Source organism: Deinococcus radiotolerans (assembly GCF_014647435.1).
Taxonomy (GTDB): domain Bacteria; phylum Deinococcota; class Deinococci; order Deinococcales; family Deinococcaceae; genus Deinococcus; species Deinococcus radiotolerans.
In genome coordinates, this window is sequence record NZ_BMPE01000003.1 from 230,687 (window position 1) to 346,029 (window position 115,343).

At 70.7% G+C, this 115,343-nt stretch carries 89 protein-coding genes (2 of these 89 running past the window's edge); 30 read left to right on the forward strand and 59 right to left on the reverse strand.

What is annotated here, in order from left to right; translation table 11 throughout:
• The 3 genes in view from cydC to cydB are tightly spaced (each overlapping or abutting the next) and all read left to right on the forward strand, a layout consistent with a single transcriptional unit that may run on beyond the window.
• Positions 1-422: the final stretch of a thiol reductant ABC exporter subunit CydC gene (gene cydC, locus IEY63_RS09045; protein ID WP_189068676.1), read on the forward strand. Its footprint begins 1,219 nt before the window's first position; only the last 422 of its 1,641 coding nucleotides appear in the window; its start codon lies beyond the left edge, outside the window; its stop codon occupies positions 420-422.
• On the forward strand, positions 419-1,834 hold the full coding sequence (locus IEY63_RS09050) for a cytochrome ubiquinol oxidase subunit I (RefSeq protein WP_189068677.1): 1,416 nt from the start codon (positions 419-421) through the stop codon (positions 1,832-1,834). Before cydC ends, IEY63_RS09050 begins: the two co-directional genes overlap by 4 nt.
• Positions 1,831-2,865, forward strand: a complete 1,035-nt coding sequence (cydB, locus tag IEY63_RS09055; RefSeq protein WP_189068678.1) for a cytochrome d ubiquinol oxidase subunit II — start codon at positions 1,831-1,833, stop codon at positions 2,863-2,865. Before IEY63_RS09050 ends, cydB begins: the two co-directional genes overlap by 4 nt.
• A gap of 31 nt (positions 2,866-2,896) precedes the next feature.
• Here the strand turns inward: cydB and IEY63_RS09060 are convergent, their stop codons facing one another.
• The 13 genes from IEY63_RS09060 to IEY63_RS09120 form a co-directional block, all read right to left on the reverse strand.
• A complete protein-coding gene (locus IEY63_RS09060; RefSeq protein ID WP_189068679.1) occupies positions 2,897-3,460 on the reverse strand; it encodes a class I SAM-dependent methyltransferase in 564 nt (187 codons plus the stop codon).
• A gap of 40 nt (positions 3,461-3,500) precedes the next feature.
• Positions 3,501-3,869: a rhodanese-like domain-containing protein gene (locus IEY63_RS09065; protein WP_189068680.1), complete on the reverse strand. Its 369-nt coding sequence runs from the start codon at positions 3,867-3,869 to the stop codon at positions 3,501-3,503.
• 77 nt (positions 3,870-3,946) lie between these two features.
• The gene (gene cobU / locus IEY63_RS09070; RefSeq protein ID WP_189068681.1) at positions 3,947-4,453 is read right to left on the reverse strand and encodes a bifunctional adenosylcobinamide kinase/adenosylcobinamide-phosphate guanylyltransferase; all 507 of its coding nucleotides are present in this window, start codon (positions 4,451-4,453) and stop codon (positions 3,947-3,949) included.
• A complete protein-coding gene (locus tag IEY63_RS09075; protein ID WP_229784601.1) occupies positions 4,450-5,859 on the reverse strand; it encodes a cobyric acid synthase in 1,410 nt (469 codons plus the stop codon). Before IEY63_RS09075 ends, cobU begins: the two co-directional genes overlap by 4 nt.
• Positions 5,852-6,862, reverse strand: a complete 1,011-nt coding sequence (locus IEY63_RS09080; protein WP_189068682.1) for a pyridoxal phosphate-dependent aminotransferase — start codon at positions 6,860-6,862, stop codon at positions 5,852-5,854. Before IEY63_RS09080 ends, IEY63_RS09075 begins: the two co-directional genes overlap by 8 nt.
• The gene (cbiB, locus tag IEY63_RS09085; protein ID WP_189068683.1) at positions 6,859-7,761 is read right to left on the reverse strand and encodes an adenosylcobinamide-phosphate synthase CbiB; all 903 of its coding nucleotides are present in this window, start codon (positions 7,759-7,761) and stop codon (positions 6,859-6,861) included. Before cbiB ends, IEY63_RS09080 begins: the two co-directional genes overlap by 4 nt.
• Positions 7,758-9,134 carry a cobyrinic acid a,c-diamide synthase CobB gene (locus tag IEY63_RS09090; RefSeq protein WP_189068684.1) on the reverse strand — a complete coding sequence of 459 codons (1,377 nt, stop codon included), beginning with the start codon at positions 9,132-9,134 and terminating at the stop codon, positions 7,758-7,760. The genes cbiB and IEY63_RS09090 overlap by 4 nt, the downstream gene beginning before the upstream one ends.
• Positions 9,135-9,199: 65 nt before the next feature.
• The gene (locus IEY63_RS09095) at positions 9,200-10,024 is read right to left on the reverse strand and encodes a formate/nitrite transporter family protein (RefSeq protein ID WP_189068685.1); all 825 of its coding nucleotides are present in this window, start codon (positions 10,022-10,024) and stop codon (positions 9,200-9,202) included.
• Between the two features lie 205 nt (positions 10,025-10,229).
• Positions 10,230-13,658: an efflux RND transporter permease subunit gene (locus tag IEY63_RS09100; RefSeq protein ID WP_189068686.1), complete on the reverse strand. Its 3,429-nt coding sequence runs from the start codon at positions 13,656-13,658 to the stop codon at positions 10,230-10,232.
• A 25-nt stretch (positions 13,659-13,683) separates the two neighbouring features.
• Positions 13,684-14,910, reverse strand: a complete 1,227-nt coding sequence (locus IEY63_RS09105) for an efflux RND transporter periplasmic adaptor subunit (RefSeq protein ID WP_189068687.1) — start codon at positions 14,908-14,910, stop codon at positions 13,684-13,686.
• A 1-nt stretch (position 14,911) separates the two neighbouring features.
• Positions 14,912-15,952 carry a TolC family protein gene (locus IEY63_RS09110; protein ID WP_189068688.1) on the reverse strand — a complete coding sequence of 347 codons (1,041 nt, stop codon included), beginning with the start codon at positions 15,950-15,952 and terminating at the stop codon, positions 14,912-14,914.
• On the reverse strand, positions 15,949-17,376 hold the full coding sequence (locus IEY63_RS09115) for a TolC family protein (RefSeq protein ID WP_189068689.1): 1,428 nt from the start codon (positions 17,374-17,376) through the stop codon (positions 15,949-15,951). The genes IEY63_RS09110 and IEY63_RS09115 overlap by 4 nt, the downstream gene beginning before the upstream one ends.
• A gap of 162 nt (positions 17,377-17,538) precedes the next feature.
• Positions 17,539-18,129 carry a TetR/AcrR family transcriptional regulator gene (locus IEY63_RS09120; protein WP_189068690.1) on the reverse strand — a complete coding sequence of 197 codons (591 nt, stop codon included), beginning with the start codon at positions 18,127-18,129 and terminating at the stop codon, positions 17,539-17,541.
• A 250-nt stretch (positions 18,130-18,379) separates the two neighbouring features.
• Between IEY63_RS09120 and IEY63_RS09125 the strand changes: the two genes are divergently transcribed.
• Positions 18,380-20,683 (forward strand): putative bifunctional diguanylate cyclase/phosphodiesterase, encoded by a 2,304-nt coding sequence (locus IEY63_RS09125; protein WP_189068691.1) that lies wholly within the window; start codon positions 18,380-18,382, stop codon positions 20,681-20,683.
• A 9-nt stretch (positions 20,684-20,692) separates the two neighbouring features.
• On the opposite strand, the gene IEY63_RS09130 is transcribed toward IEY63_RS09125, so the two are convergent.
• From IEY63_RS09130 to IEY63_RS09185, 12 genes are all read right to left on the reverse strand, one after another.
• Positions 20,693-21,127, reverse strand: a complete 435-nt coding sequence (locus IEY63_RS09130) for a hypothetical protein (RefSeq protein WP_189068692.1) — start codon at positions 21,125-21,127, stop codon at positions 20,693-20,695.
• Between the two features lie 156 nt (positions 21,128-21,283).
• Positions 21,284-23,026 carry an NAD-dependent malic enzyme gene (locus IEY63_RS09135; protein WP_229784602.1) on the reverse strand — a complete coding sequence of 581 codons (1,743 nt, stop codon included), beginning with the start codon at positions 23,024-23,026 and terminating at the stop codon, positions 21,284-21,286.
• Positions 23,023-23,787, reverse strand: a complete 765-nt coding sequence (allE, locus tag IEY63_RS09140) for a (S)-ureidoglycine aminohydrolase (protein ID WP_189068693.1) — start codon at positions 23,785-23,787, stop codon at positions 23,023-23,025. Before allE ends, IEY63_RS09135 begins: the two co-directional genes overlap by 4 nt.
• A 12-nt stretch (positions 23,788-23,799) precedes the next feature.
• On the reverse strand, positions 23,800-24,321 hold the full coding sequence (locus IEY63_RS09145) for a WapI family immunity protein (protein ID WP_189068694.1): 522 nt from the start codon (positions 24,319-24,321) through the stop codon (positions 23,800-23,802).
• Positions 24,321-25,694 (reverse strand): allantoinase, encoded by a 1,374-nt coding sequence (locus tag IEY63_RS09150; protein WP_189068695.1) that lies wholly within the window; start codon positions 25,692-25,694, stop codon positions 24,321-24,323. The genes IEY63_RS09145 and IEY63_RS09150 overlap by 1 nt, the downstream gene beginning before the upstream one ends.
• On the reverse strand, positions 25,694-26,929 hold the full coding sequence (locus tag IEY63_RS09155; RefSeq protein WP_189068696.1) for an allantoate amidohydrolase: 1,236 nt from the start codon (positions 26,927-26,929) through the stop codon (positions 25,694-25,696). Before IEY63_RS09155 ends, IEY63_RS09150 begins: the two co-directional genes overlap by 1 nt.
• Positions 26,922-28,322, reverse strand: a complete 1,401-nt coding sequence (locus IEY63_RS09160; RefSeq protein ID WP_189068697.1) for an aldolase/citrate lyase/malate synthase family protein — start codon at positions 28,320-28,322, stop codon at positions 26,922-26,924. Before IEY63_RS09160 ends, IEY63_RS09155 begins: the two co-directional genes overlap by 8 nt.
• Before the next feature lie 31 nt (positions 28,323-28,353).
• Positions 28,354-29,172 carry an IclR family transcriptional regulator gene (locus IEY63_RS09165; RefSeq protein WP_189068698.1) on the reverse strand — a complete coding sequence of 273 codons (819 nt, stop codon included), beginning with the start codon at positions 29,170-29,172 and terminating at the stop codon, positions 28,354-28,356.
• A gap of 2 nt (positions 29,173-29,174) precedes the next feature.
• Complete coding sequence (gene aceB / locus IEY63_RS09170) at positions 29,175-30,737, reverse strand: malate synthase A (RefSeq protein ID WP_189068699.1); 1,563 nt, start codon at positions 30,735-30,737, stop codon at positions 29,175-29,177.
• Between the two features lie 197 nt (positions 30,738-30,934).
• Entirely contained in the window at positions 30,935-32,017 is a 1,083-nt protein-coding gene (locus IEY63_RS09175) for a tryptophan 7-halogenase (RefSeq protein WP_189068700.1), read from the reverse strand.
• Complete coding sequence (locus IEY63_RS09180; RefSeq protein ID WP_189068701.1) at positions 32,014-34,959, reverse strand: LodA/GoxA family CTQ-dependent oxidase; 2,946 nt, start codon at positions 34,957-34,959, stop codon at positions 32,014-32,016. Before IEY63_RS09180 ends, IEY63_RS09175 begins: the two co-directional genes overlap by 4 nt.
• Positions 34,960-35,293: 334 nt before the next feature.
• Entirely contained in the window at positions 35,294-36,448 is a 1,155-nt protein-coding gene (locus IEY63_RS09185) for an acyl-CoA dehydrogenase family protein (protein WP_189068702.1), read from the reverse strand.
• A 165-nt stretch (positions 36,449-36,613) separates the two neighbouring features.
• Between IEY63_RS09185 and tal the strand changes: the two genes are divergently transcribed.
• From tal to IEY63_RS09210, 5 genes are all read left to right on the forward strand, one after another.
• Complete coding sequence (tal, locus tag IEY63_RS09190) at positions 36,614-37,528, forward strand: transaldolase (RefSeq protein WP_189068703.1); 915 nt, start codon at positions 36,614-36,616, stop codon at positions 37,526-37,528.
• Positions 37,529-37,733: 205 nt separating this feature from the next.
• Positions 37,734-38,321, forward strand: coding sequence for a cyclase family protein (locus IEY63_RS09195; protein ID WP_189068704.1), 588 nt, complete (start codon positions 37,734-37,736; stop codon positions 38,319-38,321).
• 166 nt (positions 38,322-38,487) lie between these two features.
• Positions 38,488-39,087, forward strand: coding sequence for an NfeD family protein (locus tag IEY63_RS09200; protein WP_189068705.1), 600 nt, complete (start codon positions 38,488-38,490; stop codon positions 39,085-39,087).
• 39 nt (positions 39,088-39,126) lie between these two features.
• Complete coding sequence (locus IEY63_RS09205) at positions 39,127-41,085, forward strand: flotillin family protein (protein WP_189068706.1); 1,959 nt, start codon at positions 39,127-39,129, stop codon at positions 41,083-41,085.
• 142 nt (positions 41,086-41,227) lie between these two features.
• Positions 41,228-46,432: a DNA repair ATPase gene (locus tag IEY63_RS09210; protein ID WP_189068707.1), complete on the forward strand. Its 5,205-nt coding sequence runs from the start codon at positions 41,228-41,230 to the stop codon at positions 46,430-46,432.
• 124 nt (positions 46,433-46,556) lie between these two features.
• Here the strand turns inward: IEY63_RS09210 and IEY63_RS09215 are convergent, their stop codons facing one another.
• Both IEY63_RS09215 and rsgA read right to left on the reverse strand, forming a co-directional pair.
• Positions 46,557-47,741 carry a S8 family peptidase gene (locus tag IEY63_RS09215; protein WP_189068708.1) on the reverse strand — a complete coding sequence of 395 codons (1,185 nt, stop codon included), beginning with the start codon at positions 47,739-47,741 and terminating at the stop codon, positions 46,557-46,559.
• A 272-nt stretch (positions 47,742-48,013) separates the two neighbouring features.
• On the reverse strand, positions 48,014-48,988 hold the full coding sequence (gene rsgA / locus IEY63_RS09220; protein WP_229784603.1) for a ribosome small subunit-dependent GTPase A: 975 nt from the start codon (positions 48,986-48,988) through the stop codon (positions 48,014-48,016).
• 184 nt (positions 48,989-49,172) lie between these two features.
• Here rsgA and IEY63_RS09225 point away from each other — a divergent pair, with 184 nt between their 5' ends.
• The gene (locus IEY63_RS09225; protein WP_189068710.1) at positions 49,173-50,990 is read left to right on the forward strand and encodes an ABC transporter ATP-binding protein; all 1,818 of its coding nucleotides are present in this window, start codon (positions 49,173-49,175) and stop codon (positions 50,988-50,990) included.
• Positions 50,991-51,032: 42 nt separating this feature from the next.
• On the opposite strand, the gene IEY63_RS09230 is transcribed toward IEY63_RS09225, so the two are convergent.
• The 8 genes from IEY63_RS09230 to IEY63_RS09265 all read right to left on the reverse strand — a co-directional run bounded on the left by IEY63_RS09230 (position 51,033) and on the right by IEY63_RS09265 (position 59,967).
• Positions 51,033-52,685, reverse strand: coding sequence for a two-component system response regulator (locus IEY63_RS09230; RefSeq protein ID WP_189068711.1), 1,653 nt, complete (start codon positions 52,683-52,685; stop codon positions 51,033-51,035).
• Positions 52,686-53,237: 552 nt separating this feature from the next.
• Positions 53,238-54,071: an ABC transporter ATP-binding protein gene (locus IEY63_RS09235; protein ID WP_189068712.1), complete on the reverse strand. Its 834-nt coding sequence runs from the start codon at positions 54,069-54,071 to the stop codon at positions 53,238-53,240.
• The gene (locus IEY63_RS09240; protein WP_229784617.1) at positions 54,068-55,072 is read right to left on the reverse strand and encodes a FecCD family ABC transporter permease; all 1,005 of its coding nucleotides are present in this window, start codon (positions 55,070-55,072) and stop codon (positions 54,068-54,070) included. Before IEY63_RS09240 ends, IEY63_RS09235 begins: the two co-directional genes overlap by 4 nt.
• Before the next feature lie 5 nt (positions 55,073-55,077).
• Positions 55,078-56,022: an ABC transporter substrate-binding protein gene (locus IEY63_RS09245; protein ID WP_189068713.1), complete on the reverse strand. Its 945-nt coding sequence runs from the start codon at positions 56,020-56,022 to the stop codon at positions 55,078-55,080.
• A gap of 13 nt (positions 56,023-56,035) precedes the next feature.
• Positions 56,036-57,028: a FecCD family ABC transporter permease gene (locus tag IEY63_RS09250; protein WP_189068714.1), complete on the reverse strand. Its 993-nt coding sequence runs from the start codon at positions 57,026-57,028 to the stop codon at positions 56,036-56,038.
• 88 nt (positions 57,029-57,116) lie between these two features.
• On the reverse strand, positions 57,117-58,067 hold the full coding sequence (locus IEY63_RS09255) for a sucrase ferredoxin (RefSeq protein ID WP_189068715.1): 951 nt from the start codon (positions 58,065-58,067) through the stop codon (positions 57,117-57,119).
• A 2-nt stretch (positions 58,068-58,069) separates the two neighbouring features.
• Positions 58,070-59,011: an ABC transporter substrate-binding protein gene (locus tag IEY63_RS09260; RefSeq protein WP_189068716.1), complete on the reverse strand. Its 942-nt coding sequence runs from the start codon at positions 59,009-59,011 to the stop codon at positions 58,070-58,072.
• Complete coding sequence (locus IEY63_RS09265; protein WP_189068717.1) at positions 59,008-59,967, reverse strand: ABC transporter substrate-binding protein; 960 nt, start codon at positions 59,965-59,967, stop codon at positions 59,008-59,010. The genes IEY63_RS09260 and IEY63_RS09265 overlap by 4 nt, the downstream gene beginning before the upstream one ends.
• Before the next feature lie 115 nt (positions 59,968-60,082).
• Between IEY63_RS09265 and IEY63_RS09270 the strand changes: the two genes are divergently transcribed.
• Complete coding sequence (locus tag IEY63_RS09270) at positions 60,083-60,325, forward strand: hypothetical protein (protein ID WP_189068718.1); 243 nt, start codon at positions 60,083-60,085, stop codon at positions 60,323-60,325.
• 123 nt (positions 60,326-60,448) lie between these two features.
• Here the strand turns inward: IEY63_RS09270 and IEY63_RS09275 are convergent, their stop codons facing one another.
• From IEY63_RS09275 to IEY63_RS09290, 4 genes are all read right to left on the reverse strand, one after another.
• Positions 60,449-62,473: a beta-galactosidase gene (locus IEY63_RS09275; protein WP_229784604.1), complete on the reverse strand. Its 2,025-nt coding sequence runs from the start codon at positions 62,471-62,473 to the stop codon at positions 60,449-60,451.
• Between the two features lies 1 nt (position 62,474).
• Positions 62,475-63,353 (reverse strand): carbohydrate ABC transporter permease, encoded by an 879-nt coding sequence (locus IEY63_RS09280; protein WP_189068719.1) that lies wholly within the window; start codon positions 63,351-63,353, stop codon positions 62,475-62,477.
• The gene (locus IEY63_RS09285) at positions 63,350-64,246 is read right to left on the reverse strand and encodes a carbohydrate ABC transporter permease (protein ID WP_189068720.1); all 897 of its coding nucleotides are present in this window, start codon (positions 64,244-64,246) and stop codon (positions 63,350-63,352) included. Before IEY63_RS09285 ends, IEY63_RS09280 begins: the two co-directional genes overlap by 4 nt.
• 138 nt (positions 64,247-64,384) lie before the next feature.
• Positions 64,385-65,653, reverse strand: coding sequence for an ABC transporter substrate-binding protein (locus IEY63_RS09290; RefSeq protein WP_189068721.1), 1,269 nt, complete (start codon positions 65,651-65,653; stop codon positions 64,385-64,387).
• A gap of 262 nt (positions 65,654-65,915) precedes the next feature.
• Between IEY63_RS09290 and IEY63_RS09295 the strand changes: the two genes are divergently transcribed.
• A complete protein-coding gene (locus tag IEY63_RS09295) occupies positions 65,916-66,917 on the forward strand; it encodes a LacI family DNA-binding transcriptional regulator (RefSeq protein ID WP_268239655.1) in 1,002 nt (333 codons plus the stop codon).
• A gap of 54 nt (positions 66,918-66,971) precedes the next feature.
• Here IEY63_RS09295 and IEY63_RS09300 read toward each other — a convergent pair whose 3' ends face one another.
• Positions 66,972-67,580, reverse strand: a complete 609-nt coding sequence (locus IEY63_RS09300; RefSeq protein ID WP_189068723.1) for a helix-turn-helix domain-containing protein — start codon at positions 67,578-67,580, stop codon at positions 66,972-66,974.
• Between the two features lie 66 nt (positions 67,581-67,646).
• Here IEY63_RS09300 and IEY63_RS09305 point away from each other — a divergent pair, with 66 nt between their 5' ends.
• Positions 67,647-68,714 carry a serine hydrolase domain-containing protein gene (locus IEY63_RS09305; protein WP_189068724.1) on the forward strand — a complete coding sequence of 356 codons (1,068 nt, stop codon included), beginning with the start codon at positions 67,647-67,649 and terminating at the stop codon, positions 68,712-68,714.
• A gap of 3 nt (positions 68,715-68,717) precedes the next feature.
• On the opposite strand, the gene IEY63_RS09310 is transcribed toward IEY63_RS09305, so the two are convergent.
• Positions 68,718-70,511: an acyl-CoA dehydrogenase gene (locus IEY63_RS09310; RefSeq protein ID WP_189068725.1), complete on the reverse strand. Its 1,794-nt coding sequence runs from the start codon at positions 70,509-70,511 to the stop codon at positions 68,718-68,720.
• 132 nt (positions 70,512-70,643) lie between these two features.
• On the opposite strand from IEY63_RS09310, the gene IEY63_RS09315 reads away from it, so the two are divergent.
• Entirely contained in the window at positions 70,644-71,618 is a 975-nt protein-coding gene (locus tag IEY63_RS09315; RefSeq protein WP_189068726.1) for an NADPH:quinone oxidoreductase family protein, read from the forward strand.
• On the forward strand, positions 71,615-72,073 hold the full coding sequence (locus IEY63_RS09320) for a MerR family transcriptional regulator (RefSeq protein WP_189068803.1): 459 nt from the start codon (positions 71,615-71,617) through the stop codon (positions 72,071-72,073). Before IEY63_RS09315 ends, IEY63_RS09320 begins: the two co-directional genes overlap by 4 nt.
• Before the next feature lie 12 nt (positions 72,074-72,085).
• On the opposite strand, the gene nagA is transcribed toward IEY63_RS09320, so the two are convergent.
• Together nagA and IEY63_RS09330 are read right to left on the reverse strand one after the other, a co-directional pair.
• Positions 72,086-73,219 carry an N-acetylglucosamine-6-phosphate deacetylase gene (gene nagA / locus IEY63_RS09325; protein WP_189068727.1) on the reverse strand — a complete coding sequence of 378 codons (1,134 nt, stop codon included), beginning with the start codon at positions 73,217-73,219 and terminating at the stop codon, positions 72,086-72,088.
• A gap of 9 nt (positions 73,220-73,228) precedes the next feature.
• A complete protein-coding gene (locus IEY63_RS09330) occupies positions 73,229-76,075 on the reverse strand; it encodes a sensor domain-containing protein (protein WP_189068728.1) in 2,847 nt (948 codons plus the stop codon).
• Between the two features lie 190 nt (positions 76,076-76,265).
• On the opposite strand from IEY63_RS09330, the gene IEY63_RS09335 reads away from it, so the two are divergent.
• Positions 76,266-78,395 (forward strand): molybdopterin-dependent oxidoreductase, encoded by a 2,130-nt coding sequence (locus IEY63_RS09335; RefSeq protein WP_189068729.1) that lies wholly within the window; start codon positions 76,266-76,268, stop codon positions 78,393-78,395.
• A gap of 44 nt (positions 78,396-78,439) precedes the next feature.
• Here IEY63_RS09335 and nagZ read toward each other — a convergent pair whose 3' ends face one another.
• The 6 genes from nagZ to IEY63_RS09365 all read right to left on the reverse strand — a co-directional run bounded on the left by nagZ (position 78,440) and on the right by IEY63_RS09365 (position 84,928).
• The gene (gene nagZ / locus IEY63_RS09340) at positions 78,440-79,897 is read right to left on the reverse strand and encodes a beta-N-acetylhexosaminidase (RefSeq protein ID WP_189068730.1); all 1,458 of its coding nucleotides are present in this window, start codon (positions 79,895-79,897) and stop codon (positions 78,440-78,442) included.
• Positions 79,894-80,928, reverse strand: a complete 1,035-nt coding sequence (locus tag IEY63_RS09345; protein ID WP_189068731.1) for an SIS domain-containing protein — start codon at positions 80,926-80,928, stop codon at positions 79,894-79,896. Before IEY63_RS09345 ends, nagZ begins: the two co-directional genes overlap by 4 nt.
• Positions 80,925-81,740: a carbohydrate ABC transporter permease gene (locus tag IEY63_RS09350; protein WP_229784605.1), complete on the reverse strand. Its 816-nt coding sequence runs from the start codon at positions 81,738-81,740 to the stop codon at positions 80,925-80,927. Before IEY63_RS09350 ends, IEY63_RS09345 begins: the two co-directional genes overlap by 4 nt.
• Before the next feature lie 59 nt (positions 81,741-81,799).
• The gene (locus IEY63_RS09355) at positions 81,800-82,702 is read right to left on the reverse strand and encodes a carbohydrate ABC transporter permease (RefSeq protein WP_189068733.1); all 903 of its coding nucleotides are present in this window, start codon (positions 82,700-82,702) and stop codon (positions 81,800-81,802) included.
• An 84-nt stretch (positions 82,703-82,786) separates the two neighbouring features.
• On the reverse strand, positions 82,787-84,037 hold the full coding sequence (locus tag IEY63_RS09360) for an ABC transporter substrate-binding protein (protein WP_189068734.1): 1,251 nt from the start codon (positions 84,035-84,037) through the stop codon (positions 82,787-82,789).
• A 33-nt stretch (positions 84,038-84,070) separates the two neighbouring features.
• The gene (locus IEY63_RS09365; RefSeq protein WP_189068735.1) at positions 84,071-84,928 is read right to left on the reverse strand and encodes a MurR/RpiR family transcriptional regulator; all 858 of its coding nucleotides are present in this window, start codon (positions 84,926-84,928) and stop codon (positions 84,071-84,073) included.
• A 400-nt stretch (positions 84,929-85,328) separates the two neighbouring features.
• On the opposite strand from IEY63_RS09365, the gene IEY63_RS09370 reads away from it, so the two are divergent.
• Positions 85,329-87,326 carry a glycosyl hydrolase family 18 protein gene (locus IEY63_RS09370; RefSeq protein ID WP_229784606.1) on the forward strand — a complete coding sequence of 666 codons (1,998 nt, stop codon included), beginning with the start codon at positions 85,329-85,331 and terminating at the stop codon, positions 87,324-87,326.
• A gap of 113 nt (positions 87,327-87,439) precedes the next feature.
• Here IEY63_RS09370 and IEY63_RS09375 read toward each other — a convergent pair whose 3' ends face one another.
• From IEY63_RS09375 to IEY63_RS09400, 6 genes are all read right to left on the reverse strand, one after another.
• Complete coding sequence (locus IEY63_RS09375; protein ID WP_189068736.1) at positions 87,440-89,338, reverse strand: ATP-binding protein; 1,899 nt, start codon at positions 89,336-89,338, stop codon at positions 87,440-87,442.
• 16 nt (positions 89,339-89,354) lie between these two features.
• Positions 89,355-89,777 carry a response regulator gene (locus IEY63_RS09380; protein WP_189068737.1) on the reverse strand — a complete coding sequence of 141 codons (423 nt, stop codon included), beginning with the start codon at positions 89,775-89,777 and terminating at the stop codon, positions 89,355-89,357.
• Positions 89,774-92,077 carry an ATP-binding protein gene (locus tag IEY63_RS09385; protein WP_189068738.1) on the reverse strand — a complete coding sequence of 768 codons (2,304 nt, stop codon included), beginning with the start codon at positions 92,075-92,077 and terminating at the stop codon, positions 89,774-89,776. The genes IEY63_RS09380 and IEY63_RS09385 overlap by 4 nt, the downstream gene beginning before the upstream one ends.
• A complete protein-coding gene (locus tag IEY63_RS09390; protein WP_189068739.1) occupies positions 92,074-92,700 on the reverse strand; it encodes a biliverdin-producing heme oxygenase in 627 nt (208 codons plus the stop codon). The genes IEY63_RS09385 and IEY63_RS09390 overlap by 4 nt, the downstream gene beginning before the upstream one ends.
• 224 nt (positions 92,701-92,924) lie before the next feature.
• The gene (locus IEY63_RS09395; RefSeq protein WP_189068740.1) at positions 92,925-93,917 is read right to left on the reverse strand and encodes a tyrosine-type recombinase/integrase; all 993 of its coding nucleotides are present in this window, start codon (positions 93,915-93,917) and stop codon (positions 92,925-92,927) included.
• A gap of 338 nt (positions 93,918-94,255) precedes the next feature.
• Complete coding sequence (locus IEY63_RS09400; RefSeq protein ID WP_189068741.1) at positions 94,256-95,536, reverse strand: AMP-binding protein; 1,281 nt, start codon at positions 95,534-95,536, stop codon at positions 94,256-94,258.
• Between the two features lie 267 nt (positions 95,537-95,803).
• Between IEY63_RS09400 and IEY63_RS09405 the strand changes: the two genes are divergently transcribed.
• The 5 genes from IEY63_RS09405 to IEY63_RS09425 all read left to right on the forward strand — a co-directional run bounded on the left by IEY63_RS09405 (position 95,804) and on the right by IEY63_RS09425 (position 101,016).
• Positions 95,804-96,946 carry an ABC transporter substrate-binding protein gene (locus IEY63_RS09405; protein ID WP_189068742.1) on the forward strand — a complete coding sequence of 381 codons (1,143 nt, stop codon included), beginning with the start codon at positions 95,804-95,806 and terminating at the stop codon, positions 96,944-96,946.
• Positions 96,947-97,095: 149 nt separating this feature from the next.
• On the forward strand, positions 97,096-98,145 hold the full coding sequence (locus IEY63_RS09410; protein WP_189068743.1) for a branched-chain amino acid ABC transporter permease: 1,050 nt from the start codon (positions 97,096-97,098) through the stop codon (positions 98,143-98,145).
• Positions 98,142-99,944, forward strand: coding sequence for a branched-chain amino acid ABC transporter ATP-binding protein/permease (locus tag IEY63_RS09415; protein WP_229784607.1), 1,803 nt, complete (start codon positions 98,142-98,144; stop codon positions 99,942-99,944). Before IEY63_RS09410 ends, IEY63_RS09415 begins: the two co-directional genes overlap by 4 nt.
• Positions 99,941-100,660, forward strand: coding sequence for an ABC transporter ATP-binding protein (locus IEY63_RS09420; protein WP_189068744.1), 720 nt, complete (start codon positions 99,941-99,943; stop codon positions 100,658-100,660). The genes IEY63_RS09415 and IEY63_RS09420 overlap by 4 nt, the downstream gene beginning before the upstream one ends.
• Positions 100,657-101,016, forward strand: a complete 360-nt coding sequence (locus IEY63_RS09425; protein WP_229784608.1) for a hotdog fold thioesterase — start codon at positions 100,657-100,659, stop codon at positions 101,014-101,016. The genes IEY63_RS09420 and IEY63_RS09425 overlap by 4 nt, the downstream gene beginning before the upstream one ends.
• Before the next feature lie 42 nt (positions 101,017-101,058).
• On the opposite strand, the gene IEY63_RS09430 is transcribed toward IEY63_RS09425, so the two are convergent.
• Positions 101,059-101,913, reverse strand: a complete 855-nt coding sequence (locus IEY63_RS09430) for a site-specific integrase (RefSeq protein WP_189068745.1) — start codon at positions 101,911-101,913, stop codon at positions 101,059-101,061.
• 497 nt (positions 101,914-102,410) lie between these two features.
• Here IEY63_RS09430 and IEY63_RS09435 point away from each other — a divergent pair, with 497 nt between their 5' ends.
• Both IEY63_RS09435 and IEY63_RS09440 read left to right on the forward strand, forming a co-directional pair.
• Entirely contained in the window at positions 102,411-102,905 is a 495-nt protein-coding gene (locus IEY63_RS09435; protein ID WP_189068746.1) for a YciE/YciF ferroxidase family protein, read from the forward strand.
• 124 nt (positions 102,906-103,029) lie between these two features.
• Positions 103,030-104,271, forward strand: a complete 1,242-nt coding sequence (locus IEY63_RS09440) for an MFS transporter (protein WP_189068747.1) — start codon at positions 103,030-103,032, stop codon at positions 104,269-104,271.
• A gap of 47 nt (positions 104,272-104,318) precedes the next feature.
• Here IEY63_RS09440 and IEY63_RS09445 read toward each other — a convergent pair whose 3' ends face one another.
• Positions 104,319-105,200, reverse strand: a complete 882-nt coding sequence (locus IEY63_RS09445) for a LysR family transcriptional regulator (protein WP_189068748.1) — start codon at positions 105,198-105,200, stop codon at positions 104,319-104,321.
• A gap of 80 nt (positions 105,201-105,280) precedes the next feature.
• On the opposite strand from IEY63_RS09445, the gene IEY63_RS09450 reads away from it, so the two are divergent.
• Positions 105,281-105,712: an Ohr family peroxiredoxin gene (locus IEY63_RS09450; protein WP_189068749.1), complete on the forward strand. Its 432-nt coding sequence runs from the start codon at positions 105,281-105,283 to the stop codon at positions 105,710-105,712.
• 126 nt (positions 105,713-105,838) lie between these two features.
• Here the strand turns inward: IEY63_RS09450 and IEY63_RS09455 are convergent, their stop codons facing one another.
• The gene (locus IEY63_RS09455) at positions 105,839-106,213 is read right to left on the reverse strand and encodes an HU family DNA-binding protein (RefSeq protein ID WP_189068750.1); all 375 of its coding nucleotides are present in this window, start codon (positions 106,211-106,213) and stop codon (positions 105,839-105,841) included.
• Between the two features lie 292 nt (positions 106,214-106,505).
• On the opposite strand from IEY63_RS09455, the gene IEY63_RS09460 reads away from it, so the two are divergent.
• Together IEY63_RS09460 and IEY63_RS09465 are read left to right on the forward strand one after the other, a co-directional pair.
• Positions 106,506-108,140, forward strand: coding sequence for a long-chain-fatty-acid--CoA ligase (locus IEY63_RS09460; RefSeq protein WP_189068751.1), 1,635 nt, complete (start codon positions 106,506-106,508; stop codon positions 108,138-108,140).
• A gap of 475 nt (positions 108,141-108,615) precedes the next feature.
• Entirely contained in the window at positions 108,616-111,081 is a 2,466-nt protein-coding gene (locus IEY63_RS09465; RefSeq protein ID WP_189068752.1) for a heavy metal translocating P-type ATPase, read from the forward strand.
• Positions 111,082-111,096: 15 nt separating this feature from the next.
• Here IEY63_RS09465 and IEY63_RS09470 read toward each other — a convergent pair whose 3' ends face one another.
• On the reverse strand, positions 111,097-112,074 hold the full coding sequence (locus IEY63_RS09470; protein WP_229784609.1) for a sugar-binding transcriptional regulator: 978 nt from the start codon (positions 112,072-112,074) through the stop codon (positions 111,097-111,099).
• Positions 112,075-112,320: 246 nt separating this feature from the next.
• Between IEY63_RS09470 and IEY63_RS09475 the strand changes: the two genes are divergently transcribed.
• From IEY63_RS09475 to IEY63_RS09485, 3 genes are all read left to right on the forward strand, one after another.
• Positions 112,321-113,151 (forward strand): MIP/aquaporin family protein, encoded by an 831-nt coding sequence (locus tag IEY63_RS09475; RefSeq protein WP_189068754.1) that lies wholly within the window; start codon positions 112,321-112,323, stop codon positions 113,149-113,151.
• Between the two features lie 48 nt (positions 113,152-113,199).
• Entirely contained in the window at positions 113,200-114,699 is a 1,500-nt protein-coding gene (gene glpK, locus IEY63_RS09480) for a glycerol kinase GlpK (RefSeq protein WP_189068755.1), read from the forward strand.
• A gap of 173 nt (positions 114,700-114,872) precedes the next feature.
• A protein-coding gene (locus IEY63_RS09485; protein WP_189068756.1) for a glycerol-3-phosphate dehydrogenase/oxidase crosses the window boundary here: on the forward strand, positions 114,873-115,343 show its start. The gene runs 1,083 nt beyond the window's last position; the window shows 471 of its 1,554 coding nt (coding positions 1-471); the start codon lies at positions 114,873-114,875; the stop codon falls past the right edge of the window.

Consider the following 115,343-nt stretch of genomic DNA (forward strand, 5'->3'; position numbering starts at 1 on the left):
AGCAGGACGCCCCGCTGCTGGACGGCACCGTCGAGGAGAACCTGCGCCTGGGTGGCCCGCACGCGCCCCCGGAGCGGCTGCGGGAGCTGCTGGACGACCTCGGCCTGGAGGATCTGACCCTGGACACCTGGGTTGGTGAGGGCGGCACGCGCCTGTCCGGCGGTCAGCGCGCCCGCGTGAGTCTGGCCCGCGCGCTCCTCAAACCCGCGGACGTGCTGCTGCTGGACGAACCCACCGCTCACCTCGACCCGGACACCGAGGCCCGCGTGCTGCGCGTCATTCACCGTGAGTGCGCCGGACGCAGCCTGCTGCTCGTCACCCACCGGCCCGCCCCGCTGGCCCTGGCCGATCAGGTCTATCGGCTCCAGGACGGCCACCTGCACCCACTGCCTGCCGCCTCCACCCACAGGAAGGTCATATGAACGAGATCCTGGGCTTCTCCACGCTGGACCTGTCGCGCTTCCAGTTCGCCACCACGAGCATCTTCCACTACTTCTTCGTGCCCTTCACCGTGGGCTTCGCGCTGATCATCGCGGTATTACAGACCCTGGCCTACCGCAGTGGTGATCCGAAACTGGAGAATCTCACGCGCTTCTTCGGGCACCTGTTCTTCATCAACTTCGCCGTGGGCGTTGTGACCGGCATCGTGCAGGAATTCCAGTTCGGCATGAACTGGCAGGGCTTCTCGAACTTCGTCGGGAACATCTTCGGCATCCCACTGGCGCTGGAAGTGCTGATGGCCTTCTTCCTCGAGAGCACCTTCCTGGGCCTGTGGTGGTTCGGCAAGGACCGCATCCCCGCCTGGGCGAGCCTCGCGAGCATCTGGATCGTCGCCGCCGGGACGACCATCAGCGCCTTCTGGATCATCATCGCCAACGCCTGGATGCAGCACCCGGTGGGCTTCGAGATCAAGAACGGCCGCGCGGTGATGACCAACGCCTGGGCGATCGTCACCAACCCCAAGGGCCTGGAATGGTTCGCGCACATCTGGGCGGGCAGCCTGACCGTCGCGGCGTTCTTCGTGCTGGCCGTCAGTGCCTACCACCTGCGCCGCCGCGCGAACGTCGAGGCGTTCCGCGTCAGCTTCCGCGTGGCGCTGATCACCGCGCTGATCGGTTCGGGCGGCGTGATCCTGGCCGGGCATGAGCAGGGCCAGAGCGCCGTGCGCGACCAGCCCATGAAGTACGCCGCGTTCAGCGCCCTGTGGGACACGCCGGACGGCAATCAGATGCCTGAGAGCCTCATCGCGCTGCCCAGCAACGCCGCGCGCGAGAACCGCTTCGAACTGAGTGTGCCGTACGTCGGGTCGTTCCTGGCGTTCAACAACTTCAGCGAGAAAGCCAAAGGCATCAACGACCTCCAGAAGGAGTACGAGGCGAAGTACGGCCCCGGCAACTACACGCCGTGGGTGTGGCCGGTGTACTGGTCGTTCCGCGTGATGGTGGGGCTGGGCTTTCTGATGCTGCTCGTGACCCTGGTGTACGTGTGGCGCTGGCGGCAGGGCAAACTCGACGATCCGGGGCGGCTGTACCCGCTGCTGCTGGCCATGCCGCTCGCACCGCATCTGGCGAACTTCAGCGGGTGGATCGCCACCGAGATGGGGCGCCAGCCGTGGATCGTGCAGGGCCTGCTGCGCACCGGGGACGCCGTGAGTCAGCTGAACCCGCTGTGGGTGCTGCTGTCGCTGGCAGCGTTCTGGGTGGTGTACCTGACGCTGATCGGACTGGACGTGTTCCTGCTGACCCGCACCGCCCGCGCCGGGATGCATGAACCGGACGTCGAGACGCCCTCGGTGCCCGCCCCCGACTACGTCCCTGAAGGAGCGCGCGCATGACGGACCTCCCCACCCTGTGGTTCATCCTGACGGCCGCGATCTTCGCGATCTACTTCTTCCTGGACGGCTTCGACTTCGGCGTGGGCGCCCTGCAACCCTTCCTGGCCCGCACCGAGGCCGAGCGGCGCGCCATGATCCGCACCGTCGGCCCGTTCTGGGCCGCCAACGAGGTCTGGGTGATCCTGGCCGCCGGGGTGATCTTCGCGGCGTTCCCCCACTGGTACGGCACGCTCATGACCGCCCTGTACCCCGAATTCGCGCTGATCCTGCTGGCCCTCATCGGGCGCGGCGTGGCCTTCGAGTACCGCGCGGAGATCAACCACCGCCGCTGGCGGACCTTCTGGGACGTGACCAGCTTCGTCACGAACCTCCTGCCCGCCTTCCTGTGGGGCGCAATCATGGCGAACATGGTGCGCGGCCTGCCCATCGACGCCACCGGCCGCTTCGACGGGAGTCTGCTGTACTCCGTGAACACCTTCAGCGTCCTGGGGGGCCTCGCCACCCTGAGCCTGTTCATCCTGCACGGCGCGACGTACCTGCTGCTGCGCCTCGACAATGACGACGTGCTGCACCGCCGCGCCCGCCGCGCCGCGCTGATCTGGGGCGCGGTCGCCTCCGCGCTGGTCCTGGCCTTCGTGTACCAGGGTTTCATCCGCACCGGGCTGTTCGGCACCTTCGGCCTCCAGGAGTGGCTGTTCCCCGTCGCGGCCGCCGTGAACCTGGGCCTGATCTGGCTGGCCCTCACGCTCAAGCGCGACGCGCTGGCCTTCGCCGCCACCGGCCTCACCATCGTCTTTTCCACCGCGACCATCTTCGGCAGCCTCTACCCGAACGTGCTGCCCAGCACCCTGGGCGACGCGTACAACCTGACCGTGCAGAACACCGCGTCCGAACCGTACACGCTGCGCCTGCTGACCTGGGTGGGCGCGGCGTTCCTGCCGCTGATCATCGGGTACCAGGCGTGGAACTTCTACGTGTTCCGCCAGCGCATCCGCGCGCAGGACGAGAAGATCCCCGGCGGCCACGACTGAGTCAGGTGCCCAGCCCCGGCGGAACGCGGCGTCAGGCCGGGGTCCCGCCGGGCCTGTGGGCGTCCAGGATGATGGACACGGAACCCAGCCGCCCGTCCCGGTTGCGGTGATCCAGCATCAGCGAGCGGTAGACCGGGCCGGTCGACACGTCCCACCCGTGGTAGTGGAAGCGGCCCGCGTCGTCGCAGTACTCCAGCAGGTCCACCTCAAAGCCCACGTCCTCGAACACCGAGCGGAAGGTGGCGGCGTCGTACACGACCTGATGATCAGCCGCCGGATGGTCCGCCGGGCCGGGGCCCCCCACCTGCACCGTGCGTTGGTACGCCTCGTCCGGGAAGTTCGCGTCCGGGACGGCGCAGCGCAGCCACCCACCGGGCTTCAGGAAGTCCAGGCACAGGCGCGCGGCCTCCCGGCCCTGCGCGGGGGTGAGGTGCTCCCAGACGTGCTCGCACAGCAGCGCGTCCGCGCGGCGCGTCCCGAAGTACCGCTCGAAACTGGCGCGGTCGGTCAGGTCAAGCTGTTCACGCTGGGTGGGCACCCAGCCGGGCCACGCCTGAGCGCCCGCGCCGATGATGACCCTGAGGGGTTCGGACATGCGCGCAGTCTGCCACGCGACGCGGCGGTGATCGACGTGCTCAGCGTTCGGCGGGATAGCCGGCTCTGGTCCAGGCGTTCATGCCGCCGTCCACGTTGAAGACCTGCGTGTACCCGGCCTTCACGAGCTGCGCGCTGGCCTGGGCGCTGCGGCTGCCACTGCGGCAGATGACGTACACCGGGCGGTCCCTGGGCACCTCGTTCATGCGGGCGCCCAGGTCCGCCAGCGGCAGCAGCGCCGCGCCCGGGACGTGCCCTTCCTGGTATTCGGCGTCCGTGCGGACGTCCAGGACGTACTCGCCCTTCGCCTGCGCGTCACGCAGGTCCTGCACGGAAACCGTGGTGTACGTGGCGGCGCGGGGCGCGCAGGCACTCAGGGTGAGCAGGCCGATCAGCAGGATGGGTCGCATGGGGGGCACTCCTGGAGGCAAGGGGCGGGGAAACCGGTCCCTGAAATGATACCAGCCCAGGGTATGCCCTCACTGCATTAGGGCAGGCGCAGGGGCCGGCCGCTGACGATCAGCCACGCCTCGTCCGACGCGGCGGCCGCGCGCTGGTTCACCCAGCCCAGCAGGTCCCGGAACCGCCTCGCCAGGGCGTTGTCCGGCACGATCCCGAAGCCCACCTCGTTCGTGACCATGACGGTCACGCCGCCCCGGTCCCGCGCGGCGCGCAGCAGATCGTCGGCGGCGGCCAGCACGGCGTCGTCCGTCCAGTCCGCGAGCATCAGGTTGCTGATCCACAGGCTCAGGCAGTCGAGCAGCACCGTGCCCTGCACCTCTCCCACAACCGCCGGGACGTGCACGGGCTCCTCGCGTGTCACCCACCCGGCCGGACGGTCCGCGCGGTGCCGTCCGATACGGTCCCGCATCTCGTCGTCGAAGGCCTGCGCGGTCGCCACGTACGTGACGGGTGCGCCCCCCCGCGCCGCCCGGGTCTCCGCGAAACTACTCTTGCCACTGCGCGCGCCGCCCGTCACGAACACCAGCGTCACAGGAGGTCCTCCAGCACGCCCGGGTCGAGGGCCGCGCCGACCCGCGCGGCGATGGCGTCCAGCCGGGCGTCCAGCGAGTCCAGGCCCGCCGGGGGACGCAGGCCCGCCCAGCCCAGGAAGCGCTCGAGGTACGCGGGGTTCTCCAGCAGGCCGTGCAGATACGTGCCGCGCACGTTGCCCTGCCGCCACAGCCGCCCCGGGGCGAGGGTCTGCACGCCCGGCCCGGCCCCGCTCTGACCGTGGTGGATCTCGTAGCCCTGCACGGTCAGGCCTGTCTCGGCGTCCGTGAAGGTGGTCAGGGTGGTGGTCTTGTCCGGCGCGAAAGTGGTGTCCAGGTCGAGGAGAGCCAGGCCCGGTACCTCCGGCGCACCCTCCACACTGTGCGGGTCGCGGATCACGCGCCCGAGCATCTGCAGGCCCCCGCACACGCCGAGCACAGGGACGCCCGCGTGGGCGGCGCGGGTCACGGCGCCCGCGAGTCCGGTGGCGCGCAGCCACGCCAGATCGGCGGCCGTGCTCTTGCTGCCGGGCAGGATCACCGCCCGCGCGCCCGCCAGGTCCGCTGGGGTCGCCACCCAGCGGGCCAGCGGGCCGAGCGGCGCGAACTCGTCGAGGTTCGACACGCGTGGCAGGCGCGCGATCGCCACGAACCCGTCGTCCTGATCCCCGCCGCGTGCCGCTCCGGTTTCGGCCCACACGCCGTCCTCCTCGGGCAGTGGGATGTCCAGCATCGGCACGACCCCGACCGTCGGCACGCCGGTCTGCGCCTCCAGCCACTCGGGGGCGGGCGAGAGCAGGCGCGCGTCGCCCCGGAAGCGGTTGAGGACGAAGCCGCGCAGCAGCGCGCGTTCCTCGGGCGTCAGGCAGTGCCAGGTGCCGAGCAGGTGCGCGAACGACCCGCCCCGGTCGATGTCGCTGGCGAGCAGCACCGCTGCCCGGGCCTCCAGCGCCACGCGCATGTTCACGATGTCCGACGCGCGCAGGTTCACCTCGGCGGGACTGCCCGCACCCTCGATGACGACCACGTCGAACTCGGCCATGAGGCTGTGCAGCGCGCCCTGCACGTGCGGCCACAGGTGCGCCTTGCGCTCACGCCAGGGCAGGTTGGTGATCTCGCGGTTCACCTGCCCCAGCAGCACGACCTGCGAGCGGGTGTCCGCTTCCGGTTTCAGTAGCACCGGGTTCATCCGCACGTCCGGCGTGACGCGCGCCGCGGCGGCCTGCACGAGCTGCGCGCGGCCCATCTCCAGGCCCGCCGGGGTCACCCCGGCGTTGTTGCTCATGTTCTGCGCCTTGAACGGCGCGACCCGCGCGCCCGCGTTCGACAGGGCGCGGCACAGCGCTGCCGTGAGGTAACTCTTGCCCGCGCTGCTCGTGCAGCCCTGCACCATGATCGCCTTACCCATGTCGTCCTCCCACCGCCAGCCTGGCGTGCAGCTCGCGCACGAGCACGCGGTTCTCGCCCGGCAGGCGCGTGCTCACGCGGATGAGGTCCGGCAGGCCGTAACTCGCGCAGTCCCGCACCCGCACGCCCGCCGCGAGCAGCTGTGCACTCAGGGCGCGGGCGTCCCCGACCCGCAGCGTCAGGAACGGCGTCCCGTGGTGCTCCACCCGGCCCAGCGGGCGCAGGTCGTCCGCGAGCGCGGCGGCGTGCGCGGCGACCCTGGGCAGCGTCTCGGCCAGGAAGCGCGCGGCGTGCGGCAGGGCCGCAAGCACCCCGGCCGTCCCGGCCGGCACGTGCCACGCGGGGGCGAGGTTGTCGAGCGCGGCGATCACGTCCGGCGCGGCCAGCGCGTACGCGGGGCGCGCGCCCACCAGCCCGTGCGCCTTGCCCGGCGAAAGCAGGCGCAGCAGCGCGGGGTGGCGCGGCACGGCGGGCCGGGCCACGAAGGGTGCGTACGCCTCATCCACGATCAGCAGCGCGCCCACCGCGAGGCAGCGCTCGGCCAGGGCCAGCAAATCCTCGGGACTGGGGGCGAGGCCGGTCGGGTTGTGCGGGTACGCCACGTACACGAGGCGCGTCCCGGCCGGGAGGAGGTCCGGCACCTCGGGCACGGTCGTGACGGGCGCGCCGAGCAGCGCGGCGGCGCGGGCGAGTTCCCCGAAGGGCGCGTGCACGCTCAGCAGCAGGCCCCCGTCACTCAGGCACAGCCGGGCGAGGCGGTGCAGCAGCTCCGAGGCGCCCACCGCCGGGGTGACCTCGGTGGGGCTCAGGCCGTGCCACGCGGCCAGCCGCTCCCGCACCCAGCCGTAGGTCGGATCGGGGTAGTGGGCGTGGTCGGCGTCCCGCACCGCCTGGATCAGGTGCGGGCTGGGGCCGTACGGGTTGGCGTTCACGCTGAAATCCAGCCCGGTAAAGGGCTGCGCGCCGGGCCCGCCGTGCGGCACGCGGGGAATCAGGGGAATCATGCCCGCGCCTCCATCAGCCGCCGGGGCAGGGGCAGCAGGCAGACCAGCGCCGCCAGCAGCGCCGCGCGGTTCACCAGGGTCAGGGCGGCACGCAGGTCGGCCCCGTCGGGGTCGCGCCCGGCGGCGTTCAGGGTGTACACGCCACGCTTCTCCAGGCGCACGCCGAGGGCCCCGGCGGCGGCGCTCATGGGGTGCCCGCCGTTCGGGCTGGGGGTGCGCCTGGCGTCCGCGCGCCACTCCCGCCAGCCTCGGCCGCCGGCGGCAAGCAGCAGGCACGCGGCGCTCAGGCGGGCCGGGGCGAGGTTCAACAAGTCGTCCGCGCGGGCCGCGACCTTCCCCGGCCATTCGAGCTCGGGCGTGCGGTAGCCCCAGCTGGCGTCGGCGGTGTTCGTGAAGCGGTACGCGGCGGCCCAGCCCAGGCCGCCCAGCCGCGCGTGCAGCAGCGGCGCTACCACACTGTCGCTCAGGTTCTCCGCGAGGCTGGCGATGGCCGCGCCCGCCACCTCGCAGGCTGTCAGGTCGGCCGTGTCGCGGCTCACGAGGTGCCAGGACAGCAGCCGTCGCGCCTCGGGCAGGTTCCCGGCGTCCAGCGCCCCGGCGACCTCCGCCCCCGCGCGCAGCAGGGCCGTGCGGGCCAGCAGCGGTTTGAGGACCACGCCCTGCGCCCACCACGGCAGCCGCCCGGCCGCCCCGCCCAGGGCCGCGCTTAGCGTGACCCCGGCGGCCCAGCCCAGGCCCCCCTCGATCAGCTGGGCGCGCGGTGTCTGTCCCCGCCACGCGGCGCGCGCGCGGCGCAGGAGGTGCCCCATCCACACGACCGGGTGTGCGGGGGCGGGTGGTTCCCCCAGCGTGTCCAGGGCGAGGGCCAACAGCAGCGCCCGGCGCGGGGCGCCCCTCAAGCGGTCACCGCGCGGCAGGCGGCCAGGAAGCGGGTGGCGAGGGCCGGGTCGGCGCCCAGGTGCAGGTGCAGGTAGCTGGCCAGGACGTTCCCGTGCGCGTAGCCCTCCTCGGTGACGGTGCCGTCGTGCGCGGTCCAGGTCCAGGCGGGCCGGGTGGGGGCGTGCGTGAGGACCGAGTGGTGAAATTCGTGTCCACGCACCGTGGCGCCCGCCGGGGCGACCAGGGTGTCCCGCAGCGCGGTCGCGTCGCGGTACCCGAGGGTCAGGCGCGGCGTCATGCGGGTGCGGTAGGGGATCACCCCGCACATGGGCACCTCCTGCCCGTCTACCTCCAGCGATTCCCCGAGGTACATCAGCCCGCCGCACTCGGCGAGGACCGCCCCGCCCGATACGGCAAACGCGCGGATGGACTCGCGCATGGCCACATTGGCGCTCAGGTCGTGCGCGTGCGCTTCCGGGTACCCGCCGGGCAGCAGCACGCCCCCCACGCCCGCCGGGAGGGCCGCGTCCCGCAGCGGACTGAACCGGATCAATTCGGCGCCCTGCGCGCGCAGTTCGTCCAGCGCGTCCGGGTACGAGAAGTGGAACGCCTCGTCGTGCGCCAGCGCCACCCGCACCGGCGCGCCCGCCTGCGCGGGGGCGGGCGCGTCCGGCAGGGCCGGGGCGTGGATGGCGTCCAGCAGGGCGTCCAGCCGCAGGCCCTCAGCCGCGCGGTCGGCGGCGGCGGTGTCCCAGGCGGCCTGCTCGGCACTCAGGAGGCCCAGGTGCCGCTCGGGCAGGTGCAGCCCGGCGTCGCGCGCCACCCAGCCCAGCACGGGCAGGTCGACCTGATCGAGCGCCGCCTCGCACAGCGCCGCGTGCCCGGCGCCGCCCACGCGGTTCAGGATCACGCCTGCCACGCGCAGGTCCGGTCGGAAGTCCCGCAGGCCACTCGCGACCGCCGCGACCGTGCGCGCCGATCCGCCCGCGTCCAGCACGAGTACTACCGGCGCGTCCAGCAGCAGCGCCAGGTCCGCCGTGGAGTGCTCGTCACTGGTGGGGTCGCGCCCGTCGAACAGGCCCATCACGCCCTCCAGGACGCTCACGTCCGCCTGCGCCGCCGCCCGCGCGAACAGCTCCCGCAGTCTCTGGCGACCCAGCAGGAACGAGTCCAGGTTGCGCGCCTCCCGGCCCGCCGCGCGCGTCAGATGCGTCGGGTCCAGGTAGTCCGGACCCAACTTGAACGGCTGCACCCGCACGCCCCGCGCGCGCAGCGCGCGGCACAGCAGCGCCGCCACGGTCGTCTTGCCGCTGCCGGAGGACGCGGCAGCCAGCACCACGCGGCGCGGCCCGGAAGGAGAGAGGGCAGGGAAGGTCGGCGGCTGGGTCGTCATGCGCGGCCCACACCCTATCCGAAGTGCCGCCGCCCTGTACGCGCGGGCGGGCTTTACTGCACAGTTCAGGCCCGGGCAGGCTCGTCCGGGTACGCGAAGTGATACGCGAGCGCCACGAACACCGCGCCCCCCACGATGTTCCCTGCCGTCACCAGAACAAGCGTCACAGCCACGTGCGCCGCGTCCAGGGACGATCCCGGCACGGCCGGCACGCTGCCCTGAAGCAGCAGGCCCAGCGGCAGCAGGTACATGTCCGCCACCGAGTGCTCGAAGCCCGCTGCGACGAACGCCGTGACCGGCAGCAGCACCGCCAGGATCTTGTCCGCCAGGGTTTTCCCAGCAAAGGCCATCCAGACGGCCAGGCAGACCAGCATGTTGCACAGCGCGCCGCTGAACAGCAGTTGCGCGGGCGTCTTCGCCACCTTCCCCGCAGCGATCGTCACGGCCTGCTGCGCCACGCCGCCCCCGTCGAGATTCGGATGACCGGACGCCACGACCAGCAGGGCCAGCAGCACGCCGCCCACCAGATTTCCCGTCAGCACCAGCGCCCAGTTGCGCGCCACCTGCGCCCACGTGACGCGGCGGCGCACGGCGGCCAGGACCAGCAGCACGTTCCCGGTCAGCAGTTCCGCTCCAGCCACGAGGACCAGCACCAGCCCCACGCAGAAGCCCAGCCCGCCCAGCGCCTGCTTGAACGCGAAGTCGATGCCGCCCGCCTCGATCAGCGTGTAGAACATGCCGCCCAGGCCGATGAACATCCCGGCCAGGATGGCCAGTATGAATGTCGGCCACGCGGCCCGCTCGGCCTTCTCGACCTCCTTGTTCACCACGGCCCGCGTCAGCGCGGCCCCACTGAGGACGGTCGGATCCGGGGGGGGCGCACTGGTCATGCCTCACCATAGGAGCCGCCTGATCTGAGCGGCTGACCAAGCTCTTCAGGAGTTCCTGATCCGGACTGAACTTGAACAGCTGGTGCGAACCCTGCAGGCTGGGCAAGAACGGAGGCTGTGTGAGCCGTGCCCTGCTGGGTTGCGCGGCTCGGCCCGGCAGGCGTCAGGGCGGCCGGACCCGGTCCAGCCGCCCTGCGAGGTCAGGTCAGTCCCCGGCGCCCAGCGGGGAGGGGCCCTCCACCTGGGCGTGGACGGTGTCGGGTTGCAGGCGGCGGCGTTCGAACAGCCAGAACACGCTGGGCACCACGTAGAAGGTCAGCAGTGTGGACGTGATCACGCCGCCCAGGATCACGATGCCCAGCCCCCGGCGGAACTCGGCGCCCTCGCCCTGGCCGAGCACCAGCGGAATGCTGATGACCAGCACGGTCAGGGTCGTCATGATGATCGGCCGGAAACGCAGTTCCGCCGCCTCCAGCAGCGCGTCCCTCAGGGGCAGCGCCCGGACGCGTTCCGTCACGAACTCCAGGTACAGGATCGAGTTCTTGGTGCTCAGGCCCAGCAGGATCACCATGCCCAGCACCGTGATCACGTCGAGGTTCACGCCGAAGAAGTTCAGCGTCCACAGCGCCCCGACCACCGCAATGGGAATCGGGAGTTGCAGGTAGATGGGGTACCGGAACGAGTTGAACTGGCTGCCCAGCACCAGGTACGTCAGGATGATCGCCAGGAGCATCAGGATCGGGCCGTAGAACACGAGGTCCCCGGTCAGGCCGGCGCTGCCGAACGCGCTGGCGTTCCCGAGCGTCACGCCGCCGGTCAGGAGCCCGGCCTTCTGGACGCGGCTGACGAGTTCTTTCTGGTACGCAAACGGGTTCGGGCCGCCCTGGACGACGTTGATGTTCAGCGTGGCGGTGTACGCCTTGTTCAGGCGCAGCAGCGTGGCGGGCGCCTGCGCCAGCTGGAACGCGCCCAGCTGCGACAGCGGCAGGTTGGTACTCAGGGCCGGGGCGTACACGGTCTGGGCCAGCAGGCTCTGCTCGCTGCTGATCAGGGCCGGGTCGAGCCGCACGACGATGTCCACGCTGCGGTCCCCGTCGCGGACGCTGCCCGCGACCGAGCCGTCGTTGTACGTGCGCAGGGCCTGCGCGACGTCACTGGCGCTCAGGCCGGTGCCGGTCAGGCGGGTGGCGTCGGGCGTGAAGGTGCGCTCCTGGCGGGTGGCGCTCAGGCTGCTCTCGACGGTGCGGAGGTTCGGGTCCTGCGCGAGCAGGCGCACCACCTCGCGGTTGCGCTGTTCCAGCAGCGCCTGATTGGGCGCCGTGAGGGCCAGGGAGATGTCGGCGCTGCCGCCGGGGCCGGTCTGCTGCGTCCCGACGCGCAGTTCACTGCCGGGCGCGCGCGTGCCGATGGGCGTGAGCAGACGCGTGTACTGCTCGACCAGCGCGTCAATGCCGGGCCGCTCGGCCTTGTCGATCAGGGTGACGGTCAGGTTCGCCTCGTTGGCGCTGGCGCCACTCACGCCGTTCCCCGCGCCGACGCTGGTCTCCACGAGCTTCACCTCGGGGCGCGCCAGCAGGGCGTCCTCCAGCTGCGCGGTGACGCGGTTGGTGGCGTTCAGGTCCGTCCCGACCGGCAGGCTGAGGTCCACGGCGACAATGCCACTGTCGGACTTGGGCGTGAACGCGAAGCCCACGCCGCGCAGCGCCAGCGGCGCGCTCAGCAGGAACAGCCCCGCGATCAGCAGCACCACCCAGGGGCGCCGCAGGGCCACGTTCAGGCTGCGGGCGTACGCGCGGGCGGTGCGCTGCACGCCGCCGTTCACGACGCCGTGCAGGGTGCCCGTCACGGCCTCCAGCAGCGCCAGCAGCGCGCCCAGTAGGTACCGCGCGGCGGCCAGCGTCAGCGGCGCCAGGACGGCCGCGATGCCCACGGCCAGCGCGACCGGCAGGCCCGCCACCTTCAGCGCCACGGACACGCCCGCGCCCGCCACGATCAGCCCTGCCCAGCCCCAGAAGGACCGCACGCCCCGCAGGCTCGACTGGAGCAGCGCCGGGAAGCGGCCCAGCACGCCGGGCACCTGCGCCCACCCGACCGGCTGCGGGTCGTTCGTGTACGCCATGCGGACCGTCAGGAACAGCAGACTTTCCAGCCACGACAGCACGATGGCCGCCGCGATACCCAGCCCGAACTGACTGAAGAACTGCCCCAGGATGCCGGGCATCAGGCTCAGGGGGATCAGCACGGCCAGCAGCGAGAAGCTCGCGGCGGTCACGGCGCTGAAGACCTCGCTGCCGCCCAGCAGCACGCTGCGCAGGCGGCTGTACCCCAGGTCCCGGTAGCGCTGGACGTTCTCCGCCACCACGATCGAGTCGTCCACGACGATCCCGATGGCCACGATGATCGCCAGCAGCGAGATGATGTTGAACGTGAAGCCCAGCGTGGCGTACAGCAGCGGCGCGGCGCTGATCGAGATGGGAATCGCCAGGACCACGGCCAGCACGGTGTTCAGCCGGCCCAGGAACAGCAGGCAGATGATGCCGACCGCGCCGACGGCCAGCACGAACTCCTTGAAGGTGTCCTTCACGCTGCCCAGCGTGGAGCGGGTGGTGTCACTGGCGATCTTCAGCGTGTACCCGGCGGGGAGCGGCTGGGCCTGCATGGCCGCGCGCACGCTGTCCGCCACCGCCACCGAATTCGTGCCGCTGCCCTTACGCACGCTGAGCAGCACGGCGGGCTGCCCGTTGAAGCGCGCCAGGCTGCTGGCGTCCGCGGCGGCGTCCCGGACGCGCGCCACGTCCCCAACCTGCACGCCGCTGCCGCTGTCCACCGTGATCGCGGCCACGTCGGCGGCGCTGCGGGGCGTGTTGCGCGTCGCGTACTGCGTCTGCGTGCCGCCCTGCGACACGGTGCCCGCCGGGAGGTCCAGCGCGCTGGCGCTGATCGCCTGCGTGACCCGCGCGGGGCTCAGGTTGAACGACTGCAGCCGCGCCGGGTCGAGCAGCACCTGCACCTGCCGGGCCGGGCCGCCGGTCACGCTGACGTCCGCCACGCCGTCCACGCGTTCCAGCCGCGGCACCAGCACGTCCTCGGCGTAGGTGGTGACCTGCGCCGGGGGGTTGCTGCCGCCCAGCAGGGCCAGCGTGAGGATCGGCGTGGCGTTCGGGTCGAACTTCTGCACGACCGGGGCCTTCACGCCGTCCGGCAGCGTCCCGCGGATCGCGGCTACGGCCTGTGACACGCTGTTCGCCGCGGAATCCACGTCCGTGCCGTCATTGAAGGTGATCACGACCGCCGACTGATTGCTGACCGAGGTGGTGTTGATGTCCTCCACGCCCGCCAGGGTGCTCACGGCGTCCTCGATGCGGCGGCTGACCTCGCGGTCCACCTGATCCGGGTTCGCGCCGGGATACGACGTGGACACCGCCAGGACCGGCACCTCGAAGTTCGGCAGGAGTTCCACACCCAGCCGGAACGTCGCAGCCAGCCCCGCCAGGACCAGCAGCACGAAGATCCCCACCGAGAACACGTAGTTCTTCACGCTGAAGCGCACCAGCGGATGCACCTTCGGTTCCGGCGTGCCGTCCGGCAGGGTGCCCTGCGGCAGGTTGAATTCCGGGGGTTCGTGCGTGCTCACGCGCGCACCGCCTGCGCTGGCCGCGTCACGGGGTTCCCCCGCTGCTCTGCACGCGCGCGCCGTCCTGCAGGCTGGCCGGAACGGGGCTCACGACGTCCGCGCCCGCGTCCAGGCCGCGCACGGCGACCTGCGCGCCGCTCTCGGCCACGACGCTGACCGGGGTGCGGCGGGCCACGCCGCCAGAGACGAGGTACACGACGTTCTGCCCGTTCTCGGCCTGCACGGCGCCGCTGGGCACCAGCACGCCCTGCCCCAGCCGCACGCGGTAGCGGACCTGCGCGGCGCCGCCCACCGGGAGGTTCGCGCCGCCCTGCACGCGCGCCGTGACCGGTACGAGGCGGTTGGTGCCCGCCACGCCCGGCGCGCCCGTGACCGTGCCCACGTAGTTCACGCCGCCGTACCCGACGTTCATTTTCGCGCCGTCCACCAGGGTGGCAGCGTCGGTGGCGGGCACGTTGAACTTCACACGCAGGCTGCCGGGGTCCACGAGCCGGGCGACGGCGCTGCCCTGCTGCGCGAACTCGCCCACCTCGACGTTCAGCGCCGCGACGGTGCCCGCAAAGGGCGCGCGAACCGCGGTGCGGGCCAGGTTCTCCTCGGCCTGCTGCACGCTGGCGCGCGCCTGGGCCAGCTGCGCCTCCTGCAGGGGCACGCTGCCCTGCGCGCTCTGGCCGTTCTGCGAGAGGTTCGCGCGGGCCTGCGCCAGGGCGCTCTGCGCCTGCGCGAGCTGCGCGCGGGCGGCCTGCACGTCCGACAGGCTGATGCCGCCCAGCCGGTAGAGGTTCTCGGCGCTCTGCGCGCCCGCCTGCGCCTGCGCCAGGCTGGCCTGCGCCGCCTGCACGGACGCGTTCAGGCTGCCCGCGTTGTTCTGCGTGCTGCGCTGCGTCTGCGCAAGGCTGATCTGCGCCTGCTGCACCTGCAGTCGAGCGTTCTGAAGGGCTTGGCGCTGCGCCGTGTCGTCCAGCTGCGCCAGCACCTGCCCGCGCGTGACCTGATCCCCCTCCTGCACCAGCAGGGTCTTCACGACGCCGCCCGACTGCGCGGCGACCTGACTGTCCCGCTGCGCCTCAATGGTGCCGCTCACGCTGCGCTGGGCGTCCAGCGTGCCGCTGCGGGCGGGAACGGTCGCTACCTGGAGCGTGGTGGTCTTGGCGGGCGCGGCGTCCAGGTCGTTCTTCACGTCCGCGCCGGTCTTGGCGGCGCAGGCGCTGAGGGTCAGCGTGACCAGCAGAAGCGGGGTGGTGCGCCGCACGTCAGTTCACCAGTCCCGTCACGTCCTGCCCGGCGGCGACGCCCAGCCCGGCCAGGGCGCGCCACACGCCGTCCACGGCCTGCTGCACGCTCAGCGCGGCCTGCTGCGCCTGAAGCTGCGCCTGCTGCACCTCCACGGCGGCGGCCGTTCCGGCCTTCAGGCGGGCCTGGGCGTTGCGCAGGGCCTCCTGCGCGTTCACGGCGGCGTCGCGGGCCACGGTCACGCGCGCCTGGGCGTCCTGCGCGGCGCGGTATGCGTCCCGCACGCCGGTCTGCGCGGCCCGCGTGCCGTCCTCCAGGCCGCGCTGCGCGTTGGCGAGCGCGGTGCGGGCGTCCTCCAGCGTGCGCGTCGGCGTGTAGTCGTTGTCGGCCAGTTTCACCTGCAATCCCGCGAGGGTGACGCCGTTTGCGGCCTGCACCAGCGCGGGCAGGCGCTTGTCCAGGCCGCTCTGCAACGCCGCGAGGGTCACGCTGAGTTTCGGCGCGTCGCCGGGCGCGCTGAGTTTCAGGTCCGTCCCGGCCGGGAGGTTCAGGGTGCGCGCCAGCGTGGCCTCCAGCACCGGCAGGCTGGCCTGGGCACTGGCGAGGTCCTGCCGGTCGCCATTCAGGGCGTTCTGCGCGCGGCTGACGTCCAGGCTGGTCGCCACCCGCGCCGCGAGGCGGGCCTGCGCGATCTTCAGCTGCCGGTCGGACAGCGCCACCTGCGCCTGGGCCAGCGCGGCACTCTGCGCGCCCTCGTAGGCCTGCACGTACCCGCTGATGGCCGACTGCGCCGCGGTCAGTTTGGCGGCGTTCAGCGCGGCCGTCTGCGCGGCGACGTCCTGCTCGGCCTGCGTGAGGGTCGTGATGATGCTGGTCGGGTCGGCACGCACGGCGCGCAGGTTCGCCTGCGCTTTTTGCAGGTTCGCGCGGGCCGTGGTGACGTCCACGCCGAGCGTGACGGCGCGGGTCACGGCGCTCCCCAGGGTCAGGGAGGTCGGGGCGGTCTGCGCGGCCGCAGGGGCGGCGCTCAGGGCGAGGATCAGGGTCAGGGTGCGCTTCATGGGCGGCCTCCGGTGGGCAGGGGGGCGGGAAGGGTCAGGAGCAGGGGGTCAAGGTCGGCGGTGGCCTGCGCGAGCGCGGCGCCCGCCACGGCCACGCGGTCCTGCTGCGCGGCGAGGGCCTGCTGCGCCTGCGTGAGGTTCAGCGCAGCCTGCTGCACGTCCAGGCGCGTACCCAGCCCGGCGTCCAGGCGGGCCTGCGCGGCCTGCGCGGTCAGTTCCGCCGCGCGGACGCGGGTGCGGGCGGCGTCCAGCGCGCCCTGCTCGTCCTGCACGGCCAGCAGGCGTGTGCGCACGTCCAGTTCCACGCTCTGGCGGGCGACGTCCAGCGCCAGGGCGGCCTGCTGCACACCCACCTGCGCCTGTGCCGCGACCACACCGTCGGTCTGGCCCAGGATGGGGATGGAGGCGTTCAGGGCCAGGTTCACGCCGCTCACGGGCGCCTTGACCTCCCGCAGCGGAACGTTCAGCTGCGCGGCGAGCACGCCGGTCGTGAAGTTCAGGCTGCCGCTGACCGTCCGGCCCGCGGCCCCGGACGCGCTGGCCAGCTGTCCGGCGCTCACGCTGGCCGTCAGGTCCGGCAGGCGGGCGTTCAGCACGGCCGCGTCCCGCTGCGCTTGCGCGTCGGCCAGCGTGGCCTGCGCGCGGCGCACCTCGGGCCGCTGCGCCAGCGCCCGCGCGATCAGTGTCGCCTCGTCCCCGGCGGGGCTCAGGTCCGGCAGGGCGCGGCTCAGGTCCGGCGCGGCAGGCAGCGGATCGGCGCCCAGCAGCCGGGTCAGGCTCAGTCGGGCCTGCGTCACGGCCCGCGCCGCGCGGTCGCGGGCGGCCTGCGCGGCCTCCTGGCTCGCCTGCCGGTCCAGCACGCCGCCCTCACTGAGCAGGCCCTGCGCGCGCTGGTCGCGGGCGATGGTCAGCGCCTGCGTGCTCAGCGTCAGCTGCGCGTCGGCCAGCGTCAGGGCGTCCGCCGCGCCGCGCAGGCCCGCGTACGCCTGCCACACCTGCACAGTCAGGCTGCCGCGCGCCGCGCGCAGGTCCAGCGCCGCGGCCTGCACGGCCCGCTCGGCGCTGCGGACGCCCTCCAGCAGCGGGGACCAGGGCAGCACCGGCAGGCTGGCGGTAACGGTCACCGCGCCGTTCCCGGTCCAGTCCCCGCCGTCCCAGGGCGCTTTCGTGAGGGTCCCGCTGGCCCCGGCGCTCAGGTTCAGTCCGGCGCGGGCACGGGCACTGTCCAGTTGCAGCTGCGCCGCGCGGAAGGTCAGGTCCGCCGAGCGCCAGCCCGGCGCGGCGCGCAGCGTGAGCAGCAGCGTATCAAGGGGCGCGCTAGCCTGGGGGGCAGCAGTCTGTGGCGGGCTGGGCGTTGTCTGCGCCGCGGCGGGTCCGAGCAGCAGGGCCAGGAACAGCAGGCATCGTGTGGCGGAATGGGTCATGTCGGTCCTCAGGTCAGAATGGGGGGGCAGGGCGGTGCGCAGAGCTGGCCGGTCCGGTGGGGCGTTGGCGCTCGTCCGCCTGTCAGGGCCGGGCCCTGGGCTCATGTCCCCATTAACGAGTGAATACTTACTTTTGTCTGTCATGCGGCGTTCACTCGGGCTTCAGGGCGCCATGCCGGGCCACAGGAGGTCCATCAGGCCGCGCACGAACCGCCCGGCTTCCAGCCCTGCACCCTGCCCGGGCATCATCTGCTCGCGGTGCACGTAGTGCGACAGGGCCCCCACGAGGCTCAGGGCCGTGACCTCGGCGTCCAGCGGCCGCAGGCGGCCCAGGCGGACCTCGGCCTCCAGGTAGGCGGCGATGTTGCGCGCCGCGACCTGCATGGGGTCCCCCAGGCGCATCAGGATCGGGTTGTGCGAGGGATCATGCCCGCGCGAGAACATCACCATGAGTTTCGGCACGAGCTGCTCGGCCTCGCGCAGCATGCTCAGCAGCGCCCGTTCCAGGTTGCGGCGCACGTCGTCCTGCCCGGCTACCTCCAGCAGTTCAGCCTGCCAGCGGGCCTGGCGGTGCAGGCCAATGGCCGCGACGAACAGGTCCTCCTTGCTGGCGAACCGGTTGAACAGCGTGCCCTCAGACACGCCAGCGCGCCGGGCAATCGCGGCGGTGGTGGCGCTGAAGCCCTGTTCCAGGAACACCTCCTGCGCCGCGGCGACGATCACCTCATCACTTATTTGCCTGGGTCGTGCCATAACTGAGTCTATCCTCAGGAATAAGGCCGGGACGTGCGTCCCCCGCCCCACCTCACCCCCCGATCATAAAGACACCCCCTGCGGCCACCACGCTTGTTCCCCCGCCACAGCGGCCACTAGTCTGAACATCAACAGGTGCGCCCCGCTCAGCTCCAGCGATCCCCGTTCCCGCTTCCCCCTGCCACCCCTCCCAAGGAGCTCCGCTCGACCGTCATGCCCCCCCACCCGCACCACCGCCAGGACCACTAGCGTGCCGCGCCCAGCCTGGGCCCTGAAGGACCGCTGGTCCATCTCGCTGCGCGTGCAGCTCCTCGGGCTGGTCCTGGCCTTGCTCATCCCCCTGGGCGCCATCCTGCTGGTGGTCCTGCCGGACTTCATGAACGGGCAGTTCACCACCATCGAACGCACCCAGGTGCAGCAGTTCAGCGACATCGCCCGCGCCAACGTGACCACCGAGGAATCCCGCGTCAGCCTGTTCGTGCTGAACTTCAGCCTCTGGACCGAAACCTACGAGTACGCCGCCGGACGCAACGCCCGTTACCTGAGCGCCAACCTCGTGCCCGGCACGTTCATCGGCGGCAAGGTCGACTACTGGGGCGTCGCCGCGCCCGGCGGCCAGCTGCTGTCCGCCGCCACCCTGCGCGGCGAACAGATCGTGGACGCCACGCCCGTCGTCCAGGACTTCCTGCGCGCCCTGCCACGCCCCCTGCCCCCCGACGGGGCCGCCGGCGTGATCCGCCGCGGCGCCACCGCGTACATCCTCGCGGCGCGCCCCATCACCCGCGACGACGGCACCGGCCGCGGCGGCATCATGCTGCTCGCCCGGACCCTCACCCCCGACGTCCTTGATGAACTCACGTACCAGGGCGGCATCTTCCAGGCCACGCTGCGCGGCGCGCCCAGCCCCGGCACGCAGGTCACCTTCACGGAAGACCGCGTCCGCGCCACGTCCCCCCTGAGCGCCCCGGGCGGCCCCCCCCAGCTTGCGCTGGAACTCACGATCCCCCGCGCCGTTCACGCTGCCGGCCTGCGCGGCGCGCAGCAGCTGCGCCTGACCATGCTCATCGCCACCCTCCTCGCCGTGATCAGCTTCCTGCTGTTCCTCAACCGCCGCGTCCTGCGCGTCCTGGAAGGCTACAAGCGCGACACGCAGCTCATCACCCGCGACCCCACCCACCGGCTCGACGCCCGCGACCGCACCGAACTGGGCCTGCTGGCCCGCACCATCAACGACCTGCTCGACCACCTGCACCTGCGCGAGCAGCAGCTGCGGGAACGCTCGCAGCGCGACGACCTGACCGGCGCGTTCACCCGCTCCGGCCTGCTCGAGCGGCTCATCCATACGCCCGTCCGCAGCGCCCTGATCATCGAGGTGCCCCGCCTGCAGGAACTCAGCGGCCTGTACGGCCACACCCGCGTCGACACGCTGCTACGTGAACTCGCGCGCCGACTGGAACACCTCGGCCCCGACCACGTGGTCGCGCGCCTGTCCTCCAGCGGCATGGCCCTCGTCACCACCGGACCGGACAGCCCCAACCCCGCGCTGATCCTGCGTGAACTCGAACAGCCCTTCACGCTGCACGACAGTGGCGTCGCCCTGAAACTCACCGCCGGGTACGCCGAATCTCCCCACGCGCTGCCCGTCCCCACCCTGCTGCGCCACGCGAACATCGCCCTGCAACACGCCCTGGACGAACGTGAGCACTTCGGCGTGTTCGAGGAAGCCATGCTGCGCCGCACGCAGTACGGCCACCTGCTGGAAACGGCCCTCCAGGACGCCGACCAGCGCGGCGAACTGACCCTGCTCTACCAGCCCGTGCAGGACCTGCGCAGCGGCCAGTGGACCGCCATTGAAGCCCTGATGCGCTGGCAGCACCCCACGCTGGGCAGCGTGCCCCCCAGCACCTTCATTCCCATCGCGGAACGCTCCGGCCTGATCGCCAAGCTCGGCGACTGGGCCCTGCGCCGCGCCCTGCACGACGTCAAGGACGCGCAGCGGTTCACGCCCCTGCGGGTGAACGTGAACGTCAGCCCCATCCAGCTGCTCAACCCGAACTTCGCCGAGAACGTCTTGGCCATCCTGCAAGAACAGCGCGCCTCACCCCACACCCTCACGCTGGAAGTCACCGAGGGTTCGGTCATGCAGAACGTCGCACTGGCCTGTCAGCACCTTGATCAGCTGCGGCGCGCAGGCGTGCACGTGGCCCTCGACGACTTCGGCAGTGGGCACTCCAGTCTCGCGCTGCTGGCCGAACTGCCCCTCGACACCGTCAAACTCGACCGGTCCTTCCTGCGGGATAGTACCCGCCTGGGCCCGCGTGCCAGCACGCGCGGTGCGCTGCTCGGGAACACCATCCGCCTCGCCCGGGACCTGAAACTCCGCACCGTCGCCGAGGGCGTCGAGGACGAAGCCATGCTGCACGTCCTGCGCGACCTCGGCTGCGACGCTGCCCAGGGCTACCACATCGCCCGGCCGGAACCCCTCGGGACACTCCTGGGCCGCCTGCACCCCGGCCATGTCCCCACCCCCACCGCCGACCCCGACCGCCGCTGACCCGCACGGTCAGTCGGGCAGGTAGGCCCGCAGCGTCTCCCGGATGGACAGCACGTCCGTCAGGCGGCTCGGGTTCAGATGCAGCACCGAGATGATCGCCCGGCCCGAGTCCGGCTCGGCCGCCGCGGCCGGCGCGCGCCGACGGTCACGTCCGTAAGACCGCGAGGACAGAATGATCCCCACGACTGGCGTCTGCGACTGACGGTCAAACAGTTCAAAGTCCAGCCGTAACTGCGCGATCTTCTGCAGGGTGCCCTGCGTGTCACCCGCCTGCACCACCATGGCCAGCACGTCATTCAGCACGACCGGACCCCGCACCTCGACCGGATGGTCCCGCAGGGCGACGCGCAGGTGCCGTTCAAACCGGTCGTCCACCCGGGACCGCTCCTGGCGAGGTTCAGGGGCCTTCCCCGCCACGGATTTCTTCAGGAAGTTCAGCGGCATACTCCATCATAGAGACTCGGCCCACCCGGCAGGGCAGCCACCCCACCAAGCGGGGGCAGACTCACCAGACCCCGGGAGGCGCGGAGCAACCGGGCGGTAGACGGACCGTCTGGGCGGGCCGGGCGCCGCACCGCGCTCAGGATCAGGTGGCGGCTCTCACCCTCCCTGCCCTGCGCCGTGCGGGCGGAACGGCAGGTACTTCGGCTGCCAGAATTTGCGGCGCACGGTGTCCAGCAGCCCCGCGTCACTCTGGCCGCGCAGCGTGAACTCGGTGGCCACCCCGTCCGCGAGCGCCTGCCGGATCACGGCCACCGCGACGTGAATACTCGCGTGACTCAGCTCATCCACCGGCGGGTAGGTGCGGCCCGGATGATTCGCCTGCGTGTACTCCGCCAGGGCGTACGCGGCGGCCGTGACCATCTCGTCGGTGACCTCACGCACGCGCGCCAGGATCGCGCCGAACCCCAGTCCGGGGAAGATGAACGCGTTGTTGCCCTGCCCGATCTCGTGCGTCTCGCCATTCAGGCTGACCGGATCGAAGGGACTGCCGGTCGCCACGATGGCCTGCCCATCCGTCCAGGCCAGGATGTCCGCCGGAAGGGCCTCCGTGTTCGCCGTGGGGTTGCTCAGCGGGAACACCAGCGGGCGGGGTGTGTTGGCGTGCGCGGCCCGCACCACGGCCTCGCTGAAGATGCCGGGCTGCCCGCTGAGGCCCAGCAGCAAGGTCGCCTTCGCCTCGCGGATCACGCTTTCCAGGTCGGTGCCCGCCCACCCGTCCGTCAGGGCCTTCGGTGTAGCGAGGTCGCGCTTGTAGTCCTCCATGTTGCGGTCGTCGGTCAGCAGGCCGCGCGAATCCAGCACGAACACCCGCCCCGCGATCTCCGGTTCGCTCAGGCCCTCGCGGCGCATGCCCTCACGGATCGCCAGGGCCACACCCGCCCCGCCCGCGCCCGCGCCGTGCACCACGACCACCTGATCGCGCAGCGCCTCGCCCTTCATCCGGCAAGCGTTCAGCACCCCGGCCAGCACCACCGCGCCCGTGCCTTGGATGTCGTCGTTGAAGCTCGGCACCACCCGGCGGTAGCGGCGCAGCACCTCGAACGCCGCGTCCTTGCTGAAATCCTCCCACTGGATGATCGCCTTCGGGTACCGCTGGATGGTGGCCTCCACGAAGCGGTCCACGAACCGCAGGTACTCGTCCCCGGTCAGGCGCTCATGCTTCACGCCCAGGTACGCCGGGTCCTCCCGCAGGTCCGCGCGCCCGGTGCCCACATCCAGTTCGACCGGGAGGGTCTTGTCCGGTCCCACGCCCCCCGCCACGGTGTACAGCGACAGCTTCCCGATGCTGATCGCCATGCCCCCGAACCCCTGATCCCCGATCCCCAGGATCGCGCTGCTGTCGGTCGCCACGATGATCCGCACGTCATTCAGCGGCACGTTCGCCAACGCCGCCCCAGCGCGGTCGATGTTCCGGGTGCTCAGGGTCAGGCCGCGCGGGTACCGGTAGATCTGACTGAAGCGCTGCACCGCCAGCCCCACCGTCGGCGTGTACACCACCGGCAGCATCTCCTCGACATGCGCCGAGAGCAGCGCGTAGAACAGCACCTCGTTGCGGTCCTGCAGGTTGCGCAGGAATACGTGCCGGTCCAGGGGTTCCGTGATCTGCGCGTACTCCGCGTACTGCCGCTCGACCAGCGCGTCCAGAGTATCCACCTGCGGGGCCAGCAGGCCGTCCAGGCCCAGCGCCTCCCGCTCGGCCTCCGTGAACGCCGTGCCCTTGTTCAGCAGCGGGAAGCGCAGCAGCGGGAAGCCCCGCACCAGCGGGTGGAGGTAACGGTGGCCGTCCTCGCCGCGGCGGACGTCGTAGTGGTCGGTCAGGGGCAGGGTGCGGCGGTTCACGGCTGGCCTCCGGTCAGGGTGAGGGGATGGCGGTTCATGTCCTTGAACAGGAGGTACTTGCTCCAGTCGCGGCCCAGCGCGCCGTACCACTGCGGGCAGTGCGCGCCCATCCAGATCACGTCCCCCGTCTGCACGGGGTAATACGTCTCCTGAAGCTTGTACAGGCCCTCGCCCGAAAGCATCAGCAGACCGTGCTCCATGTAATGCACTTCGGTGTACGGCAGGGTCGCGCCCGGCGCGAAACTCATGGTGCTCATCATGAAATCGAAGCGCGAATCATCCGGCAGGAGCTTGCGCGCAATCAGCCGCTCGTCCCCCTCGAACGGCGAACCCGGATTCTCCCGCTCGTTGCCCCAGCACACCGGGGGTGCCTCCACGCCCGGCGCCGCCTGGTACGGCTTCTCGAACACCGCCACCCGCGCGTTTCCCTTCGCTTCTAGTGTGTGCGCCACGCCTGCCGGGAAGAACACGTGGTCCGACTCGCCCAGCGTGCGGGACTGCCCGTCCACCTCGACCTGCACCTCGCCGTCCAGCACGAACACGAACCGCTGATAGCCCAGCGCAGACTCACTGGCCCGCGCCCCACCCGGCATCTCGGCCGTGAACTGCACGAACCTTGCCCCCAGCCCGACGACCGGCGCGATGTGCAGCACCACCGCGCTGCCAGGCCATTCGGCGAGCGCCGTGCGAACGAACGTATCAGGCGTGATCACTGCGTGCGCCTCACGCAACGCGGACCGGGTGACTCCCAGATGCTTCATGCGGTCTCCTTGTCAGTCGGGGCGGACATACGGCGTCCTTGACGGAAAGCGGGTGAGTGCCTCAAATAGCGCATCGGCCATCTGGCAGAGGTCGGCGGGGACCGCCATGAAATCTACCCACTTCTCGTTAGGTTCACCCATGTCGAAGAGGTGCGTATTCAGATCGAATGGCGGCGTGGATTCCGCCGACATGTAGACCCTGAACTGAAGGGGCCGGGCAGGGTCTGGAACGGAGCTCAGCTCGAAGGCGAGGTTGGGTTCCGTAAAGGTGATGGTGCTGGTCAGAGGTTCAAGACGTCGCTGCCATTTCGAGAAGACCTCTCCGTTCCGCGCGGCCTCACGCAGCCACTCGGCCAACCACCGAGCCTCCTGCACCGTCACGGAGGGGTCAATGTGAGTCCACTGGCCTGCGGGGCACTCCACCTTGAGCTGCACGAGCAGCCAATCAGAATCCTCCGCGCAGTTGGTCTCTTCCGGGAACTGGTATCCAACAATGGATACATCCAGATTGAAGTCCCCGTTCGACCAGCGCATCAGCTGTTTTCCGCCTGCATGGGAATCGGGCGCAGCAGCCGCCCCCGGACTGAATCGTTGAACTGCGCCCCACCGGGCGTCTGCGTGAACACGCGCTGCCCGCGCAGGTAAGTGGCCTGCACCCGCCCCCGGAAATTCTGTCCCTGGTACGGGTTGCCCTGGTGGCGGTCGTGCAGCTCGGTCAGGGTGAATGCCTCGTCCAGTCGCACCAGGGCCAGGTCCGCGTCGAAGCCCAGGTGCAGCGCGCCCTTGCCGCCCAGACGGAAGCGCCGCGCGGGGTTCAGCGAGGCGACCGCCGCGACTAGTTCCAGGGGCACGTCCCGCTGCCAGTACCCACCCTCCAGCAGGACGTTCAGGGTGGACTGCGCGCCACTGATCCCGCCCCAGATGGCGAAGAAATCATCCCCGGTCTTCAGGTCGGGCGGGGCGGGCGAGTGGTCGCTGCCGACCGTGTCGATCAGCCCGGCCTTCAGCGCCGCCCACAGCGCCTCGCGGGTGCCCACGTCCCGAATGGGCGGCGCGCACTTCAGGAGCGCGCCCACGCGTTCCACGTCCTCATCCATCCAGTGCAGGTAGTGGGGGCAGGTCTCGGCGGTGACGTCCACCCCACGCGCGCGGGCCTCAGCGGCCAGCGCCACGCCACGCGCGGTACTGAGGTGCACGAGGTGCAGGGCCGCGCCGGTTTCCTCGGCGAACAGGATCGCACGGCCCACCGCCTCGGCCTCCGTGACCGGCGGGCGCGACGCGAGGTAGTCCCGCACGCCCGTCTGCCCGTGCTCGCGGGCCACCTGCGCCAGCGTGCGCGTGAAGCCGTCACTCTCAGCGTGCGTGGCGACGACCAGCCCGGCCCGCCGCGCGGCGCGCATCCCCTCGAACAGCGTGGCGTCATCCGCGGCGGGGAACTCGTCCAGGCCGCTGTGACTCATGAACGCCTTGAAGCCGATCACGCCGCACGCGGCCAGTTCATCCAGCTCCGTCAGATTCAGTGGCGTCAGGCCACCCCACAGACCGAAGTCTAGGCAGGACTTCGCCTCGCCCAGCGCGCGTTTCTCCGCGAACGCCTGAGCGTTCAGCAGCGGCGGCGAGGAGTTCAGCGGCATGTCCAAGAAGCTTGTCGCGCCGCCCGCCGCCAGCGCGCGGGTGCCGGTGTCGAAGCCCTCCCAGTGGGTGCGGCCCGGTTCGTTCAGGTGCACGTGGGCGTCTACCACGCCAGGGAACACGTGCAGGCCCCGGGCGTCAATCTCCTGTCGGGCGGGCGCGAACACGTCCAGCGCGAGGCTCACGATCCGGCTGTCCTCCACCGCCAGATCAGCGCGGATCGGGCCATGCGGAGTCACCAGCGTCCCCCCCCGGATGAGCAGGTCCAGCGCCATCAGCGCGCCCCCTCGCGGGCCGCCAGGGCGCGGACGAACGCCACGCCCACCCGGAGCGCAGCGTCCACGTCCTCCGGGTTCACCATCTCGTCCGGGTGGTGACTCAGGGCGTTCGGGGAGCGCAGGAACAGCATCGCGGCGGGCATCGTGTCGGCGAGGATCATCGCGTCGTGCCCGGCCCCGCTCACGAGATCCGGGGCACTCAGGCCCTCCTGCGAGGCCGCCCCGCGCAACAGGTCACGGAACGAGGGGTCCATAGGGATGGCGGGTTGCGCCATCTTATGCGTGACGTCCAGGGTCACACCGCGTTCCTCCACGAAGGTCCGCGCCGCGTTCAGCAGTTCATCCAGCGCCCCAGCCCGCACGGCGTCGTCCTCGTGCCGCAGGTCCAGCGTGCAGTGCGCCTCGCCGGGAATCACGTTGATCGCCCCGGGCCGCGCCGTCATCACGCCCACCGTCGCCACCAGCCCCGGCGTCGTGCGGGCCAGGTCCTCCACCGCCACCGCGAAGCGCGCCGCCGCCGCCAGCGCGTCCCGGCGGTGCCCCATCGGCGTGGTGCCCGCGTGCGCCGCCTGCCCCGTGAAGTCCAGCAGCACGCGGTCCTGCCCCACGATGGCACTCACCACGCCCACCGCCGCGCCCGCCGCCTGGAGCACCGGCCCCTGCTCGATGTGGAATTCCAGGAAACCCAGCGCCTTCCCCTGCACGGCGGCGTCCGGCAGGGCCGCGTCGTCCAGGCCGTACGCGCGGATGGCCTCCAACACGCTCACGCCCCGCGCGTCCTGCAGGGTCAGCAGCGGCCCCAGCGTGCCGGTCAGGGCGCGGCTGCCGATGAACGGCACGCCGAAGCGCACGCCCTCCTCCTCACTGAAGGCCAGCAGCTCCAGCGCAAACGGCAGCGTCTCGCCCCGCAGCGCTTCCGCGACCGCGAAGGCCAGCGTCACGCCCAGCACGCCGTCGAAGGCCCCGGCGTTCGGCACGGTATCCACGTGCGACCCCAGGAACAGCGTGGGCGCGTCCGGCGTCGGTCCGGCGCGGCGCGCACGCAGGTTCCCGGCGGCGTCCACGCGTACCTCTAGACCCAGCTCGTGCGCCCGGGCGGTCAGGAAGGCGATCACGTCGCGGCTGGGCGCGCTGAGGAACGTGCGGGTGATCTCGCCCGGCACCTCGGTGTGGGCGGCCAGGGTCGCGCAGGCGTCCAGCGCACGGCGCGAGAGGGGAGTCAGGTCAGTCATGGAAGATCCTTTCGGTGAGGTTCAGGCGGTGGGCTTCCAGGGGAACATACGCCGGAGCCACGTCAGCGAGGACGACATGATCAAGCAGCGTGGCTTCCGGGGCGTCGTCGGGGCGCAGGGCGCGGCGCAGTGAACGGTAAGCGGCCCGGTCGAACACCGTGCCGTCGTCCAGCGCCGCGCCTACACGCACCCACTGCCACAGCAGCGCCCGCGCGAGCTCCGCCGTAGCCGTGTCCTCAATCCGCCCATTCCTAGTGATCACGCCGCGCCCCGTGAACCAGGCGCCGAACACATCCAGCGCGAGGCCCAGCGTGTCCCGCACCTCAGCAGTAGGGAGCGAGCCAGGGTCCGGGAGGGCCAGCAGCCGCTCAAGCGTCACGGGAGCGGTCGGGGGAGAGGTGGGAGCGGGGGCCGCCAGTCCCTCCCGCACGGCGTCCAGCAGCTCCGGCAGGCCCGCCCACGCGCCCTGGAAGCCCTGCGCGGCCTCACGTGCCTTGTCGGCCCGCACGGCGTCCAGAGCCGGGGCGGGGTTGAGGGGATCTGGGCTGACGGCGGCGGTGCCTCCCACTGCCTGCGCACCGCGCAACTGGCACACGTCCACGAGCGTCTGGGCGTAGGCCTGCATGGCGTCCACATCCATGCCCAGCTGTGAGCGCGGCGGGAACGGCACACGCCGGGTGGCTCCGGTGGTCTTTACGAGGCTGAACACGTAATCCCAGCGGCCCGCGTTTAAGCCGAAAGCCCACTGCCGCAGTTCGGACAGCAGGGCGTCCATGTGCAGCAGTCCTGGCAGCGTCTCGATCTGCAGGCACACGCGCAGCGTCCCGGGGTTCAGGCCCAGGTACGCTTCCGAAACGCGCAGCGCTGTGGCCCACGCGCGGGCCTGCGTGGCGGACTCCAGTTTCGGCAGGTACAGGTGCGGCACCCGGCCCGGTCTGGCGGTCAGCAGGGCCGCCAAATCGCACAGCGCCCCGCGCGCGGGCTGTCCGGCGAAGGTCAGGCCCGGCTGGGGGGCGTACAGCGCGCGGGGCCGCGCCAGCAGGGGCACGTCCGCCGCGAGCCACTCCGGCAGCGCCGCGTACACCCCTGCGACGTTCGTCCGGGTGGGCGAGAAGGTGTCGTCGAAATCGATCACCACCGCGTCCGCGCCGCTCGTCAGGGCGGCCCTTAGGGCGGGCAGGTCGCTGGCCTCCACGATCATTTCCGCCCGTCCCGGCCGCAGGTCATCCGGGACGGGTGCGGCGCGGTAGTCGGGCGCCACCCCTGACGTGTCCAGCGAACCGGGTGCGTCCACCCCCGTCCAAACATCTGCAAGCGCGGCGTGTAGCGCCTCCGCCAATCCATACGCAGCGGGGCGCAGGAGGTCAGGCGGTGTCAAGGAATCCACCGGCATGGGTTGAGCATGCGCCGCAGCATAGAGCCGCTCAGCCGCCCCGGTGGCCCAGCCGCTCCGCGATGCGGGCCGCCGCCCCCTGCGCCGCGGCCAGGAAGCGCGGCACGGCGTCCGGCGTGAGCCGCGACGTGGGCGCCGAGACGCTCAGGGCTGCCGCGACCAGACCGTCCGCGCCGAGGACTGAGACGGCCACGCAGCGCACGCCCAGCTCGCGTTCCTGATCGTCCAGCGCGAAGCCGTCCTCGCGCACGCGCGTTACGGCGGCGAGTGCGGCGTCCACGGTGGTCAGCGTGTGGGGCGTGTACGCGGTCAGGGTGGTGGCCTCCAGCGCCGCTCTGGCCTCCGCTTCGGGCCGCGCGGCGAGCAGGACCTTGCCCACGCCGGACGCGTGCAGGGGTGCGCTCGCGCCGGTCTGCGTGAACATGCGCACCAGTTGCGGGCCCTCGACCTGATGCACGTATGCGGCCTCCAGGCTTGCCCCGTGTGGGCGTAGCACCGCGAGGTTCGCGCTCTCGCCCAGCTCAGCGACCAGGGTGCGCATCTCGGGCGCGGCCGCGTGGATCAGGGCGTGCGCCGCGTCGAACGCCGCCCCCACCTGATAGGCGCGCAATCCCACCCGGAACAGGCCCGAAGTCTCCTCCCATTCCACGAAGCCCTGCTGCCGCAGCGTCTCCAGCAGGCGGTACGCGGTGCTGGCCGACAGCCCGGCGGCGCGTGCCACCTGTGACAGCGGCGCCTCGCGTAGCGTCGCCAGTGCCCACAGGACGCTCAGGCCGCGCTCCAGGGTCCGCACGCCCCCCGGGGCGTCCGCGCCGCGCGGGCGGCCCCCACGTGAGCCGGTCTCCGTCACGGTCAGGCCAGGGCCTCGTAGCCGGGCAGCGTCAGGAAGTCCATCAGGGGCGTGCCGGTCGCGGTGGTGCGGAACAGCCGCGCGGCGTTCGCGAAGGCTTCACCCAGTTTGGCGGCCTCATCGTTGAACAGTTCGTCCCACAGGTCCGGCGTCAGGGGGCGGCCGTCCTCCAGCGTCACGCCGTGGTGCCGCCACTGCCACAGCTGCGCGCGGCTGATCTCGGCGGTCGCGGCATCCTCCATCAGGTTGTGGATGGGTACGGCGCCCGAGCCGCGCAGCCACGCTGCGAGGTACTGGATGCCGACGTTCACGTTCATTCGCACGCCCGCCTCGGTGACGGTGCCGTCGGGCGGCGTCAGGAGGTCGGCGGCGGTGACGGTCAGGTCGGCCTGCTTGCCGCTCTCGATCTGGTTCGCGCCGGGCATCAGGCGGTCGAAGACTTCGGTAGCGAGTTCCACCATGCCGGGGTGCGCGACCCAGGTGCCGTCGTGGCCGTTCATGGCCTCGCGTTCCTTGTCGAGGCGCACCTGCTCGAACGCCGCGCGGTTTTTCTCCTCGTCGCCTTTGACGGGAATGAAGGCGCTCATGCCGCCGATGGCGGGCGCGCCGCGCTTGTGGCAGGTCTGGATGGCGAGCTTGCTGTACGCCTGCATCATCGGGACAGCCATGCTGACCTTCGCCCGGTCGGGCAGAATCCGGTCTCCGTGCGTGCGGAGTTTCTTGATGTAGCTGAAAATGTAGTCCCAGCGGCCGCAGTTCAGGCCCGCCGAGTGCTCGCGCAGCTCATAGAGGATCTCGTCCATCTCGAACGCGGCGAGGATCGTCTCGATCAGGACCGTGCCCTTGATCGTGCCGCGCGTTAGGCCCAGCGTCTCCTCGGCCACGCCAAACACGTCGTTCCACAGGCGCGCTTCGAGGTGCGACTCCATCTTCGGCAGGTAGAAGTACGGCCCCGAGCCGCGCGAGAGGAGTTCCTGGGCGTTGTGCCACACGTACAGCCCGAAATCGAAGAACGCGCCGTACAGGGTCTCGCCGTCCACCTGCACGTGCTTTTCCGGCAGGTGCCAGCCGCGCGGGCGGACCAGCAGCACGGCCGTCTTCTCGTTCAGCTGGTACGTCTTGCCGTTCGTTTCCAGGCGGATGGTGCGGCGCACGGCGTCACGGAGGTTGATCTGCCCGTCCACGCAGTTCTCCCAGGTGGGGCTGCTCGCGTCCTCGAAGTCGGCCATGAACACCCGCGCGCCGCTGTTCAGCGCGTTGATGATCATCTTCCGGTCGACCGGACCCGTGATCTCCACGCGGCGGTCCTTCAGGTCCTCGGGCAGCGGGTTGATGCGCCAGTCGCCATCTCGCACGTTCTGCGTGTCGCTCAGGAAGTTCGGGAGCGCACCCGCGTCCAGCTGCGCCTGCCGGGCCTCACGGGCGGCCATGAGTTCGCGGCGGCGCGGTTCGAAGCGGCGGTGCAGGTCGGCCACGAAGGCCAGCGCCTCGGGCGTGAGGATCTCGCGCTGCGGCTCCGTGATGGGGGCGGTGATGGTCAGTCCGGCGGGCAGGGTCTGGGTCATGCGGGCACTCCTGGCAGGTGGGTGGGTTTTTCAGGGAATGAACTTGAATTTCACTCTACGAAAACTGGATGCCCAGGGGAAGCGGCCATTGTTTCCGCCTGAGGGACAGTGCGCCGAGGAGGAGCGGCCCCCCATCGTCTCTCCGCACAAAAACACGGGAGGGACCGTGTGGCCCCTCCCCCTGACCCCTTCACCCGTCAGTGCCCGGCGGGGTGAGCGCGGACCTGACGCCGCTGCCAGAACGGGGCCTCGGGCCAGCGCCGCTCCAGGCCGTAGTAGACCGCGTGGTGCTGCGCGTACGCCTGCCAGATCTGCCCCACCCGGCCCGCGTACTCTGCCGCTGCACGCTCGGCCCCCCCCAGCCACTCGGCCGCGGCTGACCCGGCCTCCAGCCCGGTGATCAGTGCATTCAGCAGGCCCTGCGAGGACAGCGGGTCCAGCGCGGTCACGCTGTCGCCCGCCGCGAACCACCCCGGCCCGGCCGCGCTGCGGGCCAGGGTGTTCGCCGCGCAGGCCGCCGGAGCGGACGGTGTGCTGCGGGCGTCCGCGAGCACCTCGGCCAGGCCGGGCAGCGCGCGCGCGGCGGCCAGCGGCCCGGCGCGGTACATATCCCGCAGCGCCTGCTGGTCCGCGTCCCCATGGAACGCGATCAGGCGCGCGCCGTCCGGGAGGGCCGCGGAGTACCACCAGCCGTCACGGTCCGCTTCGGTGTACGTGGCCGGGTCGCGCGGCCCGCCGACGGGGACGCGCTGGTACACGCAGGCCAGCCGGTCCTGCACGGCCTGCTGCTGCCCGAATGGCCGCAGCAGCCGCGAGTGGCGCCCTGTAGCGTCCACGACGACCTCAGCTTTCAGCGTGACGCCCGTATCGAGCTGCACCTGCCAGTGCCCGCCCTCCCGGCTCAGGTGCGCGGCGCGCGCGGGCGCAACCAGCTGCGCGCCCCGTTCAGTGGCGTCCAGGCGGAGGTCCGACTCGAACTGCGCGCGGTCCAGTTGCCAGCCCACGCCGTCCGGATCGCGGAACGCGTCCAGCGTCACGGGGTCCGGGGAGCCCCAGCGGCTCACCTTCACCGGGGCGGGGGCGTGCCCGGCGTGCGCGAAACGCTCCCACGCGCCCAGCGCCGTCAGAACGCGCCGCGCCGCGCCCGGCAGTGACTCCCCGATCCGCCAGGCGGGCGTGACGACCGGGTCCACCAGGGTCACGCGCGCGCCCCGGGACCGCAGGGCCAGCGCAGCCGCCGCTCCGGCGGGGCCAGCCCCGAGAATCACGGCGTCCGTCACCGCTGCGGGGGCAGGCCGTTCGGGAAGCGGTTGACCAGCTCAATGCCGCTCAGGTCCACGTCGGCCGCGGACCGGCCCGCGCGGCGCGTGACGCCCACGGCACTGCCGGTCGGGTGACCGCCCAGGACGTCCGGACTGACGGCGCTGACCGTGTACGTTTCCTCCTCGGGCGTGATCAGGCGCGCCTCATCCTGCACCTCGATGTGCTCGGGGAATTCACCGCCGGGGCCGGGGCGGACCTCCACGACGCCCAGGAAGTCGAAGTGCTGGATCATGTTGTTGATCTGGTGCGTGTACCCGTCCGCGCCGAGCGGCTCGATCCACGCCTCGCGGTTCGCGAAGGCCTTGCGCCGCTCGTCCAGCGGTCGGCTCTCGTCCATGACGATCTCGTAGTTCGCCAGGGACAGCACCTGGTTCGGGACGCGTGCGGGCCAGAAGCTGGGCGCGTACGGGTCGTAACTGGGCGTGTACCCGGACCGGCAGCTGCTGGTGTCCGTCTGCCACGGCACGGCCATCCAGCGGGTGATGCCGCCCGGCAGCTGTCCGGCCAGCGGTCCGTTCGGGATCGTCACGGAGTCCGGCGTCAGCACCTCGCTCTGCGCGGGTTCACGCCACCCGGCGGGCGCGTGCCTGAAGCGGAACGGGGCCATGTACATGGACGCCGAGCGGACCGGCCACGTCATCTCGCAGCCCGGGTGGAACGCGTCGGCGAGGCAGAAGTCCAGCGCGGCGCGCGTCAGGGTGTCCCCCTGCTCCCGGAGGGGCACGTCGTCAATGTGGGTGGGGCGTGGGCGCGCGTCCGCGTGGTCCGCATCGAAGTTCCCTTCCGCCCAGGCGTCCAGCATCGCCATCTGGCAGTCGCTCAGCGCGGCGTTCTGCCGTGGCGTGGGGGCAGGCGGAATGTTCATCGCGTCCCCGTACAGCCACGGCCACGGCACGGGCGACTGCGCGTCCCGCGAGAAGTCCCGGAAGCTGTTCGCCACGACCCGCCGCTGCTCGCGGAACGCGGGGTTGTCACTGCCCAGCCGCGCGATCGCCTCCGGGCTGGTCAGGTCGAAGGCGCCCTGCCAGCCGAACCCGGCGGCGAACCCGGCATTCACCCACTGGAGGCCCGCCATGCGCTCGAAGATGGGCAGGATGTCCGCCGTGAACGACGGGCGCCCCGGGGCGCTCAGCTGGCCCGCCTTGATGGCCACGTCGCGCATCAGGTCCCACATGGTCCGCACCGACTTGCGCTGCGGGCCGTAGTTGGGCGGGGCGACCACCACCCACGCGGGCGTCACCTGCACGTCCAGGCCATTCACGCGGACGGTGGCGGTCACCGGACCGTCGGACACGTCGTCGTGCCAGCCCTCGTTGTTCGCGAAGGTGATCGCAGCGGCGCCGTCCGGGTTGCTGGATACGCCCAGGCCGCCCAGCACGGTCAGGCGCGCCTGCTCGTCCTGCCGGATCTCGCCCAGGTACACGGGCACGCCCCGGAAGGCCCCGTCATCGAAGCGCTGCGGACCCGCCTCACCGCGGCCCAGGCGGCGCGGCTGCGGCGTGATCGCCAGCGTGGCGCGGTCCGCGACGCCCGGGTTGCGCAGCGTGGTGGGCGGCGCGTAGTTCGCCTCTGGAATGTCCAGCGCCAGCTGAAAGCCGTACCAGGCGGCCTTCGTGTTCGCCAGCTGCACCGTCCACTCGATCTCCACGTCGTCATGCCCGCCGCTGAGTTCCCGCACGATCTCCCCACGCGCGTTGCAGCCGTACACGCGGAAGCGCGCCGCCTGCCGCTTGAGCCGCTTCTGCCCGTCGCGGTAACTGCCGGGCGCCAGTGGTTCCGGGTCCGGCACTTCCGGCCCGACGAAGAACTCCTCACTGTTCCCCACCCGGGCCACGCCAATCGAGGGGTAGATCACGGCCTGCACCACGCAGTCATCCGCCTGCACGGGCTCCGCTTGGACCGGGCGGGGTTCCGCCGGATCCTGAAGCGGCTGCCCGTTCGCGCGGTGGCGCAGCTGCGCGCCCGCCGCGTACACGCCCCGCCGGACCACCGCGATCGAGGACGCCTCGCTGGGCCGGTTGGGGGGCGGCACGCGCCAGATGTTGAACGACAGGCCCTGGCCGTACGCGGCCTGCCCGGGCTCGTCAATCTGCTGCCGGGGAATGATCAGGGTCGCAGCGGGCACGAACGGACTCTCAGATTCGGGCCACTCGACGGTGGCGGCGTCCAGCGGCATCACGTCCGGGTTCGAGCGGCGCTGCACCTCCAGCGTGAACCGGTACTCCCGCTGCGCCAGCCGGTTGGTGAGGTCGGTCGCCAAGTAGTCCGGGCCGTCGTCCGGGATGTCCTGCGGCGCCGTCTCGGGCGTCAGGCGGTACTTGATGAGCTCGTCGCCCAGGTGGAACGGCAGGATCGCCCAGTACGTGGACGTCAGTACCGACCCACGCGGGGCCATCATGGCGTTCAGGATGTCGTTCGTGGTCGGGTGCGCCGCCAGGAACGCCGTGTAGTCGCGCTGCACCACGCCCGCGTACGTGAACTCGACCATGTCGCGCGCCGTGTCCACGAAGAAGCGCGGGGCGTTCTGCAGGATCAGGTCCGCCGTGCCGCCGTCCTCGCCCAGCGCGTTCTGGCCGGGCACGCCGAACAGTTTCAGGCCGATGCCCAGGGTGCTGCCCAGGTCCGGGTCGGTGGGGGCGGCGTCACTGGAAAAGCGCATCCAGGCGTCCAGCCGCTCGTGCGCGAACAGACCCTGACGCCACGCCTCGGGCAGGTCCGCGTGGCGCTCCAGGACGCCGTGCGCCACGCCGTGCAGTTTGCGGAACACCGCGCGTTCCGCCGGGGGCGGGTTCGTGCGGGTGCGGCGCGCCTGACCGATCTGCACGAACATCTCCGTGAGCCGCTGAGTTTCCGTATCAGGCGTATTGAAGCAGGGCGGGACGGGCAGTTCCTTGTCCATGTGGTCCTCCGGGAGCGTGGTGGGAGAGGTTGGGGTGGATGACGGGAGGAGAAGATCAGGAGGAGACGGGACCCTGGCCGTGGCCGTCAGGTCAGGTGAGGATACCCAGCCGGACCGCGCGCAGAACCCGCATGTGCGCCCCCGCCTCACGGCAGCGGCTTCGGGTGCGCAGGGTCAGTCTGGCCGACCGGGCGTTAAGGTGGCGTTAGGCCTGACCCGGCGGTGTGCACGTGGAACCGGGCCGTCCGGACGGAGGCGCCGGTGCGCGTACCGGCCCAGGATCAGGCGTGGGAAGCTGGGGATGCTCCCCAGGATCAGAGCGCCGGGTTGAGGGTCAGCGGTCACCTGGGCGAAGCACTGCCGCGCCGTAGGCCGTGAAGGCACTGTCGTCCCCGGGCGGGTGGGTCAGGCCCGCGCGGGCGTCGCGCAGCAACCGCTCCAGCGGCAGGCTGGCGGTCAGGGCTGCCCCGCCCGCTGTGCGGACCGCCAGGTCAGTGGCGGTCACGGCGGCGTTCGTGCTCACGGCTTTGGCCGCGCCGATCAGCGGCGCGGCCTCCGCGCCCGGAGCGGCGTCCCAGGTGCGCGCGGCGTGCAGCAGCAGCTCCCGCGCCGCGAGCAAGTCTGCACTGATGCGGCCCACCTGCTCCTGCACGCGCGGCAACGTGGCGATCGGGGCGCCCAGCGCGGTGGGGACGCGCTCGTGCGCGTAGGCGATCAGGGCGTCCAGGGCCGCGAAGCCCACGCCCAGGTACGTGCCCGCTACGGCCGTCCAGAACCACGCGCTGCTCGCCGGGTTCGCCGGGGCCGGGGGCGCGTGCAGCCGCGCGGGGGCACCGTCGAACACCACATCGTGACTGCCGCTGCCGCGCAGAGCCAGCGCGTCCACCCAGGTCGGCTCGATCCGCACGCCCGGCCCGCGCAGGTTCACCAGGTACCGGCCCACCTGCCCGTCGGGCGTGGCCGCCGTGACCAGCGCCCAGGTCAGTGCGCGCGACCCGGTGCTCCAGGTTTTGCGGCCCGTGACGCGCCACCCGCCACTCTCGAAGCCCGTGCCGTCCGGTTCCGCGCGGGTGCGCGGCAGGCCCCCGCGCGACGGGCTGCCCAGTTCCGGCTCGCTCGCCAGGGCGTTCAGCAGCTCGCCGCGCTCGCTCGCCCCGGCCAGGGCGGCCAGGAGCGGCTCGGGCAGCGTGCGGCCATGGAAGGCCGCGCCGGTCACGTGGCCGTGCATGGCCAGGATCAGCGCCAGCCCCGCGCCGGCCTGGCCCAGCGTCAGTTGCGCCTGCGCGAACTGTGTCAGCGTGGCGTCCAGCCCGCCGCGCGCCCCGGGCAGCGTCAGGCGCGTGTACCCGCTCGCCGAGAGGGCCTGCGCGGCGTCCGGCGTCACGTCCTGCGCGGCCTCGCACGCTGGGCCGTGGTCGCGGATGGCCTGCGCGGCGCGCGCCACCACGCTCGCCTGCGCCTCGCTGAGGATCGGAGCGGTTGCCGTCATGCCCGGCAGGGTACGCCGCGCCCGGCGGGACGCGCAGCCCACCTGTCCAGGGCAGCTGCATGAAGAGTTGCTGTAGGGTGGAAAGCTCGGAAAAGCGCCACCCTCAGTGGTGGGCGGCGCGCGGGCCTCAACGCGGCATGTGGCCGCGCCCGGAAGGAGAGACGCATGAACGCACTCGAACAGCTCAAGCAGATGACGGTCGTCGTGGCCGATACCGGCGACCTGGACGCCATCCGCCAGTACCAGCCGCAGGACTGCACCACCAACCCCAGCCTGATCCTCAAGGCTGCGTCCCTCAGCGGGTACGCGCACCTGCTTCAGGAGGCGCGCGCCATGGGCGACGTGGAAGCCGCCATCGACTTCCTCACCGTGCGCATCGGCACCGAACTCACCAAGCTCGTGCCCGGCTACGTGAGCACCGAGGTGGACGCCCGCCTGTCCTTCGACGCGGACGCCATGGTCACCAAGGCCCGCCACCTCATCGACCTGTACGCGCAGCATGGCGTGGGTAAGGAGCGCATCCTGATCAAGCTCGCCACCACCTGGGAGGGCGTGCAGGCCGCCCGTGTGCTGGAAGCCGAAGGCATTCACTGCAACCTGACGCTGGTGTTCAACCTCGCGCAGGCCATCGCCGCCGCGCAGGCGGGCGCGTACCTGCTCTCACCGTTCGTGGGGCGCATCACCGACTGGTACAAGAAGGCCGAGGGCAAGGACAGCTACCCCGTCGACGAGGACCCCGGCGTGAAGTCCGTGCGCGAGATCTACCATCACTTCAAATCCCACGGGTACGAGACCATCGTGATGGGGGCGTCCTTCCGCAGCGCGGAGCAGGTCAAGGCGCTGGCCGGCTGCGACCGCCTGACCGTCAGCCCGCAACTGCTGGGCGAACTGGCCGCCGACGAGGGCACCCTGACGCGCGTCCTGAACCCCGAACCCGCCACGCAGACCGAATCCGCCCTGAGCGAGGCGGACTTCCGCTGGGCGCTCGCCAGTGACCCCATGGCGAACGAGAAGCTCGCCGAGGGCATCCGCGGCTTCCACGCCGACACCGAGAAGCTCCGCGCGCTGCTGCGCGGCTGAGCCTCCACGCGGGCGCGGGGCGGGTAGAGTGCGGCCATGCTCTTCCCGCCCCGCGCCCGCCTGATCGACCTCTCCGCGCCGCTAAGCAACGCCACCAGCGACTTCGAGCCGAACCCTCACCGGATCACGTACGTGGACCACGCGCAGGCGGCCGAGCAGGCCCGGACGCAGCTGAACCTGCCCGCACGCACCCATTGCGGACCGCGTGCTGGCGCGCGGGCACGTCTGGAGCGTCGAGACGGTCACGCTCAGCACGCACAGCGGCACGCACCTGACCATCGATCAGGTGCCGCTGGAGTGGTGCTGGGGGCGCGGCGTGCGCCTGGACGTCCGGCACCTCCCAGCCGGAGCGGGCATCACGGCCGCGGACGTACAGGCCGCCCTGAACGCGGCCGGGCACACCCTGGAGGCCGGCGACGTGGTCCTGACCCTGACCGGCGCGAGCGCCCACTACCACGAGGCCGGGTACGAGCAGAGGCACGCCGGATACACCCGAGAGGGCATAGCGTGGGTGGTGGACCGCGGCGTGCGCCTGATCGGCATTGACGCGTGGGGCATCGACCGGCCCTTCGGCCCGCTGATTCAGGACACCCTGGCCGGGACCGCCGAGTTCTGGGAGGCGCACTTCTACGGCCTGGAGCGCCCCTACCTGCAGATTGAGAAGCTGAGCAACCTGGAAGCCCTGCCGCCCACGGGCTTCACGGTCATGGCCTTCCCGGTGAAGGTGGAGGGCGCCAGTGCCGCGTGGGCGCGGGTGGTGGCAGCCGTGCCCGAAGCGTACGCGGGAACCTGAGGGATCATGAGCCCGTACTGAAGGGCATGAGCATCCCGGACTGGCGTTTCCTGAAGTTCTGGCCTTCCCTGGCCATGGATCCGCCCCTGGCGGATGCTCAGATGTGGCAACGTCGCGCCTCGCCGGGCGCTAGGGTGCCCGGCATGGCTCCCCCTGGCCACCCGGCGTGACCGAGTTCCTGCACGTGGCGCTGTCGTTCCCGACCGCGCTGTGGTCCGCTGCGCTGACGCTGATCGCAGCGGCGGCGCTGCTGGCCCTGCTAGGCGCCATCGACGGCATCTCCGGCGCGGGTGAGGGGCTGCTTGACAGTCTGCTCGTGCGTGTCGGGCTGAACGGCGTGCCGCTGCTGCCCGTCGCGCTGGCCCTGACCCTGACCGGCTGGCTCACCTGCTACCTGGGGCAGCTGCTGCTCCTGCCGCTCATTGCGCCCACGTGGCGCGGCGTGGCCTCGGTCCTGCTGCTGCTGGGCTCGCTGGGACTGGGCGCACTGGCGGGCAGAGCGGTGGCCCGCCCGCTGCGGCGCTTCGTGCAGGGCCAGGACGCCCTGGCCCGCGCGGAGCTGCTGGGCCGCGAGGCCACCGTCGAATCCGGCATCCTCGCCGCATCGGGCCGCGTGAGCGTGCAGGACGGCGGCGCGGGCCTGATCCTCGACGCCCGCACCGATGGTCCGCCCCTTCTGCGCGGCGAGCGGGTGATCCTGGTGGCGCACGATCCGGCCACCCACGTCTTCACCGTCCGCCGCGCCGACCCCACCCCTGACGCCTGACCCGCCGACCCTGAATGATTCCCTTTCCCTGGAGGACCCATGCCTGACCTGTCCGTAGTTCTGCCCTTCCTGATCGGCGTCGTGATCGTCCTGATCGCCCTGATGATTCTCGTGGCCCTCGTGCGCGCCTTCTACGTGAAGGTCGAGCAGGGCACCGCGCTGATCGTGAACGACCTCTCCGCGCGGCCCAAGGTGCGCTTCACCGGCGCGCTGGTGGTGCCCGTGCTGTACAAGGCCGAGATCATGCGCATCAGCCTGATCACCCTGCAGGTCGACCGGCGCGGCAAGGAGGGTCTGATCTGCAAGGACAACATCCGCGCGGACATTACGGTCGCGTACTACCTGCGCGTGAACGAGACCACCGAGGACGTCCTGAAGGTCGCCAAGTCCATCGGCGCGAGCCGCGCGAGCGACCTGAACGCCGTGGACGAACTGTTCAACGCTAAATTCAGCGAGGCGCTGAAGACGGTCGGCAAGAAGTTCGACTTCATTGAGCTGTTCGAGAAGCGCGAGGAGTTCCGCGACGCGGTGGTCGCCGTGATCGGCCGCGACCTGAACGGCTACGTGCTCGAGGACGTCGCCATCGACTACCTGGAGCAGACGCCCAAGAGCATGCTCGACCAGAACAACATCATGGACGCCGAGGGCATCCGCAAGATTACGCAGCTGACCGCCGCGCAGAACATCGTCACGAACGAACTCTCGCAGAATGAGCACCTCGCCGTCACGAAGAAGAATGTCGAGACCCGCGAGGCCACCCTGGCCCTTGAGCGCCAGCAGGCCGAGGCCGAGGCGCGGCAGAAACGCGAGATCGAGACCATCCAGGCCCGCGAGAACGCCGAGACGCAGCGCGTGCGCGAGGAGCAGCGCCTGATCTCCGAGCAGGCCCGCATCCAGACGACCGAGCAGGTCGAGATCCGCGAGCAGGAACGCCAGCGGCAGGTCGAGATCGCCGAGCAGGCAAGGTTGCGCGCCATCGCCATCGAGGCCGAGCGCGTCGCCCGCGCCGCGAAGATGGAGGCCGTCACCACCGACCGCGAGGTGAAACTCCAGGAGATCGAACGCGACAAGAACGTCGAGCAGGGCGTCATGGACGTCGCGAACATCACCCGCGAACGCATCGCCATCGACAAGACGGTCGCCGTGGAGGAGGAGCGCATCAACGAGGTGCGTGAGGTGAGCGCTGCCGATCGTGCCAAGCAGGTGCGCGTCATGCAGGCCGAGGCGCAGGCGCAGGAACAGCTCGTGCAGGAGGTCAAGGCCGCCGAGGCCGCCGAGACCGCCGCCCGTCACCGCGCCAGTGAGCTGACCACCATCGCGCAGGCGGAATTCGACGCCGCGTCCCGGCAGGCCGAGGCGAAGAAGATCCTCGCGGACGCCGTCAAGGTCGAGCAGGCCGCGCCCGGGCTCGCGCAGGTCATGGTGCAGGAAGCGAACGCCAGCGCGCTGGAGAAGACCGGCGTGGCCGAGGCCCGCGTGATCGAGGTCAAGGCCGACGCGAACCTCAAACTCGGGCAGAACGAGGCCCGCGTGCTCGCCGAGCGGCTGGGCGCGCAGGCCGAAGGCGAAACCCGTCTCGGTCAGGCGAAGGCCACCGCCACTGAGGCGCTGGGCGCCGCCGAGGCGAGTGCCACCCGCGACCGCATGAACGCCGAGGCCGAAGGCCTGACCGCCAAGTTCGGCGCGATGGACCGCATGAGCGCCGACGCCCGCAGCCACGAGGAGTACCGCATGGCGCTCGAAACCAGCCTCCAGCAGGCCCTGGCGTCCATCGAGGCCGGCAAGGAGATCAGCCGCGAGAATGCCGAGGTGATCGCCGCCGCCCTGAAGAACGCGAAGATCGACCTTGTGGGCGGCGAGGGCGGCATGTTCGAGGCCCTCACCAAGGCCCTGAGCCTCGGCAAGGCGGTGGAGGGCTTCACGCAGAAGAGCCCGCTGTTCCAGAGTGTCCTGGGCCGCTTCGGCGTGAACGTCCAGCGGGAGAACCGCCCCAACTGAGTGGGGGGCCGGGGGCAGACCAGGGGCCTGCCTCCCCGCTGAGCACAGACACGCAGGCTGGACGCAGTCTCCCGGCCCCTGCCCGACCGGGTGGGGTGGGGGCGAGTGGCGCACGCGCGCGCCGGAGTGAATGGGGGAGAGGATGACGCAGGAACCACTGGCCGGAGCGGGCGCACCGGGAATCGAGACGGGCGGGACGTTCGAGGTGCTGCGCCGCCGCCTGGACGCGCTGGGCGCGCAGGTCCGAGCGGCCGCCGAGGGCCTGAACGCCGCGCGGATCGCGGAGTACGGCGACAGCCGCCTGAGTCTGCTGGGCCGCGCCCACATCCGCACCGCGCAGGCCAGCGTGGGCCGGGATCTGGTGCAGGTCGGGGACGTGATGCTGTTCGGCTTCAACGTCATGCACGGCCTGAAGGCCCGCACGGAGCTGGCGGACGTGTTCGCGCTGTACCGCCTGACGCATGACCGTGACGCCTTCGACGTGCAGCCCGCCGCGCTGGAGGAGTCGTTCCTAACCGATCCGGCGTTCGTGCGGGACTTCGAGGAACTGTACGCGTACTACCGGCACGCGCGGCTGCTGCAGCTGGAGATCCGCGGCGGGCGGCTGCTCGCGGCCTTCCAGATCGGAGAGCGCCTGACTGACAGGCGGGTGTTCCGCTGGGACCTCACGCCGGACGGCGCACGCTACCTCGACGCACGCGGCGAACGGGACCTCAGCCCGCTGCCGCCCTTCGATTTCGAGTGGACCCGCGCCGGGCGCGACCAGGAGGTCAGCGGGCGCTTCCCGCACCTGAACATCCTGGACACGCTGTTCGTGGAGACGGCGGGCGGCACGTTGACCGTGAAGGTCGAGAACAACACCGAGACTGGTGAAGGCATCTACAGCGAGCCGGTCGAGGAGCGCACGCAGGGGCTGGACGACGCCACCTTCGAGTTCGCGCGGGTGGGCCGATTGATCCTGCTGCGCGTCCTGCCGTACCGCGAGAAGACGCAGCGCGGCCTGATCTTCGACACGCTGACCGGGCGGGTCACGCGCGAGGACGCGATCACGCGCGGCTGCATGCAGCTGCCCGAGGATCACGGGATCGTCTTCCCCGGCGGGTACTACCTGCCGGGCGGCGAGCACCGCGCCTTCGAGGGTTTCACGCCCGGCATGGCCCTGGACCGCGTCGTGCGCAGCCCGAACGGTGAGGACGTGCTGTTCGTCTTCTACGATCAGGACTCGGGCCGCAGCGCTTTGTTGGTGTACAACCTGATCCGCCGCGAGGTGCAGACACCCATCAGCGCCCACGGGGACGCCGCGCTGCCCGACGGGCGCATGGTGCTGTTCCAGGCGGAGGCTGAGCCCACCCAGGTGCACGCGGTGCAGGTGTGGCAGACGCCCTTCACGAGTGACGTGTTCGCCGCGCAGCGCCCGCCCGGCACGTCGTTCCTGGGGCGGCTGGGGAACGCGGAACTCGTGCGGGGCGTGTCGAACCTGCTCGCCCTGGCCCGGGCCGCGCAGACGCCGGAGGTCACGGCCGCGCAGTACGCCGCGCTGGCCGAACAGGCCCGCCGCCTGCCCGACACGCACCACTGGCTCGACGACGATCACACGGGCGGGGCGCGCACGCTGCTGCGCGACGTTACCGCCGCAGCCGAGGCGGTGCTCGACGAGTTCGAGAAGGTGCAGGCCCTGCGCGCCCAGGCGGCGCAGACCCTCGCGGACGTGCAGGGCGCGGTCCGGCGCCGCCTGACCACCCTCGACCCGGAGGGGTGGCGCACCCTGCCGGACTTCGTGACCGCCCTGGCCGAACTGACGGCGCTACGCGCCCGGCTCCTGACTGTCCGGGACACCCGGTATATCGACCTGGGCGCCGTGGACGTACTGCTCGCGGACGTGCAGGCCGCGCATGCGCGGGTGGGCGGCGCGACCGGCTCGTACCTCGCGGACCCGGCGGCCCTGGCCCCGTTCCACGCGCAGCTCGACGCGCTGAACGCGCAGGTGGAGGCGGCGGGCACCACCCGCGACCTCGCCGCGGCGCTGGAGGGGCTGGGCACCCTGGCGACCCAACTCGACGTCCTGTCGGACCTGCTCGGCTCACTGCCCGCCGAGGACCCAGTGCAGCGCACCCAGGTCGTCGAGGGCGTCTCGGCGCTGTACGGCCGCCTGAACGGCGTGCGCGCCCGCGCCGAGGGCCAGCGCCGCAGCCTGGGAAGCGGGGAACTCACCGCGCGTTTCGCGGCGCAGCTGGCGCTACTCGCGCAGACGGTGACGGGCGCGCTAGGCGCCGCCGACACGCCCGGGAAGGCCGAGGAGGGCCTGTCCCGCGCGCTGCTGGCCCTGGAAGAGCTGGAAGGGCAATTCGGGGAGCACGAGGCGTTCCTGCCGGACATCCTCGCGCGCCGCGAAGAGACCGTGGAAGCCTTCGAGTCGCGCCGTCAGGTGCTGCTCGACGAGCGCCAGCGCCGCGCGCAGGGCGTCGCCGACGCCGCCGACCGCATCCTCTCGGGCCTCCCGGCCCGCGCCGCGCGCCTGACCGATCAGGACGCCCTGAACGGCTTCTTCGCCGGGGACGCGCTCGTGCTGAAACTGCGCGACCTCACCCAGAAACTGATCGAGCTGGGCGACAGCGTCCGCGCCGGGGACATTGAGGCCCGCCTGAAGGCCGCGCGTGATCAGGCGCTGCGGACCCTTCGCGACCGCGCCGACCTCGAAGGGGACGGCGGCGCGCTGATCCGCCTGGGCCGCCACCGCTTCAGCGTGAACACCCAGACGCTGGACCTGACGCTGCTGCCGCGCGGCGATCACCTCGCGCTGCACCTGACCGGCACGCAGTTCATGGAACCGCTGCGCGACCCGGCGCTCGACGCGGGCCGCGCGTACTGGGACGTGACGCTGGAGAGCGAATCCCCGGCCCTGTCCCGCGCGGAATTCCTGGCCGGGGAGGTCCTGGCCGCCGCGCGGGCGGAACAGGAGGGCCTGACCCTGGACGCGCTGCGCGGCATGACCGATGCGCAGCGCGCCGGAGCGGTCGCCACGTTCGCCGCCGCCCGCTATCGCCAGGGCTTCCAGCGCGGCGTGCACGACCACGACGCTGCGCTGATCCTGAACGCGTTGCTGCCGCTGCTGGACGCCGCCGGCCCGCTCGTCGCCCCGCCGGGGGCGCGCGCGCTGGCCGCCGCGTTCTGGGCGCAGGCCGACGCGACCTGGACGGCGCGCCTGTCCTCCGCACGGGCGGTGCAGGCGCTGCTGGGCAGTGGCGCGGCCCTCGCGGACGCCCGCACGGCCCTGGAGGGCGCGCTGCGCGAGTTCCTGACCCGCGTGCCCCTTCCTGTGCCCGACGCCGTGATCCCGGAGGCCGCCGCGTTCCTGACCGAGGCCGCACCGGACGTGGGCGGCGCCTTCCCGTTCACGCAGGCCGCCGCCGACCTGAACGCGGCGCTGGACTGGCAGCTGCGCGCCGCCGGGCACCACGACGCCCTGCGCGTCAGCCTGGACGCCCTGCGGGACGACCCGGTCCAGGCGTGGACGCTTACGCGCGCGTGGCTGGACGCCCTGACCGGCCGGGACGACGCCCGCGCCCTGGCGCGCTTCGTGCCAGAAGCGGTAGCGCTGCGCCTGTATGGGGACGCCCTGCGCGCCCAGCCGCGCCCCGTCACGCTGGACACGACCGTCACCGGCCTCCTGAGCGACCACCCGCGCCTCCAGGGCGGTACGCTGCACCTCCAAGCGGACGACCTGCTCGCCCGGCTCGCCGCGCACGCCCTCACCTTCCTGCCGGGCCTGCAGGCCTTCCAGGCGCAGCGGCAGGCGGTCCTGACCCGCGAACGGGCGCGGCTGCGCCTCGCGGAATTCCAGCCGCGCCCGCTGACGTCCTTCGTGCGCAACCGCCTGATCACCGACGTGTACCTCCCGCTGATCGGGGACAACCTCGCCAAGCAGATCGGCGCGGCCGGGGACGGCAAACGCAGCGACCTGATGGGCCTGCTGCTGCTCATCTCCCCGCCCGGCTACGGCAAGACCACCCTGATGGAGTACGTCGCGCACCGCCTGGGGCTCGTGTTCGTGCGCGTGAACGGCCCCAGCCTGGGCCACGCTGTCCGCTCCCTCGACCCGGCGCAGGCGCCGGACGCCGCCAGCCGGCAGGAACTGGAGAAACTCAACCTCGCGCTGGAGATGGGCGGGAACGTCATGCTGTACGTGGACGACATCCAGCACACCCACCCGGAATTCCTGCAGAAGTTCATCGCCCTGACCGACGGCACCCGCCGCATTGAGGGCGTCTGGAACGGCGAGCCGCGCACCTACGACCTGCGCGGCCGGAGATTTGCGGTCGTCATGGCCGGCAACCCCTACACCGAGACCGGCGAGGTGTTCCGCATTCCCGACATGCTCGCCAACCGCGCCGACGTGTACAACCTCGGGGACGTGCTGGGCGGCATGCAGGACGCCTTCCTGCTCTCGTACGTGGAGAACAGCCTCACGAGTAGCGCGGTGCTGGCGCCGCTGGCCGGGCGGGACCTGGCCGACATTCCGAAACTCGTCGCGCGCGCCCAGGGGCACGAGGATCCCGGCGAGCTGTCGCACCCGTACAGCGAGGCAGAACTCATGGAGATCCTCGCCACGCTGCGCCTGCTGCTGCGCGCCCGCGACACGCTGGCCCGCGTGAACGCCGCGTACATCGCCAGCGCCGCCCAGGCCGACCGCGACCGGACCGAGCCGCCCTTCAAGCTCCAGGGCAGCTACCGCAACATGAACAAGATCGCCGAGAAGCTCAGCCCCGTCATGAACGACGCCGAACTCGACGGCGTGATCAGCGACCACTACCGCGGCGAGGCGCAGCTCCTCACGACCGGCGCCGAGGAGAACCTCCTGAAACTCGCCGAACTTCGCGGCACCCTGAGCGCCGAGCAGGCCGCGCGCTGGGCGCAGATCCGCGAGAACTCCGCCCGCGAACGCCGTATGGGCGCCGCCGACGGCGATACTGGCGCGCGCATGGTGGCGCAACTGGCAGACATCGCGGGCGGCCTGGACCGCCTGAGCCTGCCCCAGACCGTTCCTGCCCCCCAGTCGCTGCCGCCTGCGCCGCCCGCCGAGCCGCTGGCCGCGCAGCTCGAACCCCTGCTGTCCCCGCTGCTCGCCGCGCTGCGCGACCGCCCTGGGCCCGCCACCCAGGCGGAGATTCCCGATCCGCTGGCCGAGGTTGTCACGCCCCTGATCACCGCGCTGGCCAGTGTCGTGCAGGGCCAGCAGGCCACGAACGCTGCCGTGCAGGATCTGGCCGAGGTCATCCGGCGCCGCCAGACCGTGGTCCGGACTTCCGCGCCGCCGCCCGCTTCCGCCGGTCGACCAGAGGACCGCTGAGTCCGGGTAGCAATCTGGGGGCTGGGCGCAGGCGGTCAGGCTGCACGCTTCTTGGCGTGGTCCGGCCGTGCCGTGACACACGAACTCCCGCCACTGGGGCGGGAGTCGGGCCGGGCAGGAGGGTTTAGCGGGTGTACAGCAGGCGGTTGGGGCTGCCGTTGACGCCGCTGACGACGTTGGTGGTGGCGCTGCTGAGGATGGCGCTGGTCACGGCGCTGGTGGTGCTGTTCCCGGCGGCGAGGCGCAGCACGGCGGCACCCACGACGTGCGGGGTGGCCATGCTGGTGCCGCTGATGGTGTTGGTGGCGGTGTCGCTGGTGTTCCACGCGCTGGTGATGTTGCTGCCGGGGGCGAAGATGTCCACGCAGCTGCCGTAGTTGCTGAAGCTGCTGCGGGCGTCGCTGCTGGTGGTGCTGGCGACGGTGATGGCGCTGGCGGCACTGGCAGGGGAGACGTTGCAGGCGTTCTGGTTCTCGTTGCCGGCGGCGACGATCATCACGAGGTTCTTGCTGGCGGCGCTGTTCACGGCGTCGTTCACGGCCTGGCTGAAGCCGCCGCCGAGGCTCATGTTCGCGGCGGCCTTGCCGGTGCCCTTGTTGCTCACGGCCCAGTTCACGCCGGCGATCACGCCGGAGTTGCTGCCCGAGCCCTGGCAGTTCAGGACCTTCACGGCGACCAGGGTGACGCCCTTGGCGACGCCGTAGGTGCTGCCGCCGACGGTGCCCGCGACGTGCGTGCCGTGGCCCTGGCAGTCGGTGTTCTGGCCGTCACCGGTGGTGTTGGTGCCCCAGATGGCGCGCCCGCCGAACTGGCTGTGCGTGGTGCGGATGCCGGTGTCGATGATGTACGCCTTGATCCCGCTGCCGGTGTAGTCGTAGGTGTACGTGCCGCTCAGGGGGAGGTTGCGCTGGTCGATGCGGTCGAGGCCCCAGGTGGCGCCGCTCTGGGTGGCAGTCATGTGCATCATGGCGTCCTGCTCGATGTACTTGACGCGCGGATCATTCTGGAGTTTGGTGACGTTCTGCCCGCTGAGTTTGGCGGCGAACCCATTGAGGACCTGGCCGTACACGTGCTGGATCTGCACGCCCTGCGGATCGAGGCCCAGGGCGCCGATCATGTTGCTCTGTGCGGTGAAGTCAGTCTGCACGTCGTCCTTGAAGACGACGACGTACTGGCCGGGGATCGCCTCGGGGTTGCTGGTGCCCAGGATCGGGGCGCCCGCGGCGGCCTGGGGGGCGGCGGTCTGTTGACCGCAGGAGGCGAGGAGCAGGCTGAGCGCGAGGGGAATGAGAAGGGGACGTGCGTTCATGTGAGCCTCCGGTGGTTGCCTCGGGGGTGTGATGGGGACGCGTGGACACGACCCGTGTGGGCGGTGGCGTCGGGTGAAGTTGTGAGGAACCTCCGGCATCATACGGACCTGATCGGGCCGGGCAGATGAGAGCGCGCAGCGCGTCTGCGTGCGGGGTTTAAAAGTTGACCCAAACAGTCGTTTGGTTGCGTGCCTGTCAGGCTTCTGTCATGTCCCGTTATACCGAACGCTTTAAGATTGACGGATCAGCGAGCGAGTGATGCTCATAAAACTCATTTTCTTCGCTTCGGCTTCTGGCGGTCACCCGTGAATCCCTGGGCGGCACGGTACGCCTCAACGCGCTCCTCGCTCAGCTGCCCGCGCGACACCGCGCGCTGCACCGCGCAGCCCGGCTCATTCCCATGCGTGCACTTGCGGAAACGGCACTCCGCCGCCAGCGCCTCGATGTCCTCGAAGCCGCCCGCTTCCCCCTCGCGCCACACCTCAATGTCCCTCAGCCCTGGATTGTCCACCAGCACGCCCCCGCCCGGCAGGCGGTACAGGGTCCGCGCCGTGGTCGTGTGCCGCCCCTCCCGGGTGGCCCCCACCTCGCCCGTCTGCGCCACCTCTCGGCCCAGCAGGGCGTTCGTCAGGGTGCTCTTGCCCATCCCGGACGACCCGATCAGCGCCGCCGTTTCACCCGGGCCGATCAGCTCCCGCACCTCGGCCACCCCTTCGCCCACCGTGGCGCGCAGCGGCAGCACCGCCACCGCCGGGTCCAGCGCCCGCAACTGCGCCAGCACCGCCTCCGGCTTGCGGGTGAGGTCCACCTTGTTCAGCAGCAGCGCCGCCCGCGCCCCCCCCACCCGCACCGCCTCCAGATACCGCGAGAGCCGCGCTTCATCAATGTCCCCGTCCGGGGCGGTCATGACCAGCACCACGTCCACGTTCGCGCTCAGCACCTGCATCCCGGCCTGCACGGCCCGCGCCAGCTGCGTGCGGCGCGGCAGCACCGCGTGCACCCGCAGCGGCGCGTCCGGCACGGCCTCCGCCATCACCCAGTCCCCCACCACCGGCGTCACGTCCGCCTGCCGGAGCGTCCCGGCGAACACCGCCTCCAGCGCCCCGCCCTCCGTCCAGAGGGTCGCCGTGTTGCGCCCCACGCCCGCCACCCGCCCCGGCTGCAGCTCCACCCCGGGGGCAGCGGCGCGCACGGCCTGCGCCGCCTGCTCGAACTCGGGCGTCCAGCCGATCTCAGCCAGATTCAACGGGCACCCCGGGGGGCGCACTCGGCAGCGGGGAGCGCAGCAGTCATGCGGCCCAGGGTAGCCGCTGCGCTGCCCGCGTGCACAGTCGGTTGGCACACGGTCCAGACCCTGACCATCCGGCCAGGCGCCCACCCCGCCCTCCGGTGGGCGCCACAGCGCGGCGCGGTGCGGCATCCTGTAACGCGTGAGGTTCGACGCACCACGCCCATCCGTACCCGACGAGAAACTCAGCGCCCGTGAGCGGCTGCGTGACCTGCGCGCCACGCTGGCGCTGGTCTGGCAGGCCAGCCCACTGCACGCGGGCACGTACGCCGCCACCAGTCTCGCCGGGAGCGCCCTGCCCGCCGCGAACCTGTACGTGGGTAAGCTGCTGCTCGACGAGGTCGCCCGCGCCGCGCAGGGCCAGGTCACGTACCGCGCGCTGCTGACCCTGCTGGCCGTGCAGGTCACGCTGGTCGTCGTGGGCAACCTGATCAGCACCGTGCAGAACGCCTCGCAGCAGCTGCTCGGGGACAGCCTCCAGCACTCGGTCAGCCGCCGCATCCTGGACAAGGCCACCACCCTCAGTGTCGAGGCCTTCGAGAACGCCGACACGTACGACCGACTGCAGCAGGCGTGGCGTGAGGTCGGCTCCCGGCCCCTGGGCGTCGCCACGCAGCTCGTGTCCCTGGCCGGCGCGGTGGTCACGCTGGGCTCGGTGGGCGCCCTGATGACCACCCTGGGCCCCTGGGTACTGCCGCTGGTGATCCTGGCCAGTATTCCCGGCGTGATCGTCAGCAACCGCTTCGGCGTGGAAGGCTACCGCATGCTGCGCCGCCAGACACACGACTCCCGCGTGCAGAACTACCTGGGCAGCCTGCTGACCAGTGACGCGCTGGTCAAGGAGGTGCGCCTCTTCGGCTTCGAGGGGTACCTGCTGGGCCGCTGGCGCGACTACTACCTGGGCTTCCGCCGCCAGCTGGTCACGCTCGTGCAGCGCCGCTCCGCGTGGGGCTTCGGCGCTGGCCTGCTGAGCGCCCTGCTGATCGGCTTGGCCAGCGCCCTGATCCTGCGCCGCGCCGCCGCCGGGCAGATCAGCGTGGGGGACTTCAGCGTGTTCGTGCTGGGCATCACGCAGGTGCAGGGCACCGTCAGCAGCCTCCTGAACGGCTTTTCCGCCATCTACCAGAGCCTGCTGTACATGCGCAACCTCTTCGCGTTCCTGGAACTCCCCACCCGCGACCTGGACGCCGGGGAAACCTGGACCGGCCCCATCCACACCATCGAGTTCCGGGACGTCAGCTTCCGCTACCCCCTGACCGAACGGGACGTGCTGCGCGGCGTGAACTTCACCGTCCGGCGCGGCCAGGCCCTGGCCCTGGTGGGCGAGAACGGCGCGGGCAAGACCACCATCGTCAAGCTCCTGACGCTGCTGTTCGCGCCCACCGGCGGGCAGATCCTCCTGAACGGCATGGACGCCGCGCGCTTCAGCCCCCGCAGCGTGCAGAAGGAGATGAGCATCATCTTCCAGGACTTCGGGCAGTACCAGATGACCGCCCGCGACAACGTCGCCCTGGCCGAGGTGGACCGCCTGACTGACACGGCGGGCGTCGAGACCGCCGCCGAGCGCGCCGGGGCCGCCTTCGTCGAGACGCTCCCGCAAGGCCTGGACACGCCCCTGGGCCGCCTGTTTCAGGGCGGACGGCAGCTCTCCGGCGGGCAGTGGCAGCGCCTCGCCCTAGCCCGCCTGTACTTCCGGGACGCGTCCGTCCTCGTCTTCGACGAACCCACCGCCGCCCTTGACGCCCGCGCCGAATTCGAGACCATCCAGGCCCTGCGCGAACAGACCCGCGAGCGCATCACCCTGCTGATCTCCCACCGCTTCTCCACCGTGCGCCTCGCCGACCAGATCGTCGTCCTCAGCGGCGGTGAGATCGTCGAGAGCGGCAGCCACGAGGACCTCATGGCCCTCGGGGGCCGCTACGCCACCCTGTATGACCTCCAGGCCCGCGGGTACGCCTGACCGGGCCCCGGTCCGAGGCGAGCCCACAGTTCACCCCCGCTCCTACGTGGGCAGCGGCACCTCGGTACTCACGTGCAGCCCGCCGCCAGCGCGTTTCGCGCGGTACATGGCCCGGTCCGCCAGGTGCAGCAGCCCGTCCGGTGACAGGGACTGCCGCGGCGCCACCGCGACCCCCAGGCTGGCCCGGATCGGCACGGGCGTGCCCTCCAACTCGAACGGCGCGCCCAGCACCTGACGCAGCCGGCCGTGCAGATCCGCCTCCAGCGTGCCAGGATCCAGCCAGTCGGTGAGCAGCAGGGTGAACTCGTCCCCACCCACGCGCGCCACGAGGTCCGACGCGCGGAACGCCAGGTTCAGCCGGCGTCCCACCTCGATCAGCAGCGCGTCCCCACCCGCATGCCCGAACGTGTCGTTCACGCCCTTGAAACCGTCCAGGTCCAGAATTCCGACGGCCAGGGACGACCGCGACCTCGGCAGGCCGTGCAGTTCCCGCTGCAACTGATCCATGAACACCGACCGGTTGGGCAGACCGGTCAGCGGGTCCCGCCACGCCTGGAACTGCAGGCGCTGCTGATCCCGCGTGTGCATCAGCAGCAGGGTCGTGAGGCCCACCACGTCCTGCAGCGCGCCGGGCACGTCCAGGTCCGCCGGACCCTCGATCACGAGCACGCCCAGCAGCGCGTCCTCGTCCGTCGCCGTGACCGGCAGCGCCCAGCCGCCCTCCGGTCCAGGCACGAACCGTGCGGGTGCGTCACCGCTGCGCAGGACGGAATGATCCACCCGCACGTCCAGCGCCCCCAGGTGCGGCCACCTGAGCAGGTGTGGTCCGGTCAGCAGGTGCCCGCGAACACCCGGCAGGGTCGCCTCGATCAGGTCCTGAAGGTCTCGCAGCACTTCCGGATGCGCGCGGGATTCCACGAAGCGGTGCAGCACCCGGTGCCTCGCCCGGTCCACCTGCTCCCGTCGCCGCTCCAGGCTGGCGTCCCGGACCGTGACGGTGAACCCGTCCGCGCCGGGCGCGCACTCCAGCGCCAGGGTGCGCCCGGCGTGCTTAGCAGTCAGGTTGGTCGGGACCCGGTTCTGCCTGGCCAGGTGCAGCACTGCACTGAGGGGAGACGAGGCGTCCTCCAGGGGGCCGCCCTGCACGCCCAGCAGCTCACGGGCGGCCGGATTCAGAAAGTCCACCGTCCAGCCCGCCACTTCAGGCCGGGCGAAGAGCAGGCCGTGGCCGGTGCTGTCCAGAACCGCCTGCATCCGCTGCCGTTGCAGCGCCAGCTGCCCGCGCAGGGCGTGCTCGTGGACGCACTCGAGAATCTGCTCGTGCAGCAGGCCCCCCGGCAGGCCGCCCTTGTACAGCAGCCGGGACGCTCCGGCGCGCATGACGTGAGCGGCGACCGTCTGCTCCGCGGAGCCTGTGATCACCAGCACCGGGACCTGCGGGCGGTACTGCTCCAGGAATTCCAGGCCCGTCATGTCTGGCAGGTAATAGTCCAGCAGCACGCAGTCCGGCTGGAATTCATCCAGCAGGCGGGCGCCGACCTCGCCCAGTTCCGCGTGGTGACAGCAGATGCCCCGGTTGATCTGGGCCAGCTGGTGCACGTAATGCCCGGCGTCTTCTGGGGAGTCGTCGATGATCAGGATGCGCAGTGGGTCACGGGCGGACCCGGGGCCTGTATCCATCCGGAGTGCCGCCATGCCGCATCGTACTGACCGGCTGGTCGTTCCGTGGCTGAAACCATGCACCCGGTCCAACCGGATGGGAAGAGCGGGCGATGATGTCCGGTGCAGACGCGGTTCCCAGGGCAGGCTGGCGGCTTCACGCATTGTTCATGGATCGGCGGATGAGGGCAGATGTGGTCCGGCAGAGAGGAGACCGTGAAGGGGGACGCCAATCAGGCAACGGTTTCAGGCGCGCGCAGGACAGAGAGGCAGGACCAGTCACCAGCTTCTACACCGCAGGGGTCCTGCCAGCTGACCCTTGCGTCAGTTGAAGGTTCACTGGGCGTCCCCTGAAGGTCCGCTCCATGCTCTCTGAACGCCGCTGTCATCAGCATTCAGGCCGGGGCGGGCAGACTGTCGGCATGACCCTGATCCTCGCCCTGTCCGCCATCGCACTCCCCCTGATCACCCTGCCTGTCCTGTACCCCAACCGCGACCAGAGCGCCGAATGATCCCCAACCAGACTCAGCAGCGGGGCACCTGATTTCAAGGTGCCCCGCTCGCATGTGGGGAGAAGGGAGCCGCGGGTCAGCGGGTCAGGGCGTAGGGGATCACATGGGGCCGCCCGGTGTCCGGGTCGGGCAGCAGATGCGCGCGCAGGCCGAACACGTCACGCAGCAGGTCATGGGTCAGCACGTCGCCCGCCGGGCCGTGCGCGTAGACGTCCCCGCCGCGCATGGCGATCAGGCGGTCGCTGTAGCGCACCGCCTGATTCAGGTCGTGCAGGACCATCACGACCGTCTTGCCCTGCTCGCGGTTCAGGCGCTGCGCGAGGTGCAGCACCTCCAGCTGGTGAGACGGGTCGAGGTACGTGGTGGGCTCGTCAAGCAACAAAATGTCGGTCTGCTGCGCGAGGCTCATGGCGATCCACGCGCGCTGCCGCTGCCCGCCGCTCAGGGCTTCAAGTGGCCGGGTGGCGAAGACCCGCATGCCCGTCTGGTCCAGGGCCCACTGCACGGCCTCGCGGTCCTCGGGGCGGCGGACCGGGAAGCGGCCCTGGTGCGGGTGCCGCCCGAACCACACGAGGTCCTCCACGCTCAGGCCCTCGGGCGCCGTGGGGCCCTGCGGGAGGATGGCGAGGCGCCGGGCGATCTCACGGCTGGGCAGGGCGTGCAGCGCCTGCCCGTACAGTTCGATGTGCCCCGCGCCACTGGGCAGCAGCCGCGCCAGGGCGCGCAGCAGCGTACTCTTCCCGCAGCCGTTCGGGCCGATGATGGACGTGACCTGCCCGCCCGCAACGCTTAGGTTGAGGTCGGGGATGATCACGTTCTGGCCGTAGGCGAGTTTCAGCGCGTGCGTACTCAGCGGTTCTGGGGTGGGGGGTGTGGGCGCGTGCGGCCCGGAGGTGTGGGGGTCGGTCATGCGGACTTCCTCAGCAGGTACAGGAAATACGGGGCGCCAACCAGGGTCGTGAAGATCCCGGCGGGCACCTCCAGGGGGGGCAGCAGCGCGCGGCCCAGCGTGTCGGCCGCCAGGACGAGCAGGGCGCCCAGCAGCATACTGACCGGCAGCGTGCGGGCGTGCCGGGCGCCGACAAGCAGCCGCGCGAGGTGCGGGGCGAGCAGGCCCACGAAACCCAGGATGCCCGCGCCGGTCACCGCGGCGCCCGCCAGGGCCACGCCGACCGCCAGGGCCAGCAGCCGCGCCGGGTTGACGCGCTGCCCGAGGGCGGTGGCGACGTCCTCGCCAAGGTTTAGGACGTCCAGCGTGCGGCTCAGGAGCAGCGCGCCGGGCAGCAGGAGCAGCGCCCAGGGCAGCACGCGAGTCAGGCGGGTGATGTCCGCGCCGTACACGGTGCCCGTCAGGAAGCTCAGGGCGCTGCCCAGCCCGTCCGGGGCGCGCACGAGCACCAGCTGCTGCGCGGCGCCCAGCGCGGACGCGACCGCCACGCCGATCAGCGCGAGCCGCACCGGGTGCAGCGCCCCGCCGCGTTCACGCGACAGCAGCAGCACCAGCCCGAAGCCGCCCCACGCACCCGCCAGCGCCGCCCACGGCAGGCCCCCGGCGGGCGCGCCGGGCCAGGCGAGCAGAAACACCGTGGCCGCCAGTCCCGCCCCGGCCCCTACCCCGATCAGGTCCGGGGAGGCCAGCGGGTTGCGGATCACGCCCTGCATGATCGTGCCGCTCGCGGCGAACATCGCGCCGCACAGCATCGCCACCCCGATCCGCGGGGCGCGCAGGTCCAGCACCAGCTGCCGCGTCAGGGCGTCCCCACCGCCCGTCAGGGCCGCCAGCACGTCTCGCGCAGGCGTGGGCACCGCACCCAGCCCCAGGGCCAGGACCGCCAGGACCGCGCACAGCGCCAGCAGCGCCGCGCCGACCAGCAGGGCGCGGCGGACGGTGAACCGCGCGGGCGGGGCCAGGGTGGTCACGGCTGGTACTTGAAGGTGCCGCTGGGCGCCCCGTCCTGCAGGAAGCGGCTCTCGATGGTCTGCGCGATCATCAGTTTCAGCGCGGTCGGGCCGCGCCCGCGCGTCCAGTCGTCGCGGTTGAATTCGTACACCCGGCCGCGCTTCACGGCGGGCAGCTTCTGCCACAGCGGGTTCTTCGCCCATGCGGCGGTCACGGGCGTCTCGTCCGGCGCGGTGAACAGCACCAGCGTCTGCGGTTGCAGCGCCACGAAGCCCTCCAGGCTCAGTTCGTACTGCGTCTGGCCGTCCTTGACGGGCAGCTGGTTCCTGCGGCCCACCGCTTCCAGGAAGCTGCCCGCGAAGCTCCCGGCGGTGTGCGCCGTGAACGACGTCGGCGTGACTACGCCCGCCACGAACGCGGGGGCGTTCTTCTTCGTGAAGGCGCGCGCCTTGGCGATCAGGCTCTTCTGATCCGCGAGGAGCTGCTTCGCGGCAGCCTCACGGCCCACCAGGCGGCCGATCAGGAGCGTCTGCTCGTTCAGCTGGTCCAGGTCCGCGCGGCGGCTGGGGAACGCGGCGGTGGGCGCCACGCGGCCCAGAGCGGGTACGGTGTCCTTGTGCACCAGACTGTCGGCCAGGATCAGGTCCGGGCGCAGCGCCGCGATGCCTTCCAGGCTGGGCTGGGCGCGGCTGCCGGTTGTGACGACGCCGCCCACCCTGGGTTTCAGGTAGGGGGGCGCGCCGCGGTCCCCGCCCTGCGTGCCCAGCGCCGCGCCGACGGGCTTCACGCCCAGCGCGAGCAGTGTGTCCACGAACGAGTATTCCAGCGCCACGACCCGCTTGGCGGGTGCGAGCAGGGTCAGGGTGCCGCGGTCATGCTGCACAGTGACCGGGACCGCCAGGGCAGGCGCGGCGAGGAGCGAGGTCAGGGCCAGGAACGTCAGGGTGGTGCGGTGAGTCATGAACATCTCCGTGTCAGCGGCGCCCGATGCGGCGGGCGAGCAGGATGAAAAAGGGTGAACCGGCGGCGGCGACCAGGATGCCGACCGGGGTCTCGGCGGGCCGGTCGATCACGCGGGCCGCCACGTCGGCCAGGGGCAGGAACGCCGCGCCCAGCAGCGCAGAGAGCGGCAGCGAGACGCGGTGGTCCGCGCCGCCCAGCGCGCGCGCTGCGTGGGGGATGATCAGGCCCACGAAACCCACCGGGCCGACCACGCTGACCGACCCGGCGGCCAGGAGGACGCCCAGGCCCGTGATCAGGGTGCGGTCGCGTTCCGTGCGGGCGCCCAGGCTGCGCGCGACGTCCTCACCCAGGGTCAGGACGTTTACGCGTGACGCGAGTATCAGCGCACCGATCAGCCCCGCGAGTAGCCACGGCGCGACCTGCCCCAGCTGCTCCCAGGTGCGGCCTGCCAGCGAGCCGGACAGGGCGAACAGGGCGCCCTGCGCGCGGTCCTCGAACAGCAGTTGCAGCGCGCGGGTCGCGGCGCCCGCCAGGGACGCCACGGCCACGCCCGCCAGCGCCAGTCGCAGCGGCGTGACGCCGATGGAGCGGGCCGCGCCGTAGGCCGCCAGCGCCGCGAGGCCCCCGCCCAGGAACGCCGCCGGGACGAACGCGGCCGCAGGGGCCGTGGGCAGGAACACCACCAGAATCAGGATGGCCAGCGCGCCCCCGGCCTCCACGCCCAGGATGCCCGGGTCAGCCAGCGGGTTGCGGGTCACGCCCTGAAGCAGCAGGCCCGAGACGGCCAGCGCCGCCCCGGCGAGCAGGGCGATCAGGGTGCGGGGCAGCCGCAGCGTGTGAATGACCAGGCTGTTCACGCTGTCGTCCGGGTGTAGCAGCAGCCGCGCCGTGTCGGTCAGCGGAATGTCGGTGGCGCCCAGCGCCAGCGAGAGCAGGCCCGCCAGCAGCGCGGCCAGCAGCGCCCCCGGGAGGAGCAGGAGGCGGGCTGGCGGTGGGCGGGTCACGGGGTGCTCCGGCGCGGTCGGTGGTCGGGGGCGGCGTCGGGCACGGGGGTGATTCTGGCCCGGGTGGCGAAACGGAATGCGGCGCCGCTCACAGTACCTGCGTGTCTGGCGCGGTGACGGAGCCCGTATGAACCGGTCCCAGGCGGTACTGCCGGACGGGCGCGCGGTCCGGCTTGTGGCTGGAACCGGGCAGGACCAGCGGCTCGGCGTCCGTGACAGCGGCGCGGTACGTCTGCGTCTGCCCGGCGGCCGTGACAGTCAGGGTGACGGTGTCGCCGTCCAGGTGGGCTTCCCGCTCGGCGTTCAGCCAGTCCCAGCCGTGCTGCACCAGCAGCGCCCGGTCGAGCACCTGCGCGCGGGCGGGCAGGCCCGCGAAGCCGCGCAGGTGCCCGGCGACCTCAGCGGGGCTCACCTCGCGCCGCGCGACCTGCACGGCCAGCGTGGGCGTCAGGTGCGCCCACAGCAGGCCCGAGGGCAACTCCACGGCGGTGGCGGCGAAGCGGTGCCCGCCGAAATGCCCGGTGCGCCACGCCCGCTCGCCCGCGCTGCGCAGCGCCGCGTGCACCGGCACGCCGTAGCGGCCGCACGCGGCGTCCACGGTGCCGTGCGTGCAGACGTGCAGGTCCGCGCCGCGCTCCGGGGCTGCGACGGGCTGCCAGTCCCGCAACCGCGCCGGCTCGATCAGCGTGTCGTGCAGCCCGCGCGCCCACTCGGTCTGCGGCAGGTCAGTGGCGTAATCCTGCCGCCGGTACCCGCCGGGGCCGCGCACGTAGTGCCGCACGCGCAGCGGCGCGCCGGGCGTCTGCGGGGCGCTCATGAGCAGGCCGAAACCCGCGCCGCTCGCCTCGACCTTCTCGCGCAGCGCGGCAAACACCGCCGACTGCGCGGGCGTCCAGGTGTCCACGCTGCGCAGCTGCGCCCAGACGGGCACGTCCAGTTCCAAGACCGTCACCTCCGCCCAGTGGGGCGCGGTGCCGATGGGGTCCTCTCCGGCCGCGCGGGACACGTCGGCGCACAGGGTGACGCTGGTGCGGGTCATGATCAGGGCCGCCTGAGCAGCGCGCCCTGCAGTTCCTGCGCCAGCGTCAGGGCGCTGAGCGGCCCGCCGAAGGTCCAGGTGCGCTCGTTCAGGGCCTGCGCCCGCCCGGCCTTCACGAACGGCAGCGCCTGCCACAGCGGGCGCGTGCTGGGCGCGGCGAACACGTCGTCCTCGCGCTGCGCGACGTACAGGAAGTGCCGGGTGTTCAGGGTGCTCAGCGCCTCCAGGCTCACCTCGCTGAAGCCGTAGGGTTGGTTGGCCGCGGCCCAGCCGTTCGTGAGGCCCACCGCGCCCAGGATCTCGCTGACCATGCTGTTGCGGGTGAACAGGCGCAGCGTGGCGCTGCCCGTGCGGGCGGTGTACGCCTGCGCGACCACCACGCGGTCCCCGGCCAGCCCCTGGGCCTTGAGGGCCTGACGCACGCGGGCCAGGCGCGCGTCGAGGTTGGTCAGCACCTGCCGGGCGGTGCCCTCGCGCCGCAGGACGCGGGCCATGGTCGTGAACGTCTGGCGCATCTCGCCCAGCTGGGACTCGCCGCCGTACGGATCGAACACCAGGGTGGGTGCAATGGCGCTCAGCTGCGCGTAGCTGCCCGCAGCCCGTAGTTTTGTCGTGATGATCAGGTCCGGTTTCAGCGCGCGGATCAGTTCCAGGCTGGGCTGCTGGCGCGTACCGACGTCCCGCACGCCCGCGCCCAGGCTGACCGGCACCCGCACCCACTCGCGGTACCCGGTCAGGTCGGCCGCGCCGACCGGCTGCACGCCCAGTGCCAGCAGGTTCTCGGTGTACGTCCATTCCAGGCTCACGACGCGTTTGGGCACGCCGGTCACGCAGGTCTGCCCGAGGGCGTGCGTGACGGTCTGCCCCGTGCAGGTGGCGGCGTGCGCTCCGCTCAGGGCACTCAGGAGCAGGGCGGTGAGCAGGCCCAGGGGTCGGGGGTTCACTTCACCTTCTCCAGAATCAGTTTCGTCAGGGCGGGACTGTCCCGCAGCGACACCAGCGGCCCGGCCCAGGGGCTGTTCGCCTCCTGGGTGTACACGACGGTCTGCCCCTTCAGGCGCTGCCCGACGGCGCTTTGCAGGAAGTCCTGCGCGCCGTTGTACTGCCCGCCGGGGGGGAAGACGATGACCAGCGTGTCCCTGCTCAGGGACAGCAGCGCCTCGTCACTCACGACGCCGCCGACGCCCAGGACGTTCGCGTCGCCCTTCAGGCCGTCCTTGAAGCCCAGGGCGCGCACGTCGTCAATCAGGCGGGTCTTCGTGTACAGGTACGTGCCGCCGCCCTTGAAGGGCGAGACGACCACAGCCTTGGGGTAGCGGCGGAACACCCCGGCCGCCTGGAGGGCGCGGGCACCGGCGCGGTTGGTGTCGGCCACCTGCTTGATGAGCTTCTCGGCCTGCTCCTGCTTCCCGAACACGCGGGCCAGGTCGCGCAGGCCTTTTTTCCAGTAGCCGCTGCCCTGTTCGCTGTACCCGACGGTGGGGGCGATGCGGCTGAGCTGCGGGTAGTTGCCGTTGCCCTGCCACGTGGCGCGGACGATCAGGTCGGGTTTCAGCGCGAGGATGGTTTCCAGGTTGGGCTGCGTCCAGTTGCCCACGAAGGTCGCGCCGCTCAGGTCGCCGCGCGCCAGAAAGGTCCCCTTGATGCGTTCGGGCTTGATCTTCCCGTCGGCGGTGAGATCACCGGGGCCCAGCAGGGCGCTGCCCACCCCCACCAGGCGGTTGCTGATGCCCAGCGCGTAGATCCAGCCCAGCGCTTCCTCATCCAGCGCGATGATCCGGGCCGGGTTCAGGGGGACGGTGGCGGTGCCCTCGTCGTGTTTCAGGGTGAGGGTGGGGCCCTGGGCGGCGAGGCCGAGGCTGGTGAGGGACAGGGCAGTCAGGAGTGTGCGGCGCAACATGCGGCCCACCCTAGTTAAGCCGAGCGGATTAGTCAAGTTTATACCCCGCCGGGGGTTCGGCTCACGTGTGAACTTTCTCATCGTGACGTCCACTGCGGCCAGCACACCATGACGCATGCTCGACCTTTCCCCTGACGCGGCGCAGCACCTGCGGAGGGCTGCCCGACTGAACGACTCCGAAGCCTTCACCCTGCGCGCTCAAGCCGCCGCCGCCCCCACCCAGGCCGTTCAGGACGCCATGATGGAACTCGCCGACCGTCACCTGCGCCTCGCCGTGCACCAGCGCCAGCTGGCCCGCGCCATGGACGACGCCCGGACCTCCGGACGGCACGGCGCCGAACTGTCCCGCAGCGCCTGAGCAGCGCGCCGCATCGCCGCCCCAGCGGACGCTGAGGCGGCGATGTTCACTGCCAGTGCTCCCAGATTGGACGGTCACTTCCCACTCCCAACCGGAACCCGGGTGCCCTGGAGGGACCCGGGCTCAGGTCACGACCAGCTGGTCCAGCGTGAAGTCCGCTGGGACCCGCAGCAGCGCCGCCTCCAGTGGCGCCAGAGACAGCGCAGGGGTCGCCCGGTCATGAACCGCGTCCACCACGCCGTCCACCTGCACGTGCACCGGCTGCGTCCCGAAATGAATCAGGTGCAGCAGCTTACCTCCCTTAATGTCACTGAGGGTCACGTCCAGGCCGTCCGGCAGGTCGGCGGTGGCCACGTCGGCCCCATGAAGAGCACCGCGCAGCAAGTCCGTCAGCGCCGCCGCGTCCGGCCGGGTGGACAGGTAATACGCGTGGCCCTGCCCGAAGGCGTGGCGGGTCACGGCGGGCTGGCCCGCGATGAAGTCCGTTTCGTACGTGGCGAGCACCTCGGCGCCGTCCGTGTGCAGCACCTCGGCCCACTCAATCACCGGGGTCACGCGGCCGTCCGCCCAGCGCACCTCGCGCGTCTCGCCAGTCTGGAGGGGCGCCCATTCCTCCACCCAGGCGCCCAGCACGTCCTGCAAGAGGCCCGGGTACCCGCCGGGAATCACGTGATCGTCGCCGTCCACGACGCCGCTGTAGGGCCCCATGACCAGCGTCCCGCCGCCCTGCACGAACGCGCGCAGGCCCTGCGCCGCCTCCGGGGTCAGCAGGTACTGCTGCGGGAGCGCCACCACTCGGTACCCGCTCAGATCCGCGTCGGGCGGCACGAAGTCCACGTTCACGCCCAGGGACCGCAGCGCCGCGTACCACGCGCCCACCACGGGCAGCAGCGGCGTTACGGCCGGCTGGCTGGCCTGCGACAGCGCCCACCAGGAGTGCCAGTCGAACATGATGGCCACGTCCGCCTTCACGCGGGCGCCGCGCAGGAAGTCCAGCCCCTTCAGCTCCTGCCCCAGGTCACGCGCCTCACGCCACACCCGGGAGCGTTCGGGGGGCACGTGACCGACCAGGGCGCTGTGGTACTTCTCGGCGCCCGCCACGGACTGCCGCCACTGGAAGAACTGGATGCCGTCCGCGCCGCGCGCCAGGGCCTGAAGGCTCAGGGCGCGCATCAGGCCCGGTCGTTTGGGCGCGTTGCGCTCACGCCAGTTCACGGCGCTCGTGGCCTGTTCCATCAGCAGCCAGCGCTGCCCGCCGCGCAGGGAGCGCGTCAGGTCGAACACCATGCCCGCCTCCAGGTGCGGGGCCACGCCCGCCGGGTCGGGGTACACGTCCACGGCCGCCACGTCCTCCTCCTGCGCCCAGCGGAAGTAATCCAGGCCCGGCAGGAAGCCCAGGAAGTTCGTGGTGACCGGCACGTCCGGCGTCACCTCGCGCAGCACCTCGACCTCCGCGCGGTGCAGTTCCAGGATGTTGTCGCTGGAGAAACGCCGCCAGTCGAGGCCCTGACTGGGGTTCGGGAAGCTGGGCGCGCGGCGGGGCGGCTGCACCTCGGCCCAGTCGCCGTACCGCTGCGACCAGAACGCGGTGCCCCACGCGCGGTTCAGTTCGTCCAGCGACCCGTAGCGCGCCCGCAGCCACTCGCGGAAGCGTGCGGCGCACTGCGCGCAGTAGCACTGGTCGATGTGGCAGCCGTACTCGTTGTTCACGTGCCACAGCCGCAGCGCCGGGTGGTTGCCGTAGCGCTCGGCGACCGCGCGGGCCAGCCGGACGCTCAGCGCGCGGTAGTGCGGGTCGCTGGGGCAGTACAGCTGCCGCGCGCCGACCTCCAGCCGCACGCCGTCCACCGTCACGGGGCGCGAGTCCGGGTAGGCCAGGGACAGCCAGGGCGGGGGAGAGGCAGTCGCCGTGGCGAGGTTCACCCGCACGCCCCCCTCGTGCAGCAGGTCCATGATCTCGTCCAGCCACGCGAACTCGAACTGCCCCTCGCGCGGCTCGAGCTGCGCCCAGGAGAAGATGCCCAGCGACACGAGGTTCACGCCCGCTTCCTGCATCAGGCGCACGTCCTCGCGCCAGACCTCGCGCGGCCACTGTTCGGGGTTGTAGTCGGCGCCGTACGCGAGGGCGCCCAGATCGAAGCGCACCACGTTAGTCCTTCACCGCGCCGCCCGCGATGCCCGCCACGAAGTGACGTTGCAGCGCGAGGAACAGCGCCAGGAACGGTACGGTGGCAATCGCGGTGCCCACCATGATCCCGCCCCACGACACGCGGGTCAGGCCCACCAGGGTGCCCAGCGCGACTGGCATGGTGTAGCTGTCCTTCTGTGTCAGGACGATCAGGGGCCACAGGTAATCGTTCCAGCTCGCCAGGAACAGCAGGATCGCCAGGGCCGCCAGTGCGGGGCGCACGACCGGCAGGGCGATCTGCCAGAAGATCCGCCCCTCGCTGGCACCGTCAATGCGCGCCGCGGCCAGCAGGTCGTCCGGCACCGTCTGGAATGCCTGGCGCATGTAGAAGATCCCGATGGTGTTCGCCAGGGTCGGCAGGATCACCGCCTGGAACGTGTTGCTCATCTTCAGGTCACGGGCGACCAGGATGAACTGCGGAATGATCGTCACGAACGTCGGGATGGTCAGCGTGGCCAGGATCAGCCCGAACAGGATGTTGCGGCCCGGGAAGTTGTACTTCGCGAACGCGAAGCCCGCGAGGCTGGTCAGCAGCATGCTCAGCAGGGTGTACGCCACCGAGATCACGGTGCTGTTGCCCAGCGCCCGGATGAAATTCGTGTCCGCCTGCAACCCGTCGAAGTTCTCCTTGAACGCCCCGCCGAACCACAGGGGCGGGTTGGGGCTGAAGATCGCCGTTTCCGGGTGCGTGGCGAACACCAGCATCATCCACAGAGGCGCCAGGAACAGCAGGGCCAGCGGAATGAGGGCCACGTGCAGCCAGATGGCGCTGCTGCGGTCGCGGGCGGCCTTGCCGCGTGAGGGCCGCGTGACGGGCGGCGTGGATTCCAGCGTGGTCATGAGTCCCTCCCGAACAGGCGCAGCTGCGCGAAGCTGAAGATGGCGGCCAGCGCGGCAACGGCGTACGCAATGGCGCTCGCGTACCCGAAGTTGAAGCTGCGGAAGCCCTGCTGGTACAGGTACGTGCCCAGCGTCATGGTGGCGTTCCCGGGTCCGCTATTCGTGATCAGGGCCGGCTCCGTGAACAGTTGCAGCGTGCCGATCACGCTCAGGACCACGCAGAACAGCAGCGTGGGCCGCAGCAGCGGCAGGGTCATCTTCCAGAACTGCTGCCAGGGCGTCGCGCCGTCAATGGCGGCCGCCTCGTACACGTCCTCAGGAATCCCCTGGAGGCCCGCCAGGAGAATGATCGCGTTGTACCCCGTCCAGCGCCACGTCATGGCCAGGATGATCACGGCCATGGCGGGCACCGGCTGGTTCAGCCAGTCCACCTGCGGCAGGCCTAGGCCGCTCAGGGCGCGGTTCACGATGCCGAACTCCCCGTTGAACAGCAGGCGGAACACCGCCGAGTACGCCACGGTCCCCACCACCAGCGGCGCGAAGAATGCGAAGCGGAACAGCCCGCGCGCGCGCAGCAGGCGGCTGTTCAACGCGACGGCCAGCGTGGTCGCCAGGGTCAGCATCAGCGGCACCTGAATCACCAGGATCACCAGGGTGTTCTTCAGGGCGGTGCGGAAGAATTCGTCCCCGATCAGGCGCTGCCAGTTGCTCAGGCCGTATCCGGCAGCGGCGCCCAGGCGGGAATCCTTGAAGCTCATCAGGAAGGAACTCACGATCGGCCACGCCCAGAACGTCGCGAAGATCAGCAGGTACGGCAGGATGAACAGGTACGGGGCGAGCGGCACGCGTCGGCGGCGCCGCGTGGGTGGGGCAGGGGTGGGCACGGTCGTCATGGGATCCTCACGGGCAAAGAGGGCGGGCCGGATTCGCGGTCGCCGGGTGTGGCGGCGCGCTTCCGGCCCTGGAGGCGGCGAAGTTGGGTGGCAGTGGCCTGCGGGCAGCGCGTCACCGGGCCGCTGCCCGCACGGGGCTTACTTCGCGACGGGCAGGCCGGTGGCGGCGCTGATCTTCTTCGCGGCGTCGTTCAGGGCGTCCTGCGCGGTCTTGTACTTGCCCTTGATGTAGTCGGCCTGCACGACGATCATGACCTGACGGGCGTCCTGGAAGTACTGGGTGCCGCGCGCGGCGGGCACGTCGCCCAGCGTGTCGAGGATGGTCTTCCAGACGGTCTGATTGCCCCAGTACGGCTGCTTCTGGTTGACGTAGGCGTCCTTGCTGGCGGTCAGCAGGCTGGGCACCAGGCCCTGGCTCTTGAGCATGGTGACCTGACCGTTCGTGGTGGCCAGGGCGTTTTCCATGAAGGCGTACGCGGCGGCCTTGTTCTTGCTGCTGCTGGGCAGGGCCAGGGCGCTGCCGCCCAGGTTGCTGGCGCGCACGCCGCCGGGCTTGCTGGCGGGCATGGGGTACACGCCCCACTTGCCGGACTGGTCGGCTGCGTTCGTACGGATGGTGCCCTCGTACCACGCGCCGAACATGGCGCTCGCCAGGCGGTTGGCCTTGAAGGCCGTGATCTGGCCGCCCCAGTCGGTGGTCATGACGACGTCATTGGCAAAGAGCTTCTTGACGGTGTCCAGCGCCTGCACGCAGCCGCTCTTGGCAATGGTGATCTGCGTGGCGGTGTTGTCGAAGTAGAAGCAGCCGTTCTGGTTGGCGAGCATGCGGAACCACTCGTCGTCCTGGCCGTTGCCGACGGCACCCATCTTGACCTTGCCGCCGAACTTCGCGTTGACCTTCTTGCCCGCGGCGATGAAGTCATCCCAGGTCTTGATGCCGTTCGGGTTCACGCCCGCCTGCTGGTACAGGTCGCGGCGGTAGAAGATCACGACGGGGCCGGAATCCCAGGGCATGGCGTAGCGTTTGTTGCCGACCGCCAGTTCCGTCCACTTGAAAGCGGGGAAGGACTTGGCGTACTTCGCGGCGCCCAGGGTGTTCAGGTCGGTGAAGCAGTCGGGGAAGCGCGCCCAGAACACTTCGGCCTCGTTGTTCTCGATGGAGTACACGTCGGGCATGTCCGCGCCGCCGGCGGCGCAGCCGGCCAGGCCGCGGTCGTACACGTTCTGGTTGCCCAGGTCGACCACGTTGACCTTCACGTTGGGGTACTTCTTGTTGAAGCTGGGGATGGTGCTTTCCAGCGCCTTAGCGGCGGCGTCCCAGGACCAGACGGTCACGGTGCCCGAGAGGCTCTGGGCGGAGGCGGTGCCCATCAGGGCGAGGGCGGTCAGCAGGGCAAGTTTCTTCATGGCGTCTCCTGGAGGGACGAGGTAAGTAACCGGTTTCCGCACGGTGGCTCACGTCGACTTCGATCTGTAGTAACCGGTTTCTGAATGACAGCGAAGTGACGTGGACACCGTGCAGGACGAAGTGAAGATTGGCGGGGCGCTGCGGTCGGCGCCTGTGTCCATAAGGACGGGTTTACTTGTGATACATCTGGAGCATACATTTGAGTAACCGGTTTCGCAAGGGGGGAACACCATCCGCAAAAAAGCCCCAACCATCTACGACATCGCCGTGCGCGCGCAGGTCTCCGTCGCCACGGTCTCCCGCGTCCTCAACGGCCACAGCACCGTCAACGAAGTCCTGCGCGAACGCGTCGAACAGGCCATGCGCGAACTGCGCTTCCGCCCCAACCGCATCGCCCAGACCCTCTACCACCACCGCAGCAAGACCATCGGCTGCATCCTCCCCGACATCGGCAACCCCTTCTTCAGCCAGCTGTTCCTGCAACTGGAAATCGGCGCGTTCGAACGCGGCTACACCATGATCCTGGGCAACACCGTCAGCACCCGCGACATGGAACTCACCTACCTGCACGCCCTCACCGAACGCCAGGTCGACGGCCTGCTGTACCTCGGCGGTCTCGCCAACGACACCCACCCCGACCCCGAAGCGCTGCGCACCCTGCACGACATCGCCGAACGCCTCCCCATCGTGGCCGTCAACGGCGACGTCCCCGGCGCGCCCCTGGCCGCCAGCGTCCGCGCGGACGAATGCGGCGGCACGCGCGCGCTGCTGGAACTGCTTCACGCACGCGGCCACACTCGCGTCGCCTTCCTGGGGGGCCTGCCCGACGTCACCACCAGCGTCGAGAAACTCGACCTGTACCGCACCTGGCACCCCACCCATCCCCCCGACTGGGTGCAGCTCAGCGGCCTGACCATCAACGCGGGCCGCGCCGCCATGACCGCCCTGCTGGGCAGCGGCCCCCTCCCCACCGCCTGCCTGTGCGTCAACGACCTCGTGGCCGCCGGGGCGCTGGCCGTCGCGCACGAACGCGGCCTGAACGTCCCTGGCGACCTGTCCATCGTGGGCTTTGACGACATCTTCGTCGCGCAGGTCGTCACCCCACCCCTCACCAGCGTCAGCCACAACTACGCCGAGGTGGCCCGGCAGGCCCTCGACGCCCTGCTCCACGCCATCGAAGGCCAGAAACCCGAACGGCACATCACCGTCCCCACCCAGCTCGTCGAACGCGACTCCGTCAGCTCACCCCTCGTGCACAGCTGAGCGAGCGGCAGGAACCGGTTGAGCGGCGATCCGGTCCCTGCCGCTGTCCGACCGTCATCCAGGCAGCAGGAAGAGGCCGAGGGCTGCGGTCTGTCGCTCACTGTCCTGCACAGGCCGGAAGTACCGGGCGGTCAGGGCATCGAGGTCACGTCGCAACTCCGTCAGCTCGTCTGGACTCAGGTTCAAGGGCACCCAGCGGGTCACGGTATGTGCTGGCGCGAACACCTGAGCGTAGGTTTCGGACACGCTCAAGTCACCCATCACAGGATCTACCTGTAGCACCCCATGTTCGAAGAAGAGCCGCAGGTGAATGTTCATTTCCGGCAGGTCAAGTCGACTGTAACTGCGTTCCAGACCCGCCTTGAGCGTTAGGTTCAGCCGCTCGTTCAGGTACGCGCTCAAGGAGGGGTAGGGTGAATCGCGGAACGGCACGTCGAACGTTGAATGCGCGGGGATGTAGCGGCGTACACTGCGGCCCGCACGGCGCTCGATGCTGGCGATAGTCAACACGTCTGCTGCCAGTAGGCGCTTCACGCGTCGGTACGTCGTGTTGGGTTTCGTGCCAGTCAGGTGCGCGAGCTCAGTCACGCTGCGCGGGTGCTCGTAACAGCGAGCCAGCAGGGTGAGGTGAGGGGGGTCGAACAGCAGCTCAGCGCGCTTCACTCCAGCATGATTTCAGGTCTTGCTGATCACGTTGGGGCACGCGAGCTTCAGGGTGTGCCCGTACCCATGACCCTGGACGTCCTGATTGAGCAGGCCCGCCGGACTCATTCCTCTGCCCTCTGCGTCATGCAGGGCGGTGAAGTACTGATTGACGAAGCCCCGAACCACACGGGCGGCCGGCCCATTGAGACCATGAGTGTCACGAAGGCCGTACTTAGCCTGCTGGTTGGCCGGGCAGTGACACTGGGCGTCCTGCCGGGGGCGGACGTGGCAGTTGCTGAGTACTACCCAGAATGGCGGCAGGGCCGCAAGGCGGACGTCACGCTGCAGCACCTCATGACCCATACCAGTGGTTTACAGAACGTGCCCGCCGCCCCTGAAGAGATCTATCCCAGCCCGGATTTCGTGCAGCTGGCCCTTTGCGCGGAACTGCGCCACGCGCCAGGTACGGCCTTCAGCTACAACAATAAGGCGGTGAACCTCATCTGTGGCCTGCTGGACCGCGCGACCGGACAGCGGGCTGATGACTTCGCCCGTGCGGAACTGTTCGCTCCTCTTGGCATCCACGAATGGCAGTGGGATCGGGACAGGGCAGGTACGCCTCACGGCATGAGCGGTCTTCAACTTCGCGCAAGAGATTTGGCGCGGCTGGCACAGCTCACACTCCGTGGTGGTGAAGGCCTGATCACACCGTCCTGGATTCACGCCAGCACCTGCCCGGCCACGCCAGCGACCCCACGCATGGGCCTGCTGTGGTGGACATGGCATCCGCAGACGACATACACGGTCACGGACGCGCACGTGCAGCACCTGCGCGAGGCGCAGGCCAGCCCAACGCAGATTGGCGCCCTGACCACCCTGCGCGGCACGCACACTCGCCAGGACTTCCACACACTGATGGGTACGGTGGGGTTCGATCCCACACAAGTGCCCGCTGGGACCCGCTGGCTGCAAGAGGATCCCGGCCCGCGCCGGGGCTGGTGTCATGACGGCTGGCTGGGTCAGTACCTCGTGGTGGACGCAGAGGCCGATCTGGTCGCCGTACGCCTGATCGCCGCCGATCAGCCCGGAGTGGGGAGCGCGGGGAGCAGTTGGCCGGAATTCATGGATGACGTGTTCTCGCTGGCCCGTTAGAGGTCAGAACCACTCGCTGTGCATGTCCAGGGTGGTGCGGTCGGCGCTGGCCAGCAGCTCGGCGTGCGCGCGGACTTTCGGGAGTTCGTGCGTGGCGAAGAAGCGCGCGGCGTGCAGTTTGCCGTGATAGAAGTCCGCGTCGGCGCGGGCGGTGGGCAGGGCGCGGGCGGCCGTGGCGGCCTGACGCAGCCACATCCAGCCGACGACCGTGTGCCCCAGCATCTCCAGGGCGCTGTTCGCGTTGGCCAGGAACAGGTCCGGGCCGAGTTCAGCGGCGCGGGGCAGCAGCGCCCCCAGGGCCTGGGTGGTCCAGCCGATGGCCTGCCGCAGGGCGGCGCGGATCTCGTCCAGGCCGCCTTGCCCCTCGCTGGCGTCCAGGTCGGCCTGCATGTAGGCCAGCAGCACCGTCAGGCCGCGCCCACCCGCCTGGGTCAGTTTGCGGCCCAGCAGGTCGTTGCCCTGGATGCCCTCGGTTCCCTCATGGATGGGGTTCAGGCGGTTGTCGCGGTAGTACATCTCGACGTTGAAGTCGCGGGTATACCCGGCGCCGCCCATCACCTGAATCGCGTCGCTCAGCGCCTCCTGGCTGTACTTGCTGGGCCAGCTCTTCACGATGGGCGTCAGCAGGTCCAGCAGCAGTCCGGCGTCTGTGCGCCCCTCCTCCGGGCCGGTCTGCGTGTCGTCCACGAGCAGGCTGGCGTACAGGCCCAGCGCCAGTCCCCCCTCCACGAACACCTTCTGCCGCAGCAGCAGGCGGCGCACGTCGGCGTGCTCGATGATCGCCACGGGGGGCGCGGCTGGGTCCTTCTGGCTGGCGTGGCGGCCCTGGCGGCGCTCGCGGGCGTACGCGAGGCTCTCCATGTACCCGGCGGTACCCAGCATCACGGCGCCCATGCCCACGCCGATGCGGGCCTCGTTCATCATGTGGAACATCTGCGCCAGTCCGCGCCCCGGCTCGCCCACCAGTTCACCGATGGTCTCGCCGCCCTCGCCGAAGTTCAGGAGGGTGTTCGTGGTGCCCCGGTAGCCCATCTTGTGGTTCAGGCCCGCCAGGACGACGTGGTTGTCCGCGCCCGGCGTGCCGTCGTCATTCACGCGGTAGCGCGGCACGAGGAAGAGGCTGATCCCCTTCACGCCCGCCGGGCCACCCGCGATGCGCGCCAGTACCAGATGCACGATGTTCTCGCTGAGTTCGTGCTCGCCGCCGCTGATCCACATCTTCGTGCCGGTGAGGGCGTACGTGCCGTCACCGCGCGGCGTCGCGGTCGTCGTGATGTCCGCGAGGCCCGAACCGGCATGCGGTTCACTGAGGGCCATGGTGCCGAACCAACGGCCCTCCAGCAGTGGGAGCATGTAGCGCCCCTGCTGCTCGGGGGACGCGAACACCCGCTGGAGGTTGGCGTTCCCGATGGTCAGGAACGGGTAGCCGCTCGTGGAGACGTTCGCGGCTTGGAAGTTGGCCTGCACGGCCTGCATGACCACCCACGGCAGTTGCAGTCCGCCGAGGTCCTCGTCGTGGTGGGCGCTGAAGAAGCCCGCGTCCCGGAAGGCGCGCACGGCGTCACGCATGGCGGCGGGCAGCACCACCTTGCCTTCCACGACGTGCGGCTCGCTCAGATCGGCCTCGCGGGCGTGGTTGGCGAAGTAACGCTCGGCCACGGAATACGCGAGGTTCAGGACGTCCTCGTACACCTCGCGGCTGTGCTCGGCGAAGCGGGGGCGACTCGTGAGGTCGGCGGTGGGGAGCACCTCGAACAGCTGGAAGGACAGGTCGCGGCGGTTCAGGAATGGGGCCATGCGCGGGCCTCCTTGCAGGAATGGGGGAGAGGGGAGGGGCTGGAACCTCCCGAGCGTACGGGGAGTGAACGTGAACGTCAACTTTGAACGCCCGCGTTAAGATGGGGGCATTCCACCCCGGGAGGACCCACCATGCGCGCCTTGACCTGCACCGCCTTCGATGAACCCGAAACCCTGATCGTCACCGAGCAGCCCACCCCGACCCCCGGCCCCGGCGAGGTCCTGATCCGCGTGCAGGCTGCCAGCGTGAACTACCCCGACGCCCTGATGGTGCAGGGCAAGTATCAGGTGCGCCCACCCCTGCCCTTCACGCCCGGCGCGGAGGCCGCCGGAACCGTCGAGGCCGTCGGGGAAGGCGTCACGCACCTTCAGGTCGGCCAGCGCGTCGCCGCGTTCACCGGCACCGGCGCGTTCGCCACGCACCTGATCGCCCCCGCCGCCGCCACGCTGCCCCTCCCGGACGACCTGGACCTGAACGTCGCCGCGACCCTGCCGCTCGCGTACGGGACCGCCATGCACGCTCTGATCGACCGCGGGCAACTCAAGGCCGGTGAGATGCTGCTGGTCCTGGGCGCCGCCGGGGGTGTCGGCCTCGCCGCCGTCATGATCGGTAAGGCCCTCGGGGCGCGCGTGATCGCCGCCGCCAGCACCCCTGAGAAACTCGAACTCGCGCGGGCGCACGGTGCGGACGATCTGATCAATTACGCCCAGACCGACCTGAAGGCGGCCCTGAACGACCTGAGCGGGAAGAAGGGCGTGGACGTCATCCTCGATCCCGTCGGGGACCGCTGGGCCGAGAGTGCCTTTCGCGCCATCGCCTGGGGCGGCCGGTACCTCGTGATCGGCTTCGCGGGCGGCGAGATCCCGAAACTGCCGCTGAACCTCCCGCTGCTCAAGGGCGCGTCCATCGTGGGGGTCTTCTGGGGCGAGTACGCCCGGCGCGACCCACGCGGCAACGCCCGCCACCTCACCCAGCTGGCCGAATGGGTGCGCAGCGGCACGCTGAACCCCGAGATCAGCCGCACCTACAGCCTGGAGGACGCGCCGCAGGCCATGCGGGATCTGCTGGAGCGGCGCGTGACCGGGAAAGTGATCGTCACGCCGTGAACCCCACCTACTACACCACCGCTGAACTCGCGCGCGCGGCGCACGTGACCCGCCGGACCGTCATGCACTACGCCGAACTGGGCCTGCTGACTCCGGATCAGGTGACCGCGTCGGGCCGCGCGCTGTACGGCCCGTACGCCCTGCGGCTGCTGCGCGACCTGATCGACCTGCGCGCCCTGGGCTTCACGCTGGAAGAAGCGCGGGACGCCGTCACCCTGCGCCGCGCCACGCACGACGTGAACGGCGTGTACCACCGCGACTGGACCCGCGCGGACATTCCCATCAGCGATGAACGCCTCCAGGCCCTTCAGGTGAAACTGCGGACCGTGCATGACGCCTACGAGCGTCAGGCGGACAACCTCGAACGCTTCGACCGCTGGCTTACCAAGCGCTTCACGGGCGGACAGCTGCCCACTGAATCCGAAGGGGATGAACCGGACAGTGACGTGCCCTGACGCGGGCACTGGTCAGCGCACCGCCTGACCGGCCACCCACACGCCCTGTACCTCCAGCGCGGGATTCAGGGCCACCAGATCCGCGCGCAGCCCGACGCGCAGTTCCCCGCGGTCGTGCAGGCCCACCGAGCGGGCGGGCGTGAGGCTGGCCATGCGGCTCGCCTCGGGCAGCGGCACCCCGGCCGCCACGGCGCGCCGCAGCGCCTCGTCCATCGTGAGGACACTCCCGGCAAGCGTGCCGTCGGGCAGGGTGGCGTGCGCGCCGCGCACCGTGACGGGCTGCCCGCCCAGTTCGCTCTGGCCGTCGCTCAGCCCGGCGGCACGCATGGCGTCCGTGATCAGCATGACTCGCTCCGGCGCGGCCGCCCGCGCCAGCCGGAACGCTGTGTCGTGCACGTGCACGCCGTCCAGGATGACTTCCAGTACCGCCAGCGGGTCCGCCATCAGCGCGCCGGCCGGGCCGGGTACGCGGCCCTCCACACCGCCCATGGCGTTGAACAGGTGCGTCGCGGCGCCCTGACCGCCGCTGGCATGCACGGTGGCCAGCAGCGCGCTCACGGTGTCCGCGTCCGCGCGGGTGTGCCCCACGCCCACCCGCACGCCCGCCCGCGCGAACTGCACGGCCGCGGCCGCCGCGCCCGGCAGTTCCGGCGCGAGGGTCACGGCGCGCACCACCCCCAGCGCCAGCACCTCCGCCAGCCGCTCGGGCGTGGGGGCCAGCGTGAAGGGCGGCTGCGCGCCCAGCCGCTGCGCACTGATGAACGGGCCCTCCAGGTGCGCGCCGGGCACGTCCGCGCCGCCCGGCACCGGCGCGTGCATGATGGCCGCCACGGCCCGCAGGGCGTCCAGCACCCGCTCCCAGGGGTTCGTGATGGTCGTGGGCAGCAGCGTGGTCGTGCCGCAGCTGGCGTGCAGCCGCGCCAGGGTCGCCAGGCCCTCGGGGCCGTCCATGGTGTCCCCGCCGCCCCCGCCGTGCACGTGCGTGTCTACGAAGCCCGGCAGGATCAGCGTGTCGGTGGGCGCTGACTCGTCTGGCGTGACTGTCTCGATCCGCCCGACCCGCAGGGATAGGGTGCCGGGCGTGAGGCCCTGGGGAAGCAGCAGCAGGCCCCGCAGGACCGTGGACTCAGGGGCGGTGTGCGTCACGCCTGAGTCTTAGCATGTCCGCGCGCTGGGCGCACTGCGCGGCGCGAGCAGCCGCTCGGGCCAGCTGACTTCAAACGCGTCGAACGCGTCCGGTTCCATGGGGCGCGCGTACAGCCAGCCCTGCGCCAGTTCGCAGCCCGCTTCTTGCAGGACCTGCGCCTGCACCTGGGTTTCCACGCCCTCGGCCAGGAGTTCCATCCTCAGCGAGCGGGCCATCAGGACGCTGGCGGTCACGATTGCCTGACTTTCCCGCGCGGCCTGCGTGTCCAGCCCCAGGTCCCGCACGAACGCCCGGTCAATCTTGAGTTCATCGACCGGCAGGGACCGCAGGCTGAACAGCGATGAGTACCCGGTGCCGAAGTCATCCATGCTGACCCGCACGCCCTGCGCCCGGAGGCCCTGCAGCACCTCGCGCGCGCGCGCCGGATTGTCAATCAGGCCGCTCTCCGTGACCTCCAGCACCACCCGGTCCGGGCGCAGGCCGCTGCCGCTCAGGGCCTGCGCGACCCGGTCACTGAAGGTCGGGTCGGCCAGCTGGCGGCTGGAGACGTTCACGCTGACACTCAGGTTCGGGTTCGTCCAGCGGGCCGCTTCACGCAGGGCGGTCGTCAGGACCCACTCGCCCAGGCGCGGCATCAGGCCCGCGCGCTCCGCAGCGGGAATGAACTGATCCGGGGGGATCACCCCCAGCTCCGGGTGGGTCCAGCGCAGCAGCGCCTCAGCGCCGATCAGCACGCCGGTGCCCAGCTGCACCTGCGGCTGGTACACCATGCGGAACCCACCGTCCCGCAGGCTGGCGCGCAGGGCGCTTTCCAGCGTGACGGTGGGAATGCGGGCTGGCGGCGCCGGCTGGAACACCTGACTGAACACCTGCGCGCGTTTGGCCTCGTACAGCGCCGCGTCTGCCTGCTGAAGCAGGGTGTGCGCGTCCCGGGCGGTGTCCGGCGCGAGACTCCAGCCCACGGACGCTTCGAGCAGCAGGGCGCTGCCCCGCACCTCGAACGGTTCCTCGAACAGGGCCTGCAGGTCCCGCACCACGGCCTGCTGGTCCTCAGCCCGGGTCAGCAGGCCGAACTCGTCGCCGCCCATGCGGGCCAGGGCCAGGAGGCCGCGCTGCTCGGCCAGGTGGCACAGGCGGCGGGCCAGATCGGCCAGCAGCTGATCCCCAACCGCGTGACCGAAGCCGTCGTTCAGGAACCGGAAGCGGTTCAGGTCCATCAGGCCCAGCGCCAGTGGCGTCTCCTGCCGCAGGGCCGCGGCGGTCCAGTCGGTCAGGGCTGAACGGTTCAGCAGGCCCGTCAGGGGATCACGGTACGCGAGCCGTTCCAGGCGAACCTTATTCAGGTGCTGCTCAATGAGAATGGCGCCGGACGTGGCGACGGCACTCAGGTTCTCCACGACCGACGCCGTCCAGGCGTGCGGGACCGGGTGGGTCGCCAGGAGCGCCCCCAGCACCTGACCGTCCAGGCCGAACAGCGGCAGCTCGATCAGGCTGCGGGCGTGCGGGCGCACCTGCCGGTGCAGCGCGGGACTGCCGGGGGCGTCCAGGTCGTACGTGACGGCCGCCCGGCCCTGCTGGGCGGGGTCTAGGGCGTGCCAGTGCGCGGTCAGTTCGTCGGGTGGGATGGCGCGCAGGGCCTGCTGCACCTCGGGCGGCAGGTGCCCCTCGAACTCGGTCGGGTGGCTGGCGATGACCGCCCCGATCTGCCAGCCGATCTCCCAGTTGTCCGCGTGCGCGAGCAGCGGCGTCAGCGAGGCCGACAGGGGCGCGCCCGCCAGGGCCAGCCGGTGGGCCTGCGCGGTGCGTTCCCGCCAGATGTCCGCCGTGCGCTGCGCGGTGATGTCCCGCAGGTTCACGGCCCAGTGACTGCGCTGCCCGTCGGCGTCCAGGATCGCGTTGATGTGCACTTCCAGCCACTGCTGAGCTTCAGGCAGGAACAGCGTGTCACGCAGCGCCTCCGTACGCGGCAGGCCCTCCAGCTGCCCGAGCATCTGCAGGACGTTCACGCTGTTGCCGCGCGCCATGGGCCACTCGGGCAGAGGCGTGTCCGGCAGGGCCTCCAGACCGTGGTGGCGGAGCAGGTCCAGCATGGCCGGGTTGGCGTACTCCACGCGCTGATGCCCGGGTCCTGAGCGCGCGTCGATGACCAGCAGCGGGTCGCGTGAGGTGTCCACCATGGTCCGCAGCAGGCGCCGCTGGTCCTCCTGGGTGCGGTCGCGGGTCTGGTCCTCACCGTAGCCGAGCATCAGCTGCAAGTTGCCCGCTTCATCCAGCAGCGGCTGGTACGTGCGGCGTAGGTACGAGGTGCGCGCGCCGCTGAACGTCTCGACGAACTGCACGCTCTGGCCGCTGCGCGCCGCCTCCTGAAAATGCCGGGCGCGGGTGGCGGCCCGCTCGGTCGGGTGCGCGCGCCACTGCATGTACTCAAGATCCGTCCGGCCGATGATGCCCCGGCGCACCGCCGCGTCCCGGATGGCGGCCGGGTTCACGTACAGGTACCGCCCGCTGGCGTTCAGGACGGCCACGTCGGTGGGCATGGCGTCCAGGACCGTGTGACTCAGCTGATGCAGGGGGCACAGCAGCGTGGCGTGTGCCAGCCCCCCAAGCGGCTGCGCCTGACAGGGCACCGGTCCGGCGGGACTGTGCAGGACCACGTTCGGGGCCAGCGCGCGGCCAGGAGAAGCGGCCATCAGGCCCGGCGGCAGGGCCTCGCCGGGCGTCAGGGTAAGCCCCAGCAGGGTGCTCATCGCGTCCGTGCAGCCCAGCACGGCGTGGGTGCGGTCATCCAGGATCAGGACCGCCAGCGCGGCACCAGGCGCCTCGGGCTCAGCCTGGACATCCGGTGCGGGATTCATGGCTCAGTGTGACGTGTCGGGCCGGTACCGACCCCCGAAACTGACCACCATGAAGGCTTAAGTGAATGCTCATGCAGAAGTGGGCAGGTGTACAGTTCCGCTGCGTTCCCCGTGCCGGGGCGGCCCGACCAGCGCGGCCCCCGTGACATACTGCGGGCACCTGCATTCACAACCCACCCGGAGGCACCGCATGACCCTCAGTCCACCCCCACGGCCCCGCGACGGCCTGCACTACCGCGCCTGCAACCTGTGCGAGGCCATCTGCGGCCTGCGCATCACCGTGCAGGGCGGCCAGGTCACCGACGTGCGCGGCGACCCCCACGACCCCCTCTCCCGCGGTCACATCTGCCCCAAGGGCGCGGCCCTGCCTGACCTGCACGCCGACCCGGACCGCCTGAAAACGCCGCTGCGCCGCGACGGCGACACCTGGCACCCCATGACCTGGGACGACGCCCTTGACCTGGTCGCCCGGCGCCTGCGCGAGGTGCAGGCCGAGCACGGCTCGGACAGCGTCGCCACCTTCCAGGGCAACCCCAGTGTGCACAACAGCGGCACCCTCCTGACCGCCGGAGCGTTCCTGAAGGCGCTGGGCACCCGCAACCGCTACAGCGCCACCAGCACCGACCAGCTGCCTCACCACTACGCCGCGGCCGAGATGTTCGGCCACCCCCTGCTGCTGCCCATTCCCGACGTGGACCGCACCGACTTCCTGCTCATGCTGGGCGCCAACCCGCTGGCCAGCAACGGCAGCATCCTGACCGCGCCCGGCATGCGCGAGCGGCTGCGCGCCATCCGGGACCGCGGCGGGCGCGTCGTGCTGCTCGACCCGCGCCGCACCGAGAGCGCCGCGCACGCCAGCGAGTACCACCCGATCCGCCCCGGCAGCGACGCCCTGTTCCTGATGGCCCTGCTGCACGTGATCCTCACCGAGGACCTGGCCCGCCCTGGCCGCCTGGCCGACTTCACCGACGGCCTGAGCGACCTGCGCGCCGCTGCCGCGCCCTACACCCCCGAAGCCGTCGAGGCGGCCACCGGCGTCCCGGCCGCCACCACCCGCGACCTGGCGCGCGCGTTCGCCCGCGCGCCCCGCGCCGCCGCGTACGGCCGCATCGGCCTGAGCGTCCAGGCGTTCGGCGGCCTGTGCCAGTGGCTGCTGAACACCCTGAACCTCGTGACCGGTAACCTGGACCGCGAGGGCGGCGCCATGTTCCCCCACCCGGCCTTTGACCTGCTGACCGGCGCCCACGCGGGCCAGACGCACCACGGCCGCTTTCACTCCCGCGTGCGCCGCCTGCCGGAATTCGACGGGGAACTGCCGAACGCCGCGCTGGCCGAGGAGATCCTCACGCCCGGCGAGGGGCAGATCCGCGCGCTCGTCACGGTCGCCGGGAATCCCGTCCTGAGCACCCCCGGCGGCACGGACCTGGACCGCGCGCTGGGAGGCCTGGACTTCATGGTCAGCATTGACCCGTACCTGAACGAAACCACCCGCCACGCCCACGTGATCCTGCCGCCCGCCACCGGCCTGGAAGTCGAGCACTACGACGTGATCTTCCATCACTTCGCAGTGCGCGCCACCGCCCGCCTGAACGAGCCGGTCTTCCCGGTCAGCGCCGAACAGCGCTTCGACCACCAGATCTTCGCGGGCCTCACCGAACGCCTGACCGGCAAACGCCTCGCCAGCCCCGCCGAGCGGCTCGACGCCGGTCTGCGCCACGGCCCGCACGGGCTCAGTCTGGACGAGGTCCGCGCCCACCCGCACGGCCTGGACCTGGGCCCCATGACGCCCGTGCTGCCCGCGCGGCTCCTCACAGCCAGCGGCCGCATTCAGGTGCTCCCCGAACCCATGCGGCGCGACCTGGCGCGCCTGCACGCCGCCCTGACCGCCCCGGTCCCGCCCCTGGTGCTCATCGGGCGGCGGCAGCTGCGCAGCAACAACTCCTGGATGCACAACACGCCCCGCCTGATGCGCGGCCCCGACCGCTGCACCCTACACCTCAACCCCGCCGACGCGCCCGGTCTGCGCAGCGGTCAGCTCGTGCAGGTCACCTCCCGGGTCGGGCAGGTCACGGTGCCGGTCGAACTGACCGAGGACGTCATGCCGGGCGTCGCCAGCCTCCCGCACGGTTTCGGCCACGCGCGCGCCGGCACCCGCCTGGGCGTCGCGCAGGCCCACCCGGGCGTCAGTCTGAACGACCTGACTGACCCGCTGCTGCTGGATGACCTTACGGGGAACGCCGCCCTGAACGGCACACCCGTTCAGATCAGCCCGGCCCCCCAGGACACTCCGCCCGCGGAGATCGCCGTCCCTTCCGCCTGAATTAGGCCTCTGGTCCTGGCCGGCGCTGAAGCGGCCGGGACCTTTCAGTGGGCTGCCAGCGTCTGCGCAAGCGCCCGGAGATTCGGCTCGCGGAACCCGTGCGTGACCACGGCGGGCAGGGGCAGCGCGGCCGCGTCGTCGGCATTCCACAGGCACAGGTGCCAGGCGCGCCCGGCCACGGTCGGCGCCAGCGCGCGGGCCTCGTCCGTCACGCCCCAGCGGCCCGTGCTTGCCAGCAGGACCGGGGCCTGCGGGTGCGCGTTCAGAACCTGGGCCGTGCCTGCCGGGTCCAGCAGGTCGGCGGTCACCAGCGCCGGGAAGTGCGGGCTCAGCGCCCTGCTCAGATGCTCCAGCGTCACGAAGTCGCCGTACGGGCCGCCCAGAGCGGTATGGGCGGGCGCCAGCAGCAGCACGGGTGCGGCGGCGTCCAGCCGGGGCCCCTCGCCCTGCACGCGCAGCGTGGCCCGCGCCCAGTCCCGCAGCGCGGCGCGGTCCTGCTCCTGCCGGTCCGCCGCGTAGGGGCGCGGCTGGCCCGGGAACCGCTGCGCGGCGCGGTCCAGCCGCATCACGGCCTCGTTCAGGCGGGCGTCGCTGACGGTACCGTCGGCCTGTGCGGTCCTCAGGGCGTGCACATGGGCGTCCGTGACCGTCCGGTCCCCGTGCCCGCAGACGAGCACGGCGTCCGCCCCGGCGGTCAGCGCCAGGCCCGCCGCGCGCCCCTGCGGCCAGCGCCGGGCGATGGCGCCCATGTCCATCGCGTCGGTCACGATCACACCGTCATAGCCCCATTCGCCGCGCAGCACGCCGTTCAGCAGGGTAGGGGAGAGGGTCGCGGGCCACGCGGGGTCCAGCTGCGGATACAGGATGTGCGCGGTCATCACACTGCCCAGCCCCGCGTGCGCGGCGGCGCGGAACGGCACCCATTCCGCCGCCTCCAGCTGCGCGCGGCTCTTGTTCACCACCGGCAGGTCCTCGTGACTGTCCACGCGGGTGTCCCCGTGCCCGGGATAGTGCTTCACGGCGCTCAGGACGCCCGCCGCCTCGCTCCCGCGCGCCCAGGCCACGCCCAGCCGCGCCACGCGGTGCGGGTCCGCGCCGAAGGACCGCTCCCCGATCACCGGGTTCAGCGGGTCTACGTTCACATCCAGGCTGGGCGCGAAATTCCAGTTGATGCCCAGCTCCAGCAGGCCGCGCGCCGCGATCTGCCCGGCATGAAACGCGGCGTCCTCGTCCAGGTCACCCAGCGCCTGCGGAGTGGGGGGCGGCGGCACGTCCAGGCGGCGCAGCACCGCGCCGCCTTCCTGATCCGTGGCGATCAGGGCGTCGCGGCCCAGCGCGTCGCGGATGTCCGCGGTCAGGCGGGCGGTACGCTGCGGCGTGGTGATGTTCCGCGCGAACAGGCACACGCCGCCCACCGGGTGCGCCCGCAGCCAGCGCGCGTCTTCTGGGGTCAGGTCCGCGCCCGGCAGGTCAATGATCAGTGTGGCTTCCGGCCGGATCATCGGGTGCGGGTCACCTTGCTCAGGCGTGGGGGCGCGTCTGGGTTCTCGCCGCGCAGCACGGCCAGGTGCGCGATCAGCAGCTGCGCCGCCAGTGCCGACACCGCCGGGTCCGTCAGCGGGTGCCCGCTGGCCGGGGTGGGCAGGTCCGCCGCGCGGTCCGGCGTGTCGGCGCCGATCACGGTGACGGGCGTGCCGTACCCGCCCAGCGTGCGCAGCGTGTCCGCCGTGAAGGGCGCCGTGGCGTCCCGCGCCTGGAAGAACAGCGCGGGCGTCATGGGATCGGCCAGCCGCGCCGGGCCGTGCGCGAATTCTGCGGTGGAGAATGGCAGCGCTGCGAGGCCTGCCGTCTCCTGGAACTTCAGGGCGACCTCGGCGGCCACTCCCGCGTGCAGGCCGCGCCCGAGGACCAGCAGCCGGTGCGGTACGTCGCGGGCCAGCTGCGCCGCGAGGTCGCACGCCCGCGCCTCGGCCCGCAGGGTGGCCTCCAGCGTATCCGGCAGGGCGTCCAGGGCGCGGGCCAGCGCCGGGTCGGGCTGCCAGGCCTGGACGAGCCGCGCGCCCAGCACGAGCGCCGCCAGGTAACTCTTCGTGGCGGCCACGGCGCGTTCCTCGCCCGCGCACAGCGGCACGACCAGATCAGCCGCCTGGGCCAGCGGACTGCCCTCCACGTTCACCAGGGCGCAGGTGAGGGCCCCGGCGGCGCGGGCGCGGGTCAGCGCCTCGACCAGATCCGGACTGCCGCCCGACTGGCTGATCGCCAGGACCAGCGCCCCGCGCAGGTCGAGGTCGGCGCCGTACACGCCGCTGACGCTGGGCGCGGCACTCATGACCGGGAGGCGCACCTGGGTTTCCAGCGCGTACTTCAGGGTGGTGGCGGCGTGGTCGGACGAGCCGCGCGCTAAGGTGACCACGTAACTGGGGGCGAAAGCGCGGATGGCGCGCGCGGCGGCGTCCAGCGCGGCGCTGCCCGCCTGCCGGGCGGCGACCTGCGGGGCCTCGCGGGCCTCGGTCAGCATCAGGGGTTCGGTCATTTCACAGCTCCTTCCATGCCGCGCAGGAACAGCCGCTGCGCCGCCAGGAACACCAGCAGCACGGGCAGCATCATGATGATCGACCCGGCGGCGATGTTGAACGGGTCGTAGTTGAACTGCCCCTTGAGTTTCAGCACCGCCACCGCCAGCGGGGCCTTGTCGGGCGCGCCGGACAGGACCAGCATGGGCCAGAAGTACGCGTTCCAGGTGGTGACGGTCGTGAAGATACCCAGCGCCGCGAGGCTCGGGCGGGTCAGCGGCAGCATGATCCGCGTGAGGATCGTCAGTTCGCTGGCCCCGTCCAGCCGGGCGGCTTCCAGCAGCGCCGCCGGAATCGCCAGGAACGCCTGACGCATCAGGAAGATCCCGAACGCGCCCGCAATGGTGGGCAGCACCACGCCCGCGTGCGTGCCCAGCAGGCCCAGGTTCTTCAGGGTCAGGGTGTTCACGATGAAGGTGGTTTCGCTGGGAAGCACCAGGGTCGCCACGATCAGGCCGAAGATCACGCCCCGCCCCGGGAAGCGGAAGCGCGCCAGCGGGTACGCCGCCAGCGCGGACACCAGCAGGGTGCCCAGGACGGTCAGGCCCGTGATGACCACCGAGTTCCACAGGTACTTCCCGAGACTGAAGGTGCGGTACACGTCCACGAAGTTGTGCAGCGTCACGCGGCTGGGCAGCAGGCTCTGCGGGAACGCGTAGATGCTGCTCCCGGCGGTCTTGTCGGTCAGGGCGATGGCCAGCGTCCACACGAATGGGAACACGGCGAAGATCAGGATGACGCCCAGCAGCGCGTAGCGCAGCGCCGTGTTCACGGGCCGCCGCCAGGAAACCGGGCGGGTTACCCGTGCGGGGGCTGCGGCAGTGCGCGCGCTCACGCCTGCTCCTCTTCCCGGTGGAAGAAGCGGAAGTTCAGGGCCGAGAGTAGGAGGGCCACGACCGCCACGACCAGCCCGGCGGCGCTGGCCACCCCGTAGTCGAAGTCGAAGCCCTGGAAGGCCTTGGCGTACACGTACATCAGGGCGGTGTACGTGCTGTTCAGCGGCCCGCCGTTCGTGAGGACCAGCACCTCCTCCAGCACGCGCAGCGCGGCAATGGTCGAGAGCAGCGTGCACAGCAGGATGGTGGGCCGCATCAGCGGCACCGTTACCCGCCAGAAGCGCTGCCAGGCGCTCGCGCCGTCCAGAATCGCGGCTTCCTCCAGTTCCTCGGGAATGGCCTGGAGGCCCGCCAGGTACAGCACCATGTAGTACCCGAAACCGCGCCAGAACGTGACCAGCATGACCGCCCAGAACGCCCAGTGCTCATTGTTCAGCCAGCCGAACGCCGCCTCGGGCGTGGTCAGGTGCAGCGCCCGGAGCAGCCAGTTCAGGGTGCCCTCGCGGTTGAAGACCCACTCCCACATCACGGCCGCCAGGGACACGCTGGTGATCACGGGCACGTAGTACGCCGCGCGGAACAGGGCGATCCCGGGAATGTTCTTCGCGACCAGCACCGCGACCGCCAGGGACGCCAGTTGCAGGGCGGGCACGACCAACAGGTACTTCACGCTGTTGGCCAGCGCCGTGCGGAACAGCGGGTCACCCAGCACGGTCTCGAAGTTCCTGAGGCCCACCCACTGCGGCGGCAGGTGATTGGCGAAGCGCGCGCCGTTGTACTCGGTGAAGCCCAGGTACGCGCCGTACAGCAGCGGGTAGAAGGTGAACACCGCCAGCAGGATCAGCGCCGGGGCCAGGAACGTGTAGGACATCAGCGACTGACGCCAGTGAACTTGCATGGGGATCCATCCTTTGCGCGCGGGGGACAGGGGTGCGGGTGGCCCGCCCACGGTCGCGGGCGGGCCACCCGGGTCAGGTGGGACTCACTTCTTCAGGTTGGCGTTCCAGTACATGGCGGCGTCCGCCAGGGCCTGCTGCGCGGTCTTCTTGCCCAGCAGCGCCGCTTCGATGTTGTCGTTGAAGTTCTTGTACAGGTCGTCGCTGTTGCCCGGGGCCTTGTACCCGGGGTTGATCAGGCGGCCCGAGGCGCCCACCAGGGCGGTGGCGCGGGCGACGGGGTCGCTGCTGCTGGTCTTGAACTGCGTGCTGGTCTGCGCGCCCAGCGTGGTGGGAACGACGGGCACGACCCTGGCGAAGCCCAGCTGGTTGGCGTTGTTCGTGAAGAACGCGGCGAGTTTCGCGGCGGCCTGCGGGTTCTTGCTGGCCTTGGGAATCACGAGGCCCATGCTGCCGCCGGTCTGCACGCCGGCCTTGCCCAGCGGGGCCTGCGTGACGACCGTCTTGGCGTACAGGCTGGGGTTGGTGTCCTTGATGCGGGTCAGGGCCTGGGGGCCGCCGATGATCATGGCCACGCGGTTTTGCGCGTACAGTTCCGTGGCGAGCTGGAAGGCCTCGCGGCGCACGGCGTCCTCGGGGATGTACCCGCCGCGGTACAGGGTCACGTACTGCGCGAGCAGGTTGGCGTGCGCGGCGGTGTTGAAGGCCGCCTTGCCGCTCGCGTCGGTGACGGGGAGGCCCTCGGCGTAGAAGTAACCCAGGAAGGACGCGGTGTTCGGGTCTTTCAGGGCGGGCACCCAGGCGTATGCGCCGGTCTTGTCCTTGATGGTCTTGGCGTAGGTCAGCATCTCGCTGGCGGTGCGGGGCGCGCGGGTCAGGCCGGCTTTCTTGAACAGGTCCGGGTTGTACAGCAGCACGCCCTCGTTCAGCCAGCCGTACCAGGGGTACGCGAAGGTGTTCGCGCCGGACGTGAAGTTGCTCAGGCTCTGCGGGTAGAAGGTGCTGCGCAGCGTGGCGGGGCTCGTCAGGGTGTTCACGGCGGTCAGGAAACCGTTCTGCGCGGCCTTCTGCGTCTCGTCGATGTTCAGGTTCACCACGTCCGGCGCGTTGCCGAGGTTCACGCTGGCAATGAAGTCCTGCACCATCGAGTCTTGCTTGTCGAACCACTGCACCTTGATGCCGGGATTCGCCTTCTCGAACGCGGCGATGGTGTCCTTGATGTACCCGTCGAATTTGGGGCTGAGGTACCACGTCCAGAAGGTGACGGTGGTCTGCGCGCCAGCCGTCGAGGCAGTGAGGGCAAGGCCGAGGGTCAGGGCTTTCAGGGTACGTTTCATGGGACTCTCCTTGTGGGAAGGGGGCGCGCAGGGTCAGTACTTCTTCTCGACGACACTCTCAGCCGTGACGCGCAGCATGGCGGCGGCCTCGGGGCGGCGGGCGAGCAGGGCGGTGTACAGCAGTTCCAGCACCAGCGTCTGACTGATCAGGGTGTCCATCACGGCGTCGGTCAGGGGATCTTCCTGCCGGGACGTGAACAGCACGCGGCTGGCGTAGCGGGTGATGGGCGACGAGGCGCGGTGCGTGATGGCCACCGTGTAGTGCCCGTGGCTCTGGGCGAGGCGCAGGTGCTGCACGGTGTCGATGGTGCTGCCGGAACTCGTCAGGCCGATCACGACGCCGCCGCGCGGCAGGGTCGAAATGCTCACGGCCGCGACGTGCGGGTCGGTGAAGGCCTGCGCGGTGATGCCCAGCCGCAGCAGGCGGTGCGCGAACAGCTGCGCGATCATGCCGCTGTTGCCCTGCCCGGTCAGGTCCACGCGGGGCGCGCGGGACAGCTGCTCCGCGACCGCTTCAATTGCGTCGGGGGCGAGGAGGCGACCGGTGTCCTCCAGGGTCAGTTTGGCCTGCTTGACCAGCCGGGCGGTGTGCCCCTCAAGGTTGGTGGGCCGGTCGCTGGTGGTATCGCGGCCCGCAACGTCGGCGGCCAGCGCGATCTTGAAAGCGTGGAAGCCCGCGAAGTCCAGTTTGCGGCACAGGCGGGTGATGGTCGCCTCGCCCACGCCGGCGCTGGCGGCCAGTTCGGTGATGGTCTGGTGAATGACGGTATCCGCTTCCCGCAGGACGTGGTCGGCGACCTGCCTCAGGGACGGGGAGAGGTTGTGGGCGTGCAGACGGATGCGGCTGATGGCTCCCGGCGTCTGGGACGGGCGCGTGGTGGTCTGACTCATGCGACTCCTGGGTGGGTCAACGGCTGGTGATGACCCACTGTAAATCCTGAAAATTATTTTTGTCAAGCTGAGCAGTTTTGTGGTTCAGATTTTCAGGATTGTGCCGATGCCTGATCTGGACAACTGATGGCGCTCTGGCCGAAGAGAATCTCGAAGTGTGACAAACGCCCGCAGGAACGTTGTCTTTTCGACCATTTTTCGTCTCGGTACTGAGGCGTATTTTCCACGCTTGAGTGAGCGTGAGTCGTGACGGCGGGTCAGATGACAAGCACTTCTAGAAAAATCTGAGTGTCTGAAAAAAATTACCTCCTTGGCTTGACAATCTGAAAATCATTCTGCATGATGCAGGAGTTCCAGCAACCCACCGGTCACCATCCACTCCCCCTACATGAGGTGAGGTATGCCCAAGACTGCCCTGAACCTGTCCGCCCTATTGAGCGCCGCGCTGCTGCTGGGCGGCTGCGCCGACCAGGCCGCCCCCACCGCCACCCGGGCGCCGCACCTGAGTACGCTGGCCACCGGGCCTACCGCCACGTTCGACAGTACTGGCGCGTGGGACACGGGCTTTACCGGCCGTATCACGCTCAGCAATCCCGGCACGGCCCCCATCACCGGCTGGACGCTGAAATTCAAGTTCAACGGCAATGCCAGCGCGGGCAGCAGCGTCTGGGGCGCCGGGGGCAGCATCTCGAAGGACAGCGCCGGGCTGTACACGGTCACGCCGAACAGCTGGGGCGGCGCCACCATCCCCGCCGGGGGCAGCGTCACCATCGGCTACGACGGCACCGGTCAGCTCAGCGGCGTGAACACCTGCACCCTGAACGGCGCGTCCTGTGGCGGCACAAGCACTGGTGGTGACACCACCGCCCCCACCGTGAGCCTCACGGCCAGCCCCACCACCGTTACCGCAGCCGGCACCGTCACCCTGAACGCGGCCGCCAGCGACAACGTGGGCGTCAGCAAAGTCGAGTTCTACGCCGGGGGCACGCTCCTGGGCACCGACACGACCGCGCCGTACAGCTGGACGGACGCGGTGGGCAGCGCGCAGAACGGCACGCGGACGTACGCCGCCAAAGCCTTCGACGCGGCGGGCAACTCGACCTCGGCCACGGCCAGCGTCACCGTCAATATCGGCGGCACCACCCCGCCCCCCACCAGCGGCTTCAAACGCATCGCGTACTTCGCGCAGTGGGGCATCTACGGCCGCAACTATCAGGTGAAGAACATCGACACCAGCGGCACGGCCGCCACCCTCACGCACATCAACTACGCCTTCGGGAACGTGTACAACGCGGGCGGCACGTACAAGTGCGACATCGTCACCCGCGCCGAGAGCGGGAGCGGAGACGGCGGGGACGGATTCGCCGACTACGGCAAGAGCTTCGACGCGGCCACCAGCGTGGACGGCGCCCCAGACGTCTGGAGCCAGCCGCTGAAAGGCAACTTCAACCAGCTGAAGAAACTCAAGGCGAAATACCCCAACCTGAAGGTCCTCATCTCGCTGGGCGGCTGGACCTGGAGCCGCTACTTCAGCGCCGCCGCGAGCACCGACGCGTCCCGCAGGGCGCTAGTGAGTTCCTGCATTGACCTGTACATCAAGGGGAACCTCCCGGTGTCCTCGGACGGCGCGGGCGGGCCCGGCGCGGGTGCGGGCGTGTTCGACGGCATCGACATCGACTGGGAATACCCGGGTGGCGGCGGCCTGGCGTACAACACCGTCAGCCCCAACGACAGGCAGAACTTCACGCTGCTGCTGCAGGAATTCCGCCGTCAGCTGGACGCCCTGCGCCCGGGGCTGCTGCTGACCATCGCCGCGCCCGGCGGGCCTGACAAGATCGCCAACCAGGACCCCGCCGGGTACAGGGCCGCCGTCGACTGGGTGAACATCATGACCTACGACTTCCGCGGCGCCTGGGACGCTGGCGGCCCCACCAACTTCCACAGCAACCTGTATACCGACCCGAACGGCCCAGGCAGCGGCCCCGCGAAGACCTACTCGGTGGACACGGCCGTGAACGCCTTCCTGAACGCCGGGATGCCCGCGAACAAGATCGTGGTGGGCGTGCCCTTCTACGGGCGCGGCTGGACCGGCGTGCTCAATGCCAATAACGGCCTGTACCAGAGTGCCAGTGGTCCCGCGCGCGGCACGTACGAGGCCGGCATCGAGGACTACAAGGTGCTGAAGAACGCCCCGGGCAGTGTGTTCCGCAGCGCCACGACCGGCCAGATGTGGAAGTACGACGGCACGACCTTCTGGAGTTACGACGATGAGCAGGTCATCGCGGCGAAGATGGCGTACATCAAGAGTAAGGGCCTGGGCGGCGCGATGGCGTGGTCCCTGGACGGCGATGACGCTCAGGGCACCCTGGCGAAAGCCGTGGCGAACGGCCTGAAGTAAACGCAGGTTCCGCGGCCGCTCCCACCTGGATGTCACGTCCAGGTGGGAGCGGCCGCAGGTGATGGTCTGTGGCTGGGACCGGGTTCTGCTGGTGCGGGCGGCGCCCGGGGCGGTCAGCGGTGAATGCGGCTGACGTGAGACACCACCGGCAGGTCCGCGTCCGTGCGGGGCGGCGCGACCGGCACGGTGAACTGAATGGTGGTACCGCCCGGTCCTCCCGCGGTGGGCGGGTCAATCCAGATGCGCCCGCCGCGGTCCTCCACGATCCGGCGGCACAGGGCCAGGCCGATGCCGTTCCCGACGTACTCATCGCGGGTGTGCAGCCGCTGGAAGATCACGAAGACCCGCTCGGCGTACTCCTCGGGCACGCCGATACCATTGTCCCGCACCGTGAAGTGCCACGTGCCGGCCCGCTCGTGCGCGCTGAGCTGCACGACCGGGTGAACGCCGGCCCGGTGGAATTTCAGGGCGTTCCCGATCAGGTTCAGGAACAGCTGCGTGAACTGCGTGGGGTTCACCGTCAGGGTGGGCAGCGGCCCCACCTGCACCTCGCCGCCCGTGTCGGAGATCAGGGTGTGCAGCTGCACCTGCACGCTCTGCACGAGCGCGTTCAGGTCCGTGCGGGTGGGGGGGGCGTGCCGGTCATGCATGCGGCTGATGGACAGCACGTCGTCGATCAGGGTGGCCATGCGCTGCGCGCCGTCCACGATGATATTCATGTACCGCTGCGCGCGGCTGTCCAGCTGCGTGCTGTAGCGGCTGCTCAGCAGCTGCGTGAACGACCCGATGGTCCGCAGGGGTTCTTTCAGGTCGTGACTGGCCACGTGCGCGAACTGCTCCAGGTCGCGGTTGCTGCGTTCCAGGGCTGCCGTGCGGACCTTGACCCGTTCCTCCAGCGTGTGGCGGTCCTGCTGTTCCCGTTCCAGCAGCGCGGCGCGCATGAGGGCGGTGTGCAGCAGTTCCTCGAAGGTGGAGTACAAGGTGGCGCGCGCGCCGTCCTCCTCGGTCCGGTGGACCAGCAGGGTGCCCAGCCACGCGCCGTCATGCGTGAGAGGCGTGCCGCGCCAGGAGGGCGTGCGTTCCGGCTGCGTGGGGTGACCCGACAGCCACCCCTGAACGTCCGGTGCGAGGTCCGGCGGCAGGGGCTCGCCCGGCAGGATGAGCTGCGCGTCACTGCCCAGCAGGGCGGGCGCGGCGTGCCGGGCGGCGCGCTGCACGTCCTGAAGGGTGCGGGCGGCGTTCAGGGCCGCGGCGGTCGCGTACAGCTCATTGAGCTGCTGGGTGTGGGCGCGTTCACGGGCCTGAATCTCACGGCGGGGCGTGTCGTCGTACAGGTACACGGTCTGGACGTGCTCGCCGGGGTACACGCGGGCGTGCAGCCACGTGCCGCGCGGCGTGTGCAGGTCCGCGCTGCCCCCGGTCCCGGCGCGCAGCAGGTCCGGGAGGGCCGTCCCGGTCAGCCACGCCAGGCTGGTCAGGGGCTGGCCCCGCAGGTCCGGGTTGGTGTCCAGCAGGCCCTCGGCGGCGCGGTTGAGGTTCAGGACGCGCAACTCCCCGTCCACCTGAAGCACCCCGTCGGTGATGCTGCGCAGCAGCGCCGACTGCTGCGCCTGCGCGTCACTCAGCGCCTGGCTGAGCGCGTGGGTGTTCAGCGCGGCCTGCACGGAGCGGCGCAGGGTGTCCGGCGTCAGGCGGCCCTTGACGAGGTAATCCTGCGCGCCGGCGCGCATGGCCTGCACGGCGATCTCCTCGTCCCCCACGCCGGTCAGGATGATCACGGCGCATCCGGGTGGGTGTTCTTGCAGGAACTCCACGCCGGTGGTGTCGGGCAGCTGGTAGTCCAGCAGGATGACGTCCGGGGTGGTGGTTCGCAGGAGCGCGGCGGCCTCCTCGCCCAGGCTGGCCTGACTGAGCGTGACCTGCCAGTCCGGCCAGGCGCGCAGGTACCGCAGGTACGTGGCGGTATCTTCCGGGCTGTCGTCTATGACCAGCACGTGAATGGACTGCGTCATGCGGGGCCGCCGGGCGTCACGGGGCCTCCGGGGCCTGCGGAAGCTGCGCGGCTTCCAGCCAGAAGTCCAGCGTGAGGCGCAGCTGGTTGGTGAACTGCGCGAAGTTCACGGGTTTGGTCAGGTAACTGTTCGCGCCGAGCGCGTAGCAGTCGTTGATGTCGCGGGCGCTGGCGGACGTGGACAGCACGACGACGGGCAGGGTGCGGGTGCGGGCGTCACGGCGCAGGGCGCCCAGCACCTCGCGGCCGTCCGTGCCCGGGAGGTTCAGGTCCAGCAGGATCAGGCTGGGCCAGTTCGACGCTTCCTGCAGCCAGGTCAGCGCGGCGTCCCCGTCGGCGCAGCGGTCCAGCGGCAGGGCGCGGTTCAGGCGATTCAGCGCCCACTGGATGGCGGTGAAGTCCTCGTCGCTGTCCTCGACGATCAGCAGGCGGTGCGTCACGTGGCCTGCCCGGGGTTCAGCGTGAAGTAGAAGGTGGTGCCCTGTCCGATCACGCTCTCCAGCCAGATGAGGCCGCCGTGCCGCTCGACGAGTTTCTTCACGATGGTCAGCCCGGCGCCGGTGCCGCCCCCGAACTGATCGCGGGCGTGCAGCCGCTTGAAGATCCGGAAGATGTTCTCGAAGTGCTTCTCGTGAATGCCGATGCCGTTGTCGCGCACGTAGATGATCCACGCGTCGTCCGGCAGGACCGCGGGGAGGGACAGGTCGCCGCGCTCACCCGGGGCGACGGCACCCACCTCAATCACGGGCTGCGCCTTGTCGGTGTACTTCACGGCGTTCGTGATGAGGTTGTTCAGGATCTCCCCGACCCGCACGCGGTCCAGCAGCAGGGTCGGCAGGGGCGCCGCGTGAACCTGCGCGCCCGCATGATCCAGCCGCGCCGAGAGCACGTCCAGGACGCCGTGCAGCACGTCGTTCAGGTCCGTGGGCCGGAAGCTGAGGTCCACGCGTCCCATCCGGGAGTACAGCAGCAGCGAGTCGATCAGGTCATCCATGCGCTGCGTGAGCCGCACCAGCGTGTTCAGTTTCGACACGCCGTCCTCGTCCAGCTGCTGCGCGTACGATTCGAGCAGGAACATGGAGTAGTTGTGCAGGCCCCGCAGGGGCTCTTTCAGGTCGTGACTAGCAATGTACGCGAAGGCGTCCAAGTCGGCGTTGCTGCGCGCCAGGTCCAAGTTGCTGCGCGTCAGGTCGTCGTTCAGTTCGCGGATCTCCTCGGCGCGGCGCAGCACGATGTTCAGCAGCGCCCGCCGCAGGGTCCGGGCCGCGGCGATCTCCTCAGGCAGCCACGGCGTGCTGCGGCTGCGGACCGTCTGCTGCCACGCCTCAAAGGACCGGCGGGGCGACAGGCGGTCCTGACCGGCCGCGTCCACCTCGGCCGGTTTGTTCGGGTCGCCGCCCCACGTGACGGTCTGCAACTCCTCCGGGCGGAACCACATCACGTGGTCGCCCAGCTGGCGGGACAGCTGCACGCTCAGCAGGCCGCTGGCCGTGTCGGCGTACGCGGCGGCGTCCGGGAACAGTTCGCTCAGGGCGCGGGTGTGCAGCACTTCCGCCTCGGCCTGCGTGCCCAGCCACGCCTGCAACGCCCGGACCTGCTCGGTGGTGGGCGCGCGGCCCATGCGGATGATCTCGCCGTCCAGGCACACGGCGGCGCCGCTGGCATCCACGAACTCCAGCAGCTGCGAGTGCTGCCCGACGAGCGCCTCCATCAGGTCCGGGGCGTTCGCGAGGCGTTCCATCAGCTGCGACTGCGCGTCTTTAAGGTGCAGCTGATACGTCTGATCCTGCCGCTCCTGCCACGCGCTCAGCTGCACGCTGGCCACCTGCCCGATCAGTTCGCACGCGGCGCGGACGTTGGCACTCAGCGCACGTGGGCCGGTGTGATGGCACGCGATCAGGCCCCACAGTTCAGCGCCGCGCAGCAGGCTGATACTCATGGACGCCCCGACACCCATGTTCCGCAGGTACTCCAGGTGAATGGGGGACACGCTGCGCAGCGCGCAGTAACTCATGTCCAGCGGCTGCTCACCGGGATGCGCGAGCAGCGGCACCGGCGTGTAGTTCGCGTCCGCGATGATGCGCAGCATGTTCATCACGTACAGGGCCCGCGCCTGCTTGGGAATGTCCGACGCGGGGTAGCGCAGACCCAGGTACGGCGTCATGCCGGGCGCGCTGCGCTCAGCGATCACGGTGCCGGTGCCGTCATCGGCGAACTGGTACACCATCACGCGGTCAAAGCCCGTCAGCGCCTGCACCTCCTGAGCGACCAGGGCCACGAAGTGATCCTGGTTCGGCGCGGCGTTCAGGCGCCCCAGCGCGGCGCGCACCAGCGAGTACGCGTCGGTCTGCACGGCGCTGCGCGGCGTCTGCTCGAATTCCAGGATGGTCAGGTCGTTCATCTGGTGGGCGGTCACGTCAAAGGGCCCGCGGCCCCGGACCTCGGCGCTGAGCAGCAGCAGCGGGTTGCGCTGAAGGCCGCCCGAGCGCAGGGCCTCCCTGACCTGCCCGGCCAGAGGGCCGTCCAGCAGCTGTTCCAGCGGGCCGCCCAGCGCGTCCGTCACGGCCACGCCCAGCAGCTCGGGCAGGTTCTCGCTGACCTGCACGATGGTCGCGCCCCGCAGGGCGACCATCGCCCCGTGAGGCTGCACGGCGCCGGGAATGTGAATGGGTTCGCGGTCGCAGTTCGTCAGGTCAACGGGCGCGTCCAGGGCGGTCACGCGGACAGGATCGTGGGTCATGCGCTCTCCGGGGCCGCCAGTCCAGTAGCGGCGGGGAAGGTCAGGTCAGCGAAGGTGCGGGTGGCCGCCTCGACAGCCCGCGCCGCGAACAGCGCCGGGTGCGGGTCGCGGGCGTGCCGGGCCGACAGCAGGTGCCCGAAGGTCCGCCAGCGCGCGCCGACCTCCGCACCGTAACTGCCGTAATACCGGAGGGCGTCCTCGCTGAACTTCAGGCGCCGCAGGTGACGGATGACCAGCTGTCCACCCAGCGTGGCCCCCTCCAGGACGTACGCGGCGCCCCAGGCGTCCGCCTCGCAGCGCAGCCACGCGGGCGGAGGCCCGGTTGGCCCGACCGTCCGGCCCAGGGCGGTCAGATCGGCCGCCAGCAGGGGGGCCTTGCGGCGGGACGCGAGGTCCAGCGCCGCGCGCTCCTCTCCGGTCAGGTCCGCACTCAGCAGGGCTTCCAGCGTGGGTTCCAGCCGGGCGTGCCGGGCGTGCAGCCACGAGAGGACGTCCGCGTAGTGCGCCGCAGAGAGCGCCGGGTCCATGAGATTCAGGGCGTGCTCGGCCCTGACGTGCGCCTGGCGCGTGTCGGTTTTCAGGCGGGCGAGCAGCGGGGCGGCCGAGGAGGGCGAGGTGGTCACGCCGCACCGGGCAGGAGGCCGGCCCGCCGGGCGTCCGGTGGTGAAGGGAGACATGGACCGGTACCTTGCATGAATACGGTGAGCCTATCAGCGCACCCCCGCCGCGGAACAGGACGCCCGCCCGATTGATGGAGTAAATGAAGCTCTTATGAAGTCAGGTGCGGGCCTGCCGCGCCGTCACGGGGACGCGACCGGTTCGGCGCCTTGGCCGGTCCGCGCCCCGTTCACCAGCCCGCCAGATCATCCTTCAGGTCGTCCGTGGCGAGTTTCGCGTAGCCCCGCCGGGTAGTGTCGATGCTCTCGTGTCCCAGGTGCGCCGCGACCCGCCCGAAATCCTTGACCTGCTGAAGCAGCCGCGTCCCGGCATACTTGCGGCCCGGGTGGAACCCCCGGAACTTCACGCCAGCCGCCTGGAAGGCCTTCTCCAGGTGGTACCGGGCGGTCATGGGTGACGCGTACCGGAACACGTGGCCGACGGGCGTGGTGCGCTTGCCGTCCGTGTGGTCGGGGCCGCCGGGTGCGTACAGGCCACGGTAGTGCCGGCTGGCGCGGGCAAGGCTGGTACTCATGGCGACCACGCGTTCCTTACGTCCCTTCCCGCTGCGCACGTGAACGCGGCGGCTGGCCTCGTCCACATCGTCCCAGGTCAGGGCGAGCGCCTCACTGATGCGCAGCCCCGCGTGAGCCGTGAGGAACAGCAGGAACTTCACGTGCACGTCCGCGTGATCAAGGACGTCCGCGAGCTCATCCTCCTGATACGGCGGGCGTTTCACGAGGCCGGGCGTGCGGTCCTTGGGAATCTTCACGTCCTTGAAGGGGTCAGCCTCGGTGGCACCAGCCCAGCGGAGCGCGCGGTACAGGCAGTTCGCGGCCGCGACTTTCAATTGCACGCCGGCGGGCTTGCGTCCGGCGCTCAGCATGAACGCGACGTAGCTGGAGGCGTCCCGGCGACCGGGCCGCAGGAGATTCACGGCGTTCGCAGTGGCGTACTCAAGGAACTGCCGTACGCCCAGGGTGTACGCCTCGGTGGTGCGTGGGCTGGTGAGCAGGCCACTGACGCCCTCATGGGTGAGGTACGCGCGGGTCAGGGAGAGCAGGTCGGCCACGTGCTTGTCCCCGGCGGCCTGCACGGCGCGTCGGCGGAGTTCGTCATCGGGCAGGCTGGCCCACGTCTGGGCCTGGGCGAGGACCGTCGCAGCGTACGGGGCCAGGGTCATGAGGGCGTTGGGTACTCCGACATACCTGATCTTACCTAAGTCCGCTTAGGTAAGATAGAGCCTGAACTGGTTGTTTGCTTTGTGACCCCTCCTGTACCCCTCGGCGCAGCGCGGAGGGGCCTTCCTGGCGCTCCTGTGAGGAAGTGATTTTTATGACGTCTGGCACGACAATTCTGCTAAGCATGGTGCAGAGCGCGTGTGAATTTCAGGTGGGCATCGCCGCCGCAGCCCCTTGTCAGGCGGCCGCCCTACATTCGAGGTTGGCTTCTAACCTGACCGGCGGGTCCGGCTGGCCGGTCAGGTCAGTGCCTGGCCGCCAGCCTCCCGGTCGCCAGGGCTCAGCGGGCCGCTCGGCGATCCACCACCCGCTGAAGTTTCCCGCCCTCGCTGCGGGGCAATTCGCCCGGACCGCATAGCTCGCACGTGAGGGTCACGCCCAGCTGCTCCTTGAGCACCCGGATGACCTCATCCTGCAGCGGCGCGTCCACCCGCGTGCTCTCCACGCGCAGCAGCAGTTCATCCAGCGGGCCCGCGTTCGTCAGGACCAGCTGGTAATGCGGTTGCAGTTCGCTGAAGTGCACCAAGGCCGCCTCGATCTGCGTGGGGTACACGTTCACGCCGCGCAGGATGATCATGTCGTCGCTGCGGCCCCGGATGCGGTCCATGCGGCGCATGGTGCGGCCCGTCGCGTTCGGGCCGGGCAGCAGCCGGGTGATGTCGCCCGTCCAGTACCGCAGCAGCGGCATCGCGGTGCGGGTCATGGAGGTCAGGACCAGCACACCGAACTCCCCGTCAGGCAGCGGCTCGCCTGTCTCCGGATGAACAATTTCCGGGTAGAAGTGATCCTCCCAGAGGTAACTGCCGCGCTGCTCGGTCACGTCCTCGTTGCTGACGCCCGGGCCCATGATCTCGGACAGGCCGTAGATGTTCGTGGCCTGCACGCCCAGGCGGTCCTGCACTTCCACGCGCATGGCGTCACTCCAGGGTTCCGCGCCCAGCACCGCGTACTTCAGGCTCAGGGTCTGCGGCGTGTGGCCCCGGCGGGCCAGGGCGTCCGCGAGGACCAGCGCGTAGCTGGGCGTGCAGGAAATCACCTCGGGTTCAAAGTCCTCGATGAGCTGCACCTGCCGCTCTGTGCCGCCGCCCGACACGGGAATCACGCCCGCGCCCAGCCGCTCGGCGCCCGCGTGGACGCCCAGTCCACCCGTGAACAGCCCGTACCCGTACGCGTTGTGGAACAGCATGCCGGGCCGCACCCCGGCGGCGTGCAGGCTGCGGGCCACGACCTCCGCGAACACGTCCAGGTCGTGCGCGTCGTACCCAACGACGGTGGCCTTGCCGCTCGTGCCGCTGGACGCGTGCACGCGGCGCAGCTCGGCGCGAGGCACGCTGAACAGCCCGAAGGGGTAGTGGTCGCGCAGGTCGCTCTTGCGCGTGAACGGGTAGTGCCGCAGGTCGTCCAGGCTGCGCAGGTCGTCGGCGCTCAGGCCGAGCTGCCCGAAGCGCGCTCGGTACGCGAGCACCCGGTCGTACAACCGGGCGATGGTGTCCCGCAGCTGCTGGAGTTGCAGGGCGCGCAGGTCGGGCAGCGGCAGGGCCTCGGCGGCGGGGTTGAACATCGGACTCCTCATCTGGGGTGGGCCGGAGGGGGTGGGCGCGGGCGCTGCCCGGCGCCTGAACCTGCTGAGCGGTCGGTGGTGAGGGGAGTGTAGGGGCCACGTCCCGAGCGTGTCAACGCGCCGGTGGACGCCGCGTACGGCAGAGGCGGCCACCGCGGCCACATGGACCGAACAGGCGTTCACCGGGGTGTGCCATACTTCCCACACCGAAAGATCAATGCCGTTCCCCTGCCCCGGCAGGGTGGTCCCAACTGTGGAGGTACCCCCATGAAAAAGGCCCTGTTCCTGAGCGTCCTGACGCTGTTCTCTCTCGCTTCCGCGGAGGTCCGGATTGGCGTGATCGTCTCTTCGACCGGCCCGGCGGCGAGCCTGGGCATTCCCGAGAAGAACACGGTGGCCCTGCTGCCGCAGACCATCGCCGGTCAGCAGATCGTGTACACCATCCTCGATGACGCGTCCGACACGACGGCCGCCGTCACGAACGCCCGGAAACTGATCCAGGACACGAAGGTGGACCTGATCATCGGGACGACCACCACGCCCGCGTCCCTGGCCATGATTGACGTGGTCGCCGAGGCGAAGGTACCCATGATCAGCCTGGCGGCCAGTGAGGGCATCATCAAACCCGTGGACGCCAAGCGCAGCTGGGTGTTCAAGACCCCGCAGACCGACGCGCTGATGGCGGCCGCGATCGTGCAGCACATGGTGCAGAACAACGTGAAGACCGTCGGGTACATCGGCTTCAACGACGCGTACGGCGAGGGCTGGTCGGCGGAACTGAAGAAGAACGCCGCGGCACGCGGCCTGAAGATCGTCGCGGAGGAACGCTACGCCCGCAGCGATACCAGCGTGACCGGCCAGGTCCTCAAACTGGTGGCCGCGCGGCCCGACGCGATCCTGATCGGCGCGTCCGGCGTGCCGGCGGTGCTGCCGCAGAAGGCCCTGAAAGACCGCGGGTACGGGGGCAAGATCTACCAGACGCACGGCGTGGCGAACGCGGACTTCCTGCGCGTGGGCGGCCGGGACGTGGAGGGCGCCATTCTCCCGGCCGGGCCGGTCCTCGTGGCCGACCAGCTGCTCACGACGAACCCCACCCGCAAGGTGGGTCTGGCGTACATGAACCTGTACGAGGCGAAGTACGGCAAGGACTCGGTCAGCACGTTCGGCGCGCACATGTGGGACGCGGGGCTGCTGCTCCAGCGGGCGCTGCCCGTGGCGCTCAAGAAGGCCAAGCCCGGCACGGCCGCCTTCCGCAGCGCGCTGCGTGACGCGCTGGAAGGCACGCGTAACGTGATCGGCGCGCACGGCATCTTCAACCTGTCGGCCACAGATCACCTGGGCCTCGACGCCCGCAGCCGCGTGATGGTGCAGGTCGTGGACGGCACCTGGAAACTCCTCCCCAGCCGCTGAGGCGGAGCCTCCCTTCCAGTACGGAGCGTTGACGCGGCGACTTACGGTGCGGCGTCGGCGCTCTGGTCCGTCCTGCCCCTGTCCGCGACCCTGACCTCCCGCGACTCCTGCGGGCCGCCCGGCGCTGCTGACGGGCGAAAGGCACGTGCATGCAAATCTTTGATCCAAGTATCTTCCCCATCTTGGCCGCCGACGGCCTCACGAACGGCGCCGTGTACGCCCTGCTGTCCCTGGCGCTGGTACTGGTCTTTGCCGTGACGCGCGTCATTTTCGTGCCCATGGGCGAATTCGTGGTGTTCGGCACCCTGACCCTCGCGGCCCTGCAACTGGGCAAGGTGCCGGGCACCGTCACGCTGCTGCTGATCCTGCTGGGTCTCGCCGCGGCGCTGGAGGCCGCCCGCCACCTGCGCCGCGGGCACGTGACCCCGGCCGCCCTGACGGTTGGTGGGGCCGCGCTACTGGGCGCCGTGCTGTGGGGCGCGGCGCACTGGATTGCGCCCCTGAAGCCGCCCCTGCCGGTGCAGGTGCTGCTGACCCTGCTGCTGGTCGCGCCGCTGGGCCCGCTGCTGTACCGCACGGTGTTTCAGCCGCTGCAGAACGCCACCGTGCTGGTTCTGCTGATCGCGTCCGTGGCGCTGCATCTGGTCCTGACGGGCCTGGCGCTGGTCTTCTTCGGGCCGGAGGGCTCGCGTACGCCGCCGTTCGCGCAGGGCACCGTGGCGCTCGGGCAGGTGACGCTGACCTGGCAGAGCCTGCTGGTGATCCTGGTGTCCGCCGTGCTGATGCTGGCCCTGTACGTGTTCTTCGAGCGGACCATGCCCGGCAAGGCGCTGCGCGCGACCGCTGTGAACCGCCTGGGCGCCCGGCTGGTGGGGATCAGCCCCACGTCAGCGGGCACCCTGACCTTCACGCTGGCCGCCCTGATCGGCGCGCTGGGCGGCATGCTGATCGGCCCCTCGGTTGCCATGACGTACGACAGCGGCTTCCTGATCGGCCTCAAGGGCTTCGTGGGCGCCATCATCGGCGGGCTGGTCAGCTATCCCCTCGCGGCGGCCGGGGCGCTGCTGGTGGGCCTGATCGAGAGTTTTGCGTCGTTCAGTCTGTCCGGCTGGAAGGAAGTCATCGTGTTCACGCTGATCCTCCCGGTCCTGCTGTGGCGCTCGGTGATCACCCGGCACGCGCCGGAGGATGAGGAGTGACCCGGAACGTCGCGGCTGCGCGCCCCGCTCTGCGCCCCCGCACCCTCCTGACCGCGCTGGCGGTGCTGGCCGCGCTGCTGCTCCCCGCGCTGCTGCCCCTCTTTCAGGTGACGCTGCTGATCAACATCGTGATCTTCGCGCTGGTCGCCGTCGGACTGGTGCTGCTGACGGGCATCCTGGGGCTCACGAGTTTCGGGCAGGCGGCCTTCATGGGCGTGGGGGCCTACACGACGGCGGTCCTGACCACGCAGGCCGGTTGGAGTCCCTGGCTGACCCTGCTGGCCGGCTTCGCGGTGACGGGCGTCATCGCCCTGATCCTGGGGCTGGTCACGCTGCGCATGCAGGGCCACTACCTGCCTCTGGCGACCATCGCGTGGGGCATCAGCCTGTACTACGTGTTCGGGAACACGCCCGCGCTGGGCGGCTTCACGGGCCTGACGGACATTCCCCCCGTGCAGTTGCTGGGGCTGTCCCTGAACGGCCCGCGGCCCTTCGCGTACCTGGCGCTGGCGGCGCTGGGCCTGGTGGGTCTGGGCGCGCAGTTCCTGCTGTCGTCCCGCACGGGCCGCGCCATGCGGGCCCTGCGGGCCGGCCCCGTGGTCGCGGAGGCGTTCGGTGTGAACCCCTACCGCTTGAAGGTGCAGGTGTTCGTGCTGGCGTCCCTGATGGCGTCCATGGCCGGCTGGCTGTACGCGCACAGTCAGCGCTTCGTGAACCCCACACCGTTTGGCCTGCAGGCGGGGATCGAGGTGCTGTTCATGACCGTCGTGGGCGGCCCCGCGTACGTGTGGGGCGCGCTGCTCGGCTCGGGCCTGATCACGGCCCTGCGCGAGTGGCTGCGGGGGGACCTGCCGGCCCTGCTGGGCACGCAGGGGAACTTCGAGGTCATCGTGTTCGGCGTGCTGATCATCCTGGCCCTGCAGTTCGCCGGGCGCGGCCTGTGGCCCCTGCTGGAACGCTGGGTGCCCCACGGCGACCCGGCGCTGCTGCCGGAGGGCGCGCCGCTGCCCACCCGCGAGCAGCCCCAGCCGGGCCAGCCGCTGGTGCAGGTCGAGCACGCCGTGAAGCAGTTCGGGGGCCTGCGGGCCGTGGCGGACGTGTCCTTCGAAGTGCGGACCGGCGAGATTGTCGGTCTGATCGGCCCGAACGGTGCGGGCAAGAGCACCATGTTCAACCTGATCACCGGCGTGAACCCCGCCACGGGCGGGACCGTCACCATCGCCGGGCGGAACGTGACCCGCTGGCGCGCCGCGGACATTCACCGGCTGGGCGTGGCCCGCACCTTCCAGCACGTGCACCTCCTGCCGGATCAGTCTCTGCTGGTGAACACCATGGTGGGGGGGTACGCCCGCGGGCGCGCCGGACTCATTGCCAGCCTCCTGCACCTCGAACGCGCCGAGGAGGCCGCCCTACAACGCGAGGCGCTGCGGCAGCTGCGGCGCGTGGGCCTGGACGCACAGACCTTCAACCTGGCCGGGAATCTCGCGCTGGGGCAGCAGCGGGTGCTGGAGATCGCGCGCGCCCTAATGGCCGACCCGACCCTGCTGCTGCTGGACGAGCCGGCCGCCGGACTGCGCCACGGAGAGAAGCAGGAACTGGTCACGCTGCTGCGGCGCCTGCGGGACGAGGGCGTCACTGTGCTCATCGTCGAGCACGACATGGACCTCGTGATGAACCTTGTGGACCGGGTGGTGGTCATGAACTACGGAGAGAAACTGGCCGAGGGCGCCCCTCACGAGATCCGCGCTCATCCCGCCGTGCGGGAAGCGTACCTGGGCGTCGACCCGGAGGACGCGTGACCGGCCCGGCCCCGCTGCTGGACGTCCGTGATCTGGTGACCCGGTACGGCCGCGTGGAGGCGCTGTCCGGCGTGAGCATTCAGGTGCCTGCCGGGCAGATCGTCAGTGTCATCGGCGCGAACGGCGCCGGGAAGACCACCCTGATGAACTCGGTCATGGGGGTCCTGCCGTCCGCCGGGCAGATCACGTACGCCGGGGCGTCCCTTCAGGGCGTACCGCTGGAAGGGCGCGTGGCGCGCGGGATCAGCCTGGTGCCCGAACGGCGTGACCTGTTCGCGTCCATGACCGTGCAGGACAACCTGCAACTCGGCGCGTACCTGCGGCGCCGCGAGGCGTGGCGCGCGGACCTGGACGCCGTGTACACCCGCTTTCCCCGCCTGCGGGAGCGGCGTGCGCAGCTGGCCGGGACCCTCTCGGGCGGCGAGCAGCAGATGCTCGCCATCGGGCGCGCCCTGATGGCCCGCCCGAAGCTGCTGCTGCTGGACGAGCCCAGCCTGGGCCTGGCTCCCCTGATCGTCCGTGACATTCTGAACATCGTGCAGCAGCTGCGCCAGGATGGCGTCACGGTCCTCCTTGTCGAGCAGAATGCCCGCGCGAGCCTCGCTATCAGTGACCAGGCGTACGTGCTGGAAACCGGTCAGGTAAAACTCAGCGGGCCGGCGTCCGCCATTGCGAAGGACGAGAGCCTCACGGCCAGTTACCTGGGGGGCGCGTGACGGGCGATCCGTACATGGCGTTCCTGGGCGTGACCGTCCTGGAAGTCGGCGACGGTCACGCGACCGTGTCGGCCACCGTCGAGGCGCACCACATCAACATGCACGGCACGGCGCACGGGGGGTTCCTGTTCAGTCTCGCGGACGCGGCGTTCGCCCTGGCGTCCAACAGCGGCCCGGGGCGGCAGGTGGGCCTGCACGCCGACCTGCAGTACCTCCGCGCCGCGCGCCTGGGAGATCAGGTGACGGCCAGCGCCGCCGAGCAGCACCTGGGCCGCAAGACGGGTGCGTACCGCATGGAAGTCCGCGTGAACGGTCAGCTCATCGCCATGGGCAGCGGCCTGGTGTACCGCGTGTAGGACGGGCCGCCCCCCACACCCCGGACCTGAGTGCAGCGGTGCTCAGCGGCCTTGGCCGTCCAGGGTCTGCTGGGCGAGTTCACGCACCCGCCGGACCTGCCGGTCACCGTCGAAGGGGCTGAACCCGGCGCTGGACGTGGTGTGCGGATGGTCCCGCAGGGACGCGCGCCGCAGTTCACCCGGCGTGACGTAACTCAGCCCGGCCTGCTGGCAGGCGCTGAACAGCTCCGCGCGCAGGTCCGCCTCGGTCCGCCAGGGGAACACCGGGCCCGGCGGGACGCTCAACTCATCGTCCAGCAGGCCTCCGGCCGCGAAGTACAGCTCGCGCAGGGCGTGCAGGGCCGCGTCACTGAGGCGGGTGGCGGTGTGCGTGCGGGTCAGGGTGCCGGTGGGCACATGCACGTGCGCCCAGTTGAGGACCGTGAGTTCACGGGACCGCAGGGCGTGCTCGTCAATCAGCACCAGAGCGGCCCGTAGGGGGTGCGGGGCGCTGCGGTGCAGGCGTGTGATGGCCTCCCGGGTGATGAGGGGCGCGGCGCGCCGTTCACTGACGGGCCGCGGCATGCCCTGCATGGGGTGCGTGCTCAGGACGCCCGTCTCGACCAGGTGGGTGTACAGGCGGCTGAGGAGGCTGAGGCGTTTACGCGCGGAGTTGGGTTTGGCGACCGTCCCGTTGCGGTTCGTGTACGCGGCGGCATGCAGGTGATCATGCAGGGCCGCGGAGGGGCGGCGCAGATCAATGCGGTCCGGGTCTCTAGGTGTAAAGAACGCCTGGAGGTGAGAGCGGGCCACATGCACCGGGTCGGGCAGAGCGTCGGCGACGAGGGGCAGGAGGGTGTCGGCGTCGTGATCGTGGAGGGCTTTGAGGATGGCGTGGGTTGTGGGGAGATCCTGCACGCAGACTCCTTTTTATAACTGGAGATATAAAACTAACTAGATATACCTCAGATCTCACATACACCGCAAGTAAACCTGAATTGTACATCCTCAAGCAAAAGCCCATGCAGAGGCAGAAAAACAGATCGTGGCATCGGATCGACGTAAAGAACTGCATCCCACCCAACAAGGCAAGAGCTGTCGAACGTTTCCGTTTTATATCTCCGGATTCTATTTTGGTTCGATTTATCAACAGCCCTCCGAGGTAGCAGGAGCGTGCTGGCTGTGAGAAAGAACTCAAGCACCACCTACAAAAATTTCAGACCTGTCAGTGAACTGGAGACTGAACAGCTTTAGCCCATTGGCGCCCGAAGACGGCAGGTGCCAACCGAGACTGGCAAGCAGCTCCTCTCTGCCGACCTCCCCGCAGGAAGAAGCGTATCGCCGGTGCCGGGCAGGACCGTCCGGTACACCCTCCCCTAAGCCGACCGCGCGCTGCGTGGTCAAAGGAGTCAACCATGCCGTCCCTGAATTCTCTGAGTGACCTATATCTGGAACAGCTGCGCGACCTCTACTCCGCCGAAACTCAGCTGGTGCAGGCGCTGCCCAAGATGGCAGCGGCCGCCCACGATCCACAGTTAAGGGCTGGATTCGAGCAGCACCTGGAGCAGACGCGGCAGCATGTGCAGCGCCTGGAATCGGTTCTGAGCGACCTGGGTGAAACGCCCGGCGGGCACACGTGCAAGGCCATGCAGGGCCTGATCGCCGAGGGGGCCGAGATGATCGGGCAAGACGCCGCGCCCGCCGTGAAGGACGCCGGTCTGATCGCGTGTGCGCAGCGGGTGGAACACTATGAGATCGCCGGGTACGGCACAGTGGCCCGGTACGCGCAGGTGCTGGGGCACCAGCAGCATCTGGAGACGCTGCGCGCCACGGAACGTGAGGAGAAAGCCACGGACAGTCAGCTGACGACCCTGGCGGACACCATCAATGAGACTGCTGCTCGGGCCTGAGCCCAGGCTAGGGTGACAGACGAGGTCAGCGCTGGCGTATCGTCCGCGGACCAGAGGGAATCCACCCCGGGCATACGTCGTTGACTTCTCCTGCGGTGGGCCTGCGCAGGCCTACACTGCGGGTATGCTCTCAGCGCGCGTGCGGCCGTGGTATCCCGTGGTGATTGTCGTGGTGACGGTGCTGGCGCTCCTGCTGGCGGCAGGGGCGCGCAGTGCGCCCGGTGTGTTTCTACTGCCCATGCAGGACGCGCTGGGCCTGAGCCGCGGCACGCTGTCCGTAACGGCCAGCCTTGGCCTGCTGGTCTTCGGGCTGAGCGCGCCCCTGTCCGGCCGCTGGATGGACCGCTTCGGGCCGCGCCGCGTGGCGAGCGTGGGGCTGCTGCTGCTCGCCCTGAGTTTCGCCCTGAGTACGCGCATGCATGGGGCGCTGGGTCTGCACCTGACCTGGGGGCTGCTGAGCGGACTGGGGACGGGCCTAGTGGGCAGTGTGCTGGGCGCGACGGTCGCGACGCGCTGGTTCGTGCGGCGGCGTGGGCTGGTGGTGGGTCTGTTCGGCGCGGCGACCAGCGCGGGGCAGCTGGTGTTCATTCCGCTGCTGACCCGCTGGGCGCAGACGATCGGGTGGGCTCAGGCTACCCTGATCGTGGCGGCCGCGGCGCTGGCCTTGGCGCCCCTCGTGCTGGCCCTGCTGCGGGACCGCCCTGAGGATCTAGGCCTGCACCCGGACGGTCAGGCGCCCGCTCCGGGAGCACAGGCTCTGCGGCCGGACCCGGGCGTAATGCGGCGGGCGGTCCGGCACCGGGATTTCTGGCTGCTGAGCGTCACGTTCTTCGCGTGTGGGTTCACGAGTAACGGCATCATCGGCACTCATTTCATCGCGTACTGCGGGGACCTGGGTCTGGGCGCCACGTTCGCGGCGGGCACGCTGGCCCTGATGGGTGCATTCAACTTCGTGGGGACGCTGGCCAGCGGGTACCTCACGGACCGGACGGATCCGCGTGCGCTGCTGGCGGGGTACTACGTGGTGAGGGGCCTGAGCCTGGCGCTGCTGCCGCTGGTGCCGCCCGGCGCGGCGTTCACGATCTTCGCGGTACTGTTCGGGCTGGACTATATCGCCACGGTGCCCCCCACGACGGCGCTGACAGCAGACACGTTCGGACGGGCGAACGTGGGCACGGTGTACGGCTGGATCTTCTGCGCGCATCAGGTGGGCGCGGCGCTGGCGTCCTGGCTGGGCGGCGTGACGCGGGACGCGCTGGGCAGTTACGCCCCGGCGTTCCTCGCCTCGGCGGTGCTGGCAGTCGCGGCCGGGGCGCTGGCCCTGCGGGTCACGCCACCTGCCCGCCGGACCGCACCCACGGGCTGACTCCTCGGCAGACCGTGCTTCGGGGCGCCTCTCCCCTGCTGGGCGCTTCAGCGGGCGGCGATCCGCTCGGCGGCCCCAATCAGGGCGTTCAGGGCCGGGTTGTCCAGCGCTGCGCGGGTGACGAGACCCACGTCCAGCGTCACCTGGTCATCCAGCGGCACGAACCTCACGCCTTCCTGCTGCGGGTTGATCAGGGTCTGTGGGACCAGGGTCACGCCCACCCCGGCAGCCACGCGCGCCACGACGGCGCTTTCACTGCCGCCCACGGCGCGCGTGCGGGGGACCAGCCCGAAGGCCATGCACAGGGCCTGCACCTGCTCGGGCGGCAGGGTCGTCGCGTAGGGCGTGCAGGTCAGCCATTCTTCCTGCGCCAGGTCCCGCAGGGCCAGACTGGCGTGCGCCGCCAGGGGATGTTCTTGGGGGAGGGCGGCCAGCAGGGGAATGCGCGCCAGGGGCCGGGCACGGAGTTCGTCGTGCCAGACGGGCAGGGCCATCAGGCCGGCGTCGAGTTCACCGGCCAGGAGGGCCTGGCGCTGGTCGGGCGTGCACAGCTCGGTGACGTCCAGCTGCACGTCCGGGTGCGTGTCGCGCAGGGTCCGCCACAGCCGGGGCAGGAGGGCCGCCTGGGCGGCGCCCATGTACCCGAGGCGCACGCGGCCCGTTTCGCCCTGCGCGGTCCGCCGGGCCAGGGCCGACGCCTGCTCCAGCTGCGTCAGGATGGCCTGCGCCTGCGGCAGGAACGCCGCGCCCGCCGCCGTCAGGGTCACGCGGCGGGTGGTGCGGGTCAGGAGGGCCGTGCCCACCTCGTCTTCCAGCGCGCGGATAAGTCGGCCCAGCGGGGACGCGGCCAGGTTCAGCCGTTCGGCGGCGCGCCCGAAGTGGCGTTCCTCCGCCACGGTGATGAACGCCTGGAGTTGACGGAGATCCACGCCAGATTATACCGGATACGGTCAGAATGCAGCCGCATTGCCGCCTTGATGTGACTCAGTGCGCGGCGTAACATCCCCGCATGACTGCCACCGAACCCAAGCTGCTGTTCACCGCCACCTCCGACGTGCAGGGGGGCCGCACCGGTCAGGCCCAGGTGGGCCGCGACCGCCTGCCGGTCACGCTGCGACCCGCGAACTCCAGCACGGCGGGCGCGGACCCTGAGGAACTGTTCGCGGCCGGGTACGCCTCATGCTTCCTCAGCGCCCTGCAGAGCGTGGCCCGCCGTGACGGCATCACCGTCGGCGGTACGCCCCAGGCCCGCGCGCACGTCAGCCTGATGCAGGACGCCCAGGGGTACGGCCTGCGGGTCCTGCTGCAGGTGCACCTGCCCGAGACGCCCCTGGAGACCGGCGAGGCGCTGCTGCGCGCCGCGCACGCCGTGTGCCCCTACAGCCGCGCCGTGGCGGGCAACGTCCCGGTCGAGCTGGAACTGCACGCCCAGCCGTTCTGAATCGCCCGGGCCCCGGGTGACAGGGCGTACTTGGCGCGCTGTCACCCGGGACCCGTCTGCCCACACTGCACCGACAAGAAGGAGGGCCGCGCTGCATGGCGCGGCCCTCCAGTTCCAGTCAGGGATTTACAGGTTGCCCTTGAGGGTGCTGGCGACCTTGAAGGCGACTTTCTTGCCGGCGGGAATCTGGATCTTCTCGCTGGTGCCGGGGCGCACGCCGGTGCGGGCGGCGGTGGCCTTGACGCTCAGGGTGCCCAGGCCGGGCAGGCCGACGCTTTGGCCGCCCTTGATGGCGCCCACGATGACGTCCAGCATGGCGCTGACGGCTTCCTCGCTCTGCTTCTTGGTCAGGCCGGTCTTGTCGGCAACCATTTCCACGAGCTGGGTCTTGGCGACCTTGCTGCTCTCGGCCTTGGGCGCGGCTTTCGCGGCGGGAGCGGCCTTGGCGGCGGGCTTCTTGGCGGGGGCTTTCGCAGACTTTTTCGTCATGGTGAGCAGCATGACATACGCCCGCCCGGTTGGGAAGGGGGTATGGGGGCAAGGAACGCCCTCCAGCACGCCGTTCCATCCATAATGAAGACACAAATGCCGTCTGGAACGCAGAATATCCGATTTCCTTAATTCTCGCGTCCTGCACGTGGAAACTCCGGAATACCCCCACCCGGCGGGCCGTGCAGGGGCCTGAGGCGGCCCCCGGGCGGGCTTCGCGCTATGCTCGGGCCATCCACAACTCCAGCGGTCCAGGCGCGAGGCGTCCGGACCGGCACTCCCGATCTCCCGGAGGGACTCGACCATGACCCAACCGCAACCGTTCTGGCCCGAAGGTAAACCCCGCACCCTGACCCTGCCCGGCACGGGCGTGATGCACAACCTGCGGGTCAGCGCCGAACGCTACCCCGACCGGGTCGCGTGCTGGCATTACGGCCGCAGCTGGACGTACGCGCAGCTGCACGGGGACGCCACGCGCCTCGCCGGTCACCTGGCCGCGCGGGGCGTGCAGCGCGGCGACCGGGTGGCCGTCTGCCTGCAGAACAGCCCCGAGTGGGCCATCGCCGCCTTCGCCACGTGGCAGCTGGGCGCCGTGGTGGTGCCACTCGCCCCGATGCTGCAGGCGCGTGAGCTGGGCTTCTTCCTGCAGGACGCCGGCATCCGCGCCGGGGTGGTCGGCGCGGAACTGTACGACCGGGCCCATCAGGCGGGCCTGGCGCACGCCGTCGTGGCGAACGTCATGCGCGGCGCGCAGGCGACGCCCGGCGTGCCGCTCCCCGACGGGCTGGACGTCACGCCACAGCTCATGGGCGAGGACGTGACCTTCGAGGACGCCCTGCGCGCCGAGCCCGCACCGGAAGCTGCTGTGGGTGCGGATGACCTGTGCATCATGCCTTACACCTCCGGCACCACGGGTCTGCCCAAGGGCTGCATGCACACGCACCGTAGCGTGCAGGCGAACGTCTTCGGGGCGGGCGTGTGGGTGGACGGGAACGTCGAGGACGTGTTCCTGGCGGCCCTGCCGTTCTTTCACGTGACGGGCTTCATCAACAGCCTGATGAGCGCCCTGACGGTCGGCGGGAAGGTCGTGATCATGTCCCGCTGGGACCGCGACGCCGCCCGGACCCTCATCCGCGAGCAGCAGGTGACCCTCTGGACGAACACGCCCACCATGCTGATCGACCTGATGGCTTCCCCGGACTTCAACCCGGCGGACCTGCGTTCCCTGCGCAGCGTCACGGGAGGCGGCGCCAGTCTGCCCGCCGCGGTCGGCCAGCGGCTGCTGGACTTGACCGGCATCATGTTCCTGGAAGGCTACGGGCTGTCCGAGACGATGGCGCAGTCGCACAGCAACCCCAGGGGCCGCCAGAAGCTGCAGTGCCTGGGCATTCCGCTGTTCAACGTGGACGCCCGCGTGGTGGACCTCGACACCGGCCGGGAGCTGCCGCCGGGCGAGACGGGCGAGATCGTCCTGCGCGGCCCGCAGGTCATGCAGGGCTACTGGAACCGCCCCGACGCCACGGCCGAGGCGTTCATGGAGATCGGCGGGCAGCGCTACTTCCGGACGGGTGACCTGGGCTACACCGATGAGGAGGGGTACTTCTTCTTCGCAGACCGCCTGAAACGCATGGTGAACGTGTCCGGCATGAAGGTCTGGCCGGCCGAGGTGGAGAACCTGTTGCACGCGCACCCTGCCATTCAGGAGGCCTGCGTGATCAGCGTGCCGGACGAGCGCAGTGGCGAGCGGGCGCGGGCGCTGGTCGTGCTGCGCCCCGGGCAGCAGGCCACCCCCGGGCACCTGGAGACCTGGGCGCGGACGCAGATGTCCACGTACAAGGTGCCGCGGGACTGGCAGTTCGTGGAGAGCCTGCCGCGCAGCCCCACGGGCAAGGTGGCGTGGCGGCAGTTGCAGGAGGCCGCGCGGGCGCAGATGGCCTGAACGACAGGCGCGTACAGGTTCGGACAGAGAGGCGGGTCACCCGGAAGCGGGCGGCCCGCCTTCACGGTGTCGGGGTCTCCCGTGGGTGCGCGTGAGGGTCTGGCGTCCGTGCGGGGACGGGCCGGGGGGCGATGCCATGTGGACCCACCCCGGGGGGAATCCGGCCGGTCCAACGGGAGCCCGCAGGGTCGAGGGTCGTTTCCGCGCAGCGTGCCTCAGCCGGTGAGCCCTGACCATTCACTGCCCGGGTGGGGAAAGTTGGACGCGTGGTCTCCCCTGTGGAGCGGCGGCGCCCGGCTGCCTGAAGCGACTGGGGCGACCTGCCCACAACACAGGACATCAGGACGTGTGGGTCAACGCCTCGCTGCGTCATGAGTGCGTCAATGCCACCGTTCCGGGGGACATGGGCTTGTCGGCTTCGGCTGAAAGGCTTATGCTTCTCGTGGATACCCCCCCGGGGGGGATAGGAGACAGCATGAGTCAGACAATGGAACTCGGGGTGGGCGGTATGACCTGCGCCAGCTGCACGGCGCGGGTCGAACGCAGCCTCAAACGCTTGAGCGGCGTCGAAGACGCCACCGTAAACCTGGCCACTGAACGCGCCACCGTCACCTTCGACCCCGCGCACGTCACGCCGCAGGACCTCGTGAACACCGTCCGCAGCGCCGGGTACGAACCGGCTACCGCTGACCTGGAGTTCGGGGTGGGCGGCATGACCTGCGCGAACTGCTCCGGCCGGGTCGAGCGGGCCCTGAACCGCACGCCGGGGGTCCTCTCGGCCAGCGTGAACCTCGCCACCGAGCGGGCCAGCGTCCGCTACCTGCCCCAGTCGGTCACGCCGGACACCCTGCGCGCCGCCGTGGTGGACGCCGGGTACAGCGTGGCGGACGCGGAAGCAGAAGTGGCGGAGAATCCCCGTGCGGCAGAGGTGCGTTCCCTGCGCCGCGCGGTGACGTTCAGCGCCGCGTTCGCCGTGCCGCTGCTGCTGCTGGCCATGGCACCCATGCTGATCATGCCGCTGCACATGTGGCTGATGAGCACGCTGGGGGAACGCAGCCTGAACGTCCTGATGCTGCTGCTGGCGGCGCCCGTGCAGTTCGGTCCGGGCCGGCGCTTCTACCGGCTGGGCTGGGCCGCGCTGCGCCACCGCAGTCCGGACATGAATTCCCTGGTGATGATCGGCACCACCGCTGCGTTCGGCTACAGCCTGCTCGTGACCCTGGCGCCCGACCTGTTCCCGCCGGGCACGCGGCACGTGTACTACGAGGCGTCCGGCGTGGTGATCACGCTGGTGCTGCTCGGCAAGTACTTCGAGGCGGTCGCCAAGGGGCGCTCCAGTGACGCGATGCGCGCGCTGCTGAACCTCCAGCCGCCGGTTGCGCACGTGCTGCGCGGCGGCACCGAGCAGGACCTGCCTCTGGCGGCCGTGCGGGTCGGGGACGAGATTCTGGTGCGACCCGGCGAGAAGATCCCGGTGGACGGCGTGGTCGAGCGGGGCTCGTCCTTCGTGGACGAGAGCATGCTGACGGGCGAGAGCGTCCCCGTGCACAAGGAGGCGGGCGCGGAGCTGACGGGCGGCACCCTGAACGGCACGGGCGCGCTGCACCTGCGGGCCACGCGCGTCGGCGCGGACACGGCCCTGGCGGGCATCATCCGCCTGGTCGAGCGGGCGCAGGGCAGCAAGCCGCCCATCCAGGGCCTCGCGGACCGCGTGGTGGCCGTGTTCGTGCCGGCCGTGCTGGTCATCGCGGCCCTCACCTTCATGGCCTGGCTGCTGGCCGGCGGGCCGGACGCCCTGCCGCGCGCGCTGGTCAGTACGGTCGCGGTGCTGATCATCGCGTGCCCCTGCGCGATGGGCCTGGCGACCCCCACGAGCGTGATGGTCGGCACGGGCCGCGCGGCGGAGCTGGGCGTGCTGTTCCGCAGTGGCGCGGCGCTGGAGGGCCTGCAGGACGCGCAGGTCGTGGCGCTGGATAAGACCGGCACCCTCACGCAGGGGCGCCCCACGCTGGGAGAGGTGCGGGCCGTGGCGCCCTGGACGCGCGGGGACGTGCTGCGTGTCGTCGGGAGCGTGGAGGCCAGCAGTGAACATCCGGTCGCCCGGGCGATCGTGGAGGCCGCCCGCAGCGAGGGCCTGAACCTTCCGGCGGCACAGGACGTGCAGGCCGTGCCGGGCTTTGGCGTGCAGGGGCTCGTGGACGGCCTGCGCGTGCAGGTGGGCGCGGACCGGTTCATGAGCCGGCTGGGTGTGGACATCAGCGCTGTGGCCGCCGAAGCGCAGGCCCTGGCGGACGCGGGGCACACGCCGATGTTCGCGGCCGTGAATGGGCAGCTGGCGGCGCTGGTCACGGCGGTCGATCCCCTAAAAGCCGGCAGTCTGGAGGCCGTGCAGGCGCTCAGGGACGCGGGCCTGCGGGTGGTGATAGTCACCGGCGATCACCAGCGGACGGCGCACGCCGTGGCGCGGCAGCTGGGCATCGACGAGGTGCGCGCGGAGGTGCTGCCCGAGGACAAGCAGCGGACCGTGCAGGAACTGCAGGCCGGCGGGACCCGCGTGGCGTTCGTCGGGGACGGCATCAACGACGCGCCCGCGCTGGCGCAGGCGGATGTGGGCGTCGCCATCGGGACCGGCACGGACGTCGCGGCCGAGAGTGCCGACGTGATTCTCATGAGTGGTGATCTGCGCGGCGTGCCCACTGCCCGGCGCCTGAGCCGCGCCACGCTGGCGAACATCCGCCTGAACCTGCTGTGGGCGTTCGGGTACAACGTGCTGCTCATTCCGGTCGCGGCGGGCGCGCTGTTCCCGCTGCTGGGCTGGCAGCTCAGCCCCGTGCTGGCCGCTGCCGCGATGGGACTGTCCAGCGTGCTGGTCCTCAGCAACGCCCTGCGCCTGCGGCGCTTCCGGGGGCCGGAACGGGTCCAGACCAGCGGACTGGCATAACCCGCCACTGCCCGCTCAGTGGGGGTCGGGCAGGCCCAGGAGGGTACGGGCGGTGACCTCGTCGATGACCAGCGTGGTCATGAGTTCCCCGCGCAGGGCGGCGCGCAGCGCCTGGACCTTGCCCAGCCCGCTGACCACGCAGATGGCGTGCTGCGCGCGGCGGGTGAGGCCCAGGTCCGGGCCGCTGCTGCGGGCGTTGATGGGCAGCCCCTGGTAGCTGCCGTCCTCGCGGAAGAAGACGGTGGCGATGTCCCCCGCGACGCCCTGCGCGCGCAGCTGCGCGAGGTCCGTGTCGTCGAGGTACCCGGCGGCGTACACGTGGCTGGGCACCTGCGCACTGGCCGCGCCGACCGAGTACAGCAGCACGTCGGCGCGGTCCTGGAGCTCCAGGACGTGCTGCACGCTGCGTTCGCGCCACATGGCGGCGCGGGTGGCGGGATCGTCGAAGAAGGTGGGGACCGGGAACAGGTGCGCGCGCGCGCCGTAGTTCGCGGCGAAGCGGGTGATGGTGTCGGTCACGAAGCCGCTCATGAAGTCCAGGGCGTTGGCGCTGCCGTTGAGCTGCACGAACTGGAGGTTCGTGATGGACCGGGGCGTCAGGGCGCGGGAGACGGCGTCCAGGGTGGTGCCCCAGGCGAGGCCGACGGTCTGTCCGGGGCGCAGGACCTGCCCGAGCAGGTGGGCGGCAGCCACGGCGACGCGTTCCAGCCAGATGTTCTCGGGGCTGCCCGGGGGAACGCTGACGACCTGGGGGTGCAGGAAGGGGTAGCGGTCGCGCAGCTGCGCTTCGAGGCCCTGCGGCTGGGCCTGGGGGTCATGGATGCGGATCTCGACCAGTCCGGTGCGGCGCGCCAGGGTGAGCAGGCGGCTGACCTTGGGGCGCGAGAGGCCCAGTTCGCGGGCGATGGCGTCCGTGGTGAGGCCCTGATGGTAGTAGAGGCGGGCGACCTGCACGGCGTGCGCCGCGGTGTCGTCCGGGGTGGGTTCGGTCACGTGTCCGAGCATACCGCCCGGGCCGGACGGAGCGGAGCGTGTGGATGGTCTGCGTCTGGGCACGGCACATCCAACTTTGAACAAATGTTCACGGTTGCTTGACATTCGTTCAATGCTTGGTGATGATACCCGCATCAACAACCCGGCCCGCGCGGCATCTGGCTGCGTCCCCTACCCGCCCGGCCCGCCCGGGGGCGCGCCCTGCCCGCTCCCGTGGGTCACCTTCCCGACCACAAGGGGTCTTCCATGACATTCAAACCCTCGCAGGAATTCATGGCCGAACTGCTGGGCACCATGGTGCTCATCCTGTTCGGCTGTGGCGTCGTCGCCATGGTCGTGCTGTTCCAGTCGACCAACCCCAGCATCCCGGGGCAGATCGTCAATGGCGGCTACACCAACATCACGCTCGGCTGGGGCTTCGCCGTCCTGATGGGCATCTTCATCTCCGGCACGATCAGCGGCGCGCACCTGAACCCGGCCGTGACCATCGCCCTGGCCGTCACCGGCCGCTTCCCGTGGGCCAAGGCGCCGCACTACATCGCCGGGCAGTTCATCGGCGCGTTCCTGGGCGCCGCCATCGTATTCGCGGTGTACCACGCCAAGTGGCTGGGCTTCGACCCGGGGCTGGCCAACACCACGGGAATCTTCAGCACCTTCCCCGCCGTGCCCGGCTTCTGGCCCGGCTTCATTGATCAGGTGGTGGGCACCGCGCTGCTTATGGGCCTGATCCTGGCCATCGGCGACAAGCTGAACAACGCCGCGGGCGCCGCCTGGGGCGCGCTGGCTGTGGCGTTCGTGGTCATGGCGATCGGCATGAGCTTCGGCGGCATGCACGGCTACGCCATCAACCCCGCCCGTGACCTGGGCCCGCGCCTGTTCGCGCTGGTCGCCGGGTTCAGGAACACAGGCTTCGAGAACGGCGTGTGGCTGGTGCCGGTCATCGGGCCCATCGTGGGCGCCATCGTGGGCGCCCTGATCTACGACACGTTCATCGGGAAGCCCCTGCTGCGCGCCGGGGAAGCCCTGCCGGGCGTCAAGGGCGCCGACCCCGCCTACAACGCCGAACACCAGCGCTGAGGCGCACGCCACACCCGACCCCGTTCACCATCCCGGAGGTAGTCACCCATGACCCAGCAGAAATACATTCTCGCGCTCGACCAGGGCACCACCAGCAGCCGCGCCATCGTCTTCGACCACGCCGGGGACATCAAGGCGGTTGGGCAGAAGGAATTCCGGCAGATCTTCCCCCGCCCCGGCTGGGTCGAGCACGACGCGACCGAAATCTGGAGCACGCAGATCGGCGTGGCGCAGGAGGCGCTGTCTAAGGCGGGCATCCGCGCGTCCGACGTCGCCGCGATCGGCATCACCAACCAGCGCGAGACCACGCTGATCTGGGACCGGCAGACCGGGCGGCCCATCCACAACGCGATCGTGTGGCAGGACCGCCGCACCGCGCCCTACTGCGACGAGATCCGCGCGCAGCACGAGGCGACCTTCCAGCAGAAGACCGGACTGGTGCTCGACGCGTACTTCAGCGGCACGAAGGTCAGGTGGCTGCTCGACAACGTCGAGGGCGCCCGCGAACGCGCCGAGAAGGGCGAACTGGCCTTCGGGACCATCGACTCCTGGCTGGTGTACAACCTGACGGGCGGCGAGCTGCACATCACGGACGCCACGAACGCCAGCCGCACCCTGCTGTACAACATCCACATCGGCGAGTGGGACGACGAGCTGCTGAGCATCCTGAACGTGCCGCGCAGCGTGCTGCCCGAGGTGCGCAACTCCTCCGAGGTGTACGGCCAGACCGCCGAGGGGCTGCTGGGCGCGCGGATTCCCATCGCCGGGATCGGCGGGGACCAGCAGGCCGCGACCTTCGGGCAGGCCTGCCTGGAAAAGGGCATGGCGAAGAACACCTACGGCACCGGCTGCTTCATGCTGATGAACACCGCGCAGGAGGCCGTGCCCAGCCAGAACAAGCTGCTGACCACCGTGGCGTGGCAGCTGGACGGGCAGCGCACCTACGCGCTGGAAGGCAGCGTGTTCATCGCGGGGGCCGTGGTGCAGTGGCTGCGCGACGGGCTGGGCATCATCCGTGACAGCGGCGAGGTTGAGGCTCTGGCCCGCACGGTGGACAGCAGCGAGGGCGTGATGCTGGTGCCGGCGTTCGTGGGTCTGGGCGCGCCGTACTGGGACAGCTACGCGCGCGGCACGATGGTGGGCATCACGCGCGGCACGACCAAGGCGCACATCGCGCGCGCCGCGCTGGAGAGCGTGGCCTACCAGTCGGCCGAGCTGCTCGAAGCCATGCAGAAGGACGCGGGCGCGCCCCTGAAGGAACTGCGCGTGGACGGCGGGGCCAGCAACAACGACCTGATGATGCAGTTCCAGGCGGACATCCTGGGCGTGCCGGTCGTGCGGCCCAAAGTGACCGAGACGACCGCGCTGGGCGCCGCGTACCTGGCGGGCCTGGCCGTGGGGTACTGGCAGAGCACGGCCGAGATTGCCGGGCAGTGGCAGGAAGGCAAGCGCTTCGAGCCGCAGATGGAGGCAGGCGAGCGTAAGCGCCTGATGGCCCGCTGGAAGAAGGCGGTCAGCCGCGCCCGCGACTGGGAAGACGAACGCTGAGCGCCCATTCCCTGAGCTAAGGACGTGGCCGGATCTGGCGCAGGCCAGCGCTCCGGCCGCGTCGTTCCGGTCCTCAAGGGACGGTGTAGCCCAATCTACTGAACAAACGTTCATCTTATGCGAACATATGTTCAAACGGTTGATTCTCTCCCACCGGAAGGAAGGATGACTTCATGACCACCCAAGACCCCCGCCAAGACGCCCTGACCGCCGCCACCACCCCTGAATCCTGGGACCTCCTCGTCATCGGGGGGGGCGCCTCCGGCCTGGGCACCGCCCTGGAAGCCGCCACCCGCGGCTACCGCACCCTGCTGCTCGAAGCACACGACTACGCCAAGGGCACCAGCAGCCGCTCCACCAAACTCGTGCACGGCGGCGTGCGCTACCTCGCGCAGGGCAACGTCTCCCTGGTCCGCGAGGCGCTGCACGAACGCGGCCTGCTCAAGCGCAACGCCCCACACCTCGTGCGCGACCTGGGCTTCCTGATCGCCGCGTACAAGTGGTGGGCCGCGCCCTTCTACGGCATCGGCCTGAAGATGTACGACCTGCTGGCCGGCAAGCTGAACCTCCAGCCCAGCCGCTACGTGAACAAGGCGCAGGCCCTGGCGCGCACGCCCACCCTGAAGCAGAGTGGCCTGAAAGGC

Bases quoted from the DNA above. Each gene is read 5' to 3' on its own strand.
- IEY63_RS09050 (WP_189068677.1), top strand. From the start codon at position 419: ATGAACGAGATCCTGGGCTTCTCCACGCTGGACCTGTCGCGCTTCCAG.
- cydB (WP_189068678.1), top strand. From the start codon at position 1,831: ATGACGGACCTCCCCACCCTGTGGTTCATCCTGACGGCCGCGATCTTC.
- IEY63_RS09060 (WP_189068679.1), bottom strand. From the start codon at position 3,460: ATGTCCGAACCCCTCAGGGTCATCATCGGCGCGGGCGCTCAGGCGTGG.
- IEY63_RS09065 (WP_189068680.1), bottom strand. From the start codon at position 3,869: ATGCGACCCATCCTGCTGATCGGCCTGCTCACCCTGAGTGCCTGCGCG.
- IEY63_RS09075 (WP_229784601.1), bottom strand. From the start codon at position 5,859: ATGGGTAAGGCGATCATGGTGCAGGGCTGCACGAGCAGCGCGGGCAAG.
- IEY63_RS09080 (WP_189068682.1), bottom strand. From the start codon at position 6,862: ATGATTCCCCTGATTCCCCGCGTGCCGCACGGCGGGCCCGGCGCGCAG.
- IEY63_RS09090 (WP_189068684.1), bottom strand. From the start codon at position 9,134: ATGACGACCCAGCCGCCGACCTTCCCTGCCCTCTCTCCTTCCGGGCCG.
- IEY63_RS09095 (WP_189068685.1), bottom strand. From the start codon at position 10,024: ATGACCAGTGCGCCCCCCCCGGATCCGACCGTCCTCAGTGGGGCCGCG.
- IEY63_RS09110 (WP_189068688.1), bottom strand. From the start codon at position 15,952: ATGAAGCGCACCCTGACCCTGATCCTCGCCCTGAGCGCCGCCCCTGCG.
- IEY63_RS09115 (WP_189068689.1), bottom strand. From the start codon at position 17,376: ATGACCCATTCCGCCACACGATGCCTGCTGTTCCTGGCCCTGCTGCTC.
- IEY63_RS09120 (WP_189068690.1), bottom strand. From the start codon at position 18,129: ATGGCACGACCCAGGCAAATAAGTGATGAGGTGATCGTCGCCGCGGCG.
- IEY63_RS09130 (WP_189068692.1), bottom strand. From the start codon at position 21,127: ATGCCGCTGAACTTCCTGAAGAAATCCGTGGCGGGGAAGGCCCCTGAA.
- allE (WP_189068693.1), bottom strand. From the start codon at position 23,787: ATGAAGCATCTGGGAGTCACCCGGTCCGCGTTGCGTGAGGCGCACGCA.
- IEY63_RS09145 (WP_189068694.1), bottom strand. From the start codon at position 24,321: ATGCGCTGGTCGAACGGGGACTTCAATCTGGATGTATCCATTGTTGGA.
- IEY63_RS09150 (WP_189068695.1), bottom strand. From the start codon at position 25,694: ATGGCGCTGGACCTGCTCATCCGGGGGGGGACGCTGGTGACTCCGCAT.
- IEY63_RS09155 (WP_189068696.1), bottom strand. From the start codon at position 26,929: ATGACTGACCTGACTCCCCTCTCGCGCCGTGCGCTGGACGCCTGCGCG.
- IEY63_RS09160 (WP_189068697.1), bottom strand. From the start codon at position 28,322: ATGCCGGTGGATTCCTTGACACCGCCTGACCTCCTGCGCCCCGCTGCG.
- aceB (WP_189068699.1), bottom strand. From the start codon at position 30,737: ATGACCCAGACCCTGCCCGCCGGACTGACCATCACCGCCCCCATCACG.
- IEY63_RS09180 (WP_189068701.1), bottom strand. From the start codon at position 34,959: ATGGACAAGGAACTGCCCGTCCCGCCCTGCTTCAATACGCCTGATACG.
- IEY63_RS09185 (WP_189068702.1), bottom strand. From the start codon at position 36,448: ATGACGGCAACCGCTCCGATCCTCAGCGAGGCGCAGGCGAGCGTGGTG.
- tal (WP_189068703.1), top strand. From the start codon at position 36,614: ATGAACGCACTCGAACAGCTCAAGCAGATGACGGTCGTCGTGGCCGAT.
- IEY63_RS09205 (WP_189068706.1), top strand. From the start codon at position 39,127: ATGCCTGACCTGTCCGTAGTTCTGCCCTTCCTGATCGGCGTCGTGATC.
- IEY63_RS09210 (WP_189068707.1), top strand. From the start codon at position 41,228: ATGACGCAGGAACCACTGGCCGGAGCGGGCGCACCGGGAATCGAGACG.
- IEY63_RS09215 (WP_189068708.1), bottom strand. From the start codon at position 47,741: ATGAACGCACGTCCCCTTCTCATTCCCCTCGCGCTCAGCCTGCTCCTC.
- IEY63_RS09230 (WP_189068711.1), bottom strand. From the start codon at position 52,685: ATGGCGGCACTCCGGATGGATACAGGCCCCGGGTCCGCCCGTGACCCA.
- IEY63_RS09235 (WP_189068712.1), bottom strand. From the start codon at position 54,071: ATGACCGACCCCCACACCTCCGGGCCGCACGCGCCCACACCCCCCACC.
- IEY63_RS09245 (WP_189068713.1), bottom strand. From the start codon at position 56,022: ATGACTCACCGCACCACCCTGACGTTCCTGGCCCTGACCTCGCTCCTC.
- IEY63_RS09255 (WP_189068715.1), bottom strand. From the start codon at position 58,067: ATGACCCGCACCAGCGTCACCCTGTGCGCCGACGTGTCCCGCGCGGCC.
- IEY63_RS09265 (WP_189068717.1), bottom strand. From the start codon at position 59,967: ATGTTGCGCCGCACACTCCTGACTGCCCTGTCCCTCACCAGCCTCGGC.
- IEY63_RS09270 (WP_189068718.1), top strand. From the start codon at position 60,083: ATGCTCGACCTTTCCCCTGACGCGGCGCAGCACCTGCGGAGGGCTGCC.
- IEY63_RS09280 (WP_189068719.1), bottom strand. From the start codon at position 63,353: ATGACCACGCTGGAATCCACGCCGCCCGTCACGCGGCCCTCACGCGGC.
- IEY63_RS09285 (WP_189068720.1), bottom strand. From the start codon at position 64,246: ATGACGACCGTGCCCACCCCTGCCCCACCCACGCGGCGCCGCCGACGC.
- IEY63_RS09290 (WP_189068721.1), bottom strand. From the start codon at position 65,653: ATGAAGAAACTTGCCCTGCTGACCGCCCTCGCCCTGATGGGCACCGCC.
- IEY63_RS09305 (WP_189068724.1), top strand. From the start codon at position 67,647: ATGACCCTGGACGTCCTGATTGAGCAGGCCCGCCGGACTCATTCCTCT.
- IEY63_RS09310 (WP_189068725.1), bottom strand. From the start codon at position 70,511: ATGGCCCCATTCCTGAACCGCCGCGACCTGTCCTTCCAGCTGTTCGAG.
- IEY63_RS09315 (WP_189068726.1), top strand. From the start codon at position 70,644: ATGCGCGCCTTGACCTGCACCGCCTTCGATGAACCCGAAACCCTGATC.
- IEY63_RS09330 (WP_189068728.1), bottom strand. From the start codon at position 76,075: ATGAATCCCGCACCGGATGTCCAGGCTGAGCCCGAGGCGCCTGGTGCC.
- IEY63_RS09335 (WP_189068729.1), top strand. From the start codon at position 76,266: ATGACCCTCAGTCCACCCCCACGGCCCCGCGACGGCCTGCACTACCGC.
- nagZ (WP_189068730.1), bottom strand. From the start codon at position 79,897: ATGATCCGGCCGGAAGCCACACTGATCATTGACCTGCCGGGCGCGGAC.
- IEY63_RS09345 (WP_189068731.1), bottom strand. From the start codon at position 80,928: ATGACCGAACCCCTGATGCTGACCGAGGCCCGCGAGGCCCCGCAGGTC.
- IEY63_RS09355 (WP_189068733.1), bottom strand. From the start codon at position 82,702: ATGCAAGTTCACTGGCGTCAGTCGCTGATGTCCTACACGTTCCTGGCC.
- IEY63_RS09360 (WP_189068734.1), bottom strand. From the start codon at position 84,037: ATGAAACGTACCCTGAAAGCCCTGACCCTCGGCCTTGCCCTCACTGCC.
- IEY63_RS09365 (WP_189068735.1), bottom strand. From the start codon at position 84,928: ATGAGTCAGACCACCACGCGCCCGTCCCAGACGCCGGGAGCCATCAGC.
- IEY63_RS09370 (WP_229784606.1), top strand. From the start codon at position 85,329: ATGCCCAAGACTGCCCTGAACCTGTCCGCCCTATTGAGCGCCGCGCTG.
- IEY63_RS09375 (WP_189068736.1), bottom strand. From the start codon at position 89,338: ATGACGCAGTCCATTCACGTGCTGGTCATAGACGACAGCCCGGAAGAT.
- IEY63_RS09385 (WP_189068738.1), bottom strand. From the start codon at position 92,077: ATGACCCACGATCCTGTCCGCGTGACCGCCCTGGACGCGCCCGTTGAC.
- IEY63_RS09395 (WP_189068740.1), bottom strand. From the start codon at position 93,917: ATGACCCTGGCCCCGTACGCTGCGACGGTCCTCGCCCAGGCCCAGACG.
- IEY63_RS09400 (WP_189068741.1), bottom strand. From the start codon at position 95,536: ATGTTCAACCCCGCCGCCGAGGCCCTGCCGCTGCCCGACCTGCGCGCC.
- IEY63_RS09405 (WP_189068742.1), top strand. From the start codon at position 95,804: ATGAAAAAGGCCCTGTTCCTGAGCGTCCTGACGCTGTTCTCTCTCGCT.
- IEY63_RS09410 (WP_189068743.1), top strand. From the start codon at position 97,096: ATGCAAATCTTTGATCCAAGTATCTTCCCCATCTTGGCCGCCGACGGC.
- IEY63_RS09435 (WP_189068746.1), top strand. From the start codon at position 102,411: ATGCCGTCCCTGAATTCTCTGAGTGACCTATATCTGGAACAGCTGCGC.
- IEY63_RS09440 (WP_189068747.1), top strand. From the start codon at position 103,030: ATGCTCTCAGCGCGCGTGCGGCCGTGGTATCCCGTGGTGATTGTCGTG.
- IEY63_RS09450 (WP_189068749.1), top strand. From the start codon at position 105,281: ATGACTGCCACCGAACCCAAGCTGCTGTTCACCGCCACCTCCGACGTG.
- IEY63_RS09455 (WP_189068750.1), bottom strand. From the start codon at position 106,213: ATGCTGCTCACCATGACGAAAAAGTCTGCGAAAGCCCCCGCCAAGAAG.
- IEY63_RS09460 (WP_189068751.1), top strand. From the start codon at position 106,506: ATGACCCAACCGCAACCGTTCTGGCCCGAAGGTAAACCCCGCACCCTG.
- IEY63_RS09465 (WP_189068752.1), top strand. From the start codon at position 108,616: ATGAGTCAGACAATGGAACTCGGGGTGGGCGGTATGACCTGCGCCAGC.
- IEY63_RS09475 (WP_189068754.1), top strand. From the start codon at position 112,321: ATGACATTCAAACCCTCGCAGGAATTCATGGCCGAACTGCTGGGCACC.
- glpK (WP_189068755.1), top strand. From the start codon at position 113,200: ATGACCCAGCAGAAATACATTCTCGCGCTCGACCAGGGCACCACCAGC.